This window comes from Psychrobacillus sp. OK032 (assembly GCF_900111345.1).
Taxonomy (GTDB): domain Bacteria; phylum Bacillota; class Bacilli; order Bacillales_A; family Planococcaceae; genus Psychrobacillus.
Genome location: NZ_FOGY01000002.1, coordinates 576,477 through 671,214, shown reverse-complemented (window position 1 = coordinate 671,214; position 94,738 = coordinate 576,477). Strand labels below are relative to the sequence as shown.

At 37.5% G+C, this 94,738-nt stretch carries 85 protein-coding genes, 10 tRNA genes, 1 pseudogene, 1 riboswitch and 3 other annotated features (1 of these 100 running past the window's edge); of the genes and pseudogenes, 66 read left to right on the top strand and 30 right to left on the bottom strand.

From position 1 onward, the window contains the following. The first annotated feature begins 18 nt into the window (after positions 1–18). The 10 genes from BMZ04_RS06980 (at position 19) to BMZ04_RS06935 (ending at position 982) form a co-directional block, all read left to right on the top strand. Positions 19–94 (top strand) — tRNA-Phe (locus BMZ04_RS06980). Positions 95–101: 7 nt separating this feature from the next. Then, positions 102–175, top strand: a tRNA-Gly gene (locus tag BMZ04_RS06975). A gap of 6 nt (positions 176–181) precedes the next feature. Then, positions 182–258, top strand: a tRNA-Ile gene (locus tag BMZ04_RS06970). A 4-nt stretch (positions 259–262) separates the two neighbouring features. After that, a tRNA-Asn gene (locus BMZ04_RS06965) sits at positions 263–337 on the top strand. A gap of 5 nt (positions 338–342) precedes the next feature. Continuing rightward, positions 343–433, top strand: a tRNA-Ser gene (locus BMZ04_RS06960). Positions 434–440: 7 nt separating this feature from the next. After that, a tRNA-Glu gene (locus tag BMZ04_RS06955) sits at positions 441–512 on the top strand. Positions 513–650: 138 nt separating this feature from the next. Continuing rightward, a tRNA-Ile gene (locus tag BMZ04_RS06950) sits at positions 651–727 on the top strand. 4 nt (positions 728–731) lie between these two features. Further along, positions 732–806 (top strand) — tRNA-Asn (locus BMZ04_RS06945). A 6-nt stretch (positions 807–812) separates the two neighbouring features. Next, a tRNA-Ser gene (locus tag BMZ04_RS06940) sits at positions 813–903 on the top strand. A 7-nt stretch (positions 904–910) separates the two neighbouring features. Then, positions 911–982 (top strand) — tRNA-Glu (locus tag BMZ04_RS06935). Between the two features lie 64 nt (positions 983–1,046). On the opposite strand, the gene BMZ04_RS06930 is transcribed toward BMZ04_RS06935, so the two are convergent. The 3 genes from BMZ04_RS06930 to BMZ04_RS06920 all read right to left on the bottom strand — a co-directional run bounded on the left by BMZ04_RS06930 (position 1,047) and on the right by BMZ04_RS06920 (position 4,031). Next, positions 1,047–2,315: an ammonium transporter gene (locus tag BMZ04_RS06930; RefSeq protein ID WP_093267184.1), complete on the bottom strand. Its 1,269-nt coding sequence runs from the start codon at positions 2,313–2,315 to the stop codon at positions 1,047–1,049. A 22-nt stretch (positions 2,316–2,337) separates the two neighbouring features. After that, a complete protein-coding gene (locus BMZ04_RS06925; RefSeq protein ID WP_093267093.1) occupies positions 2,338–2,679 on the bottom strand; it encodes a P-II family nitrogen regulator in 342 nt (113 codons plus the stop codon). A gap of 440 nt (positions 2,680–3,119) precedes the next feature. Beyond that, positions 3,120–4,031: a 1,4-dihydroxy-2-naphthoate polyprenyltransferase gene (locus BMZ04_RS06920; protein ID WP_093267090.1), complete on the bottom strand. Its 912-nt coding sequence runs from the start codon at positions 4,029–4,031 to the stop codon at positions 3,120–3,122. Between the two features lie 160 nt (positions 4,032–4,191). Between BMZ04_RS06920 and BMZ04_RS06915 the strand changes: the two genes are divergently transcribed. The 5 genes from BMZ04_RS06915 to BMZ04_RS06895 all read left to right on the top strand — a co-directional run bounded on the left by BMZ04_RS06915 (position 4,192) and on the right by BMZ04_RS06895 (position 10,382). Further along, positions 4,192–5,553: an isochorismate synthase gene (locus tag BMZ04_RS06915; RefSeq protein ID WP_093267087.1), complete on the top strand. Its 1,362-nt coding sequence runs from the start codon at positions 4,192–4,194 to the stop codon at positions 5,551–5,553. Continuing rightward, complete coding sequence (gene menD, locus BMZ04_RS06910) at positions 5,546–7,258, top strand: 2-succinyl-5-enolpyruvyl-6-hydroxy-3-cyclohexene-1-carboxylic-acid synthase (protein WP_093267084.1); 1,713 nt, start codon at positions 5,546–5,548, stop codon at positions 7,256–7,258. The genes BMZ04_RS06915 and menD overlap by 8 nt, the downstream gene beginning before the upstream one ends. Continuing rightward, positions 7,246–8,067 carry a 2-succinyl-6-hydroxy-2,4-cyclohexadiene-1-carboxylate synthase gene (gene menH, locus BMZ04_RS06905; RefSeq protein ID WP_255367827.1) on the top strand — a complete coding sequence of 274 codons (822 nt, stop codon included), beginning with the start codon at positions 7,246–7,248 and terminating at the stop codon, positions 8,065–8,067. Before menD ends, menH begins: the two co-directional genes overlap by 13 nt. A gap of 2 nt (positions 8,068–8,069) precedes the next feature. After that, positions 8,070–8,888 carry a 1,4-dihydroxy-2-naphthoyl-CoA synthase gene (gene menB / locus BMZ04_RS06900; RefSeq protein ID WP_093267081.1) on the top strand — a complete coding sequence of 273 codons (819 nt, stop codon included), beginning with the start codon at positions 8,070–8,072 and terminating at the stop codon, positions 8,886–8,888. Between the two features lie 63 nt (positions 8,889–8,951). Beyond that, complete coding sequence (locus tag BMZ04_RS06895; RefSeq protein ID WP_093267078.1) at positions 8,952–10,382, top strand: o-succinylbenzoate--CoA ligase; 1,431 nt, start codon at positions 8,952–8,954, stop codon at positions 10,380–10,382. Positions 10,383–10,406: 24 nt separating this feature from the next. Here the strand turns inward: BMZ04_RS06895 and BMZ04_RS06890 are convergent, their stop codons facing one another. The 3 genes from BMZ04_RS06890 to BMZ04_RS22735 all read right to left on the bottom strand — a co-directional run bounded on the left by BMZ04_RS06890 (position 10,407) and on the right by BMZ04_RS22735 (position 11,870). Continuing rightward, positions 10,407–11,411: a metal ABC transporter solute-binding protein, Zn/Mn family gene (locus BMZ04_RS06890; protein WP_093267076.1), complete on the bottom strand. Its 1,005-nt coding sequence runs from the start codon at positions 11,409–11,411 to the stop codon at positions 10,407–10,409. Positions 11,412–11,510: 99 nt separating this feature from the next. Next, entirely contained in the window at positions 11,511–11,744 is a 234-nt protein-coding gene (gene yidD / locus BMZ04_RS06885; RefSeq protein WP_093267073.1) for a membrane protein insertion efficiency factor YidD, read from the bottom strand. Between the two features lie 3 nt (positions 11,745–11,747). Then, positions 11,748–11,870, bottom strand: coding sequence for a hypothetical protein (locus BMZ04_RS22735; RefSeq protein WP_255367826.1), 123 nt, complete (start codon positions 11,868–11,870; stop codon positions 11,748–11,750). Positions 11,871–11,971: 101 nt separating this feature from the next. Here BMZ04_RS22735 and BMZ04_RS06880 point away from each other — a divergent pair, with 101 nt between their 5' ends. The 8 genes from BMZ04_RS06880 to BMZ04_RS06850 all read left to right on the top strand — a co-directional run bounded on the left by BMZ04_RS06880 (position 11,972) and on the right by BMZ04_RS06850 (position 16,123). Further along, positions 11,972–12,430 carry a Dps family protein gene (locus tag BMZ04_RS06880; protein WP_093267070.1) on the top strand — a complete coding sequence of 153 codons (459 nt, stop codon included), beginning with the start codon at positions 11,972–11,974 and terminating at the stop codon, positions 12,428–12,430. 58 nt (positions 12,431–12,488) lie between these two features. Beyond that, complete coding sequence (locus BMZ04_RS06875; protein ID WP_093267067.1) at positions 12,489–12,668, top strand: putative motility protein; 180 nt, start codon at positions 12,489–12,491, stop codon at positions 12,666–12,668. Between the two features lie 82 nt (positions 12,669–12,750). Then, a complete protein-coding gene (locus tag BMZ04_RS06870; RefSeq protein ID WP_093267065.1) occupies positions 12,751–13,092 on the top strand; it encodes a transposase in 342 nt (113 codons plus the stop codon). After that, positions 13,076–13,237 carry a hypothetical protein gene (locus BMZ04_RS22290; protein ID WP_177184350.1) on the top strand — a complete coding sequence of 54 codons (162 nt, stop codon included), beginning with the start codon at positions 13,076–13,078 and terminating at the stop codon, positions 13,235–13,237. Before BMZ04_RS06870 ends, BMZ04_RS22290 begins: the two co-directional genes overlap by 17 nt. Positions 13,238–13,393: 156 nt before the next feature. Further along, complete coding sequence (locus BMZ04_RS06865; RefSeq protein WP_093267062.1) at positions 13,394–14,044, top strand: CPBP family intramembrane glutamic endopeptidase; 651 nt, start codon at positions 13,394–13,396, stop codon at positions 14,042–14,044. Positions 14,045–14,430: 386 nt separating this feature from the next. Further along, positions 14,431–14,886: an NUDIX domain-containing protein gene (locus tag BMZ04_RS06860; RefSeq protein WP_093267059.1), complete on the top strand. Its 456-nt coding sequence runs from the start codon at positions 14,431–14,433 to the stop codon at positions 14,884–14,886. Continuing rightward, positions 14,883–15,692 (top strand): alpha/beta hydrolase family protein, encoded by an 810-nt coding sequence (locus tag BMZ04_RS06855; RefSeq protein ID WP_093267056.1) that lies wholly within the window; start codon positions 14,883–14,885, stop codon positions 15,690–15,692. The genes BMZ04_RS06860 and BMZ04_RS06855 overlap by 4 nt, the downstream gene beginning before the upstream one ends. After that, positions 15,674–16,123, top strand: a complete 450-nt coding sequence (locus BMZ04_RS06850; RefSeq protein WP_255367825.1) for a hypothetical protein — start codon at positions 15,674–15,676, stop codon at positions 16,121–16,123. The genes BMZ04_RS06855 and BMZ04_RS06850 overlap by 19 nt, the downstream gene beginning before the upstream one ends. Positions 16,124–16,213: 90 nt before the next feature. Here BMZ04_RS06850 and pckA read toward each other — a convergent pair whose 3' ends face one another. Next, positions 16,214–17,800, bottom strand: a complete 1,587-nt coding sequence (gene pckA, locus BMZ04_RS06845; protein WP_093267054.1) for a phosphoenolpyruvate carboxykinase (ATP) — start codon at positions 17,798–17,800, stop codon at positions 16,214–16,216. Positions 17,801–17,990: 190 nt separating this feature from the next. Beyond that, positions 17,991–18,105: riboswitch (SAM riboswitch) on the top strand. Positions 18,106–18,304: 199 nt separating this feature from the next. Here pckA and metK point away from each other — a divergent pair. The 3 genes from metK (at position 18,305) to BMZ04_RS06830 (ending at position 22,216) form a co-directional block, all read left to right on the top strand. Further along, complete coding sequence (gene metK, locus BMZ04_RS06840; protein ID WP_093267051.1) at positions 18,305–19,501, top strand: methionine adenosyltransferase; 1,197 nt, start codon at positions 18,305–18,307, stop codon at positions 19,499–19,501. Positions 19,502–19,871: 370 nt separating this feature from the next. Then, positions 19,872–20,957, top strand: coding sequence for a CdaR family transcriptional regulator (locus BMZ04_RS06835; protein ID WP_093267049.1), 1,086 nt, complete (start codon positions 19,872–19,874; stop codon positions 20,955–20,957). Between the two features lie 113 nt (positions 20,958–21,070). After that, complete coding sequence (locus tag BMZ04_RS06830; RefSeq protein ID WP_093267046.1) at positions 21,071–22,216, top strand: glycerate kinase; 1,146 nt, start codon at positions 21,071–21,073, stop codon at positions 22,214–22,216. A gap of 395 nt (positions 22,217–22,611) precedes the next feature. On the opposite strand, the gene BMZ04_RS06825 is transcribed toward BMZ04_RS06830, so the two are convergent. After that, a complete protein-coding gene (locus BMZ04_RS06825; RefSeq protein ID WP_093267043.1) occupies positions 22,612–23,976 on the bottom strand; it encodes a citrate:proton symporter in 1,365 nt (454 codons plus the stop codon). 743 nt (positions 23,977–24,719) lie between these two features. Here BMZ04_RS06825 and BMZ04_RS06820 point away from each other — a divergent pair. Beyond that, on the top strand, positions 24,720–25,817 hold the full coding sequence (locus BMZ04_RS06820) for a tartrate dehydrogenase (RefSeq protein ID WP_093267041.1): 1,098 nt from the start codon (positions 24,720–24,722) through the stop codon (positions 25,815–25,817). A 272-nt stretch (positions 25,818–26,089) separates the two neighbouring features. Beyond that, a complete protein-coding gene (locus BMZ04_RS06815; RefSeq protein WP_093267038.1) occupies positions 26,090–26,836 on the top strand; it encodes a GntR family transcriptional regulator in 747 nt (248 codons plus the stop codon). 353 nt (positions 26,837–27,189) lie between these two features. Here BMZ04_RS06815 and BMZ04_RS06810 read toward each other — a convergent pair whose 3' ends face one another. Beyond that, complete coding sequence (locus tag BMZ04_RS06810; protein WP_093267035.1) at positions 27,190–27,702, bottom strand: gamma carbonic anhydrase; 513 nt, start codon at positions 27,700–27,702, stop codon at positions 27,190–27,192. 88 nt (positions 27,703–27,790) lie between these two features. Between BMZ04_RS06810 and BMZ04_RS06805 the strand changes: the two genes are divergently transcribed. The 3 genes from BMZ04_RS06805 (at position 27,791) to BMZ04_RS06795 (ending at position 30,725) form a co-directional block, all read left to right on the top strand. Beyond that, complete coding sequence (locus BMZ04_RS06805; protein ID WP_093267033.1) at positions 27,791–28,582, top strand: alpha/beta hydrolase; 792 nt, start codon at positions 27,791–27,793, stop codon at positions 28,580–28,582. Positions 28,583–28,636: 54 nt separating this feature from the next. Beyond that, positions 28,637–29,320: a phosphoribosylaminoimidazolesuccinocarboxamide synthase gene (locus BMZ04_RS06800; protein ID WP_093267031.1), complete on the top strand. Its 684-nt coding sequence runs from the start codon at positions 28,637–28,639 to the stop codon at positions 29,318–29,320. Between the two features lie 91 nt (positions 29,321–29,411). Continuing rightward, positions 29,412–30,725 (top strand): NAD-dependent malic enzyme, encoded by a 1,314-nt coding sequence (locus BMZ04_RS06795; RefSeq protein WP_093267028.1) that lies wholly within the window; start codon positions 29,412–29,414, stop codon positions 30,723–30,725. A gap of 25 nt (positions 30,726–30,750) precedes the next feature. Here the strand turns inward: BMZ04_RS06795 and BMZ04_RS06790 are convergent, their stop codons facing one another. The 4 genes from BMZ04_RS06790 to BMZ04_RS06775 form a co-directional block, all read right to left on the bottom strand. After that, on the bottom strand, positions 30,751–31,293 hold the full coding sequence (locus tag BMZ04_RS06790) for an isoprenylcysteine carboxyl methyltransferase family protein (RefSeq protein ID WP_093267025.1): 543 nt from the start codon (positions 31,291–31,293) through the stop codon (positions 30,751–30,753). 1 nt (position 31,294) lies between these two features. Further along, complete coding sequence (locus BMZ04_RS06785) at positions 31,295–32,377, bottom strand: type III polyketide synthase (RefSeq protein ID WP_093267022.1); 1,083 nt, start codon at positions 32,375–32,377, stop codon at positions 31,295–31,297. 369 nt (positions 32,378–32,746) lie between these two features. Further along, positions 32,747–33,316 (bottom strand): tRNA 5-(aminomethyl)-2-thiouridylate-methyltransferase MnmM, encoded by a 570-nt coding sequence (locus tag BMZ04_RS06780; protein WP_093267020.1) that lies wholly within the window; start codon positions 33,314–33,316, stop codon positions 32,747–32,749. Further along, complete coding sequence (locus tag BMZ04_RS06775; RefSeq protein ID WP_093267017.1) at positions 33,313–34,272, bottom strand: tRNA modification radical SAM protein MnmL/YtqA; 960 nt, start codon at positions 34,270–34,272, stop codon at positions 33,313–33,315. Before BMZ04_RS06775 ends, BMZ04_RS06780 begins: the two co-directional genes overlap by 4 nt. A gap of 122 nt (positions 34,273–34,394) precedes the next feature. On the opposite strand from BMZ04_RS06775, the gene BMZ04_RS06770 reads away from it, so the two are divergent. The 6 genes from BMZ04_RS06770 (at position 34,395) to leuS (ending at position 43,024) form a co-directional block, all read left to right on the top strand. Beyond that, the gene (locus BMZ04_RS06770) at positions 34,395–35,564 is read left to right on the top strand and encodes an MDR family MFS transporter (protein ID WP_093267014.1); all 1,170 of its coding nucleotides are present in this window, start codon (positions 34,395–34,397) and stop codon (positions 35,562–35,564) included. Between the two features lie 148 nt (positions 35,565–35,712). Further along, positions 35,713–37,125, top strand: coding sequence for a sigma-54 interaction domain-containing protein (locus BMZ04_RS06765; RefSeq protein WP_255367824.1), 1,413 nt, complete (start codon positions 35,713–35,715; stop codon positions 37,123–37,125). 452 nt (positions 37,126–37,577) lie between these two features. Beyond that, entirely contained in the window at positions 37,578–38,267 is a 690-nt protein-coding gene (locus tag BMZ04_RS06760; RefSeq protein WP_093267011.1) for a CoA transferase subunit A, read from the top strand. Between the two features lie 14 nt (positions 38,268–38,281). Then, entirely contained in the window at positions 38,282–38,938 is a 657-nt protein-coding gene (locus BMZ04_RS06755; RefSeq protein WP_093267008.1) for a 3-oxoacid CoA-transferase subunit B, read from the top strand. 325 nt (positions 38,939–39,263) lie between these two features. Then, the gene (locus BMZ04_RS06750; protein ID WP_093267005.1) at positions 39,264–40,031 is read left to right on the top strand and encodes a 3-hydroxybutyrate dehydrogenase; all 768 of its coding nucleotides are present in this window, start codon (positions 39,264–39,266) and stop codon (positions 40,029–40,031) included. Between the two features lie 42 nt (positions 40,032–40,073). Next, positions 40,074–40,285, top strand: a binding site (T-box leader). 327 nt (positions 40,286–40,612) lie between these two features. Continuing rightward, positions 40,613–43,024 (top strand): leucine--tRNA ligase, encoded by a 2,412-nt coding sequence (leuS, locus tag BMZ04_RS06740; RefSeq protein ID WP_093267000.1) that lies wholly within the window; start codon positions 40,613–40,615, stop codon positions 43,022–43,024. 210 nt (positions 43,025–43,234) lie between these two features. Here leuS and BMZ04_RS06735 read toward each other — a convergent pair whose 3' ends face one another. The 3 genes from BMZ04_RS06735 to BMZ04_RS06725 form a co-directional block, all read right to left on the bottom strand. Further along, a complete protein-coding gene (locus tag BMZ04_RS06735) occupies positions 43,235–43,822 on the bottom strand; it encodes an anthranilate synthase component II (protein WP_093266997.1) in 588 nt (195 codons plus the stop codon). Next, on the bottom strand, positions 43,819–45,207 hold the full coding sequence (gene trpE / locus BMZ04_RS06730; protein WP_093266994.1) for an anthranilate synthase component I: 1,389 nt from the start codon (positions 45,205–45,207) through the stop codon (positions 43,819–43,821). The genes BMZ04_RS06735 and trpE overlap by 4 nt, the downstream gene beginning before the upstream one ends. Before the next feature lie 47 nt (positions 45,208–45,254). Further along, positions 45,255–45,484: a binding site (T-box leader), on the bottom strand. 872 nt (positions 45,485–46,356) lie between these two features. After that, positions 46,357–47,613, bottom strand: coding sequence for a BaiN/RdsA family NAD(P)/FAD-dependent oxidoreductase (locus tag BMZ04_RS06725; protein ID WP_093266991.1), 1,257 nt, complete (start codon positions 47,611–47,613; stop codon positions 46,357–46,359). Positions 47,614–48,137: 524 nt separating this feature from the next. On the opposite strand from BMZ04_RS06725, the gene BMZ04_RS06720 reads away from it, so the two are divergent. Further along, the gene (locus BMZ04_RS06720) at positions 48,138–49,754 is read left to right on the top strand and encodes a putative polysaccharide biosynthesis protein (RefSeq protein ID WP_093266988.1); all 1,617 of its coding nucleotides are present in this window, start codon (positions 48,138–48,140) and stop codon (positions 49,752–49,754) included. Positions 49,755–49,763: 9 nt separating this feature from the next. After that, on the top strand, positions 49,764–50,486 hold the full coding sequence (locus tag BMZ04_RS06715) for a pseudouridine synthase (RefSeq protein ID WP_093266985.1): 723 nt from the start codon (positions 49,764–49,766) through the stop codon (positions 50,484–50,486). Between the two features lie 37 nt (positions 50,487–50,523). Here the strand turns inward: BMZ04_RS06715 and BMZ04_RS06710 are convergent, their stop codons facing one another. After that, a complete protein-coding gene (locus BMZ04_RS06710; RefSeq protein ID WP_093267179.1) occupies positions 50,524–50,745 on the bottom strand; it encodes a DeoR family transcriptional regulator in 222 nt (73 codons plus the stop codon). Between the two features lie 298 nt (positions 50,746–51,043). Here BMZ04_RS06710 and pepV point away from each other — a divergent pair, with 298 nt between their 5' ends. Genes pepV through BMZ04_RS06675 form a run of 7 tightly spaced genes read left to right on the top strand, consistent with a single transcriptional unit; the run spans position 51,044 to position 57,241 of the window. After that, positions 51,044–52,453: a dipeptidase PepV gene (gene pepV, locus BMZ04_RS06705; protein WP_093266982.1), complete on the top strand. Its 1,410-nt coding sequence runs from the start codon at positions 51,044–51,046 to the stop codon at positions 52,451–52,453. After that, complete coding sequence (dat, locus tag BMZ04_RS06700; RefSeq protein ID WP_093266979.1) at positions 52,453–53,304, top strand: D-amino-acid transaminase; 852 nt, start codon at positions 52,453–52,455, stop codon at positions 53,302–53,304. The genes pepV and dat overlap by 1 nt, the downstream gene beginning before the upstream one ends. Further along, entirely contained in the window at positions 53,301–53,843 is a 543-nt protein-coding gene (gene thpR, locus BMZ04_RS06695) for an RNA 2',3'-cyclic phosphodiesterase (protein WP_093266976.1), read from the top strand. The genes dat and thpR overlap by 4 nt, the downstream gene beginning before the upstream one ends. A 1-nt stretch (position 53,844) precedes the next feature. Beyond that, positions 53,845–54,804 carry a nuclease-related domain-containing protein gene (locus tag BMZ04_RS06690; RefSeq protein WP_093266973.1) on the top strand — a complete coding sequence of 320 codons (960 nt, stop codon included), beginning with the start codon at positions 53,845–53,847 and terminating at the stop codon, positions 54,802–54,804. Then, a complete protein-coding gene (locus BMZ04_RS06685) occupies positions 54,797–55,744 on the top strand; it encodes a diacylglycerol/lipid kinase family protein (protein WP_093266970.1) in 948 nt (315 codons plus the stop codon). The genes BMZ04_RS06690 and BMZ04_RS06685 overlap by 8 nt, the downstream gene beginning before the upstream one ends. Next, positions 55,741–56,382: a tRNA (guanosine(46)-N7)-methyltransferase TrmB gene (gene trmB / locus BMZ04_RS06680; RefSeq protein ID WP_093266967.1), complete on the top strand. Its 642-nt coding sequence runs from the start codon at positions 55,741–55,743 to the stop codon at positions 56,380–56,382. The genes BMZ04_RS06685 and trmB overlap by 4 nt, the downstream gene beginning before the upstream one ends. A gap of 16 nt (positions 56,383–56,398) precedes the next feature. Then, a complete protein-coding gene (locus BMZ04_RS06675) occupies positions 56,399–57,241 on the top strand; it encodes a YtnP family quorum-quenching lactonase (RefSeq protein WP_093266964.1) in 843 nt (280 codons plus the stop codon). Between the two features lie 696 nt (positions 57,242–57,937). Here BMZ04_RS06675 and BMZ04_RS22730 read toward each other — a convergent pair. Beyond that, entirely contained in the window at positions 57,938–58,252 is a 315-nt protein-coding gene (locus tag BMZ04_RS22730) for a hypothetical protein (RefSeq protein WP_093266961.1), read from the bottom strand. A gap of 170 nt (positions 58,253–58,422) precedes the next feature. On the opposite strand from BMZ04_RS22730, the gene BMZ04_RS06665 reads away from it, so the two are divergent. From BMZ04_RS06665 to BMZ04_RS06620, 10 genes are all read left to right on the top strand, one after another. Continuing rightward, on the top strand, positions 58,423–59,496 hold the full coding sequence (locus tag BMZ04_RS06665) for a M42 family metallopeptidase (protein WP_093266958.1): 1,074 nt from the start codon (positions 58,423–58,425) through the stop codon (positions 59,494–59,496). 47 nt (positions 59,497–59,543) lie between these two features. Then, positions 59,544–60,065, top strand: a complete 522-nt coding sequence (locus BMZ04_RS06660; protein ID WP_093266955.1) for a DUF84 family protein — start codon at positions 59,544–59,546, stop codon at positions 60,063–60,065. Positions 60,066–60,128: 63 nt separating this feature from the next. Beyond that, positions 60,129–60,641, top strand: coding sequence for a hypothetical protein (locus tag BMZ04_RS06655; protein ID WP_093266952.1), 513 nt, complete (start codon positions 60,129–60,131; stop codon positions 60,639–60,641). 12 nt (positions 60,642–60,653) lie between these two features. Further along, positions 60,654–60,965 (top strand): thioredoxin family protein, encoded by a 312-nt coding sequence (locus BMZ04_RS06650; RefSeq protein ID WP_093266949.1) that lies wholly within the window; start codon positions 60,654–60,656, stop codon positions 60,963–60,965. A gap of 98 nt (positions 60,966–61,063) precedes the next feature. Continuing rightward, positions 61,064–61,879: a DUF1444 family protein gene (locus BMZ04_RS06645; RefSeq protein ID WP_093266947.1), complete on the top strand. Its 816-nt coding sequence runs from the start codon at positions 61,064–61,066 to the stop codon at positions 61,877–61,879. After that, positions 61,876–62,481, top strand: a complete 606-nt coding sequence (gene ytpR, locus BMZ04_RS06640; RefSeq protein ID WP_093266944.1) for a YtpR family tRNA-binding protein — start codon at positions 61,876–61,878, stop codon at positions 62,479–62,481. The genes BMZ04_RS06645 and ytpR overlap by 4 nt, the downstream gene beginning before the upstream one ends. A 145-nt stretch (positions 62,482–62,626) precedes the next feature. Beyond that, on the top strand, positions 62,627–65,719 hold the full coding sequence (locus BMZ04_RS06635; RefSeq protein ID WP_255367823.1) for a DNA translocase FtsK: 3,093 nt from the start codon (positions 62,627–62,629) through the stop codon (positions 65,717–65,719). A gap of 135 nt (positions 65,720–65,854) precedes the next feature. Then, positions 65,855–67,156, top strand: coding sequence for a UDP-N-acetylmuramate--L-alanine ligase (murC, locus tag BMZ04_RS06630; protein WP_093266942.1), 1,302 nt, complete (start codon positions 65,855–65,857; stop codon positions 67,154–67,156). Between the two features lie 145 nt (positions 67,157–67,301). Beyond that, on the top strand, positions 67,302–67,766 hold the full coding sequence (locus tag BMZ04_RS06625) for a DUF948 domain-containing protein (protein ID WP_093266939.1): 465 nt from the start codon (positions 67,302–67,304) through the stop codon (positions 67,764–67,766). A gap of 14 nt (positions 67,767–67,780) precedes the next feature. After that, complete coding sequence (locus tag BMZ04_RS06620) at positions 67,781–68,359, top strand: YtxH domain-containing protein (RefSeq protein WP_093266936.1); 579 nt, start codon at positions 67,781–67,783, stop codon at positions 68,357–68,359. Between the two features lie 90 nt (positions 68,360–68,449). Here BMZ04_RS06620 and BMZ04_RS06615 read toward each other — a convergent pair whose 3' ends face one another. Then, positions 68,450–70,585, bottom strand: a complete 2,136-nt coding sequence (locus BMZ04_RS06615; protein ID WP_093266933.1) for a cell division protein FtsA — start codon at positions 70,583–70,585, stop codon at positions 68,450–68,452. 165 nt (positions 70,586–70,750) lie between these two features. Here BMZ04_RS06615 and BMZ04_RS06610 point away from each other — a divergent pair, with 165 nt between their 5' ends. Both BMZ04_RS06610 and ccpA read left to right on the top strand, forming a co-directional pair. Next, entirely contained in the window at positions 70,751–71,836 is a 1,086-nt protein-coding gene (locus tag BMZ04_RS06610; protein ID WP_093266931.1) for a bifunctional 3-deoxy-7-phosphoheptulonate synthase/chorismate mutase, read from the top strand. A gap of 129 nt (positions 71,837–71,965) precedes the next feature. After that, complete coding sequence (gene ccpA / locus BMZ04_RS06605; RefSeq protein ID WP_093266929.1) at positions 71,966–72,964, top strand: catabolite control protein A; 999 nt, start codon at positions 71,966–71,968, stop codon at positions 72,962–72,964. 21 nt (positions 72,965–72,985) lie between these two features. Here the strand turns inward: ccpA and BMZ04_RS06600 are convergent, their stop codons facing one another. Genes BMZ04_RS06600 through BMZ04_RS06590 form a run of 3 tightly spaced genes read right to left on the bottom strand, consistent with a single transcriptional unit; the run spans position 72,986 to position 75,476 of the window. Beyond that, positions 72,986–74,161, bottom strand: a complete 1,176-nt coding sequence (locus BMZ04_RS06600; protein ID WP_255367821.1) for an acetoin utilization protein AcuC — start codon at positions 74,159–74,161, stop codon at positions 72,986–72,988. Further along, positions 74,158–74,805: an acetoin utilization AcuB family protein gene (locus BMZ04_RS06595; RefSeq protein ID WP_093266925.1), complete on the bottom strand. Its 648-nt coding sequence runs from the start codon at positions 74,803–74,805 to the stop codon at positions 74,158–74,160. Before BMZ04_RS06595 ends, BMZ04_RS06600 begins: the two co-directional genes overlap by 4 nt. Positions 74,806–74,843: 38 nt before the next feature. Further along, on the bottom strand, positions 74,844–75,476 hold the full coding sequence (locus BMZ04_RS06590) for a GNAT family N-acetyltransferase (RefSeq protein WP_093266924.1): 633 nt from the start codon (positions 75,474–75,476) through the stop codon (positions 74,844–74,846). Positions 75,477–75,659: 183 nt separating this feature from the next. On the opposite strand from BMZ04_RS06590, the gene acsA reads away from it, so the two are divergent. Next, positions 75,660–77,381, top strand: a complete 1,722-nt coding sequence (acsA, locus tag BMZ04_RS06585) for an acetate--CoA ligase (RefSeq protein WP_093266923.1) — start codon at positions 75,660–75,662, stop codon at positions 77,379–77,381. A 172-nt stretch (positions 77,382–77,553) separates the two neighbouring features. Here the strand turns inward: acsA and BMZ04_RS06580 are convergent, their stop codons facing one another. Continuing rightward, positions 77,554–80,466: a transglycosylase domain-containing protein gene (locus tag BMZ04_RS06580; protein WP_093266922.1), complete on the bottom strand. Its 2,913-nt coding sequence runs from the start codon at positions 80,464–80,466 to the stop codon at positions 77,554–77,556. 100 nt (positions 80,467–80,566) lie between these two features. Then, positions 80,567–80,763 (top strand) — a binding site (T-box leader). Positions 80,764–80,872: 109 nt separating this feature from the next. Here BMZ04_RS06580 and tyrS point away from each other — a divergent pair. Next, complete coding sequence (gene tyrS, locus BMZ04_RS06575; protein ID WP_093266921.1) at positions 80,873–82,138, top strand: tyrosine--tRNA ligase; 1,266 nt, start codon at positions 80,873–80,875, stop codon at positions 82,136–82,138. A 61-nt stretch (positions 82,139–82,199) separates the two neighbouring features. On the opposite strand, the gene BMZ04_RS22280 is transcribed toward tyrS, so the two are convergent. Further along, positions 82,200–82,361: a hypothetical protein gene (locus BMZ04_RS22280; RefSeq protein ID WP_177184310.1), complete on the bottom strand. Its 162-nt coding sequence runs from the start codon at positions 82,359–82,361 to the stop codon at positions 82,200–82,202. 217 nt (positions 82,362–82,578) lie between these two features. Between BMZ04_RS22280 and BMZ04_RS06570 the strand changes: the two genes are divergently transcribed. Next, entirely contained in the window at positions 82,579–82,827 is a 249-nt protein-coding gene (locus tag BMZ04_RS06570; RefSeq protein ID WP_093266920.1) for a DUF3006 family protein, read from the top strand. Between the two features lie 612 nt (positions 82,828–83,439). Then, entirely contained in the window at positions 83,440–83,673 is a 234-nt protein-coding gene (locus tag BMZ04_RS21965) for a hypothetical protein (RefSeq protein WP_143128279.1), read from the top strand. On the opposite strand, the pseudogene BMZ04_RS23125 reads toward BMZ04_RS21965, so the two are convergent. The 3 genes and pseudogenes from BMZ04_RS23125 to BMZ04_RS06545 form a co-directional block, all read right to left on the bottom strand. Further along, positions 83,598–83,753 (bottom strand): annotated as a pseudogene (locus BMZ04_RS23125) (collagen-like triple helix repeat-containing protein); the annotation flags it as partial. The gene BMZ04_RS21965 and the pseudogene BMZ04_RS23125 sit on opposite strands and share 76 nt — an antisense overlap. Positions 83,754–83,766: 13 nt before the next feature. Continuing rightward, a complete protein-coding gene (locus BMZ04_RS06555) occupies positions 83,767–85,062 on the bottom strand; it encodes a YheC/YheD family protein (RefSeq protein ID WP_177184349.1) in 1,296 nt (431 codons plus the stop codon). A 1,007-nt stretch (positions 85,063–86,069) separates the two neighbouring features. Continuing rightward, a complete protein-coding gene (locus BMZ04_RS06545; protein WP_093266917.1) occupies positions 86,070–87,020 on the bottom strand; it encodes an NHL repeat-containing protein in 951 nt (316 codons plus the stop codon). A 140-nt stretch (positions 87,021–87,160) separates the two neighbouring features. Here BMZ04_RS06545 and BMZ04_RS06540 point away from each other — a divergent pair, with 140 nt between their 5' ends. Further along, positions 87,161–87,385, top strand: coding sequence for a hypothetical protein (locus tag BMZ04_RS06540; protein ID WP_093266916.1), 225 nt, complete (start codon positions 87,161–87,163; stop codon positions 87,383–87,385). Positions 87,386–88,054: 669 nt separating this feature from the next. Here the strand turns inward: BMZ04_RS06540 and rpsD are convergent. Next, a complete protein-coding gene (rpsD, locus tag BMZ04_RS06535; protein ID WP_093266915.1) occupies positions 88,055–88,657 on the bottom strand; it encodes a 30S ribosomal protein S4 in 603 nt (200 codons plus the stop codon). A gap of 362 nt (positions 88,658–89,019) precedes the next feature. Here rpsD and BMZ04_RS06530 point away from each other — a divergent pair, with 362 nt between their 5' ends. Together BMZ04_RS06530 and megL are read left to right on the top strand one after the other, a co-directional pair. Continuing rightward, entirely contained in the window at positions 89,020–90,882 is a 1,863-nt protein-coding gene (locus BMZ04_RS06530; protein ID WP_177184348.1) for a sensor domain-containing diguanylate cyclase, read from the top strand. Between the two features lie 72 nt (positions 90,883–90,954). Continuing rightward, entirely contained in the window at positions 90,955–92,142 is a 1,188-nt protein-coding gene (megL, locus tag BMZ04_RS06525; RefSeq protein WP_093266913.1) for a methionine gamma-lyase, read from the top strand. Positions 92,143–92,407: 265 nt separating this feature from the next. Here megL and BMZ04_RS06520 read toward each other — a convergent pair whose 3' ends face one another. Both BMZ04_RS06520 and hisJ read right to left on the bottom strand, forming a co-directional pair. Then, a complete protein-coding gene (locus tag BMZ04_RS06520) occupies positions 92,408–92,887 on the bottom strand; it encodes a GAF domain-containing protein (protein ID WP_093266912.1) in 480 nt (159 codons plus the stop codon). Between the two features lie 14 nt (positions 92,888–92,901). After that, positions 92,902–93,699 (bottom strand): histidinol-phosphatase HisJ, encoded by a 798-nt coding sequence (hisJ, locus tag BMZ04_RS06515; protein WP_093266911.1) that lies wholly within the window; start codon positions 93,697–93,699, stop codon positions 92,902–92,904. Between the two features lie 150 nt (positions 93,700–93,849). Here hisJ and ezrA point away from each other — a divergent pair, with 150 nt between their 5' ends. Then, positions 93,850–94,738: the 5' portion of a septation ring formation regulator EzrA gene (gene ezrA, locus BMZ04_RS06510; RefSeq protein WP_093266910.1), read on the top strand. The gene runs 812 nt beyond the window's last position; only the first 889 of its 1,701 coding nucleotides appear in the window; its start codon is at positions 93,850–93,852; the stop codon falls past the right edge of the window.

Sequence of the window (94,738 nt, the reverse complement as noted above, 5' to 3'; positions counted from 1 at the left end):
CTTAGCGTAAATCGAAGAGGCTCAGTAGCTCAGTCGGTAGAGCAAAGGACTGAAAATCCTTGTGTCGGCGGTTCGATTCCGTCCTGAGCCACCATAATAATGCGGGTGTAGTTTAGTGGTAAAACCTCAGCCTTCCAAGCTGATGATGAGAGTTCGATTCTCTTCACCCGCTCCAATTAATGGGCCTATAGCTCAGCTGGTTAGAGCGCACGCCTGATAAGCGTGAGGTCGATGGTTCGAGTCCATTTAGGCCCACCATTATTCCGAAGTAGCTCAGTGGTAGAGCAATCGGCTGTTAACCGATTGGTCGTAGGTTCGAGTCCTACCTTCGGAGCCATATATGGGGAAGTACTCAAGCGGCTGAAGAGGCGCCCCTGCTAAGGGTGTAGGTCGGGCAACCGGCGCGAGGGTTCAAATCCCTCCTTCTCCGCCATATATTAGGCCCCTTGGTCAAGCGGTTAAGACACCGCCCTTTCACGGCGGTAACACGGGTTCGAATCCCGTAGGGGTCATATTAAGGAGCATGTATCCTAAATGGAAACATGCTCTTTCCATTTTTTAAGAATCATAATAGTCTTTCTAAATAGTAGCTCTCCTAGTTCTTTTAAACGTGATGAGAGTTCGAGTCACTTCACCTGTTATACACTAATGGGCCTATAGCTCAGCTGGTTAGAGCGCACGCCTGATAAGCGTGAGGTCGATGGTTCGAGTCCATTTAGGCCCACCATTATTCCGAAGTAGCTCAGTGGTAGAGCAATCGGCTGTTAACCGATTGGTCGTAGGTTCGAGTCCTACCTTCGGAGCCATCATATGGGGAAGTACTCAAGCGGCTGAAGAGGCGCCCCTGCTAAGGGTGTAGGTCGGGCAACCGGCGCGAGGGTTCAAATCCCTCCTTCTCCGCCATATGTTAGGCCCCTTGGTCAAGCGGTTAAGACACCGCCCTTTCACGGCGGTAACACGGGTTCGAATCCCGTAGGGGTCATATTAAAAAGCATGTTTCCTATTGGAAACATGCTTTTTTCATAATTAAGAATAGTGATAGCTTATTAATTAGTAGCTTTTCCTAGTTCCGTTAAGCGTTGAGCAAATCCTTCTGTTTTCGTGCTTATGCCAGGAAATACATCGTTCAGTTCGTATGCTTGGGAACCATGTTCTATAAAATCAAGTCCAGCAATTTCTTCCTCATTAGAAACTCGAATTGGGCCGAATACTTTTACAATGGAAAGAAATCCTATAACGGTTATAGAAACCCAAACAATAACAGCTAAAATTCCCAATACCTGAACACCGATTAAGCTTGCTCCTCCACCAACAAAAAGGCCCCTTGATGTATCAAATAGTCCCACCGCTATCGTTCCCCAAATCCCAGTTATCCCGTGAACTGCTATTGCCCCAACCGGATCATCTACCTTTAATTTAACATCTAGAAAACGAACTCCTTCGGTCATAATAATTCCAGCAAGTATTCCAATTAGGATAGAGCTTATAAGAGAAACATTAGCAACACCGGCAGTAATACTCACCAATCCTGCTAGTGCTCCATTTAAAGTGAGAGAGGCATCTAACTTTTTAAATCTAAGTTTTGTATAAAAAGCGGTAGATAAAACTCCGGCAGAAGCAGCAAATAAAGTATTTGCAATAATAGGTGGGACAAGAGAAGGATCAGCAGCTAATGTGCTTGCTCCATTAAATCCAAACCAACCAACCCATAAGATGAAAACGCCTAGAGCTCCGAGGGGAATACTGTGACCTGGTATAACATTCACTCTACCGTTGCTATATTTTCCAATACGGGGACCTAGTAGTGTTGCCGCTACAAAAGCGCCAATTGCTCCAGTTAAGTGAACGACAGTCGAACCTGCGAAATCAATAAAACCAAGTTCAGCTAACCATCCTCCTCCCCAAATCCAGTGACCTACAACAGGATAGATAATACCGGTCATTGCTATTACTAAAAGTAAATAAGATGATAACTTCATTCGTTCAGCAACTGCACCTGAAATAATGGTTGCACAAGTAGCAGCAAAAACGGATTGGAAAACGAAGAACTCCATATCCTCTCTTCCGAAAAGTGCGAATCCATCTGTTCCAATTGCACCAAAGACTGATTCACCAAACATAAATCCATACCCTACAAGAAAATATAAAATGGTTCCCAGTGATACGGTAAGGAAGTTCTTCATTAAAATATTTAATGTATTTTTAGAACGAGTAAAACCTGTTTCAAGCATTGCAAATCCTGCATGCATAAAAAATACTAATATAGCACCGAGCATTACCCACAACATGTCTACTGAACTTTGAACTGTTTCTATTGTCATAAAAAACCTCTCTCCTTTAGTTTACGGCAACTGCGCCGCGTTCTTTTGTTCTTATACGGATTGCTTCTTCTACTGGTAAAACAAATATCTTTCCATCGCCGACCTCATTGGTAGACGCATGATCCAAAATAGCTTCAACCAATTTTTCTACTAAATGATCTTCTACAACCATTTCAAGTTTCAATTTTGTATAAAACTCCATTTCATAGGTGTTACCACGAAATAGTCCGACACGACCTTCCTGACGACCGCAACCGGCGATTTCTGTCACGCTTAATCCATCAATTCCTTCTAATGCAAGTGCTTGCCGAACTTCTGAAAATACATCTGGGCGAATAACTGCTTCAATCTTTTTCATCTGAAACCTCCTAATGTAAGAATATATAACATCATATTATAAAAAAATAAAAATGTAAATGATATTTCTGAAAATTGTGTTAGTTTTTATTACATGGCTTTAAATGATGAAAGGGTAGAAATAGCTAATAATTTCCATAAAAAAAGCAAGAAGAAAAATTGTTCATTTTTCTTCTTGCTTTTTATTTTATAAGGATAAGAAAGTATATACTTTTTTACTCAGTATCGATCCAGCTCCAGCGCCTTGCCCCTCGGGGTCAAATGGGAAAAAGCTGCTCCTGCGCAAGCTCGTCGCAAACAAAATCGCTTGTGGTGGCTGAGGAGCTGCCTCCTAGGCCCGCACGATGCGGGTCATGCATCCGTTGCCACAGGATGTGGCGTACTTAGGATGCCTTCCCGCCCATTTTCCTGTCGGGGCAAACATAGGCGCTTGCGCTTTTCTTATAAGAAGTAGCCGATTAATAACCCTATCCCTAATAGGAACACGAAAATGGTATTCGTAAGTGCTGTATCTTTCATAGCTGGTGCAACTTCAAGTGGACTATCTTTTGCTCTAAATAGTTTAATCGCATGTAATGGTTTTTTAATGCTTAGTATAACTAGTAATGACCATGGTGTTACAATTTGTAGTAAAACTAAGCCTACAATCCAAAGATAGGATATGATGAAGTATGAAGCTAAAATCGATATTGCGTTTTTTCTACCGACAAGGATTGCCATTGTTTTTCTGCCGCCTCTTGTATCTTCCTCAAGATCTCGGATATTATTAGAAAGCATAATCGCCGCTACAAGTAGTGCGCTAGGAATAGAAAGTAAGATGGCAAAATTAGGTACCGAACCAACTTGGATGAAAGTCGCTATTAATACAATGAGCATTCCCATTACTACACCACTAAAAAACTCTCCGAATGGGGTATAAGCAATTGGATAAGGTCCACCGGTATAAAGATATCCTATTAGCATACTTGCGGCTCCAACGACTAATAACATCCAAGAAGATTCATAGCAAATATAGATGCCTAGCAATGCAGCAAGTCCATATAATAATAAAGCTAGTTGCATCACTGTTTTCGGTTTAACACCATTTCGAACAATCGCTCCGCCGATACCTACGGATTCTTCACTATCTAGTCCACGAGCAAAGTCATAGTACTCATTGAACATGTTGGTCGCTGCTTGTATAAAAAGACAAGCAACTAACATAGCTGAAAATAAAAGCCAGTCAATATTTGTGTAATAAAGTGCAATCATCGTCCCCAAGAATACCGGAGCAAATGAAGCAGTTAATGTATGTGGTCTTGTTAATTTCCACCAGACACGCCAGCCTTTGTCGGCTTGTAGTTCATGTGACATAAAGTTTTCTCTCCTTTTAAACAATCCATTATCAATATTAGCATATATTCGCTGCTAAATGTGTGCCGAAAAGCGTAGAAAGTTGTATGATAAAGGGTAGAGTAATAAAAAAAGAAAACATCATGATTAACACCAAGATATTAATACGGAGGTAATTTTAATGCCGAAAACCACCGGTCAAAAGCAAACAACATTACGTTTTTATACAGAAACTATAGAAGTATCTAGATTATCAGCTCATGCTTTTTTTGAAGCAGGAGATGAAAAATATAAAGGCCAACGATTCTTTTGGCAAAACAAAGAAAAAACGCTGACGCTAGTTGGCTTAGGTCATGCGCATACAATATCGAATAATCTAGAAGATAATCGATATGCGGACATCGATGCAAAATGGAAAGAACTATGCAATGCATCGTTGAAAGAACAAGTGGATGTTTCGCCAATTCTTTTTGGAGGGTTTGCATTCGATCCTAAAAATACAATTACATCAGAATGGGACAATTTTCCTTCAGCTTTTTTTGTAGTGGCGACATTCCAATTAGTAATTCAACAAGATCGAGCATTTATAAGCATTCATTATATTACAAATGAGGCAGAGAGCGCGGATATATTTGAACGATTACGTGTAGAAAGAGATACGCTTATACACACTGCCCAAGTAAGAGAACTTCAAACGCATACAAAGCCGACCTTAGTAAAACGAGAAGATCGTTTAAAACAGCAGTATTTACATGCCGTAGAAGATGTAACAAAAAGGATTCGTGCAGATGAAGTGAATAAAGTAGTAATTGCTCGTTCCCTTAAATTAATGTTTGATAAGGATTTTTCTCCAGCAACAGCAATTTACCATGCTGCTATGGAGCAACCGGAAAGTTATTTATTTGGCTTAGAAAATGGTGAGCAAATGTTTTTTGGAGCAACACCCGAACGGTTAGTGAAAGTAGAAAACGAAAAAGCGCAATCTGCGGGACTTGCAGGTTCTGTAAGACGTGGTAAAAATTCAGTGGAAGACAAAGCATTAGGGGAAGCATTACTAGCGGATCCGAAAAACTTAGGTGAACATAAATATGTAGTGGAAATGATTCGGAAAGTATTTTCGCAGTATTGTAAAGACCTTAAAGTACCCGCTAGACCAAAGCTTATGAAAATTAGAGATATACAACATTTATATACACCGATTGAGGGGCTTTTGAAAAAGGATTCCTCTTTATTTGAATTAGTACAAGCGTTACATCCAACACCAGCTTTAGGGGGAGAGCCACGTCAAGATGCGATTAACATAATTCGTGAATCCGAACAAATGAATCGCGGCTATTATGCAGCTCCAATTGGTTGGATCAATACAGAAGGGGACGGAGAGTTTGCGGTCGGTATCCGTTCCGCTTTAATCGAAAACGAACATGCTTATTTATATGCAGGTGGCGGGATCGTAGCAGAATCATCTTCCATGGAAGAATTTGAAGAAACACGTGTGAAATTTAGACCAATGCTACGTACACTTGGAGGAAATATGAATGACTAACATCGAGTATTTAACATCCTATGTAAACCAATTTGTAGAAACGATTAAGCAAGCAGGCGTTAAACATATTGTCATGTGTCCTGGTTCCAGATCAACACCTCTTGCTTACGGCTTTGCGAAAAGCGAGGGATTTGCATTTTATCGTCAAACGGATGAGCGTTCTGCTGGATACTTTGCTTTAGGTATTGCGAAAGGAACAAAAGAACCTGTTGTACTTCTTTGTACTTCCGGGACGGCTGCGGCAAATTTCTTCCCTGCAATAGTAGAAGCTTTTTATGCGCGAGTTCCATTGCTTGTTGTGACTGCGGATCGTCCACATGAATTAAGAGAAGTAGGAGCACCGCAAGCAATTGATCAAATACATCTTTTTGGAAAGCATGTAAAATGGTCGGTAGATTTTCCACTTCCGGAAGAGAGTCCTGAAAGCTTAAAGTTTATGGAGCGCCATATTCATCGAGCGATATCTACTTCAAAGTCTTCACCTATGGGACCGGTGCATATAAACGTGCCTTTCCGAGAGCCGCTGTTGTTAAATATGGAGCAGTCATTACCAGTTGCTGAGGTACAAGTATCAGAAATAGGAAAACTTGTCCCGAGTAGTGAATTTACTGAGTGGTATTTAGATTTGCTGATGCGAGAAGAAAAGGGATTACTTATCGTAGGGGATTCTATTCATTCGACGGAAGGTTTTTGGGATTTCGCAAGAACAATTAAGTGGCCAGTATTAGTAGATCCACTTTCTAATTTACGTACATCAGTTCCAGATGATTGTATGGATTTTTGTATCGATCAATACGATGCTTTATTGAAAAATGAGGCATTTAAACAAATAGCTATTCCGAATGTTATTATTCGTTTTGGAGCGCAACCTGTTTCGAAGCCACTTACCCTATTTTTGAAAGCGTGTAAGCCAGACGTGTTTATAGTAGTAGATGAAAGCCCAATATTCCGTGATTCGATCCATCTAGCAACGCATCATGTACAGGTAGAGGCAAATACATTATGGATTCCAATCGAAGAAAAACAAACATCTAGTTATATGACTAAGTGGTCGAAAGCGAACGACATTGCAACGAAACATATACAAACGTATATATCAAATGAGGAAGATGAAGGGGCGCTGGCGGGAATATTATTCGAAACACTTCCTGATGGGATAGATTTGTTTGCAAGCAGTAGTATGCCGATACGCGATGTTGATACGTTTTTCAATAAAACAACGAAAGATGTACAAATTTATGCAAACAGAGGAACGAACGGAATTGATGGAGTAGTATCTACTGCATTAGGCGTCCAAGCCGCAACTGATCGACCTGGATATTTGCTTATCGGAGATCTTGCTTTTTTACATGATGTGAATGGCTTAATAGTAAGTAGATTCCATCAAACAAATTGTACGATTATTATTATGAATAATGATGGTGGAGGTATTTTCTCTTACTTATCGCAGTCAACAGAAACGCATTATTTTGAGCAATTATTCGGAACTCCAACTGGTTTAGAATTTTCACATGTAGCGTCTATGTATGGGGCTCAATACGATGCGGTTCATACAAGGGATGAGTTCAAGAAAGTGCTCATGCAGCCTAAGATGAAGGATATTCGTATTATAGAAGTGTTTACAAATCGACAAGTGAATACAGAAACGCATCGAAAATTATGGGCTGCTATATCGGAGGAGTTAGATACCATTTGGAAAGTTTAAATGTGATGGTTCGTTCGATAAACATGCACATCAAGAGATATAATATTGGGGCTACTAAAAAAGTTGTATGTTTACATGGATTTACGGGTTCTAGCAGTACTTGGGAGGAAGTAATTAGCTATCTTCCTTCTTCGGTCGAAGTGTTAACAATTGATTTGATTGGGCATGGATTGACGGATAAACCAAGTGATATTGCTCGTTATCATGTCGATGAGCAAATTGAAGACCTTCATGCGATATTTCAACAATTGGAGTGGACTCATTTTACGCTTGTCGGCTACTCCATGGGAGGGCGTTTAGCGTTAGCGTACACGTCTAAATATCCTGTACATACATTAATATTAGAGAGTAGCTCTCCAGGTCTAGCAGACGATGGGGAACGACAGAAAAGAAAGTTGTCGGATGAATTGCTTGCAGAACGTATTATGAAAGAAGGAGTTATTTCATTCGTTGACTTTTGGGAAGAAATCGCTTTATTTCAAACGCAAAAAAAATTGTCACATGAAAAACAGCTGTTGATTCGTCATGAAAGGCTTGCTCAGTCTGCAGTTGGACTTAGCAATAGTTTGAAGGGATTTAGTACGGGAGTCCAGCCTTCTTATTGGGGAGTTTTAAGTAATCTGTCGATTCCAGTGTTTTTATTAGCTGGGGAATTGGATTTGAAGTTTTGTGCCATTGCTAAACGGATGCAAAAGGAGTTGCCGAACTCGCAAATGGAAGTCGTAAAAGATGCCGGGCATGCAATTCATGTGGAAAAACCGAAAATATTTGCTACAATAATAGAGGAAGTTATTTTAGAGGAGGAATAAAGATGACTCGTGAGTGGACAACGCTACATACATACGAAGACATTAAGTATGAGTTTTATAATGGTATTGCGAAAGTTACGATTAACCGTCCGGAAGTGCGAAATGCATTTCGTCCGAAAACGGTAATGGAAATGATTGATGCATTTTCACGCGCACGCGATGATAAAAATGTTGGTGTCATCATCTTAACAGGAGAAGGGGAGCATGCTTTCTGTTCTGGTGGGGACCAAAAAGTGCGTGGACATGGTGGATATGTTGGTGAGGATGAAATCCCTCGTTTAAACGTACTGGACTTGCAACGTTTAATCCGCGTTATTCCAAAGCCTGTTGTTGCAATGGTTGCTGGTTATGCAATTGGTGGCGGACATGTTCTACATGTAGTATGTGACTTAACAATTGCTGCCGAGAATGCTCGCTTTGGACAAACTGGTCCTAAAGTTGGGTCATTTGATGCTGGATACGGTTCAGGTTATCTTGCACGTATTATCGGTCATAAAAAGGCACGTGAAATTTGGTACCTATGCCGCCAATATGATGCGCAGCAAGCACTTGATATGGGACTAGTTAATACAGTTGTTCCATATGCACAGCTTGAGGACGAGACTGTACAATGGTGTGAAGAAATGCTAGAAATGAGTCCTACCGCGCTTCGCTTCTTAAAAGCAGCAATGAATGCAGATACTGATGGTTTAGCAGGTCTTCAACAATTGGCAGGAGATGCAACACTTCTTTACTATACAACAGAAGAAGCTAAAGAAGGTCGCGATGCATTTAAAGAAAAACGTAAACCTGATTTTGGTCAATTCCCACGTTTTCCGTGATTGGCTAAAACAGTCTGAGCTGTCCTATACTGGGGCAGCTTTTTCTAAAGGAGATTAGTATATATGTATCCGAATTTATTAATGAAAAGAGCTAACTTGACTCCGAATCGTGTTGCCTTACGATTTAACAACCAAGAATGGACGTTTGCACAATTGTCAGAGGAAGCAATGAACTTCGCAGAGAAGCTTCATACAAAAGGTATCGTACGAGGCAGTAGAATAGCTATATTGGCTTCTTCCAATTCGGCGTTGGTATTTGTCTTACATGGATGTATGCAACTAGGCTGTGAGCTTGTTATGCTAAATGAGCGATTATCGGAAGAAGAGTTGAACTATCAATTAGCAGATAGTGCACCGGATTACTTATTAGTAGATGATTATGCAAAAAGAACTTTATCTTTTGAAAATAGATGGTCATTCGATGAAATTGAAAGCGCTAAGCGAACCGCTTTCGAAGTAGAGAAAGAGTGGTCAAAAAAACGTACGATAACGATTATGTATACTTCCGGTACGACTGGAAGACCAAAAGGGGTACGTCAGTCGCTTGAAAACCATGTAATGAATGCAACTGGATCGGCCCTCAATCTAGGTGTTCACCCCAATGATTGCTGGTTATGCACGATGCCATTATTTCATATTAGTGGCTTTTCTATTTTAATGCGTTCTGTTTATTATGGAATGACGATTAATCTTCAATCAAAATTTGATGCTGAATTGGCTATCAAAGAAATTCTATCTGGTACTGTTACACGTATGTCCGCCGTTGCAGTTATGTTAGAAAGAATGTTGACTGTATTAGAATCGAAAGATTTATCTTTTCCTAATACATTTCAATCGGTGATAGTAGGTGGAGGACCAGTGCCTTTAAATTACTTGGAGAGAGCAATTGAACGGAATATTCCGGTACTACAAACTTACGGCATGACGGAAACTGCGTCCCAAACAACGACATTATCAAGTGAGGATGCTATTCGAAAATTAGGATCCGCTGGTAAGCCGCTTTTCTTTGCGGATGTGCGCATTGATGGGGAAGAGGAAATCGGAGAAATATGCATAAAAGGACCACATGTGACAAGGGGATATGTGGGAGCAGCTGAGTCAAAGAATCCATTAGTAGATGGTTGGCTTCATACAGGAGATATTGGATATTTAGATGAAGAAGGCTATTTATTTGTCGTTGATCGCCGTTCAGATTTAATCATTTCGGGTGGTGAAAATATATATCCTGCAGAAGTAGAACAGGCTTTGGTAAAACATCCTGCAGTAAAAGAAGCTGGCGTTGCGGGGAGGCAGGATGACAAATGGGGACAAGTACCTGTCGCATTTGTTGTATTAAAAGACGAGACTTCAGAAGAAGGATTAAGATCTTTTATGAAAAAGCAATTAGCTTCTTACAAGCAACCAGTGGATTACTTTTTTGTAGATCAATTACCTCGTAATGCATCCAATAAGTTGTTACGAAGAGAGTTTTTTAATCATATAAAAAACACTTAGAAAATGAATTCTAAGTGTTTTTTATTATTTCAATACTGTTTTTAATGTGTTTAAATTTCTTTTCATCAGTGTGAAGTATGTTTCATTATTTGCAACATCTTCTTTGGATAGAACACCAAGATTGTGTAATACTAAGCTTTCCGCACCAACTTCTTGTTGAATTACTTCTGTCAATTTAGAAGATACGTTTTGTTCGAATAAAATATACTTAATATTTTTTTCATTTGCTAAATCAATCATTTTTGTCAGTTCTTTTTGAGACGGCTCATCTTGTGAGTTTAACCCAGCTACTGCAATTTGCTCCAACCCATATGTGTTTGCAAAATATCCAAATGCTGCATGTGAAACAAAAAATGTTTTGTTTGGTGCATTAAGTGCCATTTCTTCAAAATCAGCATCTAGTTTTTGTAGTTCTGAGATTAATTGTTCATAGTTTTTTTCGAAAGTTTCTTTTTGTTCTGGAGCAGTTTCGACAAATTCGTTTTTAATAGATAATGCTAGGTTTTGACTGATTTTCGGTGAAATCCATACATGCGGGTCTGTATCTCCATGACCATGCCCTTCGTGACCTTCTTCTGTAGCTTCTTCATGCTCGTGATCGTGTTCTTCTTCTGTAGCTTCTTCGTGCTCATGATCATTTGTACTAGCCTCTAATTGATCTTCTGGAACAGCATCAATAGTTGCAATCATTTTCACATGTTCGCCCGCTAAGGTTTTTTTTGCATTTTCAACAAAACCTTCTAAACCTAGGCCAATGTAGAAAAATAAATCTGCGTCTGCAAGTGCCATCATATCTTTTTGAGTAGGCTCAAATGTATGCTCATTAGCTCCAGCTGGATAAATGGAATTCACATTTACTGCTTCTCCACCAATTCTTTCAGCAAAATATTGAAGAGGATAGACCGTTGTATACACTTGAACAGTATCGTCTTTTTCTTGCGTTGTTTCTGTTGGGCTTGCTTCATTTCCACATGCTGCTGTGAATAAAACAAGCAGTAATACTAAAAATAATAAAAGACTTTTTTTCAAAAATTCCACTCCCAAATAGTAACGATTACGTTTTAAAAAGTAATAACTTTTACATCATACAAGACTAAGTAAAAAAAAGCAAGAAAAATAGCCTTTGAGTTAATTTTTCTTCAAAGGCCATTTTTCAGGAACAGGATCAATACCACCCTTGTGAAAGGGATGACATTTAGATATTCTTTTAATCGTTAAGTATCCACCTTTGATCGCACCATGTCTTTGTACTGCTTCCACACCATAATGGGAGCATGTCGGATAGAAACGACAACTTGGTGGTGTTAAAGGGGAGATAAATTTTTGGTAAAAGCGGAAAATAGCAATAATAATTTGTTTCATCTACTACTCAGCATCCTTTGGTTTAGGATCAATAGTAGAAGGTTTTTCATTCACAGCTAGTTTATATACAAATGCAAAACCTACGATACTAAGTAGAATTGCGGCACCTAAAATCCAAAATACCATTTTACTCACTCCATAAATATTGTATTTAAGTTTATTGTAAGTAATAAAGAGGTATATTAAAAGAGAAAGCAACTATATATTTTGAGGAGAGTGGCAAATTTATGTCAGAAGCATTAAATAAAGAACTAAACAAACAAGTAGCGAATTGGTCGGTATTATATACAAAGTTACATAATTTTCACTGGTATGTAAAGGGACCATCTTTCTTTACATTACACGCTAAATTTGAAGAGTTATATAACGAAGCAACTTTGAATATGGATGAAATTGCCGAACGTTTACTAACTTTAGGTGAGGCACCAGTAGCAACACTAAAAGAGCATTTAGAGCTTTCCGATATTAAAGAAGCAAAAAATAAAGAAAGCGCAGATGAAATGGTCCAAGCAGTCGTAAAAGATTTTGATAAGATTATGAAGTCGCTCAAAAAAGGAATGGAAGAAGCGGCAAAAGATGAAGATGATATGACTGAAGACATGCTGAATGCAATTTATCAAAAAACAGAAAAACATCAATGGATGTTAAATGCGTTTTTAGGGAGCGCGAACGAAACTAAGAAATAAAACCTATGTAAAATATAAACCTGTAGTCCGATAATAAGGGTATAAAGGAGGGGTTTTTATGGACCTAAACTCCATAATGTCTTCGCAACTAATGCAATTACAGCGAACGGTCCAAATGAGCGTTTTACAAAATGCCATGAATATGGATACTGTAGCTGCAGTTCAAATGCTGCAAGATATGCCTCAAACTGCTGCTCCTCATCCTTATAAAGGAACAGAAGTAGACATTCAAGTGTAAGAAAAGAAAAACATGTACCAGTTTTTTTAAGGTGCATGTTTTTTCATTTTACATACATACTATTTGAAAAGGATGTGTGTAAATGACATTAAACAAAGTGTATATATCGATCATAAACCAAAAATTATACTTTTATCCTGATGAATCGCCATGGGAATTTGAAATTTTAGTGAACCGAGAAGTTATCCCTGTATTTCATATGCTATTCAATCAATTAGGTAGTGTAGAAATTAGCAACTTTTGGCGAGCGCATATACCGATAAAGCGATATCATTTTGATAAGGAAAATGATCAATACGATAGAAGAATGAAAAAGCTATATGCACTCATTCATGAATTTGGAGATGAAGAATCCAAACACTTTGTCGAACAGCTTCCCTATTTTAACCCAAGAAGGAGAGAGACAGTTGAGCAAAAATATTAATCGAAAAGGTAATGATACTCCTACTAATTATCGTAATGTAAGTTCTCTGTTAAACCAAAACCCCCAACTCAAAGCAAAACAGAATATCGCTCAAAATAGAGAAGAAGGAAATGAGCATTATATACGAGATCAACAGAAGGAGTAGTTAGAAGAGAGACTTAGCGTCAATGCTAAGTCTTTTTTCATACATATGGTAAGATGAAAAGAAAAGCGAATTGCCTTAGGGAAGGTTATTTAATCCCAAGAGCTAGTCTCTGTAGCAAGACAAAAGGGAAAGCAAAAAGTGTATTTGGGAGGTAGCATGATAAAACAAGTTTTCTTACTTATAATGCCAACTGTTTTCATCTATATTGGCCTTTCTGTATTTCAGAATATCCTTATCACTTTTATTCTTTTTTATGGATGGTTACTATTTATACCGCTTTTCTTTACACTCTGGAAAAAGACAAATGCTCCTCCATTACAGCTTCCTTTCACGAAAAAAAGTATTTTTGTAGGGATAATAAGTGGATTAATATGTTTAGTTTCCATTTACGGATTCGTCATTTTATTTCAATCATCTCTTATAGATACAGCACAGCTAAAGCAGTTATTAGTCAAATGGAATTTTAGTGGTGCAAAGGTGATCTTACTAATATTCGTCCTTATATTGATCAATCCTATTTTGGAGGAACTTTATTGGCGGGAGTTCATGTATAAACGACTCTTTCAAAAAGTAGGGAAAATACTTACTGTTTTAATAACGTCTATTTTTTATGCATTGTATCATTTAATAGTTGTTATGGAGATTTTCAGTTTTCCTTTTAATGTGTTGGCTGTTATTCCTGTTTTTTTAGCAGGTGTTATGTGGGGAATCTTCCGAATAAAATTTAACTCGATTACCGCGCCGATTATTAGTCACTGTTTAGCGGATATTGGGATTATGCTTGTGTATTGGCATATTATTCTTTAGATTCCTTCTATGATAAACTTTTTAACTTCATTCAGCAGCTGTTTTTTGCGACGAGCCTGCGCAGGAGCAGAAGTGCACTTCTATAAGTGGTAAAATGAATGAAAATCATGCATACAATTCAGCGAGAGTCCACAAATCCCTGCTTCTGCGGCAACGATTGGATGACCCACATCCTGTGGGACTCGGGCGCCTGAGCGACCAACATACTGTTGGCCCAAAGCCTCCGGCGGATGCCACAGATTTTTAGCGGATCTGGGCGCACTGTTTTCTGCGGAGCTGAACGAAGAGAAGCGGAAGCAATGTTTTTTCTGCGGAGCTGAACGAAGAGAAGCGGAAGCAAATACGCTGATGCGCATTTGATTAGTAAACAAAAAGAGGGATAAAGAATGATTAATTTCCAAGATTTGAATGGTATACAAGTTGAACTTTCCTTTGAAAAGGGAATACTCCCAATTAAGGCTATGCATGTGTTAGTAATAGCAAAACATGAAGAAAAGTGGCTATTAACGAAACATCCTACGCGAGGTATTGAGTTTCCGGGTGGAAAAGTAGAAGAAAACGAAACATTAAACGCAGCAGCAGTACGTGAGGTATTAGAGGAAACAAACGTGGAGATTGTCAATCTGGAATGGTTTGCCGAATACATGGTGCATGAGAAAAATCCATTTTGTAAGGCGGTATTTATAGCTGAAGTTGGGTATATCCATGAAGAGAGGGCAAATTATGAAACTGATGGTGCTATGTGGTTGACGATGGATGAACTTTCCAACTGCGAAAATTTAAGCTTCCATATGCAAGATCAAGGTATGCAAGCAATGTTAGAGAAGGTGAAAAATACATGAAGGAAAATGGAACGATTGACAGGATGCGAATATATCCATCACCAAATCCACATATCGATTTAACCGAAATTACATATTGGTCCTGTGGATTGCGAGTGAAAGGGATGCTTGCAACTCCGAAAAAAGAAGGAACGTATGAAGGGATATTATATTTGCGAGGTGGGATGCAAAGCATTGGTATGGTAAGACCTGCTCGTATTGCCCAGATTGCGTCTGAGGGATTTACCGTTTTTGCCCCTTATTACCGCGGAAACCGTGGAGGAGAAGGAAGAGACGAGTTTGCAGGTGAAGATCGATTAGATGCTATTTATGCAGTGGATGTATTAAAGCAATTTTGCTTATCGACTAGAATTCATCTATTCGCTTTCTCGCGGGGTGGTATTATGGCGTTGTGGACTGCTATTTTACGAAATGATATTACTTCCATCGTGACATGGGCAGGGGTTTCCGATATTTATCTTACTTACGAAGAGCGATTGGATATGCGAAGAATGATGAAACGTGTAATAGGCGGCACTCCAACAAACAAAACAGAAGCGTATGAGGAACGAGACGCCTTACTTAAAATATCAGAAATACAAGCTTCTACGCTTATCATTCATGGAAAATTGGACATAAATGTTTCTCCACAACATGCAAAACTGTTAGAAAACGAACTCTTAGTGAATAATAAAATTGTAGAAACATGGTACTATCCTGAGTTTACACATTATTTTCCGAGTAAAGTTAATCGTCAAGTGGTGAAAGATGCGTGTGCATGGATGAAAAAACAGAGAGGAGTTAGGAATTGGGAAATGTCATTGTAAGTACTGAATCGATGAGTATAGAAGGTAAATCATCATTTGCAATGGATACTAGTTTTTGGAAAGACCTTTGGGATAACTATACGAACACTTTTCAGGATGTAGTTATCCACTGTTGGAAGGAAGAAGAGGAAGTAATTGAAGAATTAAGACCGAAAGCGGTTTCTATTATAAATGAAGGACTCGTCAAAATAATGACAGTTAATTTAAATGAAGAAAATCATGCATATTTTCGAAATAACTCAATTGATCCAAAAGGTGGGTTAAAATGGTTCATGATGTTCTTTAATAAAGACGATGACGAACGATTAGAAATAGGTCATTACGGATCAGAAGTTATTTTATATAAAGTTGATAAGGAAGAAGCGGGAAAGTTCGTATCCCTCTTCACCTCATCTGCTACAACACATTTTTATGATGAAAATGCGGATTAACAACAAAAGCATAAGCTTCCTTAGATTTTATAGTTTTCCGGCAATAAAAGAGGATGTCACCATATACATGGGACATCCTCTTTTAAATTTTTAAGCTAACGGTCCGCCTTTAAGCGAAATATCTTCGGATACTGTACCGAATTTTTTGAAGTTTTTACGGAAAGATTGTGCTAGTTCAGTTGCTTTTGCATCATATGCTAATTTATCTTCCCATGCATTACGTGGGATTAACACTTCTGCTGGTACTCCATCAATCTGTATAGGGATTTCAAGACCAAACACTGCATCTGTCGTTGTTTCTACATTTCTTAACTTCCCGTCGATTGCTGCACGTACCATCGTACGTGTATAAGCTAGTTTCATACGGTTACCAACACCGTATTCTCCACCAGTCCATCCAGTATTCACAAGGAACACTTGTGCACCGTGCTCATCAATTTTCTTCCCAAGCATTTCTGCGTACACAGTCGCATGTAACGGCAAGAAAGGAGAACCGAAGCAAGTAGAGAATGCTGGTTGTGGAGACGTGATTCCACGCTCAGTCCCTGCTAGTTTAGAAGTAAATCCACTTAAGAAATGGTACATTGCTTGTTCTTTTGATAATTTACTAATAGGAGGTAGAACGCCAAATGCATCTGCCGTTAAGAAAATAATTGTATTTGGATGACCAGCAACAGAAGGGTCTACAATATTTTCGATATTTTGGATTTGATACGCTGCACGTGTGTTTTCTGTCAGTGAATCATCCGCATAGTTCGCAATGCGAGTCTCTGGATCTACTACTACATTCTCTAAAACTGTTCCGAATTTAATAGCGTCAAAGATTTGTGGTTCGTTTTCACGAGTTAAGTCGATACATTTAGCATAGCAGCCACCTTCGATATTAAACACGCCATTATCTGACCAACCATGCTCGTCATCACCGATTAATTTACGTCCTGCATCTGCAGAAAGTGTAGTTTTACCTGTTCCAGACAAACCGAAGAATAATGTAACATCACCTGCTTCTCCAACATTTGCAGAACAATGCATTGGTAAAATGTTTTGTTCTGGTAACAAATAGTTCATAATAGAGAAGATTGATTTTTTCATCTCTCCGGCATATTCCGTACCACCGATCAAAATGATACGTTTTTCCATAGAAACGATGATAAAAGTTTCTGATTTTGTTCCATCAATAGCTGGATCCGCTTTGAAGTTAGGTGCACTTACAATCGTGAAATCTGCTAGATGAGTTGCAAGTTCTTCTTCTGTAGGGCGGATAAATAGCTGGTGGGCAAATAAATTATGCCATGCAAATTCATTAATTACTTGGATGCCAAGACGGGATTGTTTATCTGCACCTGCGAATCCTTTAAATAGAAATAATTCTTCTTGTTCCTTTAAATATTTGATTACTTTTTTATATAGTGTGTCAAAAATTTCGGAAGAGATAGGTTGGTTTACAGAACCCCAATCGATTTTGTCTTTAGAGATAGGTTCTTCTACGATATACTTATCTTCTGGGGAACGGCCTGTGTATTTACCTGTTTCTGCTTTTACAGCACCTGTGGAAGTTAAAATAGCTTCTCCTCTAGATGTTGCTTTTTCCACAAGTTGCGGCACTGATAATTGTACGCTAATATTATTTCCAGCTAGCAATTCGTTCAGTTCACTCACCGTATCGATTGAATTCATATTGTATTTACCATCCTTTTTTCATTTTTCCCTCCATTATGGAGGATGTATTTACTTGATATGTGAATTAGTATAACACATTTAACTCAATAGTCTATACTATTTAAACGTTTATTTTCATTTTAATAACAGCGGAATTTTTTATTGACTTTTGTATGCTGTTTCCGTATGATGGTAAATTGAACGGATACTCTTATCCCGAGCTGGTGGAGGGGTCAGGCCCTATGAAACCCGGCAACCTGTAATTTCTTGCATTACAAAGGTGCCCAACCTGAGACAAGGTGTGATTCCTTGATTGATAAGAGTGAAAGGTGCTTATGAAATGGATACCTTTCCTCATGTAAATTACGTGAGTGAAAGGTTTTTTTATATTACATCGCCCTTTATCCTTGTGTGCCAAGTCCGAAACGGCTTCAAGTTTAATCCATTTGAAATGGCTTGACATGGGAATGAGTACCGTATCAATTCTTGAGAGAAATCTCGCAGGATATAGGAGGAATATATATGACACAACGCCGATTATTTACATCGGAATCAGTTACAGAAGGGCATCCAGATAAAATTTGTGACCAAATTTCGGATGCTATTTTAGATGCAATTTTAACAGAAGATCCAAATGCACGTGTTGCTTGTGAAACAAGTGTAACAACAGGACTTGTTTTAGTTGCAGGAGAAATTACAACTTCTACTTATGTAGATATCCCAAAAGTAGTACGTGCTACTATTAAAGAAATAGGTTATACTCGTGCAAAATACGGGTTTGACTCAGAAACTTCTGCAGTGTTGACTGCAATTGACGAGCAATCTGTTGATATTGCAATGGGTGTTGACCAAGCGTTAGAAGCTCGTGAAGGATCAATGACTGATTCAGATATCGAAGCAATCGGAGCAGGAGACCAAGGTCTTATGTTTGGGTACGCATGTAATGAAACACCTGAACTTATGCCACTTCCGATTAGTTTAGCGCATAAGCTGTCACGTCGTTTAGCAGAAGTGCGTAAAGATGAAACATTGGATTATTTACGTCCGGATGGTAAAACGCAAGTAACTGTTGAATATGATGAGAATAATAATCCAGTTCGAATTGATACGATTGTTATTTCTACACAACATCATCCAGAAGTTACGTTAGAACAAATCCAAAAAGATTTAAAAGAAGTAGTGATCAACCCAATTGTTCCTGCTCATTTAATCGATGAAAATACAAAATACTTTATCAACCCAACTGGTCGATTTGTAATCGGTGGACCTCAAGGGGATGCTGGTTTAACTGGTCGTAAAATTATTGTAGATACTTACGGTGGATACGCTCGTCACGGTGGCGGTGCTTTCTCTGGTAAAGATCCAACAAAAGTAGACCGTTCTGCGGCATATGCAGCTCGTTATGTGGCAAAAAATATTGTCGCTGCGGGACTTGCAGACCGTTGTGAAGTTCAATTAGCCTATGCAATCGGTGTAGCTCAACCTGTATCAATTGCTGTTGATACATTTGGAACTGGAAAAGTAGAAGAGGCGCAATTAGTATCCTACATTCGTGAACTATTTGACCTTCGTCCAGCAGGTATTATTAAAATGCTAGACCTACGTCGCCCAATTTACAAGCAGACTGCAGCTTATGGTCACTTCGGTCGTACAGACATTGACGCGCCATGGGAAAAAACAGATAAAGCAGAAGCTTTAAAAGAAAAAGCTGGTCTATAATAAGAAAAGCTTCCAAAAAGACGGAGGGTACTAATAGGTATCCTCTATCAATAAAAGCGATACTTTCCTTGAGAAATCTAGGGAAGTATCGCTTTTTTGATTGAGCTCCCTGTACTAGAAACAAATTGGACGTTATTCTGAACTATGTATCAACAAAGTATGTTCAATGATCTAATTTTTTTATCTCAGGAAGAAGAAAAAATATATTAAAATTATGATTTAACACCAAAAAGGTAGTCTAATTTCTCTAATCCAAGTGAGATTTCTTAGAAAAGACTGTAACACAAAATATATATTGAGCAATTCCCCATCTTCTGATGATAAAATGAAAGAGAAACAATCCAATCCATTATAGAAGGAATAGATAAGTATGAAAGAAAATTTTCAGATTAGTCCTTCTTTAGCTCAAACGATCGTGGATGCAGCAAAAGAAGTCATTGGAAAAGATATAAACTTTATACATCTAGATGGGAAAGTTTTGGCAAGTACAGACCCTGGCCGAGTCGGCTCTTTTCATGCTGCCGCCCTTCAAGTACAGAAAAAAGGAAATGTTGTAGAAGTTTCTGGCGATGAGGCGTTTAAGGGTGCAAGAAAGGGTATTAATTATCCGGTCATGATTGATCAAAAAATGCTAGGTGTTATCGGGATATCCGGTGATCCGGAAGAATGTAAGTCTTTAGGGTTTTTACTGACTAAAATTACGGAAGTATTGATAAAGGAACAAATGATAAAAAGCGTCGTTCAAACCTTAGATGACATGCGCTCCTCAATTGTTCGTATGCTCATTTTTGAAAATGAAAAAGAGAATGCCTTCATGAATGAACACTTGCAGCAGCTCCAATATGAGTTAGAAGAGAGAGCATTTGTCGCTATTATTCATTTGCCAGGTCTGAATAATACCACATCACTTCCAGTTAAAATGAATGGGGTTTTATTAAAACAGGGAATTAAATTATTTACTTACTTATTTCCAAACCAATACGCCGTAATTATTAATGCATCACAGTATAAAACAATACTACAGACCTTCAATTCGTATTTCGGCCCTATGAATGTAAGCTATTCAATCGGGATAGGTAGCATCGGTATTTTAGAGGAACTAGCAAAGTCCTATATGCATGCAAAACTTGCATTAAAGTATGCTCTTTCAAAAAAAGTAACGGTATGCGAATATACAAAGCTGGATTTAGAAATGATTATGGAAAATATTGATTTCCAGGTAAGAAATGACTATGCAGCAAAACTCATCGGTGAACTTTCAGAAGCGGAAATAAATCTATTACATAATTATTACAATAATAACCTCTCACTGAAGAAGACAGCTGAAGAATTATTTATCCATAAAAATACCTTGCAGTATCGTCTTGATAAAATCGCTCAAAAAACAGAGGCAAATCCAAGGGATTACCATGATTCTGTGAAACTTTATATTGCTCTTTTACTTCAAACTCTTTAGTTTGAAGTTTTTTGTTATATAAAACAAAATTATTTATAATTCTTTGTTACATGGGCTATTACCTTCATCTCATTACTCACCTATAATCAATGTAGATGAAGGGGGTGCTAATGATGAAAGTTTTAATTGCCATTGATTCATTTAAAGGAAGTATTTCTTCTATAGAAGGCAATGAAGCTATTTCTTTAGGTATAAAAGATATCTATCCCGAAGCGGAAGTTGTGACACTACCTTTAGCGGATGGTGGAGAAGGAACAGTGGATGCATTGGTACAGGCAACAGGCGGAAAACTAGTCAAAAAAGAAGTAATGGGTCCTTTAAAAGAAAAAGTAGAGGCAATCTATGGGATCTTGGGTGATGGGAAGACCGCGGTTATTGAAGTAGCGCAAGCTTGTGGTTTACCTCTTGTTCCTTATAACCAACGTAATCCACTTGTTACAACCACATATGGCGTTGGGGAACTCATTTCTGATGCTTTAGAAAAAGGATGCCGTGAGTTTGTCATTGGTCTTGGTGGAAGCGCTACAAACGATGCTGGGGTTGGCATGCTTCAAGCACTGGGGTTTCGCTTTTTAAATAGAAACAATGAGGAAATTGGTTTGGGCGCCCAGGCATTGTTAGACATTTGGAAAATTGATTTGAGTCATGTACAAACAAAAATAAAGGAGTGCACTTTTAGAGTCGCTTGTGATGTAAATAACCCTCTATATGGACCAAACGGTGCTACTCATGTTTTCGGGCCACAAAAAGGTGCAAACCCTGAAATGATAAAACAGCTCGATTTACGGCTTAAACATTTTGCTGACGTTGTTTATTATGAACTTGATGTAGATATTCATAATATTGCCGGTGCAGGAGCAGCTGGGGGATTAGGAGCAGCATTTTCAGGTTTCTTACATACACAACTTCAGTCTGGAATCGAACTAGTATTGGAAATCATAGAAATGGAAAAGAGGATGCAAGGTGTCAATTTCGTTATTACAGGTGAGGGAAAGTTAGACGCACAAACATCTAGGGGAAAAGCACCCTGGGGGGTAGCGCAGCTTGCCCAAAAGCATGAGATACCCGTTCTTGCACTTGCAGGTAGTATTTCAGAAGAGGCAGAGGCATTAAACAAACTTGGTGTCACTTCTTATTTTTCCATTGTGAATGCGCCGATGACGCTGAAAGAAGCCATGGATCCAAAGGTGACGTACAACAATTTACGATCCACAACAAATCAATTATTCCGGTTGCTTCAAGCAGTTCAACCAGAGTGAGAATGGAGGAAGCGACGTATTTTAGGAATAGTGTATCTTAATAGATACCGCTAGGATTTCCCTTTAGGGCGACGCTTTATAGCGGGAAAAGCGATGAGCCATCATCGACGCTACGCGTACGATGTGATGGCTCATTCTTTTACAAATCAAGAAGTTCTAGAACGGGTAGCTAGCTAGCGTAATTTTTACAATGAATAACGAATACAGAAAAATCAGGCTACCTATCACCTATGCAGTACAGTGATTAGTAGCCTATTTAAAGTGTTTTATATGAGTCTCATTTGACAATATCAGTCTATTCACTTAACTTAATCAAATGAATTGAACTAGGAGTATTCCTGGATATCTATTTTTTCCAATAACATAGTAAAAATAATTCTTAAAAAGAACTTTTTCTAAATCGGCAATACCCCGGTTAATATATATACAGCAAGGTATATAAATATAATTGGCCAAGCATAAATTACATATTTTTTTTGGAAGTCTATAAAGTTAGTCTCAGTAGAGCTAACTAACATATATAAAGCGGGAATAACTGGTGAAATTAGACGGAATGCTTGCCCAACCATAGAAGCAACAGCGGCTTCGCTAGCAGAAATTCCATATTGCCCCATAACATCTGCCATAACGCCAGCAATACCAAAGTAGAAAGCATCTTGCGGTAAAAATGTAATTGCGGGTGCTGAAATTAACGCGTAAATTGGTGCCATATGTGAGCCTAATGATTCTGGGATAATAGTTGTAATAGAAGTTGCTAAAGCAGCTGACATCCCACTACCTGTTAGAACGCCAGAGAAAACTCCAGCAGCTAAAGTTGCCAAGGCTGGTGCTAAAGCATCTGCTGCTAAGTCATCAATTCGTTCATTAATAAGACTTGCAGACTTATAGTTAACCGTAAGGGCAATTGCTGCACCTATGCTAAATAAAACACCGCCATGTGCAACGTCCATCACAAGCATAACTAAAATAACAAGCGTTAAAATCATATTAAAAGCATATAGTTTAGGTCTCTTTAATTCAGGATCTTTTAGTCGAATAGCATCTAACATACTTTCCATTTGCTCTGGAGAAATATCTTTAGCAGTCTTAGGATTAAAGTTTAAGCGTTTTCTTTCTTTTATTCCAATAAAATAAGCCATGAAAATTGCATAAACTTCTGCAACTAGCATTCCTGGCAATATATTTGCAAACAATTCGCTAATATCAACACCTATGGCTGTGGCTGCAGCAATTGTTGGACCTCCCCATGGTAACTGATTAAAAATTCCAATTGGGGTAACAATAATGACAGCTAAATAAATTAGCCTAATATTCATTTGTTTATAAAGTTGAAGGAAAGCAGCGATACAAATAATAACAGTTGTAGTAGTATCACCATTCAGAGTGACTACTGACGCAGTTAAAACTGTTGCCATTGTAACTTTCAATGGGTCCCCTTTTGCTTTTTTAATAAAGAATTCGCATAAAGGGTCAAACAAACCGACATTAAGCATTACACCAAAATACAACACCGCAAATAAAATAACAATCGCAGGTGAAATAACCCCCATAGAAACTTTACCTGTTTCTTCATTTACACTAAATAAAATACCCCCCTTGATCCATTCAAAAAGATCCAAAAAGGAAGCACCCGTTACCAAGGTTGCAATTGCTCCGAAAACAAATGGAATAATTGATAATGCACCGAATACAGATAATTTATTTTTTGATAGAAGTACAATGAATACAATGATCATTAATAACGCTAGGAACGTTAACATACAAACCACCTCCCGTAAAATTATAAAACCGAATTTTCTAATTTTAAAAAGTGTATTACTAGATTGTTAAGCTATGAACTTAATAATCTATTGTCCAGGGCCTCATCCAAGGGCTTCTTTTAATGAAGTTCTAAATTCTTATTCACTTTCTTAACGAAACTAACTTGTTTGTGATTTCATCATTCACTTTTTCTTTTCCTTCATTAAACATTACTTTACTCTACTTTTACTTGCACTATTAAGTTTTTCCTAACTTAACTTTACACGCCTCTTTAATACTAATTGGTGGTATTATTCCTAAGTATAATAAGCCTGAAAATGCAACCGCTTACAAAGAAACGCATTATTAGTGGTGATCTGGAAATCAAATCTAAGACCTTATTAGAAACTATGAAGCTTAGCTCAAATCTGAAAGTGTATTAATAAATTCCTCCTTATTTTTCCTATGATGGTGAATAAATAGAATAGTAAGTTAATCTTCTCGAATTGTACATTAACGTATACATTAGTGTCAATGGATTTTCTAAATATTTTGTATTAAATGAAAATATTTATTATAATTTGTAAAGAGTAGCTTTATTTAATCAAAATATACGCCACTAACTTCATAGATATAACTGAAAAATTTTAAATTATCAAAAAAATGTTGACATTAATGTATACGTTATTTAATATGATGACTATAAGATTCATATAAAACTAAACTGCTTGAAGAGGCAGGATTAGTGGAGGAGGATATTTTAATGAGTGAAACCCAAAAAATTCGTTTAGCAGTTATTCCTGGTGATGGAATAGGCACAGAAGTAGTTGAGGCTGGTCTTCGCGTAATTAATCATTTAGCGAAAGATTCTAACGGTAAGTTCGAATTTGAAAGCGATTTCTTTCCTTGGGGTTGTGAATACTATTTAGAACACGGAAAAATGATGGATGAAGACGGAGTAGAAAAACTAAGAGATTATGATGCGATTTATTTTGGAGCTGTTGGATTTCCAGGAGTACCAGACCATATTAGCTTATGGGGCTTGCGCTTAGCGATCTGTCAGGGATTTGATCAATGGGCCAATATTCGCCCTATCGAATTTCTTCCTGGTGTTCCAAGAAGACTTAATCATCCGGATGTTGATTCTCTAAACTGGGTATTGATTCGAGAAAACTCTGAGGGTGAATATTCAGGTATTGGCGGTCGCAATTTCTCCGGACGTGGACCTGGAAAAGAAGTAGCAGTGCAATCCGCTTTGTTTACAGATCACGGCTGCGAACGTATTATCCGTTATGCCTTTGATCTTGCACGGACACGTAAAAGGAAGAAAGTAACAAGCATCACGAAAAGTAACGCGCAGCAGTATGGAATGGTACTATGGGATGAAGTGTTTGCACGCGTAAGTAAAGATTATCCAGATGTAGAGACGGATCAATGGCTTGTTGATGCAGCCGCTGCACAATTTGTATTGAAACCTGAGGAACTAGAAGTTGTGGTTGCTTCTAATTTATTTGCAGACATACTTTCTGATTTAGGTAGCGCTCTAGCAGGAAGTTTGGGATTAGCTGCCAGCGCAAACATCAATCCTGAAGGGCGGACACCAAGTATGTTCGAATCCGTTCATGGATCGGCACCTGATATTGCTGGCCAAGGAATTTCCAATCCAATTGGAGCAATTGGGAGTGCTGCACTAATGTTAGATCATCTTGGGCTAAAAGAAGAAGCAGTACTCATCAACAAGGCAATTGCAGAAACGACACGTCAGGGCATTCTTACTCGTGACCTTGGAGGAACGTATAACACAAGCGAAATAACGGGTGCCATCATAGAAAATCTATCCAAAGTTAAAACGGAAGTCTAAAAAAAGAGTGCTGGGGGGTTTCCAATAAACCTCCCAGCACTTTACTTTTATAAAAGGCTTTTCATCACTAAAAATAATTTTCCAAATAAATTGCCTAGTTTTATGTTGCTCAATCTGTTTATTTGACATTGCTCAATTTGGTTTGCTAACTGAAAGGGTGTATACTTTTGTCATTACAGGTGCGTAAAATAGTACATGTTAGGCACCAGATTTATTGGTTCATTAATGTCTTGATAAACAAAGAATGGATTAGGTGACAAGGATGAAAAAATATGACTGAAAAGGATAACGAAAAAATTTTTTCCTTAAGTCCAACAAGCATCGGGAAAGAAATTCTGCTCTTTATTGATAATCTAGAAGGTTTTGATGAATACCGTTTACCACAGCGAGCGTATCACATTGTCCGACTTGCTATACGTGATTTAATCCTTCCTCCCGGGAAAACGATATTAGAGCGGGAGATGGCTGAAGCATTACAAATGAGCCGTACTCCTGTAAGGGAAGCTCTCGTGCGTTTGGAGACGGAAGGCATGGTTCGTCTTATTCCGAGAAGGGGATTTATTGTAGAGCCAATCGAAAGAGAAGATCTTAAACAAATTTATGAAATAGTTGAAAGACTTGATGGACTTGCCGTAAGTCTTGCTACCGTAAAGGTTGGAGCAGGAGAGTTATATCAGCTGGAATCATTAATCGTACAGCAGGAAGAAGCACTTGAACAAAAGAATTTAAAAAAATGGGCATTTCTAGATGATCAATTTCATAACTTGATCATTGACTACGCAAAAAATAAACGTCTTAGAACGGTAATAGATAGCCATTCAGATCAATTATATAGAGCGCGATTATTTACGATTAATGACAGGCCTCTTCCTTTTCATTCTATAGTGGAACATAAAGCAATTATTTCATGTATGAAAGCTAAAGACAGCAATGCTGCTAGTGTTTTGATGCAGTCACATCGAAACCGTTCACGTAATGAAATCCTTACAGCGGTTGAAAAGATTACCCAAACGGATTAGTTATTAGTAATAAGAAACATTAGGATTCGAATTGCCACCGATTGAAAAAAATCCATGGAAAAATCAATCGAAAGCTCATTCAATTCTAATGAAAGTCCAACAATTATCTCGTTAAGACTTTCCAAAATAAAGGTGAAATAACCGGTACTTCTTAGCCTCGAAGTTGCCGGTTATTTTTTGGTAAAATGGCTTAGCGTATGAAATCTACATTTTGTCGTCTTGTCCTGTCCCGTAGTTGGGTGTTGTTTTGTGTCATGTGATTGGCACTTCTTGTTTACCCTGAAGTCAATGGTTTTTAAGTTTGTTCTCTAGCTGTTTAACACTGTAGAAAATATTATAGTGGAAGCTTTTTCTTATTCCTGTAACGATTTATAATACTGACCTTTTTCGACATACTCGCGAATAATTCGCTGTACATCTGCTTTATCTGCATCATTTAATTCTCTCACGACTTTTGCGGGATTTCCGAATGCTAGTGAGTTAGGTGGAATTTTCTTTCCTGGCGGTACAAGACTTCCTGCCCCGATAAACGCACCTTCTCCGATTTCTGCACCATCTAAAATGATTGATCCCATACCAACTAATGCGCCTTTTCGAATGATGCAACTATGTAATGTTACCTGATGACCAATTGTGACTTCATCCTCAATAATAAGTGGCTTATTCGGGCTTTGATGCAAGCAACTTAAATCTTGAATACTTACTTTACGTCCAATAATTGTAGGAGCAACGTCCCCTCGAATTACCGTATTGAACCAAATTGTAGACTCCGGACCGATTGTCACATCGCCTGTAATTGTGACATAATCAGCTATAAAAGCAGTTTCATCAATCGATGGAATTTTGTCTTTATATGGATAAATCAATAAATACACACCCCTTATCAAAATAGAATATAATTAATCGTAACAAACAAACTAGAATAAGGGAATACATAAGAAAGGTGTGCTGTTCATGTGGAAATGGGAAGCAGAAGAAAAACCAAAGGCAGTAATTGTCCTCGTGCATAGTGCATATGAACACCATCGAAGATATGCTTGGCTAATTGAAAAGTTAAGAAGCTCCAATTGCCATATCGTTATGGGGGATTTACCTGGTCATGGGGAACTAAAAAAAGCAAAAGGACTACATGATGAGCCTTTTGAATTGTATAAGGAATACATAAAACAAGCACTTCAAGTTGCAGTAACATATGATCTACCAATTTTTTTAATGGGGCACGGTTTAGGGGCAACGTTATTAGTGAAAGTGATGCGCAAACTAGAAATAGAATATGCGGGGGTTATTCTAACATCCCCATGGCTCCAATTAAAAAAAATGCCGTCTAAATGGACGAATGCGTTAGCTAAATTATCCGTACCGCAAAAGATTAATCATGATATCCAGTTAAATGAATTAACGAGAAATTACGATGTGTATCGCCAATTTGCAGAAGACCCAGCATATCGTACGCTAGTATCGAATGACTGGTATAAAGAATTGCAATCACTGATGAAATCAATCGTTCAGTCAGAAGATTCTATCCCGAATGTTCCAGTCTTATTAATGACGGGAGAACGAGACAAAATTACGGATACACAAGCAACTATCAGTTGGTTAAAAAAACAGTACCTTTCCGAATACCAGTTTAAAGAATGGAAACATTGTTTTCATGATTTGCATCAGGAACCGGAACGAGAAGAAATTTTTGCCTATTCCGATTCTTTTATAAATAATATACTAAGGTCCATTGGGTATATTGTTTGAATGCATCATTTAGGTGTAAAATAAGTCGTAGTTATTAAAAGGAGGAAGTCCCAAATGAATCTTACATACAAAGGAAAAACAAAAGATGTGTACAAGCTGGATAACGGGGATGTTTTATTAAAGTTTAAAGATGATGTAACTGGCGAAAATGGTGTTTTTGACCCGGGTGCCAATACTGTTGGCTTAACAATAGAAGGTGCTGGAAAAGCAGGACTACGTATGACGACATATTTCTTTCAAAAGTTAATGGACAAAGAAATCCCAACCCATTTTATCGATTCGAATATTGAAGAGTCGACTATGACTGTTAAAGAAGCAAAGGTATTTGGTAAAGGACTTGAAGTCATTTGCCGCTTTAAAGCTGTCGGAAGCTTTCTTCGTAGGTATGGTGCGTATTGTGAAGACGGACAACCTTTGGATGCTTTTGTGGAAGTAACAATTAAAGATGATGAGCGTCAAGATCCTCCTATCTCTAAACAAGCGCTATCGATGCTTTCTATTTTATCAGAAGCAGAATATGAAACATTACAAACATTAACGCAGCAAATTTCTCAACTCGTGAAAGAAGATTTAGCAACAAAAGGATTAGAATTATACGATATAAAATTGGAATTTGGCAGAGATGCAAAAACAAATGAAATTATATTAATAGATGAGATTTCTGGTGGGAATATGCGCGTTTATAAAGACGGGCAATATATAGAACCGTTAGCATTAGAAGCACTTTTATTCGCTTAAGATAAGAAAGAATCCTTCATTCCTTACGAATGAGGGATTTTTTTATGTTATAATCGAGTGGTCAAAATAGTGAGTTTAAAGGAGAATTAACATGCAAAACCAACATATTATTCGAAATATTATTGTGGAAACTCCTTCAAAGCCAGGAAATTTTGCGAAAGTAGCAACTGCAATTGGTCTCGGTGAAGGAGATATTGGCGATATTACTACGTTAAAAAGTGGTGCGTTGACGACGGTTCGCGATATTACTATTACATGTAAATCTATCGAGCAATTAGAAGAAGTGATCGTAAATATTGAAGCTATTGGAAACGGTGTGAAAATTCATGCGGTTACAGATGATGTCCTGAACGCGCATGAAGGTGGAAAAATTGCGATGAAGAGTAGATTAGATGTACGCTCCCTTGGAGATTTACAACGAATCTACACGCCTGGAGTTGCAAGTGTATGTATGGAAATTCTGAACTATCCTGAAAAAGCTAGTTACTTCACATCGATTGGGAAATCGGTTGCGATTGTCACAGATGGTACAGCGATTTTAGGATTAGGAAATATCGGTCCAGTTGCTGGTATGCCAGTTATGGAAGGGAAAGCGGTATTATTAGATCAATTCGTCGGATTAAGTGGAATTCCGATTTTATTAAACACAAGCGATCCTGATGAAATAGTAGAAACAGTGAAGCATATACATAAAGGTTTCGGAGCAATTTTACTGGAAGATATCGGCTCTCCACATTGCTTTGAAATTGAAGAAAGACTTAAAGAAGAGCTTCCTATTCCTGTTATGCATGACGATCAGCACGGTACAGCAGTAGTTGCTTTAGCGGCTATATTATCAGCGTGCAAGTCTACTAATGTAGATGTGAAAAAAGCGAAAATTGGCCAAATCGGTCTTGGTGCGGCTGGTCTTGCGATATGCCGTATGTTAATGGCTTACGGCGTAGAAGAAGTTTATGGACTTGATCGCCAAGTAGAAGCGCAGGATCGTTTGATTAATTATGGTGGTAAAACAATCGGATCACTTGAAGAAATGATGGAAACATGTGATATTATTGTTGCGACAACTGGGGTATCTGGTTTGATCAAAGCTGAAATGGTTCGACAAGGGCAAATCATTTTAGCTCTTTCCAATCCAAACCCAGAGATACTTCCATCCGAAGCAATCGCAGCAGGAGCAGCTTTTGCCGCAGATGGACGTTCTGTAAACAACGTAATCGGTTTCCCAGGCATATTCAAGGGCGCATTAGACGCTGGAGCATCTGCTATTACATACCCAATGTTAATAGCTGCTGCCCAGGCAATTGTCAGTCATACGAAGCCTGGCGAATTAATACCAAACCCACTAGATCCAACTGTGCATCATTTAGTAGCAAGAGCAGTTGAAGAAGCTGCAAATCAACAATAAATTCCATAAAAAAAGAAGATTTCGGTTAAGATGCCGAAATCTTCTTTTTAAATTCCTTCGTATAATCTGTTGCTTCCATCAGAGCTTTTTCTTCCAATGGAATGCGAACCGAAAGCATCGCTAGATTTAAAAGAGTAAAGCAAATAGCGGTAAAATAGGCTTGGAACATTAAAGGTAATAGCGCAATTTCAATACAAACGACCACATAATTCGGATGTCTAATATACACATATGGACCTGTTTTTACAACATGGGCACCAGGTAAAATCATAATTTTCGTATTCCAAAATGTCCCTAAAGAAGTTAAACACCAAATGCGGAGTGCCTGAACAAATAAAAAGATTAATACAAATAAAGGAAATAAAGGAGAAATACGTTGATCTAATAGCATAACTTCCGCAATTAAACAAACAAAAAAACTAACATGAAGTGCAACCATATAAGGATAATGGGATGCGCCAACTTCATATGCTCCGTGTGAAAGCATCTTTTTCTCATTTCGTTTAGCGATTAAAACTTCTATAAGTCTTTGTGCAATAACTAGGAATATGATGATCAGAAATAACATGCTAATCCCCCCAATTTAGTAAAACTGCTTCACCACAAAATCCTGGTCCTAGGGCTACGAGTAAACCAATATCTTCTTTTTTGTTTTCTTGTTGCATGAATTGCTCTAACACATAAAGAACAGTAGGGGAAGACATATTTCCGTGATTTCTTAGCACTTCCCGAGATATTGCAGTTTGTTCTTGTGTAAGATGAAGCGTTTCCTCATATGCTTCTAATACTTTTTTTCCTCCAGGATGTGCTACAAAATGGTCGAGTTGATCTTTTGTCATTTGTTGTTCTTTGAAAAATTCATCGATAAAAGGACCTAGCCAACTAGCAATAATAGAAGGGATGCTTTTGGAGAACACGACATGCAATCCACTGTTTTTAATATCCCATCCCATCACATTCTCGGAGTCCGGCATCCATTTGGAAGCTGTACTTATAATGTGAGGAACAGGTCTTTTCGTTAAAATGTTTGTTTCATCCCCACATACTAATACACAAGCTGCACCGTCAGCGAAAAGGGAAGCTCCAATTAGATTACTTTTCGAAAAATCATTTGGTTGAAAGGTAAGACTACAAAGCTCCACACAAACTACGAGTACTTTTTCCGTCGGATGGGCTTTGCAATAATCGAATGCTCGACTAACCCCTGCAGCACCTCCAGCACACCCTAGCCCCCATAATGGAATTCGTTTCATGCGGTCGGAAAAAGGGAGCTGATTCATTACGCGAGCATCAATACTAGGAGTGGATATACCAGTCGTACTAACGAATATAATGGCATCGATTTCTTTTGGTTGGATTTTTTTTTGTAAAAGAGATGTGTTTTGGAGGCATGCTTGAATTACTTCTACACTATATTTTGTCGCTAACTCTATATAAATATTGTTACGTTCTTCAAATGTATGGTTTGTTTGATGCCATTCTAAAGGTACGCAAAAATTGCGAGTTTCGATATCGCCATTTTCAAACACTTTTAATAATCGATCAAGCTGCGCGATTTTATCTTTAAATAGTTCCTTTGTGAGTTGTTCAATATTGGTTTGGTTTAATGTATAGGGTGGTTTGTATGTACTAATAGAGGCAATTTTAGGCATGTGTTACTCCTTTTTATAAGTACTATACCCATATTTATTGCTGATATGCAAAGAGGTGAAGGAAAAAATGTACCTGTGATACAAACAATTCTGAAACGTTTCTGAATTGTTTGCAACACAGGCATTAATTTATTCATCTATTATAAAGATAAAATTCCATATAGAAGACATCCATCCTAAGAAGAGGTGTAACTTTTATATTAAAAAATAATATACTCAATGATGAGGAACACTGAAAAGTGAACCCCCGGTGAGGACGCCGTGCTCAATCCTATAGTATAGTTACGTCAGTTTTTTTATTATTAAATACTCTGTTGAACCCACCTCGTGATATGGGGGAGTATAAGAAATGTTAGTAAGTAAGCAGTGCTATTTAGCTTTCATCTTTTCAATTGCCAGTATAAACGGGGGATCATTTTGTTGGTTGACAAATTGATACGATAGCACGTGCGCGTACGACTGGGGTAATTCTTGTACGAAAGATAATAATGCATCTTTTTCTGACTTACCACCCTTATGCCCATGATAAACTACTAAAACAATCAGTCCTCCAACTTTTAGTAAACTCAAGAGAGATTCAATTGCTTGAACGGTAGAAGCACCTCTTGTCACAATTTCATGATTACTTCCAGGCAAATACCCTAAATTAAAAATGGCTGCAGATATTTCTCCAGATACATATTCCGCGACATTTTCATGCCCATCATGAATTAACGATACTTGTCCGATCAAATTTGCTTGCTCCAACTTATCCGCCGTTGATTGTATTGCTTCTTTTTGCACATCAAAAGCATATACATGTCCATTCTCTCCTACTAGATCCGCAAGAAACAATGTATCATGTCCATTTCCGGCAGTCGCGTCTACTACCGAATCACCTCTTTCAACAACACTTGCTAGTAATTCTTTTGCAAACGGTAAAACTCTTTTTAATATCATTGTAAAACACCAGTCTTTTCATAAAATTTTCCTTGGTAACTATCACGTTTTGTAAGTTCCGCATCAATCCCGTTCAATACATCCCATTTATTTACACTCCACATAGGTCCGATCATTAAGTCAATTGGTCCATCACCTGTAATTCGTTGGACAACCATTTCGGGTGGAAGGACTTCTAATTGGTCAGCAACGAGTTGAATATATGCATCTTTTTCCATAAATTCTAGTTTCCCTTTTTCGTACTGTTTCACCATTGGAGTTCCTTTTAACAAATGAAGTAAATGTATTTTTATTCCTTGTACATCTAGCTTAGCAACTTCACGCGCAGTTTCCATCATCATTTCTCTGTCTTCTAAAGGAAGTCCGTTAATAATATGCGTACAAATATGAATACCATGTTTTCGTAATTTGTTTACACCTTCTACATAAGTAGGGTAATCATGCGCACGATTAACAAGATTCGCTGTACGTTCATGAACCGTTTGAAGCCCTAGCTCTATCCATAAATAAGTTCGTTCGTTTAACTCGGCTAAATATTCGACTACATCATCAGGTAAGCAGTCGGGTCTAGTTGCGATGGATATACCAACTACACCTTCTAATGCTAAAGCTGCTTCAAATTTTTCTTTCAGTATTGGAAGAGGGGCATGTGTGTTTGTATATGCTTGAAAATAAGCGATGTATTTTCCTTTTTTCCACTTTTCGTGCATTTTGGATTTTATTTTTTCGAATTGCACTGGAATTGGATCAACCTTATCTCCAGCGAAATCACCACTGCCAGCGACGCTACAAAAAGTGCAACCACCGAAAGCGACTGTACCGTCTCTATTCGGACAGTCAAAGCCAGCGTCTAGCGCGACTTTAAAAATCTTCTGATCAAATCTGTCTCGTAAATATCGATTCCATGTATAATACCTTTTTCCATCCGATGGAAAAGGAAAGTTCTTTTCTTTCATGCGAATTCACTCCTTAACATGCCTATTTTATCACGCCTTCGTGAAGTTTGTTGTGTCCATCTTGAAGTGCCATATAAAAAAGCATACAATAGTTTAGCGTACAAGGAAATGAGGTGTTTTGTATGCCAAAAGCTGTATGGCTTTTAATCTTTGGGATGTTTATCAATACGATGGGGAATTCCTTCTTGTGGCCATTACATACCATTTATATGCATGATTATTTAGGGCAGTCGCTTTCGATGGCTGGGTTTGTTCTAATGATTAATGCTGGGACAGGTGTAATAGGTAATTTACTTGGAGGATATTTGTTCGACCGTATTGGTGGTTATAAATCAATTATGCTTGGAATTATATTGTCTTTAATAGCTTTAGGGTTGTTGACAATTTGGCATGGATGGCCAGAATATATATGGTTTGTTGCGATTTTAGGATTTAGTGGGGGAATTATTTTCCCGAGTATGTATGCGATGGTCGGCAGTGTTTGGCCGGAAGGTGGAAGGAAAGCATTTAATGCGATTTATTTGGCGCAAAATGTTGGAGTTGCGATTGGTCCTGCTATTGCAGGGATTGTGGCCGATAATAATATCAATCATATATTTATGGCGAATCTGCTGACCTACGTTTTATTTTTAGCAATTGTTTGGTTTTTTTATCGGAAACTAGTTGTTACTACTAATAGACATAGCTCCGTGTTGAATGAACAGAGGAGTATAAAACATAAAGCACCTTTCTATGCGATGATTATTGTAACGATTGGGTATATGCTGACGTGGATTGTTTACGTGCAGTGGACTTCGACTATTTCTACTCATGTGTTAGATTTAGGCATATCTTTAAAACAATATAGTTTGTTATGGACAATCAATGGGGCGCTTATAATAGCTGCTCAACCACTGATCAAACCGATTATTAGCCGCTTGGAGCATAAAATAAAAGCGCAGCTTATCATCGGGATTGTTATTTTTATGGGATCTTTTGTTGTCGTTGCGTTTGCAGAGAGCTACGCGATGTTTATCACGGCAATGGTCATTCTGACGATTGGTGAATTGTTCGTATGGCCAGCAGTACCAACACTCGCTAATAAGTTGGCTCCAAAAGGAAGAGAAGGATTTTATCAAGGGATTGTGAATAGTATGGCGACTATTGGACGTATGATCGGACCTTTTATAGGTGGTTTACTGGTAGAAGCTTATGGCACTCCGATAATGATATTAATCCTTACGAGTTTCATGGTTTTTGCGATAGTAACGAGTTTGCTATATGATTTACCACTTAAAAAACGTACCGTTTGATGAAAATCAAACGGTACTTCTTAAAAGATAAAAAGTATATACTTTTTACTCAGTATCGGTCCAGCTCAAGCGCCTGAGTCCCGCGCAAGTTCATTACAGAAGAACGTTCCCTTGGTGGAGAAATAGGCGCTTTCGCTTTTCTTATTAAATGAAATTGATTAATATGCTAATCTTTGAGAATATTAAAAGAGAAGCTGTTTCCAAAGGGGGGATTAGTATAGGAGCTTTTTTGAAAAACTTATCTACACCAGTGCTTGCGGAAATATTAGAAAATGCTTTCCAATGGTTTGTAGTTGTGGACGAGCATTCTAATATTCTATATCTTAATGAAGAATATTGCCGCTTCTTAGAAGTAGATAGGGATTCTGCTATTGGTAAGCCAGTAGCCGATGTTATTGAAAATACAAAAATGCATGAAGTTATTAAGTCAGGGGTAGCGCATATTGCTTCGCCACACTATATTAAAGGCACGTATATGCTTGCGAATCGTGTACCTCTTGTTGTCGATGGAAAAGTTGTCGGTGCTTTTGGAAGTGTAATTTTTAGAGACATGTCTGATTGGAAAAAGCTGAGTTCTCATGTCCGAACAACTATGGAACGTATTCAATTGAATATGGAAGATGATGGATATAAAGAGTACTATCTAGGCGATATTAAAGGAACTTCACCAGCAGTGCGAAAAATAAAAGAAACGATTGAAATAATTGCTCCGAGTGATATACCCGTTTTAATAGAAGGGGAGAGTGGGACTGGAAAAGAAATTTTTGCGCACAGTATACATCAGCTTTCTGAACGTTCAAATGAGCCGTTTGTTAAAGTGAATTGTGCAGCAGTTCCACCTGAACTACTGGAGGAAGAATTATTTGGAAAGTTTGACTTGGCAACTGGTAAATATACTAGAGGTAGATTTAAGCAAGCTGATAAAGGAACATTATTCATAGATGAAATTAGTGCGCTTCCTCTGACTCTACAGGCCAAGCTTCTGCGTGCTATGCAAGATGGAGCGGTTTTTACTACTCGAGCTGAGAATGAGGAACAAGTAGATATACGAATACTAGCATCTTCGAATGTATCTTTAGCAAATCTTGTGGAAGAAAAGAAATTTAGGGAAGACCTATTCTATCGTATCCAAGCTGTAACCTTACAGATTCCCCCTCTTAGGGAACGTATGGAAGATTTAGATGATTTATTAAACTATTTTTTACAAAAGTTTGTCGTTCAGGCTGGCCGCCGTAAAATTGTATTGGCAACAAAAACTAGAGAGATACTTCAATCTTATCATTGGCCGGGAAATGTCCGTGAATTGCAGAATGTATTGCAAGCAGCGGTATATTTAGCTGAAAATGGTGTTATAGTACCCTCTGCACTACCGATACAAGTAAAGAAGCGAAATGCTCTGTCGTTTCAAACGAATGGAAAACTGGAGGATATTTTAGTTGAAGTAGAAAAAAGTGTGATTAGAGATTTACTTGAAAATCAGTCGAACAAAGCCCTAATTGCAAAACAATTAGGGATAAGTAGGTCTACTCTTTATGAAAAAATTAAAAAATATAACTTATGACCTAATTCCGATTTATTGGACAATAATCCAGTGAATCGGAATTTATTATTAGATGAAATAGATGTGTATGCTTGAATTTCTTGCTATAATTATCTTGAGATTCGGATTTAAATAAGGATTGACGACTTAAAGTTGTCACAATCACTATTGCTAGAATATTCCGATTCTGTTTTAATTATTTATGAAAGCGTTTTAAGTTGACTCAGCAATTGTTTGTGCGGCGAGCTTGCGCAGCAGAAGCAATAATCTCTCAATTTTAAAAGTTGTGGGATGAATGCTAGAATTCATTTAAAACGAAGGTATCCAAATCCTTGCCGATTCAATTTAAGCCTCCGGTGGATGTCACAGGTTTTAAAATGGAGTATTAGAATGAGGTTAGCCCTAAAATTTCGCATCCACGCGACAAAGAGGAGTAATTGATTGGGGGATTAATAATGTTAGGGGGAGTTTGTATGAAGCCGATTTATACTTCTGCAGAAGAAGCGGTAATGGAAATTCAAGATGGTGCAACATTAATGGTAGGGGGATTTGGTTTAGTAGGAATACCAGAGCAGCTGATTCTTGCCCTAGTTAAAAAAGGGGTAAAAGATTTAACTGTTATCTCAAATAACTGCGGAGTCGATGAATGGGGACTTGGGTTATTACTTAACAATAAACAAATTAAAAAAATGATAGGTTCATATGTTGGTGAAAACAAAGAATTTGAACGTCAAGTGCTTTCAGGCGAAATTGAAGTGGAGCTAACTCCGCAAGGAACTCTTGCCGAAAAAATTCGTGCAGGTGGTGCAGGTATCCCAGCGTTTTTCACGCCAGCTGGTGTTGGGACAACGGTTGCCGAAGGGAAAGAGACACGTGAGTATGATGGGAAAGAATATGTACTAGAGGAATCTTTGAGAGCTGATTTCGCACTAATTAGAGCAGCAAAAGCGGATAAATTTGGAAACCTAATTTATAACAAAACCGCACAAAACTTCAATCCAATGATGGCCGCTGCGGGTAAAATTACGATCGCTGAGGTGGAGGAAATTGTAGAGACAGGTGACCTAGATCCTGCTCAAATCCATACGCCAAGTATTTATGTTCAAGGATTATTCCAAGCAACACAAGAAAAAAGAATCGAACGTTTAACAACACGTTCATAAGGAGGAGACTTTAGTTGAATACACGTGAAATAATTGCAAGAAGAGCAGAAAAAGAAATAGAAGATGGCAACTATGTCAATTTAGGAATAGGAATTCCTACTCTAGTAGCGAACTACATATCTCCTGATAAAACAGTTGTATTACAGTCGGAAAATGGGTTGCTTGGTATTGGACCATATCCTACCGAACTAGAAGTAGACCCTGACCTAATTAATGCCGGAAAAGAAACAGTAACGACCATTCCTGGTTCTTCATTTTTTTCAAGTGCGGAATCATTTGCAATGATACGTGGTGGCCATGTGGATGTGGCAATTTTAGGGGGAATGGAGGTCTCTGAAAAAGGAGATCTCGCAAACTGGATGATTCCCGGGAAGATGATTAAAGGGATGGGAGGCGCAATGGATTTAGTCCATGGTGCGAAAAAAATAATTGTAATTATGGATCATGTAGCGAAGGATGGTTCTGCAAAAATTAAAAAAGAGTGCTCTCTACCTTTAACTGGGAAAGGTGTAGTCAATAAAATCATTACAGAGCGTGCCCTGATAGAAGTAACATCAGAGGGGCTAGAACTCAAAGAAGTATTTGAGGGGTACAGTGTACAAGATATCATTGATTCTACAGAAGCATCTTTAATCGTAAGAGATGTGAAGGAAAACGTACAAATTAGTTAATTTAATACATGTAACTTAATAAAAGGGTTTACTGGGTTTATTATGACCTGTTATTTAATGTTCCAACTAGGGGTTGTATCTGGAAAAGTTATGGAGGATAGCGGTGCAACAGATTCCGTGTCCAAATGGATTGTTGATAGATTAGGAATGTAATATGCTGTAATGACCATCGTAATTGCCTGTGCAATATATTGGGCTGTAGGAGCAACCACTGTAGTGGTACCAACACTAGGTACAGCTCTTGCAATAATATTATTTTCACTTGGTTTAGGTATCTAAATTTTTATCTAACGACAATAACTAATAAGTTTTGGGGGTAATAAGAATGGTGAAAGATAGAGTACTTCTCATTACAGGAGCAGCACAAGGAATTGGATTTGAAATAGCGCGTGAATTTTATGAAGCAGGTGCGAAGGTAGTTTTAACAGATATTAATGAAGAAAAAGTAAAAGAAGCTGCGTTATCGCTTGGTGAAGACGTTCTTAGTATTAGATGTGATGTTACAAATGAAGAAGAAATTATAAACTCTATTAATAGAACGATAGAAGAGTTTGGTCGTGTTGATATATTAATCAATAATGCCGGTATGCAACATGTTGCAATGCTAGAAGAGTTTCCAACAGAACGCTTCGAATTATTAGTGAAAATTATGCTAACGGCTCCATTTGTGGCGATTAAGAATGTTCTCCCACATATGCGTAAACAAGGCTTCGGTAGAATTATTAATATGGCTTCGATCAATGGCTTAATTGGTTTTGCAGGTAAAGCAGCATATAATTCTGCTAAGCATGGTGTAATTGGCTTAACTAAAGTTGCTGCATTAGAAACAGCTGCTGATGGAATAACGGTTAATGCTGTTTGTCCAGGATATGTGGATACACCTCTTGTGCGCAATCAATTTCAAGATCTTGCAAGAACACGTAACATTCCAGTAGAAGCGGTACTTGAAGAAGTTTTATATCCTTTAGTTCCACAGAAACGTTTGTTAGATGTAAAAGAAATCGCTGATTTGACTTTGTTTTTAGCTAGTGATGCTGCAAAAGGAATGACTGGTCAAGCAGTTGTTTTAGATGGTGGATATACAACTCAATAAAAACTTGCTATTTCTTGCTATTTCCTCTAAAATCGAAGTAATAGCAAGACTAGGATAAGGATCAGTAAATAGTGTGTGTTTTTTTAGAGAGCTAACGGTTGGTGAAAGTTAGTGAAATGCCCTATTGAACTCGCCTTTGAGTCTGTATAGGTGAACTTTTAGTAGCTTATACCGTTTTCCGCGTTAAGGAATCAAGTTGAGTGAAATTTTCACTAATTTGGGTGGTACCGCGTGAGTATACTCTCGTCCCTTAGTTTTTTAAGGGGCGAGTTTTTTTTATGTCTAGCTTCAGCGCCTAGCCCCTCGGGGTCAAATGTGAAATAGCTGCTCCTGCGCAAGCTCGTCGCAAACAAGTGCGTTTGTGGTGGCTGAGGAGCTGCCTACTGGGCCCGCACGATGCGGGTTATGTCTGCTATGCCACAGAATGTGGCATACTTGGTAGACCTACCCCAAACACATTTGCCTGTCGGAGGCCTGCAGGATGCAGGTCATGCAGTCGTTGCGACACGATGTCGCGAACTTAGACTGTATTCATCTAACACAGGCGCTTACGCTTTTCTTACATTTAAGGAGGAATTACGATGAGCTTTAATCATGAGGCAATTGAAAAAAAGTGGCAAAAATATTGGCAAGAAAACAAGACGTATAAGATGACCGATGATCCATCAAAACCAAAGTTCTATGCATTGGATATGTTTCCTTATCCATCAGGAGTAGGTCTACACGTTGGGCATCCACTGGGGTATATCGCTACAGATATATTAAGTGCATTTAAACGCAAACAAGGATATAACGTACTTCATCCTATGGGATGGGATGCTTTTGGTCTTCCCGCGGAGCAATATGCTATCGATACTGGTAACGATCCAGCAGAATTTACTGCAAAAAATATCGCTACATTTAAACGTCAAATGACGGATCTAGGATTTTCATTTGACTGGGATAGAGAAGTTAATACGACAGATCCTTCTTATTACAAATGGACACAATGGATTTTTATACAACTGTACAAAAAAGGTCTAGCATATGTGGATGAAGTGCCTGTAAACTGGTGTCCTGCATTAGGTACTGTTTTGGCAAATGAAGAGGTAATCGATGGCGTGTCTGAACGTGGAGGACATCCAGTAGAACGTCGCCCAATGCGTCAATGGGTGCTTCGCATAACTGCCTATGCAGATAGACTTTTAGAAGACTTGGAAGAACTAGATTGGCCTGAAAGCTTGAAGGAGATGCAACGAAACTGGATTGGACGTTCAGAGGGTGCAGAACTTACATTTGAAGTAGACGGTACGAATGAATCATTCCGTGCATTTACAACTCGACCAGATACTATTTTTGGTGCAACTTATGCAGTATTAGCGCCTGAACATAAGCTTGTGGAAACAATCACAACTGCTGACCAAGCCGAAGCAGTGCAAGCTTATAAAGATCAAGTGAAATTGAAAAGTGACTTAGAACGTACAGATCTTGCAAAACACAAAACAGGTGTATTTACAGGTGCTTATGCGGTTAACCCGGTAAGCGGCGAAAAAATGCCAATATGGATTGCTGATTATGTGTTAGCGACATACGGTACAGGTGCTATTATGGCAGTTCCTGCACATGATGAGCGCGATTATGAGTTCGCAAAACAATTTGATTTACCAATCGTTGAAGTAGTTTCTGGTGGCGATATCGCAAAAGAAGCATACACAGCTGACGGTACGCTTGTTAACTCAGAATTCTTGAATGGTTTAAATAAACAAGAAGCGATTGCAAAAGCGATCGAATGGTTTGAAGCAAACGGTAAAGGTGAAAAGAAAATCACATATCGCCTTCGCGACTGGTTATTTAGCCGTCAACGTTATTGGGGCGAACCAATTCCAATTATCCATTGGGAGGATGGCACTTCTACACATGTAGATGAGTCTGAATTACCATTAATGCTTCCGGTAACTACGGATATTAAACCGAGTGGAACAGGTGAATCGCCACTAGCTAATATTACGGAGTGGGTAAATGTTGTTGATCCAGTAACAGGCAAAAAGGGTCGTCGTGAAACGAATACAATGCCACAGTGGGCAGGTAGCTGCTGGTACTACCTTCGTTATATCGATCCAAACAATGACGAAGCACTTGTCGATCCAGAACTAGCTAAACGTTGGCTTCCAGTTGACATTTATGTTGGTGGAGCGGAGCATGCGGTACTGCATTTGTTGTACGCACGTTTTTGGCATAAATTCCTTTACGACATCGGCGTAGTAACAACGAAAGAGCCATTCCAAAAACTTTTTAACCAAGGGATGATTCTTGGTGAAGGTAACGAGAAAATGTCTAAATCAAAAGGGAATGTTGTAAACCCTGATGATATTGTGAAAAGTCATGGTGCTGATTCACTTCGTCTTTATGAAATGTTCATGGGCCCACTAGACTCTTCGAAACCATGGTCTACAAACGGATTAGACGGTTCAAGAAGATTCCTAGATCGTATTTGGCGTCTGCTTGTCGATGAAGACGGTAAACTGAGTGCTAAAGTTACAGATTCTTCTTCTGCTAATATGGAAAAAGCTTATCACCAAACTGTTAAAAAAGTAACAGAAGATTTTGAAGCAATGCATTATAATACAGCCATTTCTCAAATGATGGTATTTATCAATGAAGGCTATAAAGCTGAGCAAATTTCAAAAGAATATGTAGAAGGATTTGTGAAGCTTATCTCTCCAATCGTCCCACATATTGCTGAGGAGCTTTGGAGCATTCTTGGACATAACGATACTATCGTGTATGAATCTTGGCCAACTTTCGACGAATCTAAATTAGTAGATGATGAAGTAGAAATTCCTGTGCAAATCAAAGGGAAAGTACGCGCGAAACTTAATGTTTCTAAAGATGCTACAAAAGAAGAATTGGAAGAATTAGCTTTAGCTTCTGAACAAGTACAACAATGGTTGGAAGGTAAAGAAGTGAAAAAAATAATCGCCATTCCAGGTAAAATGGTGAATATCGTTATTTAATTTTAAAAGGAAAGCTGTTTCCTACCTCGCTAATGAGATAGGAAACAGCTTTTTTAACGTTTTTTGCATATTCCAACTAATCTGTTCATTTTTCCAACTAAACTTTAAAAAATTCAAACTAAATTCTCCGAAATTCCAAATAAACTCCATTCGCAAGCATTTTCCAACTCAAAAGCCCCTAGAAAGATACTAGGAGCTCCTAATTTTATCTTATATTACATGTTGCTGCTCAAGTGTTGCTATAAAAGCCTGTATTAGTTGATCACCTTGCTCGGTTCCGATAGATTCTGGATGAAATTGCAGTCCATAAAGGGGATAATCTCGATGTTTAATCGCCATAATTTCATCATCATCTTTAGCTCTTGCAAGTACCTCTAGTTCGTTGCTTAATGTATTCTCATCAATTACAAGCGAATGATAACGCATAACAGAAATGGCTTCGTTAAAACCCTTAAATAAATATGAAAAAGTATGTTCTACGTTAGAAATCTTTCCATGCATGATTGTTTTTGCTTGGACAATATCTGCACCAAATGCAGCACCGATTGACTGGTGACCGAGGCAAATTCCTAGTATCGGATACTTTTTATACAACTTCTGAATTACTTCCACCGAAATGCCAGCTTCCGAAGGGGTGCCAGGTCCCGGCGAAATAATAATAGCTTCTGGATTTAATCGCTCAATTTCTTGTACAATTATTGCATCATTTCGCACAACCTTTACTTCCTTGCCAAGGGCGCTTACTTGTTGAAATAGGTTATACGTAAAGGAATCATAATTATCGATTAATAAAATCATCGTTGCACCTCCAAAAGTGCTTTGGCTTTATTGATCGTTTCTTCGTACTCACTTTCCGGAACCGAATCAAAGACAATACCTGCTCCGGCTTGAACATGAGCTTGACTATCTTTCACAACCATTGTGCGTATAGCAAGTGCTAAATCCATATTGCCTGTTACGGAAATATAGCCAACAGCACCAGCGTAAACACCTCGTTTAGTCGGTTCAAGCTCATTAATAATTTGCATCGCACGGATTTTTGGAGCTCCTGATACAGTTCCTGCAGGTAAAGAAGCTGTCAATACGTCCAGCACATGCAGGTCTTCCTTAAGTATGCCAGTCACTTCAGAGACGATATGCATGACGTATTTATAGTATTCAATTGTCATATACTTTTCGATTTGTACGGAACCAATTTCAGAAATCCTTCCAATATCATTTCGTCCAAGATCAACAAGCATACGATGCTCTGCGATTTCTTTTTCATCGTTAAGTAAATCTTTTGCGATTTGCACATCTTCTTCGGCTGTTTTTCCTCGTGGCTTTGTCCCAGCTATTGGATTTGTTGTGACTATTCCTTTATTTACTTTTACTAAGCTTTCTGGTGAAGTACCGAGGATCGTATATTTTTCAAAATCCATATAAAACATATATGGTGAAGGATTCGATGTACGAAGCTGGCGGTATAGTGCAAAAGGATTTCCCTCGAAAGGTGATGAAAAACGTTGCGATAGTACAATTTGGAAAATATCACCTTTTATAATATGCTCTTTAGCTTTTTCTATCATCTCAATAAAGGATGCTTGTTCTATTTTTGGTTGGAAAGCAAGCTTTGTTTCTGTATCTTCATGAAATTTTGAACCCTGCTGTAAATCAGTATATATTGTTTCAATTGCATTTGACATCTCTTGTTGGGTACGACCAATTTGAAATAAATCAATTGCAGCAATTGTCACAGTTTGTTTTAAATGATCAAAAATAATAAAAGTGTCATAGAACATAAGATGGATATCTGGCATCTCTAATTCATCAGGCAATAGCTCCCCAATCTTCTCATGATAAAATGCCGTTTCGTATCCGAAATAGCCAATCGCTCCACCGAAAAAAGCAAACGGGTACTTATCTGTATGAATTGGCATCATCTTTTTTAGCTTTTCTATTACAGATGTTGATGCTTTCTCCGTGTCCCCATCAGTATACGACAATGTATACCCAGACTGGTCACCGGTCAATTCTGCAATAGGATTTAATGCAATAAATGAATAACGTCCACTTTCTTCATGCTTAGCTGACGATTCAAATAGCATTTTCTTTCTTCCATTTAGCGAATGATAAATGGAAATAGGTGTCATCATGTCTCCTTGAATTTCTTTCATCTCATAGCTTCTCGTCTCAACTGTCATAGCTCATCTCTCCTCATCTCAGGTTGCATACAAAAAGGCCCTCCGTCGTAAAGGACGGAGAGCCGTGGTGCCACCTTTATTGATTACTATTGTAATCCGCTTATATCGCAAACAACCATTCGCGAAGTCTTATAACGTAGACAGACGCCTAAGCCTACTAATTTGTTCAGCCAGGAGCTCAGAAGCCCATTCACGATATGTACTGCACTGGCTTGCACCAACCGCCAGCTCTCTTTAGCATTTTCACATCGCTACTATTCTTCATCATCGCTTGTTAAAGACAATTGTATTATAAATAGTGTTAAAATTCAAATTATTTTTTAAGGATAGTTAATAAATAGTTGCAATATATAGGAATAATGCGTCACAGTGGAATACCACAAGCGCAGTTGATTTCCGCTCCGGGCGGACGCTTTCCGCGGGCACGGCTTCAATCTCCTCGTCACTGCGTTCCTGCGGGGCTTTCAGCTCGTGCACCTGTCGCTTCGCTTTCGGTGCAGAAAACATTTGCTGTTCCCGCTGGAGTCGCCGCCTTCCGCTTCTTCAATCAACGAAATATGCTTGCTAATTAGCGTTTAGTTAAACAAACCAATATGAAATATAAGAACAACTGCAGGAAGGCAAAAGTGGCAGTTATCACTATATGAAAAAAATTGCTTATTAAACAGTAAACATGAGCTTCACGATTTTATGAATTACCAAATAATGTATTTTTTCATAATGTTAATAGTCGTCTCCTATTAAGTAAACTTTTTGATATGGGATATGATTGCTTCCGTACCTAAATTGGTTGCTTTCCTTATAGAAGTAGTTGCTTTCAATGACCAGTTGGTTGCTCTTATCCATTTACTGGATCAATTTTTACGAGATACTTACTAATAATGGATTTTCCTTTTCGTTTCTAATAAAACATTTGGTTTATAAAGCGAGAATCTAATTAGTCAGCAAGCTCCTTTGATTTTCGTGGAAGGGCGGCGACTCCTGCGGGATGAGTGAGACAGATGAGACTTCACAACGTACGCGTAGCGTCGGTGAAGGTTCATCGCTCCCCCCGCGGAAAAGCGTCCGCCCTGTAGCGAAAATCATTGCGGACACTTTATTCAACTTGCTTAGACTTATCTCTATATTGCGTATAAGTCAGAAGGTGAATCATTTAGCTAGCGCAGCGCTCATACCCGCAATTTTCCCAGTTACAAGGGCGGAGGTAATATTATAGCCGCCGGTATATCCGTGGATGTCCAATATTTCACCGCAAAAAAACAGACCGTCTTTTTTCTTCGATGCCATTGTTTTAGGTTCAATTTCTTTAATCGATACTCCGCCACCGGTTACAAATGCTTTATCGAGTGGTTGTGTACCGTAAACATTAACAGTGAATTGTTTTAATTGGCGTGCTAATTCTCTTATTTTATCATGGGCAAGGTTTGTACCGTCTTCACTTTCACTTATCCCTGCACGTTGTAATAAGAACAAAAGCCATCTTTCCGGTACGATTCCTTTCCATACATTCTTCACCGCTTTTTTTGGATCCTCTTTGATGGAAGAAAGGAGAGATTGGAATGTTTGTTCTTCGTTTTGATCTGGTAAACTATCTATACGGACTTGTACGAGCTGTCCGCCATTTTTCTTTTGTTCTTTCACAACGAATTGGCTACAACGCAAAATGGCTGGACCACTTAAGCCGAAATGGGTAAATAACATGTCCATTTGGTGAGTAATAATTGGTTTTCCATTCTTCTTAAGTACAGAAACTGCAACATCTCGTAGTGCAAGACCTTGAAGTTCTTTCGATTTAATAAAAGGTTCGCTTGATAATAAAGGAACTTCTGTTGGATATAGATCAGTAACCGTATGACCGGCTTTTTCAGCCCAAGGATAGCCATCACCCGTTGAGCCAGTTTGAGGAACCGCTTTCCCTCCAACTGCAACAACGACAGCGTCAGCAACGATTTCTTCTCCATCGGCTAGACGTACGCCAATTACTTTTTCATCATTCATTAATAGCTTTGCAACCGGAGAATTTAATTTAATATCGACATTTAATCTTTTTAATTCATCGAGTAACGCATTTACAACATCCATCGCCTTATTCGAGACGGGGAACATTCTTCCGTGATCTTCTTCTTTTAAAGCAACTCCAAGATTTTCAAAAAACGCAATAATATCTTCATTATTAAAAACGGAGAATGGACTGAACAAAAAACGTCCGTTTCCAGGTATGTTTTTCACAATTTCTTCTTGAGGGAGTCTATTTGTTACATTACAACGTCCTCCACCTGAAATAGCAAGTTTTTTACCAAGCTTTGATCCTTTTTCAATAAGTAATACTTTTTTCTTTTCTGCTCCAGCAGCTACTGCTGCCATTAATCCCGAAGGACCCCCGCCTATTACAATAACGTCATACATAGATAGTTCACACTTTCACTTTTTTCTTTATTATACACGATTGTGGTTTTCATTAGACAGATGTAAACTGTAATGTAGACAATTTAACTTCATTCAGCAGATATTTTGTTGCGACGAGCTTGCGCAGGAGCATTTATTTTGTTGCGACGAGCTTGCGCAGGAGCATTTATTTTGTTGCGACGAGCTTGCGCAGGAGCATTTATTTTGTTGCGACGAGCTTGCGCAGGAGCATTTATTTTGTTGCGACGAGCTTGCGCAGGAGCATTTATTTTGTTGCGACGAGCTTGCGCAGGAGCATTTATTTTGTTGCGACGAGCTTGCGCAGGAGCAGAAGTCTCGCATTTCTATAAGTGGTGAGATGAATGCAAAGTACGCATTCAATTTAGTGGGGTCCACAAACCCCAGCTGAATAAAGTTAAAGCCTCCGGCGGATGCCACAGATTTTTAGAGGAGTTTCTCGAGCAAATTGAGAAAATCTGGGCGGAAATACGCCAAGGCGAATTTGATTAGATTGGGCGGGTTTTATGGCTTCGAATTTATTAAAAGGGACAATGATTTTGACTGTTGGCCTATTATTATCAAGAATACTAGGTGTTCTTTATGTAATTCCTTTTTACCAAATTATTGGGGAAGAGTACATGGCGCTTTATCAATATGCATATGTTCCGTATTCAATTATGCTTGCGATTGCCGTTTCTGGTGTGCCGATAGCGGTTTCGAAATTTGTTGCGAAATATAATGCATTAGGAGACTATGCTACTGGTCGAAAATTAGTGAAGTCCAGTATGCTACTGATGACGGCTACCGGAATTTTAGGTTTTATCGTTTTATTTGCAATGTCGGAACCAATTGCTCGATTGATTATTAAAGACGATGAGGCAAATTTTACGATAGCAGATGTGGCAACGGTAATAAAATATGTTAGTTTTGCCGTTATTGTAGTACCAGTTATGAGTTTAATCAGAGGTTTTTTCCAAGGGTATCAGCATATGACTCCTACAGCAGTTTCACAATTATTCGAGCAAATTGTACGGATATTATTTGTACTAGCAGGCGGATTTAGTGTTATCTATATTTTCAAAGGCACTGAAAAAACGGCTGTTTCATTTGCCGTGTTTGCTGCATTTTTAGGGGCGATTGCAAGTTTAGTCGTTTTATACTGGTATTGGAAAAAGTTAAAACCAGAATTCAATGTACTTCGAAGTTCGAGTGGTAAAGCGACTTCGGATATTTCTCTGACGAATATTTACAAAGAGATGCTTATTTACACAGTGCCATTTGCATTAGTTGGGGTCATCAATCCACTATTCCAGTTTATCGATATGATTACATTTAACAGAGCGATGTTGATGATTGGATATACTGGAGAAATTTCAAATATATTACTTGGAATGTTGAATTTTTCCACTCATAAATTAGTAATGATACCTGTTATGCTAGCTACAGGATTTTCCATGACTTTAATTCCATTGATTACTAGTTATTACGCAAAACAAGATTTCGTTCAAGTAAGAAAATCTTTAGATCAATCATTCCAAATTCTACTGTTTTTAACTTTGCCAGCAGCGCTAGGTATTTCTGTTTTAGCAAATGAATTTTACCTTGTATTTTATGAGCAAAGTGAAACGGGATCAACGGTTCTTGCACACTATGCACCTGTTGCTATATTATTTGCGCTTTATCCGGTAACAACAGCGATTTTACAAGGGATAGATCGACAAAAACTCATTATATTAAATTTGTTAATCGGCATATTAACGAAGCTTGTATTAAACACGCCATTGATAAAAGCATTTGAAACAGATGGTGCTATTATGGCGACTTCTGCAGGATATCTTATGGCCATTGGGTTAAATATGCTCGCGATTCGAAAAACATTGCATTATAAATCCCCAATGGTTATCAGACGGATTATATTAATTTTGATCGTGAATGTAGTGATGTTAAGTATTGTATTCCTATCCAAATGGGGTATCGAGAAGATGTTCGTAATCGACAATAAGTTAGAAGCGTTGGTAGTTATTATCGTTTGTGCTTCCATTGGAGCGGCATTTTATGGTTATATTACATTGCGATTGGGTCTTGCACAAAAGCTTTTCGGAGAAAGACTTACAAAATTTACGAAAAAAATTGGTTTTTAGGAGAACGATATGCGATTAGATAAATTTCTGGCTCATACGGGCTTTGGGACAAGAAGAGAAGTAAAAATGTTAATCAAGTCAAAGGCAATTCAAGTAAATGATGTCACTGTTAAGGATGGCTCGATACATGTTAATGAGCATAACGATAGAGTGTCCGTTTACGGGGAAGTTGTGGAATACAAACAGTTCATTTATCTAATGTTAAATAAACCAGCAGGCGTTGTTTCCGCAACAGAAGATACAAGAGATAAAACCGTCATCGATCTATTGGACGATGATGTACGGCATTTCGAACCTTATCCAGTCGGGAGGCTGGATAAGGATACGGTAGGGCTACTGTTACTGACAAATGACGGTGCTTTAACTCATCGTCTGTTGTCACCAAACAAAGATGTTCCAAAAGTATATTTTGCAAAAGTGCAAGGTATCGTAAATGAGACAGATGTAGAGGCATTTAATAATGGTGTCACATTAGATGATGGCTATCATACAAAACCTGGAATACTGCAGATTTTAAAAAGTGGTAGCATATCTGAAATTGAATTAACGATTACGGAAGGGAAATTTCATCAAGTAAAAAGAATGTTTGAAGCAGTGGGGAAGAAGGTCATTTACTTAAAAAGACTTTCGATGGGTACACTTAAGCTAGACAATGCACTTGCAGAAGGCAATTATAGAGAATTAACAGAAGAAGAATTATTGCAAATACAGCAAAAGAATGACCTCGCTTAAATCTAGAGCATGGTCATTCTTTTAATATTGTAAATATCTAGGATGTCAATTTAACTCGTTTGTTCGTCGTGGTCCATTTGCCTCTTGTTGGACTAATAACTAGGTCATTAAAAGCAAGCACATTTAAGTCTCGTTGAATAGTACGAGGAGTGATGCCAAATTCATCGACTAAATCTTGTGTAGTAACAGTTCCATTTTCTCGGATGAACATGTACATGTCTTTAATTCGATTGAGCATCCGATCAGTAGTAGGTTTCAACAGTAACCACTCCTTCATCATCATATCTCTTGGCTAGACTAGCGGACGACATGGGTGAAAAGCAACTAAATAATTGCAATTTACAGCCCCTTTACTATATTGGTAGTCAATATATTATCTGACAATTTAATTATAGTAGATTGTCTACCAAATTTCTATCAAAATCAATTAATTTACAAAGTTTTAACATAAAAATCTGAATGTACAGGCATTTTACACGATAAGTTTTTTTTGAAAGACGTTCAATTAAAATAAGTGTAAAATAGGTATATACATTAAACGTAGAGGTGATTGTCTTATGAACTGGTTAAAACTTGCAGAAGAAAAGAAAGACGAAATGATTACAGAATTACAAAAGCTTATACAAATTCCAAGTGTCCTACAAAAGGAATTGGCAACAGACGAAATGCCTTTTGGGCCAAAACCTTTAGAAGCATTACAACATATGCTAGTAGAAGGAGAAAAAGCCGGGTTTACAATAAAAAATGTAGATAATATGGCTGGACATATTGAAATGGGGGAAGGAGAAGAAATTCTAGGTATTCTTTGTCATGTAGATGTAGTACCAGAAGGAAATGGTTGGACATACCCACCATATGAAGGTGTCGTAGCGAACGATCGAGTTTACGGACGCGGAGCTATTGATGATAAGGGACCAACTATTGCCGCATGGATGGCGATGAAATTAGTAAAAGAATCTGGAATTGAACTCTCAAAAAAAGTGCGTATGATTATTGGAACGGACGAGGAAAGTGGCTTTCGTTGTGTGGAGCGTTATTTTCAAAAAGAACAAATGCCGACAATTGGGTTTGCTCCGGATGCAGATTTCCCAATTATTAATGCAGAAAAAGGAATTGCTAGTTTAATCTTTACACAAACAGGTTCACCTGAAACAGAAACGATTCAGTTTTTCCAAGCAGGAAAACGAACAAATATGGTGCCAGATGAAGCCTTTGCATTTATATTTGGTGGGCTCATCACTATTAAAGAAAAGTTTGATGTTTTTGCGAAAGAACATGGGATTACAGGAGAAGTTGCCCCACAAGGTCCAATGGTAAAAGTGTTAGTCCACGGAAAATCTGCACATGCTATGGAACCAGATGAAGGAGTAAATGCAGCAATATTACTTGCGAAATTTTTGCGAACCATTCATTTGACCGCCCATTCAAAAGCTTTTGTTGACTTTTTAGTAGAAGGTTTTGGGGAAGATAGCAGAGGACATAAACTTGCGTTAAACTTTTCAGACGATGTTTCAGGTGATACGACACTAAATCCTGGTGTAATTCATTATGCACCGGAACAAGGATCATGTACGCAAGTAAGTATGCGATATTCTGTCACGTATCCTTTTGAAGAAAAACTTGCTGCTTGTCGGGAAGTACTTAAGCAAATGGGCATTACATTAGATTTAGGTTCTAATTCTGCTCCACATTATGTCGATGAGAAGGATGAGTTAATCCAAAAATTGCAAAAAGTATATGAAAGAAATACTGGAGAAGAGGCAAAACTATTATCCATTGGTGGCGGGACATATGCACGCGTGCTCGATAAAGGGGTTGCTTTTGGTATGCTTTTCCCAGGTAGAAAAGATGTTGCCCATCAAGTAGATGAATATGTGGATATTGAAGATCTAATTAAAGCCACAGCAATTTATGCAGATGCAATCGTTGAACTTGCAAGTGAAAAAGTAGAAGCGGGTGAAAAATAATGGCTAAAATCTTATGGAATGACGAAATTATTAACGAAGAAGATGTGAAAATTGGATTTGAAGATCGTGGTTATCAATTCGGTGATGGCATTTATGAAGTGATTAAAATTTATCACGGCAATGTTTTTACGGCAACAGAACATATTGATCGTTTATATGCAAGTGCCGATAAAATTCAATTAGTTATCCCATATACAAAAGACGTTATGCATAAAATGCTCCACGAACTAATCGAAACAAATGAAGTTGAAAATGGTCATATATATGTACAAGTTACCCGTGGTACAAGCCCGAGACAGCATAACTTTCCAAATCCTGCAGTTGAATCTGTTTTAACTGCTTATACAAAAGAAACGACAAGACCATTCGATCAATTAGAAAATGGGGTAAAAGCTTGTTTCGTTGAGGATATTCGATGGCTCCGTTGCGATATTAAGTCGCTTAACTTACTTGGCAATGTACTCGCAAAACAAGAAGCAATTAGCAAGGACTGTTATGAAGCAATCCAACATCGTGGGGAAATAGTTACAGAAGGTTCTTCTTCTAATGTGTACGGCATAAAAGACGATGTGCTTTATACGCATCCTGTAAGTAACTTAATATTGAATGGTATTACCAGAAAAGTGATCTTAGACTGTTGTGATGAAATTGGATTAAAAGTTATCGAAGCAGCGTTCACAAAAGAGCAAGCATTAGCGATGGACGAGATGATTATGTCTTCTACAAACGCAGAAGTAATGCCAATCATTTCGCTTGAAGGTCAACTAATTGGAGAGGGTAAACGTGGGAAATGGACAGAAAAACTTCAACAAGCATTTGAACATAAAATCCCATCTTCTATTAGTGTATGAAACAACATTATTTTATCGGTATAAAGGTTCCTGAGCAAATTGCAGCAGCGATTGTGAAAGAGCGTGAAAACACAAATGTGCATGAAACACATAAAATTATGCCAGTAGCAGAAGATTTGCATATCACGCTCTTTTACTTAGGGCATGTGGAGCAAGCTGTTCTAACAACCATTAAGCAATCCTTACGAGAAATTCAGTGGGAAGCATTTGAACTAACAACAAATGGATTAGCCCATTTTGGAAATGAGCAATCACCTCGCGTAGTATATACTGCTTTAGAAGATTGCAATTCTTTACAAGCATTACAACATGGAATTGTGCAACAATTATCTAAAGTCATAAAAATAAACGATGAAAAAGATTATAACGCTCATATAACAATTGCGAAAAAATGGGCAGCAACGAATGAATTGCATACGAAAAAATTTCAATTACCAAAGATGAGCTTTGATGTTTCTCATTTCTCCATTTTCCAAATAAATAACAATCGTTCTCCTCGCTATGAGGAAATAGATTTTATACAGTGTAGGAGGATGTAGAATGGCTCAATTAGTAAAGCTACAGGATTATGTTTCGCGTTATGAAAAAGATTTGAAAAGATACCCAACACAATTTGTACGCTTGAAAAAACAGCAATGGGAGCGTACGAAAGAAGAATTTGAAAAAGGGGCTTTCAACAATACTTGGATGGAAACGGAAGAAGAAAGAATAGAGGAACCGGAGAAAAAGTCTATTTTTTCTAAACTATTTCATCGCAATAAGGAAGAAAACACGGAAATAGATGAGGTAGATTCTATTTCCGATGAACCCACTCCTCTCTTCTTTGAACCAAAAATCGTTTATGAACCACAAACGAAAGAAGATTTAAAAAGAATGTATTTGGATCAACTTTTCCATTTTCAATTAAAATGGGCAAGTTCCACTTTACGTGAAAAATCGTATGTAGATCCAAAATTTATGCGAGATACGTTATTGAGATCGTTTATGCAAACACTACCGGATAATTATTTCTTGTTTTATTATCCTATTTTGAAGCTAAAAAAGGCACCGATAGAATTAGATATTATGCTTGTTTTGCCAACAGAAATCGTTTGTATCGTTATGCTAGAAGCGCAAAATTTAGATGCTTTTATTGGTAGTAGCGAACGGTTTTGGCTAAGAAAAAGTGGAAAAGAAGAGAAAAAAGTATTAAGTCCCATGATTAATATCAATCGCATGGAATCTATCTTATTGCAAGTTTTTAAAAAAGAAGAAATAGATTTACCAATTAGAAAAGTAATTCTCTCAAGAAATGGATATATCGACTATCCGGGTTCTTCTTATAATGTACAGTTTATAGATAGCAGAACATATGAAGAATGGTTTTTATCATTAAAGAACTCACTTTCTCCTATGAAACATATGCAATTTAAAGCCGCACAAGCGATCTTGAATTTAGTGCAAACTACTTCCTATTCAAGGTCTTCTTGGGATATAGATAGCGAGGAGCAAGATGAATAAAGTAGTTTTTATCGTCAATGAGCATGCGGGTAACGGGCGAGGAAAACAGATTTGGATGAGATGGAAAGAGCTTTTAACTTTCCCTTATATATATGTGACGACCGAACGAAGTGGACATGCGACAGATATTGCTAGAAGCTACGCAGCATCGCATAAGGATGACATGTTAATCATTGCGGTTGGCGGCGATGGTACAGTCCACGAAATCATAGTTGGAGTTACGGGATATAATCATGTTCGAGTTGGTGTCATTTCTGCTGGAAGTGGAAATGATTTCGGCCGAACATTTTCTGTTTTTCAAACGATCGAGCAATTAAATTGGTACGTACATAGTAATTATGAGTCACTGAAAATGGATTTAGCGTTGTTAACTATTGATCATGATCAATATCCGGTAGTTAATAATGCGGGGTTTGGATTTGATGCGAAAGTAGCTTATTCTGTTAACCATTCTACATGGAAAAAACGATTAAATACGTATGGTTTAGGAAAGTTGACTTACATTATATACCTTATCAAGGAACTATTTACGTTTCAGCGATTTTCTTTCACTTTACATACAGAAGACGAAATGGTAACGTATGACGATGTTTGGTTTATCGTTGTATGCAATCAGCCATATTTTGGTGGAGGGATGAAAATATCACCAACTTCCAAACCAAATGATCAATTAATTGAAATGACCATCGTAAACAAGTTATCCAGATGGAAATTATTATTTATATTTAGTACGGTGTTCTTTGGAAAACACACAAAATATAAAGAAGTAAGCCAGTTTCAAGCTGAAAATTATACAATCACCATGCATAACAAAGTTTATGGACATGTGGATGGGGAATTTTCTTGTATAACAGATGAGAATCATTCGTATTCATTTTCAGTCATACCAAAAGCTTGGAACTTAGTAAAATTAAACATAAAGAAGGAGTTAGAAAAATGAGGTTAAGACATAAACCGTGGGCGGAGGAATTTATTAATAGCCACCCTGAAATAGTAATCCCAAATCCAGAAATGTTAAAAGGTAATTGGGAATCAGAGTTTAAAAATGATTATCCTCTTCATATAGAAGTGGGGACAGGGAAAGGCCAATTTATTACAGGGATGGCAAAGCAAAATCCACATATTAATTATATTGGAATTGAATTATATGATAGTGTGATAGTTTCTGCACTTGAAAATGCAATTGCAGCACAGCCGCTTCCTAATTTGCGATTATTAAAAGTGAATGGAGCAGACTTAGCGAAGTATTTTGAGAAAAATGATGTGGACCGCGTCTATTTGAATTTCTCCGATCCATGGCCAAAAATTAGACATGCGAAAAGACGATTAACACATGAAGGGTTTTTGCAACTTTATGAATCTATTTTAGTAGATAATGAGGAAATCCATTTCAAAACGGATAATCGCGGATTATTTGAATATTCTTTAGTCAGCATGTCAGCTTATGGTATGTTAATAAAAGATGTTTCGCTCGATTTACACGCAAACATGCCAGAAGATAATATTATGACGGAGTATGAAGAGAAGTTTTCTGCAAAAGGACAGCCGATTTATCGAGTAGAAGCAAAATTCGTATAAAAGGGGACTAAGGAGAATGGATACGTTTCAATTTCACGACATGGCATTAACTTGGTTAAAAGGCGGGACAACGCATATGGACGGGGGTGCCATGTTCGGTGTTGTTCCGAAACCATTATGGGAGAAGAAATATCCGGTCAATGAAAAAAATCAAATTGAATTACCTTCTGATCCACTATTCATCCAGTACAAAGGGCAAAATATTTTACTGGAGGCTGGAATTGGTTACGGAAAGTTTACGGACAAGCAATTACGAAACTATGGAATTTCCGATCAATCACACATAGAAGACAATCTAGCGCAACTTGGTGTGCTCCCTGAAGAAATAGATATTATTATCATGACACATTTACATTTTGATCATGCTTGCGGTTTAACGAAATGGGTCGATGCCAAACTTGTATCTAGTTTTCCAAATGCTAAGATTTATGTATCGGATATCGAATGGGATGAAATGAAAAACCCTAATATGCGTTCACTTAATACTTATTGGAAAGAAAACTGGGAACCTATAGAAAATCAAATAGTGACGTTCTCAGGTTTGATAGAAGTAGTGGAAGGAATTGAAATGATTCATACTGGTGGTCATAGCAATGGACACTGTATTGTTTTGTTAAAGCAAAACGATGAGACAATTATTCATATGGCGGATTTAATGCCAACTCATGCACATCAAAACCCATTATGGGTGTTAGCATATGACGATTATCCAATGACTTCTATTTTTGCTAAAGAGAAGTGGGTAAACGAAGCGTTACAAGCTAATTATTGGTTCAGCTTTTACCATGACGCTTTCTACCGTTTAGTAAAATGGTCCGAAGATGGGAAAGAAATGATAGATAAAGTGGAAAGAACATAATTTTGCCTTAGTGATAATAAATAAGCTTGGTACTTTTTAGGGATAATGTGTCTTAGCAAGTTGAATAAAGTGTCCGCAATGATTTTCGCTACAGGGCGGACGCTTTCCGCGGGGTGAGCGATGAACCTTCACCGACGCTACGCGTACGTTGTGAAGTTTCATCTGTCTCACTCATCCCGCCGGAGTCGCCACCCTTCCACGAAAATCAATGAAGCTTGCTGACTATTTAATTTCTCGCTTTAAACCAAAAAGTTTTATTAGAAAAGCGGTAAAAATCCAGTATAAGGCTAAGGGCAGTCAATTGATTATTGAAAGCAAACATTTCTTTCTATGTTGAAAGCAACTAAATTAGCATGAGAGCAACCAATTCCCATATTGAAGTAGCATTATTAGATGATTCATCATATGTTAATGCTAATTAGTCAGCGTATTTTTGTTGATTGAAGCGCAAGGCGGCGACTCCAGCGGGAACAGCGCGAGCTGAAGACCCTGGACTGAGCGAAGCGAGGGAAGCGGCTGAAGCCGTGCCCGCGGAAAGCGTCCGCCTGGAGCGGAAATCAACTGCACTTGCGGTCTCTAAGACGCATTATTTCAAGAGTATGCAGGAAACTTAATAGAAAACAAGAAAGCAGCCAATATTATATCTTTGGCTGCTTATTACTTTTTAGAAAATGGGTATTCTCTTCAAAAATTCTTCTACATTTTCACCAAATCCACAACAGTACCCGTTTTTGCATCTGCCGCGAATTCAAATTGCTCGAGTTCACCATTTTTCATGCGGGTAATACCGCCTTTATATACATTCGTATGAATGGCCTCTTTACTAAATGGCTCCGGATTCATCAAAATCCAAGACCCATCAATTGGACCCTCTGTTTTAAACGAATTTTTTATATCTCTTAAAACAAGCTCTGCAGATCGGTTTAAATTCACTTTCGTCGCAGCTTGGCTTGCTATAATTCCAATAGCAATTCCAGTCCCTAAACCTAACATATAATCCTTTAATTTCATTGTTATCCTCCTCATTTCATTTTTTTTAGTGTATCACACATCTGATTTCGTTTAAATTATTCGATATGCGAAGTTTAATTGTAGTAAAGTAATGTATCTTTTATTACAATAGAAGTGGAATCTTTATTGAAAAATTTAATTTTCATATAAGCTTTAGGAGGCTTTTTTACATGAATGAAGAAACGCGCTCACTATTTAAAACTTTAACAGAATTACCAGGCGCACCTGGTAATGAACATGCAGTTCGTAAATTTATGCGTAACGAGCTGTCGAAATATTCGGATCAAATCGTGCAAGATAATTTAGGTGGTATTTTCGGATTGAAAATAGGCGATGTGAATGGTCCGAAAATATTAGTAGCCGGTCATATGGACGAAGTTGGTTTCATGGTATCTGGTATTACCGATAACGGAATGATTCGTTTTCAACCACTAGGTGGCTGGTGGAATCAAGTACTTCTTGCACAGCGAGTAGACATTGTAACAAAAGAAAAAACAATTCCAGGTGTGATTGGTTCCATTCCCCCTCACTTACTTAGCGATGAAATTCGCAATAAGCCGATGGATATTAAAAATATGCTCATCGATATAGGTGCGGACGATAAAGAAGATGTAGCGCGCATGGGGATCAAACCAGGAGATCAAATCGTTCCAGTTTGTCCATTTACACCAATGGCTAATGACAAAAAAATTATGGCAAAAGCTTGGGATAACCGCTATGGTTGTGGACTTGCAATAGAACTTTTAAAAGAAGTACAAAATGAGCAATTACCAAATATGCTCTATTCCGGTGCAAATGTAATGGAAGAAGTCGGTCTTCGCGGGGCACAAGCTTCAGCAAATATGATTAAACCAGACTTGTTCTTCGCATTAGATGCAAGCCCTGCAAATGATGCTTCAGGCAATAAAAATGAATTTGGTCAACTTGGAAAAGGAGCACTTCTACGTATTTTCGACCGTACAATGGTGACGCATCGAGGGATGAGAGAATTTGTATTGGATACGGCAGAAACACATAAAATACCATACCAATACTTCATCTCCCAAGGTGGAACAGATGCAGGTAGAGTGCATACATCAAATGAAGGAATCCCAAGTGCTGTAATTGGTATATGCTCACGCTATATTCATACATCCTCTTCGATCATCCATACCGATGATTATGCGGCAGCTAAAGAATTACTAGTGAAACTAGTAAAAGCATGTGACTATACTACACTAGAAACAATCAAAGCAAACGTATAAAAAAGACGCCTCTCGGGGCGTTTTTTTTTGAAATGAGGAATGAATCGATGAAAATATTCATAGGAACTACTAATAAGGCAAAAACAAAAGCAGTGCAAACAATCTCTCGGATGTATTATCCAGATGCAAGTTTTATAAATTTGGAAGTAGATTCACTAGTATCTGCTCAACCAATGAGTAATGAAGAAACGAGACAAGGAGCAATCAATCGTGCAAAGCAGCTAATAGGGCTGCAGGATACCTTGTTTGGAATTGGTTTAGAAGGAGGGGTACAGCAAATAGATGGTGTCTTATACATTTGCAATTGGGGGGCGCTTGTGACAAATAATGGTGAAATATTTACCGCAACCGGAGCAGGTATTCCTTTACCTGATGAGATTGCTAAACAGTTACTAACTGGTGCGGAACTTGGTCCTGTAATGGACGTCTATACAAATAGGAAAGGAATTCGTCACGACGAAGGGGCCATTGGTGTATTTACGGACGGGCTTATAACTAGAAGTATGATGTTCGAGCATATTATGTATCTTTTAATTGGGCAGTATGAACTTTCCAATAAGTTGTTGTAGTTGCATGTAAAGTAAATCATCGTTAAAATATATAGCAGTTATGCTTTGAATGGAGGAAAGTAAATGACTCGAAATTGGATGCGAGTTTTTTTCGCGTCACTAGCTGTCATTTTATTAGTTGGATGCTCTTCCCCGGAAGAAGAAGTGGAAGATGGTATAGAAAATGCAAAGTTAGTTTTTCAAAGTGATGCTGAAAAACCGAATGAAAAAATAAATAACATGAAATTATTTATCCCGAGTGGTTTTTCAATAGAAGACGAGCCTGATGAAACAAACATTATTCTTTCAAAAGGGAAAGATTCCTATATTTTATTTCTTAACCCTAACGAATTACCAAGTAGTCGATTATATTATGATTTAATGATAGCAGACACTAATTTGAAAATAGTAGAAGAAAAGACTTTCGAACAAAATGGACGATTTGGATTTGTGGCAATCCTTGAAAATAGTGAAGAGAAATTTGAACTCATTACTAGTATCGGTGGTATTAAGCTTACAACGATTTCCAAACAACAAAATATCGCGGATAATTTGGATAAGATGATGACAATTGTTCGATCAATCACTACAAACTAAAGGAGGATTTGCATGCAAATTTTAACTTCACTTGAACAATTCGAACAGTTAAAGCAAGGTGAAAAAGTTGTTTTCAAATTCACAGCTGACTGGTGTCCGGACTGTCATTTCATAGACCCTTTTATGGAAGAAATAGAAGACAATTTTTCAGACTTTACATTCGTGTCTGTTGATCGAGATGAATTCATTGATTTATGTAGTCAGCTAGATGTGTTTGGCATTCCAAGTTTTATCGTATTCGAAAATGGTGTGGAAAAAGGTAGATTTGTTAGTAAAGACCGCAAATCAAGAGAAGAAATTGAATCATTTCTTCAAACGATTTAAAGTATTTTAACGGTTCACTCATAGTGGGCCGTTTAACTTTTTTCAGCCAAGATTTACACCGTGGCGTAATTGATTGAATTGAAGGGAAAGATCTACTAATGAAAGCACTTGAACTTGTAAGAGTTTTAAAAACAAAACTATCAGAAGAAATATATACATATGATTATAATCGAGAGACGAATAAACTTCGATTAACACATAAAGAAATCGGAAAAGGAATTGATATTTCGATTCCTCCTATTTTAGCAAAATATGAAACAAAGAAAGATCAAGTTATCGAAGAAGTAGTCTATACGATTCATCAAACATTTCAAGCAATGGAAAAGGAAAAAGCGGGCGAAATTGACCCTGCTTCTTCAATTTTTCCTGTAATTCGTTCTACATCTTTTCCACTAAAATCAAACGAAGGCAATAAATTTATCACAAAAGACCATACTGCGGAAACACGAATTTACTATGCATTAGACTTAGGAAGCACCTATCGTTTACTCGATGAAAAAATGTTAGCAGCTTGGAATATTAGGGAAACAGAAATTCGCGAAAGAGCTTTATTCCAAGTTAGAAACTTAGAAACAAATTACAAAAAAGATTACGTTTCCGAAAATACGTTTTATTTCTTTAATAATAACGATGGGTATGATGCTAGTCGTATGTTAAATGAATCGCTTCTCCGTGATATGAAAAAAATAATTGTTGGAGATATGACTGTTTCTGTACCCCATCAAGATGTTATGATTATTGGTGATATAAGAAATGAAACTGGATACGACGTTCTAGCTCAAATGACGATGCATTTCTTCACGGTTGGAACGGTACCAATTACTTCATTATCTTTTATATATGAAAATGGAGATTTAGAGCCGATATTTATCATGGCGAAAAATCGAGTAACAAAGGAGAAAGAAGACAAATGAATATTTTTTACAATGAAGTTGGTATAGGGGATGTACTTTTAGTACAATTAACACCTGAAAAAGTTGAAAAAGTCGTGACGGAAACAAAAGGTGACGTTACGCTTGTGAAAGATGCGCAAACAAACGAAGTATTAGCGATCAATATTTTTGGTTTTAGCAAATACGAAAAAATTGAGACAAAAGGCAATGTTGAGCTAACACAAGAGTTTGTTGAAAAAGTACAGCAAGCTTTGAATACAAATGGTGCAGAATTCCAATTAGAAGTAGATTTATCTCCTAAGTTTGTTGTTGGTTACGTAGAATCATTAGAACAACACCCGAATGCGGATAAATTAAAAGTTTGCCAAGTAAGTGTTGGCGAGACGACTTTACAAATTGTATGCGGAGCTCCAAATGTGGAAGCGGGACAAAAAGTAGTAGTTGCAAAAGTAGGTGCAGTTATGCCTTCTGGAATGATCATTAAAGATGCAGAACTTCGCGGAATTGCTTCAACTGGTATGTTATGTTCCGCAAGAGAATTAGCAATACCGAACGCACCAGAAGTAAAAGGTATATTAGTTCTAGAAGAAAATGCCGAAATAGGAACAGCCTTTGTATCATAAGGCATGTTCTCTTTAGCTGTTAATAGCCAATTTATATCAAAATACGAAAAAGCATGCCAATATGGTGTGCTTTTTTGTATTAAGTAAGGACTTCTACTGTTTTTATTGGTAAAATAGAATGTATCTACTAGAAAGAGTGATGAAATTGAATTGGTTTAAAAAACTATTTGGACTTAATGAAGAAGACAATAGCGAAGAAATCGAAGTAGAAGAGAAAACTGTTTCGACTACACGATCAAAAACACCATTCCGCTTTCCTTTAATTTCGGATGATGAAAAAAATGAAACGGTATTTGAACAACCACAACCAAACGAAGAGAAAACCATACATGAGCCTTTTATTGAAAAACCATTAACAGAAGAACCGCTGTATAAACCACTGTACACGCAAGATAAGTGGCAACAACGGAAGCAACCAACGATTATTCACCGATCGGACAAGATTACAGTGGATGATACGCCCGCAATTATTAGAAAAAAAAGAGCATTTACACCATCAGAAGTACCTTCACCTGTATACGGGTTTTCCAAAAAAAGTAGAGAAAGTTCAAATTCTATAGAAAACCCACCCGTGGACAATGCACCAATACGAACAATTCAAGAAACCTGGCAACAACGTAAAATACAGAAAGTAGAACAACGACAAGTTAAAAATACGACGGATGACATTATTACGGCAGCAAGTAAAAAAAGAGCGTTTACGCCAACAGAGGTACCGTCACCGATTTATGGTTTTTCGAAAAATAGAGAAAAGCAACTACCTATTGAAGACAAAGTAGAAAAGGAAACGAAAATAGAAGAAGTAATTGTAAAAGTAACACCAGTTAGTACCATACTGGAACAAATGGCAAAAGAAGAGGTTACACCAACACTTTTGAAGACAGAGGAATCTGTATCTACACTAGAACTAGTACAAGAAGAAAAAACGGAGGTTCAAGAAGAAACACCAGAAGTCCAGGAAGAAACACCAGAAGTACCAGAAGCAACTCTGGAAGTACAAGCAGAAAAACCAGAAGTACCAGAAGCAAAGCCTGAAGTTCAAGAAGAAACACCAGAAGTGCTAGAAGAAAAGCCTGAAGTACAAGCAGAAACACCAGAAGTACCAGAAGCAAAGCCTGAAGTTCAAGAAGAAACACCGGAAGTACCAGAAGCAAAGCCTGAAGTTCAAGAAGAAACACCAGAAGTGCTAGAAGAAAAGCCTGAAGTTCAAGCAGAAAAACCAGAGGTGCTAGAAGAAAAGCCTGAAGTTCAAGAAGAAACACCAGAAGTTCAGGAAGAAACACCAGAAGTACCAGAAGCAACTCTGGAAATACAAGCAGAAAAACCAGAGGTGCTAGAAGAAAAGCCTGAAGTTCAAGAAGAAACACCAGAAGTGCTGGAAGCAAAGCCGGAAGTTCAAGAAGAAACACCAGAAGTTCGAAAAGAAAATATCCGACCTTTTAATGTATTAATGCTGAAATCAGATAAACAACATATTGAAAAAGCAATGATAAAAAAAGAGGGAAAAATAGAAGAACCAATCAAAGTAGAAGCTCCAAGTGCTGTTGTTCTAGAGGCAATTGCTACCGAAGAAACTGCTGCAACACTTGCGGAGGAACAACCATCAACGGTATTGGAACAAGCAGAGGAAGAGGAGCCGGAAGTTAAGAAAGAAAATATTCGCCCGTTTAATGTACTAATGTTGAAATCAGATAAGCAAAAGATGAATAGACTAAATATTAATAATGTACATCAACCTGTAGCACAAAAACCTAAAGAGAAAAACGAAGTACCAGAAATCTCGCCAAATGAAAAAGAAGAGCAAGTGGAGCAGGAAATCGTTCCATCTAATAACTACACGAGACCATCATTCAGTTATTTGCTTCCTCCGGAAATGAAGGATGATGACAAAGAATGGATGGAAGAACAGGCATATACATTAGTAGAAGCATTATCCCATTTTCAAGTAACAGGTGAAATTGTTCAGATGGTTCAAGGTCCAGCTGTAACACAATTTGAACTGACTGTAGGTCACGGTACGAAAGTAAGTAAAATCCGTAACTTAGCAGATGATTTAAAATTAGCGCTTGCTGCAAAAGATATCCGTATTCAAGCACCAATCCCAGGAAAGAGATCGATTGGAATCGAAATTCCTAACCGAACGTCACGAGCGGTTCGCTTATCGGAAGTGCTCAATACGGAAGTTTTTGTGCAGTCAGATTCACCACTTGAAGCAGCACTTGGACTCGATCTTACTGGAAAACCCGTGACACTAGATTTACGAAAAATGCCCCATGGTTTAATTGCAGGAGCAACAGGATCAGGAAAATCAGTATTTATTAACTCTTTACTTGTGAGTTTGTTGTATAAAGCTACTCCAGAAGAAGTAAAATTACTATTAATTGATCCCAAAATGGTAGAGCTTGCTCCTTTTAATCATATTCCGCATTTGGTAAGTCCTGTAATTACAGATGTAAAAGCAGCAACTGCTGCTTTGAAATGGGCTGTTGAGGAAATGGAGCGTCGCTATCAGTTATTTGCACATATTGGTGTGCGAGACATTAGCAGGTATAACACACTTGCTACTGAGAAGAGAAAATTTGCTCAAAAACTTCCGTACCTCGTTATTGTAATTGATGAACTTGCGGACTTAATGATGATGGCTCCTGCAGAAGTGGAAGATGCTATTTGTCGCATTGCACAAAAAGCAAGAGCTTGTGGAATTCATTTAGTTTTAGCTACTCAGCGTCCGTCTGTAGATGTTATTACGGGGCTTATTAAAGCGAATATTCCTACACGTATTGCATTTTCTGTCTCTTCTCAAATTGATTCACGCACGATTTTAGATCAACAAGGAGCAGAGCGATTACTTGGGAAAGGAGATATGCTGTATCAAGGAAATGGCATGTCTAGTCCTGTTCGTATACAAGGTACTTATGTAACAGACGATGAAATCGAAGCGGTTATCGCATATGCAAGAAGTCAAGGAACACCCGAGTATATCTTCGAACAAGAAGAATTGCTTCAACGAGCGGAAATTTCCGAGCAAGATGAATTATTTGAAGAAGCATGCCGTTTTGTCGTCGAACAAGGAACGGCTTCAACTTCCTTACTACAGCGTAAATTCCACATTGGGTATAATCGTGCTGCAAGACTGATCGATTCTATGTATGAGAGTGGTTATATTACAGAGCAAAGAGGTAGTAAAGCAAGAGATGTGTTACTTACTAACGATAGTTTAGAACAAATATTTAGTTAATATTATTTATTAAATGTATGTATAAAAAAATGATATAATGGGGAGTACGTCTAAGCAAATGAATGGATAAATGAAAGTAATAAACGATTGAATAGTGTATTTAAGCGGGGATAGCCCCAGGAGGTTTACAAACGTATGACAAAGTATCATTTTACAGGTATCAAAGGGTCAGGAATGAGCCCTTTGGCACAAATTTTATATGATGTAGGAAATGAAGTACAAGGCTCTGATATCGAAAAGTATTTCTTTACAGAAAAGCCGTTACATGAAAGAAATATAAATGTGTTGTTATTTGATGAAGCAAATATTGAAGAGGGTATGACAGTTATTGCAGGAAATGCTTTTCCTGATAATCATCCTGAACTTTTAAGAGCAAAGGAACTAGGTCTGGAAGTCATTCGTTACCATAATTTTTTAGGTGACTATATGAGCCGATTTACTTCCATTGCAGTAACAGGAGCACATGGCAAAACGTCTACAACTGGATTGCTTTCTCATGTATTAAGTGGGTATGCACCTACTTCCTTTTTAATCGGGGATGGTACAGGAAAAGGCGAAAAGGAAGCAACCAACTTTGTATTTGAGGCATGTGAATATCGTAGACATTTTCTGGCTTATAGTCCGGACTATGCAATCATGACCAATATTGACTTCGATCACCCAGATTATTTCCAAGATATTGAAGATGTTTTTAATGCATTTCAATCGATGGCGATGCAAGTGAAAAAAGGAATTATTGCTTGTGGCGACGATGCCTATTTACAAAAGATAAAAGCACCAGTACCAGTTGTCTATTACGGTTTTGGGGAGCACAATGATTTTGCAGCCCGTAATATAGAGAAAACAACAGAAGGAACATCTTTTGATGTGTTTGTGCGAAACGAATTCTATGAGCGTTTTACGATTCCATTGTTCGGTGACCATGCCGTATTAAATTCGCTCTCAGTTATCTCTTTATGCCATTATGAAGAAGTTCCGGCCGATATTATCCAAAAAGGATTAGAAACGTTTGAAGGTGTGAAAAGACGCTTTACAGAAACAGTTATCGGGGACCGAGTTATTATTGATGACTATGCCCATCATCCAACAGAAATTAAAGCAACGATTCAATCAGCACAGCAAAAATATCCAAAACGAAAAATCGTTGCGATATTTCAACCACATACATTTACTAGAACGAAAAAGTTTCTGCATGAATTTAGCGAAAGCCTAAGTTTAGCAGATGAAGTTTATTTATGTGATATATTCGGATCAGCCAGAGAAAATGCTGGGGAATTGTCGGTTCAAACACTTGCCGATTTAATCGAAAACAGTCAAATTTTGCATGAAGAGACAGTTGAACAATTACTTGTCTATGAAGATGCGGTTTATTTATTTATGGGAGCTGGTGATGTACAAAAATATCAGCAAGCTTTCGAAGAAAAACTAAATAGGTGAAAAAAATGCTTAATCCTTCTGTGATTAAGCATTTTTTTAAAGGATATTTGAAAGAAACGTAGTATAGTAATAGAGAAAGAAGTTTAATTTTAATCTTTTAGGGTAAAAATGTTATAGGACAACGAAGAAAGGGAGAGAATACAAAATGGAAAATCTTTTATACATAGCTGCTATTATAGCTGCAGTTGCATTTTTAGTGCTTTGTATAAGTCTTGCTGTTACATTGTCTTCAGTTAAAAAGACTTTAAATAATGTTGCGGGCACATTAGATGGACTTGATACAAATCTACAAAATGTTACAAAAGAAACAGCGGAACTTCTTCATAAAACAAACGAGTTAGCGGAAGATATTCAAGAAAAGTCTGAAAAACTAAATACAGTTGTCGATGCTGTAAAAAATGTAGGTACTTCTGTCAGTGGTTTTAACCATTCCATACAGCGCCTCACATCTTCTGTTACATCGGAAGTAGAAAAGAACGAGGAAAAAATTGCGCAAGTTGTCCAGTGGAGTAATGTAATATTAGGAATACGAGATAAATGGAAAGAACGGAAAGAGTTGGAGCAAGCAGGTTATCATAATTTTGATCATAATAAAAAAACAAACCTATAATTGGAGGAATTTAAATGAGCAATCACGAACCAAAAAAGCCAAATTATAATGAAGCATCCTATAATCATGAATATTTTGCAAACCAAACTTCGTATGATCGACAAGCAGCTCCAAGTTATCCACCAGTTCCTTATTACAACGAAACAAGAGATAGTGTTTACCGAGAAGAAGAAGTAAACGGGAAGGATTTTATCATTGGGGTATTCATCGGTGGTATTATCGGTGCTGCGACTGCATTATTATTAGCTCCTAAAACAGGATCAGAGCTTCGTGGCAATCTTTCTACGCAAGCTAGCCAATTAAAAGAAAAAACTTTAGATTTTTCTTCGACGGCCAAAGAGAAAACGACTCAAATCTCAAAGCAATTACAAGAGCAATCGGGCCAATTAGTGGATAAAGTAAAGTCAATTAAAGGACAACCAACTTCACCTTTAGACGACGGTACTGCTTCGTATGAAGGTGAAGAACCAATGGATTACATGGAAACTATTTCAAATACAACAGACGAGGTAACTGCAGAGCAAGAAGACACTACAGCGGTTGCAGAAGCGATTAAAGAAGCTGTAGTAGGTACTAATAACTCGAATAAATAAAAATAAATAAAAACAGGCATAGAAAGAGCTTTTTCTATACCTGTTTTTTTCTATATTTTTCTAATTTTGAAATTAGGGACAGCCTCTTTCTTATTTGAAGACTATTTCTAACTGGTCTCCACCAAAAATCTCTTCATCAAACCGAGAAGGATGACCGTTTCTAATAATTTGAAACGAACCAGCACCTTCTGGCATATTCCAATCTGTAAAACGGAAAACATCCTGAAAAATCCAAGGAGCAAGGTTTAGCTGCTTCCATTGAAGAATTGTACCACTCGGAATACTTTCCGAGGAAACTAACACCTTTTCATCGATCGAAACGACCGCACATTCTCTTGTAAGCTCGATTGCTTCTCCTTGAAAAGTAAGTATGATGCGCTCGATCAATTTCTTCTCTAGCTGATCAGCAAGCTGTTGTAGAGTTGGAAGCGACGCTACACCTATTTCTAAAATATCATTGTCTTGAACAGGGTATGAAAGCTTTACGATGTTTCCATTTAACAATAATTTTGATGACAAGTCTGGAATATAATGACTTTTATCGTTAATCGTTATCGTATATGGATTCAACTGTGCTACATAGTGTTCTTTTCGGATCGCATGTAAAACTTGTTCAACTGTTTGAGGTGTATCGACCGTAATTTTATCTCTTTCCTTTAATGTGGTATCCAGTGATATCTTCACTCCATTAACCTCTATTGTCGGTTCAACTGTATGTAAAACACCTTGAAAATAGATCATTTTGATAGAAGCTTCATCGATTAAATCACGTACAGAAGCGGAACCCTCTTTTCCATTCCCTGCTTCTAATAATTCAATGATATCCTTATTTTTTATCACTGCTTTTGTATTAGTTTTCTGTCCATTTAATATAATTACAGCTGGTTTCCCATGTTCTCCTGGAATGTGTATTGTTTGTCCATTTACTTCCACAGAAAGTGCTGCTCCCGGTTTGCCGTATAACTTTCGGGTAGGGATATTCGCTGCAAGCAGTGCGTCTCCTACAGTCATTTCTTTGAGCTCAAATAGGCGAACGACTTGGTTATTAACTTTTACGGACATATATTGTATTGGTGCCCTTTTTGCAGCAATCGCGATTCCAATTGGTGTAACAAGTTCTGGAGATACAGGGATATGTGCTTCTTTTGTTAAGTTTTGTATAGCATCAATTCCTCGGACTGCTACACGATTCACTGGTAAATTTAGTTTTTCAGCTAAAACCGTAGTAAAGGAAGGGGTTAGGCTTCCTCCACCAACAAGCATGACTGCTTTTGTTGGTCGGTTATTATTCAACCGAAGAATTTCGTTCGAAACGGATGTTGCTAGCTCCAACGTTGCCGGTTTGATCGCAGCAATCATTTCTTCTTTTGGGATATTTTGCTCGAATCCAAGAATATCCTGTATCTGGATAAAGTCATTCGTATTAATCGCTCTTTTTGCATCTTCTGCAAGTGGAAAATCCAGTAAGTAATGATCACTTAATGCTTCTGTAATTTCATCTCCCGCAGTTGGCACCATCCCATATGCGACAACAGTACCAAAGTCTGTAATTGCAATATCGGAAGTTCCAGCACCTATGTCTACAAGCGCAACATTCAATCGGCGCATTGTAGGGGGGATTAGTACATTTATCGCTGCAATAGGCTCTAATGTTAAAGCTTCCATTTCTAAATTAGCTCTTTTTAAAGCGGAAAGTAAGGATTCGACAACTACTCGTGGCAAAAAGGTTGCGATTACTTCGATGGATGCTTCACGACCTTGTTGGTCTACCAAACTACCAATTTCTTCTCCATCTAATCGGTAGTATAAAACACTATATCCAACACAGTAGTAGTGGCTCGATTCTTTTTCTGTGTCATTTTGTACAATATTATTTTGTGCTTGTTGAACGGCTGAAAGCTCTAGCCGACTTATATCGTCCTCTGAAAAGATTGGTCTATTTTTAATATCCATTTTAATCTCTGCTTGTTCTGTTTTTAACGCTCGTCCTGCTGCTGCAACGCTCACTTTCTCGAGTGGACCGTGTTTTTCCTCTAGTTGTTTTTTTATCGATTGAATTACTTCAGCCACTTTTAGTACATTATGTATTTGCCCGTCGACCATTGCACGTTCTTTATGTTCTTCTACTAATATATCGGCAACATGAAAGGTCTCGTCGCGCTCTTCTAATATAATACCAACTACAGATCTTGTTCCTATATCTAATGCAAATAATTTTGATGTCAATTTCCCACGTCCTTTTTCAGGCAAATACTTTAGCGAGTTGAATCGCTAAAATAAAAATGCGTGACATTTTCACAAACTTTGATTATAATATGAGTTATACCAAAAATGTATCATAATTTTCAGTCGATATAAAGTGTCGGTGGAAAGAAGAGAGGAGAAATATCTATGAGTCATGTGGATTTAGATGCTCTACGCAGTCGTGTAGATGAGATTAACGTGGAGATTTTACAGTTAATCAATGAAAGAGCTGGTGTAGTAAAAGAGATAGGAAGAGTGAAAGAAAAGCAAGGTGTTAATAGATATGATCCTCTTCGCGAAAGACATATGTTAGATCACTTAAAAGAAAATAATGCTGGTCCACTACCACAATCAACGGTGGAGCATATTTTTAAGGAAATATTTAAAACTGCACTAGAATTACAAGTGGATGACCAAAAGAAAGCACTATTAGTATCTCGTAAAAAGAAATCAGAAGATACAGTTGTTGAGATAAACGGTGAAAAAATTGGCACAGGAACTCCTTCTTTCATATTCGGACCATGTGCAGTAGAATCATACACACAAGTAGCGGAAGTAGCTGCAGCAATCCAAGGAAAAGGCTTAAAGTTAATACGAGGTGGGGCATATAAGCCGCGTACATCACCTTATGATTTCCAAGGTCTTGGATTAGAAGGCTTAAAAATATTAAAACAAATTTCTCAAGAATACGGCTTAGCAGTTATATCTGAAATTGTAACACCTAGTCATTTAGATGAAGCACTTGACTATGTAGATGTCGTGCAGGTCGGAGCTCGTAATATGCAAAACTTCGAATTATTAAAAGCAGTGGGATCGATCAATAAACCTGTATTATTAAAACGCGGAATTGCGGCTACATTGGATGAATTCATTCATGCAGCAGAATATATTATGTCACAAGGGAATGATCAAATCATTTTATGTGAACGTGGTATTCGCACATACGAACGTGCTACTCGAAATACATTAGATATTTCAGCAGTGCCAATTTTAAAACAAGAAACGCATTTACCAGTGTTTGTAGACGTTACACATTCAACTGGGCGTCGTGATATTCTTTTACCTGCAGCTAAAGCTGCTATCGCAATAGGAGCAGATGGAGTTATGGCAGAAGTTCATCCAGATCCAGCAGTTGCGTTATCGGATGCGGCACAACAAATGAATTTACAACAATTCGATGAGTTCTATAATTCATTACAAAACTTCATGAAAACACATGAAGTGCATGCATAAGTAGAAAAATTTCACAAAACCGACTCTTCTTATAGAGTCGGTTTTACTATTTGATTGAAAAGTATAGCGTATATCAAGTATTATTTATATATAATATAAATAGTACAATATGTGAAGGAGGGATATGCGTTGACTATTACCATTTATGATGTGGCAAGAGAAGCAAATGTGTCGATGGCAACCGTTTCACGTGTGGTTAATGGAAACCAAAACGTCAAGCCAGCTACTCGTCAAAGGGTGTTAGCTGTCATTGAAAGGTTGGACTATCGACCAAATGCAGTTGCTAGAGGGTTGGCTAGTAAGAAAACAAAAACGGTGGGGGTCATTATACCAGATATTTCCAACGTATTTTATGCAGAACTAGTGCGTGGTATAGAAGATATTGCAACAATGTATCGTTATAATATAATTTTAACGAATTCTGACCAACAGTCTGATAAAGAAGTGCAGCTACTATCTACATTATTTAGTAAACAAGTGGATGGTATTGTGATGATGAGTGATGAAGTGACAAAGGATATGCTAAGTGAAATGGAAAGATCAGACGTTCCGATTGTTTTAGCAGGTACAGTTGAAACATCCGGGTCTTTTCCTTCTGTTAACATCGAATATCACGATGCAGCAGTGGATGCTGTAAATCGCTTAATCCAAAATGGTCATACGCGAATTGCATTTGTCTCTGGAAATATGGAGTCGACCATTGATCGTGTATATAAACGTTCTGGTTATGAAAAAGCATTAAAAGAGGCAAATATTGAAATTGATAATGACTTGATCGTTGGTGTGGATAATACATATGATGACGGTCTAACTGCATGGGAAGAATTATGCAAGCTTTCCAATCCACCTACTGCATTTTTTGCTGGCAATGACGAGATCGCAATTGGTTTGATTCATGGCTCTCAGGATAGTGGACTGAATGTACCAAATGACATCGAAGTCATTAGTTTTGAAAACTCTAAACTAGCAAGAATGGTGCGACCACAACTAACAAGTGTCGTATTACCTTTATACGATATCGGTGCAGTTTCCATGCGACTACTAACAAAGTTTATGAACAAAGAAAAAATTGACGAACAAATTGTTGTTCTCCCTTATCGAATTGAGGAAAGGGACTCCGTCAAATAAAAAATCACCAGTAGCCAATGGTTACTGGTGATTTTTGTATGATTGCTGATTGCGAAGCGCGTATAGTGCTTTATCGAGCATTTGTTTATTTTTCTCCATTATTTCTGCTTTACGTGGAATTGGTTCGTATAGTGGATTTGGATCCATCCAGGTTGGGATAAATGGGACTGGCGACTCTTTTGACCAGCGATCAAGCCAAGCTTTAGGTAAGTTACCTTCTGGTGTTTTTACATCATTCATTTCCATCCATAGAAGAGACCAAGCTCGAGGAACAACACGCCAAATATCATAACCACCTCCACCAACAGCTATCCATTTCCCATCGCAATACTGATGCGCAAGTTCATGAGCAAGTTTAGGAATTTCTCGGTAAATATTCATCGTTCCATATAAATGGGTTAAAGGATCAAAATAATGGGCATCTGCACCATTTTGGCTTAAAATAACATCAGGTTTGAAAGATTCTACTATTTCCCGAAGTGCTGTTCGATAAATTTCCAAAAAGGATTCATCCTCGGTAAAAGCATCTATCGGAAAGTTAAATGAAGTACCATAACCTTCACCAGTTCCTCTTTCCGTAATATTACCTGTCCCAGGGAATAGGTATCTGCCTGTTTCATGTATCGAGATAGTACATACATTTGGCTCATCATAAAAGCTCCACTGTACACCATCCCCATGATGCGCATCCGTGTCGATATAGAGAACGCGTGCATTATATTTTTGCTGCATATATTTAATAGCTACTGAACTATCATTATAAATACAAAATCCCGAAGCTCGTCCTTTAAATCCGTGGTGGAGACCTCCACCTAAGTTAAGTGCATGGACGGATTTCCCTTCCATTACATAATCCACTGCAGTTAGCGTGCCACCGACAAGACTTGCGCTCGCTTCGTGCATATGTGGGAAAATGGGGGTATCTTCCGTTCCGATACCAAAGCTTTCGTATATTTTTGTTTCACTTGTCTCCAAACTTGCTTTCTTGACGATTTCAATATATTGGGGATCATGTACTAAACTTAATTCTTCATCTGTTGCAATGCGAGGTGTTACGATATCCGATAAGGATAAAGCGTTCATTTCTTTTAAAAGATCGACTGTTAAGGTTAGACGTTTCTGATTGAATGGATGCGTCTCCGAAAATTTATAGCCTAACTGGTCTTCTGAAAAGACAAACACTGCATTTTTTTTCATAGGATTTTTCCCGGATGATTTGGCCATAATACTTCAAAGTCATCAGCTCGTAATGCTTCAATTATTTTGAGTGGATTCATCGTTTTTACTCGAAGCACTAAAATTTTATAATCCTCATTCGCTTTATCGGGATATACGAGTACGCTTAATACATTCACTTTTTGCTCGTAAAAAACTTTCGAAACTTCAAATAATATACCAGGTTTATTGGGAACCCGAACTTCAATTTGAGAACCCGGTTGATGGGAGCCTGTAAGTTCAATAAACTTGTATAATAAATCGGATTCTGTAATCATGCCGACAAGTTTACCGTGTGACACAATAGGTAAACATCCTATCCGATTATCATAAAAAATAGTGGCGGTTTCTTCTATAAAATCTAATGGATGGCCGACAATTGGATTTTTGGTCATAATTTTTTCTAACGGTAACTCATACACTTCGGGATTGTTACTGATTAATAAGGTGGACGGAGTTGCTTCTTTTAAATCGCGATCGGTTACTACTCCTAATACTTCTTTATCTGCATTAATGATTGGAATATGACGGATTCGTTTGGCTTTTAAAAGCAGTAACGCATCATTAATCGTATGCGTAGGTGTTAAAGTCTGCACTGATGTATTCATAACTTTCTCAACAAGCATTTACACACACCCCTTTAGAAACTATATAGGTTTTCTATTTAATACATAAACCGGTTCATAAATCGCAACTGATCGAATTGTTGAATAGATTCTCTGTTTACTCGATTTCCTATTTTAGCCATTAAACAATTAGCCGGATGAGAACTGATCTCGGGATCGTCGGTTGCAAAATATTCAAGTCCGCCAGCTTGCATCATTTTCTCCATCACTTTGCGGTACTCCCATACATTTAAACCAGTACCTTTTAAATCCCAATGCCAATAATATTCCGTTGTTATCGTTATATAGTCTTCCATTGCATCATCCTTCATCGAAACGCGTAATAGTGTTTTGCCAACGCCAGTTCCACGAAATTTAGGGATTACTTCAATTGCTCCCAACTCTATTAAGTTTTCCATCTTCCCTTGTGACCATCTCTCCAGAGGGTCTGGATAAAGAAATGTACAATAGCCAACAATTGTCCGTTCATCTCGTACAATCATAATTCTGCCTTCTGGCAACTTGGCAATTTCAATAATTGCTTTATGCTGATGGGCAGGTGCCCGAAAAGCTACTAAGTCTTCATGAAACGCTAAACTAGCTATTTCCTCAGAAGGAATTGGTCCCTCAACAATAACAGCACCATGTTTTGTTTCTATTTCCAACGCATTATACGTCTTTTCGTGTATCACGAGTTCACCACCTATAAAAATAAACGCATTTGAAACTATTATACATGATTTCTGCGAAAAGAAGATGGAAGTATAATAATGTAACTAAAGATTCTTAAAAATAAAAAGATTGGCAAAACTGTGAACAAGTATTGTAGAATGGAAGTGTATAGTTTTTGTATTGTTACAGAAAGGGTGAAGAGGATGAAAGTAGTAGAATTATTACCAGTAGAACAAGGGGATTATCAGTTAAAGGATTATGAGGAAACAGCAAGAACATTTCAGTGGGAAGATGCGGAGAAAAACTTTTCGTGGTATGAAACTGGAAAAGTAAATATGGCATATGAAGCAATTGATAGACATGCAGAATCAGATAAGAAAGATAAAGTCGCACTTTTTTATCAAGATGCAGACAGAAAAGAATCGTATACTTTTTCTGATATGAAAAAGTGGACAAACAAAGCTGCCAACATATACAAAGAGCATTCTAACTTAACTAAAGGGGATCGTCTATTTATTTTTATGCCTAGATCTCCAGAATTATATTTCTCTCTTTTAGGTGCAGTGAAAATGGGGGTTATTGTCGGACCTCTTTTTGAAGCATTCATGGAAGGTGCAGTATACGATCGCCTAGTGGATAGTGAAGCAAAGGCGATTGTGACAACTCCGGATTTATTAGGAAGAATTCCATTAGATAAATTACCGAACTTAGAGATGGTGTTTTTAGTAGGAGATAACATAGAGGAATCAGAAAAGTTTATCGATTTCAAAAAGGCATTACATAATGCTTCTGATACTTTTGATATTGAGTGGGTAGATAAAGAAGATGGATTAATCCTGCACTATACATCAGGTTCCACAGGGAAACCAAAAGGAATTTTACATGTACATTATGCTATGGTTCAACAATACCAATCGATGAAATGGGTTATGGACATTCGTGACGAAGATGTATATTGGTGTACAGCTGACCCGGGGTGGGTAACAGGTACTTCTTACGGGATATTCGGACCTTGGTTAACAGGTGCTACGTCACTTGTTCTTGGTGGACGTTTTTCACCAGATGCTTGGTATAATGCCATCGAAGATTACAAAGTAACCGTATGGTATAGTGCGCCAACTGCTTTCCGTATGCTAATGGGTGCAGGGGACGCTATTGTGGAGAAACATGACTTATCATCTTTACGTCATATTTTATCAGTTGGGGAACCTTTAAATCCGGAAGTAGTAAAATGGGGAATGCAAGTATTCCAATTACGTATACATGATACTTGGTGGATGACGGAAACGGGGGCTCAAATGATTTGTAACTTCGGTTGTCTCCCGATTAAGCCAGGATCTATGGGTAAACCACTTCCTGGATTAGAAGCAGCGATCATTGATAACCAAGGAAATATTGTTCCACCATTCACGATGGGGAATTTAGCGATTAAAAAAGGTTGGCCATCGATGATGCGACAAATTTGGAATAATAAAGAAAAATACGAATCTAGTTTTATGAATGATGAATGGTATTTTTCTGGGGATTCTGCATATATGGATGACGAAGGGTACTTCTGGTTCCAAGGACGTGTAGATGACGTGATTATGACTTCCGGTGAAAGAGTAGGACCTTTCGAGGTTGAGAGCAAATTAATCGAGCATCCTGCTATTTTAGAAGCAGGAGTAATTGGCAAACCAGATCCTGTTCGTGGAGAAATTATTAAAGCGTTTATCGCACTAAATGAGGGATACGAGCCTTCAGAAGAACTAATTGCGGAGATTCAACAATTCGTTAAAAAAGGACTAGCTGCGCATGCAGCACCTAGAGAAATTGAATTTAAAGATAAGCTTCCAAAAACGAGAAGCGGTAAAATCATGCGCCGTGTTTTGAAAGCTTGGGAGTTAAAACTACCAACGGGCGATTTATCTACAATGGAAGATTAATAAAAACAGCCACAGCTACCTAATCAGGATGCTGTGGCTTTATTTTTTAATGAATAGAAGAGTAAAAAGTTTTCCGTTCTTCAAATCAATTAGTAGATATAGTTCTGTGCGGAAGACCTCTGAAAACGATACAAGAAGGTTTTGTACTTAGAGGGTACTTGCACTTTTAGTATTATCTTCTTGCTGTTGAGGCATCCACCTCTTCGGATGGTTCTTCTTCATCCGAAGGGGGAGTAATTATTTCTTCTGTCGTGTCATCCTCTCCATCTTCTGGAGTTGGAGGAGGAATGACAGGTTCAATTGGCGTTTCTGGTTGTTGAACTTCTAGCGACACAATATTGGAAGCGCCTGATTGTAATCCGGTAATGTCTACAGATACAATAATATATTGACCGGGACCGCTAATTGTATGGCTAGGGGATTCGGCTTCCGCCTTAGTTGCAACCAGTATTCTTTGTCCATCCACAACTTGGAACACACGATAACCTACAACATCAGTAGATGCTGATTTTGACCATGTTATTGTGTTTCCAGATATCGTGGCATTTACTGCAGCAGGTGGGCTACCATCTGCTCTAAATACTTGTTCTGACACAACATTTCCACCGAAACTAGAATTCTCTGGGAACAGCTTACTCGCATTCCCTCCGAATCTTCCGAGCATTCGTGTAATAAAGTCTTCGTTAACCCCATATCCTCCTTGTACAACAAATTCACTAGGAGTAGCATCTAAGGCACGATATCTATTACCGTTCATCACCACATAAGAAGAAGAGATTAAACTATCATCTGCTGCAGTTGGTAACATAGCAGCTGCGTTAAATAAATCGGATTTAACTAATCCTGCTTTTGCACATGCATCAGAAGGAGCTAGTCCAGAAATTCCACAGAAAGATCTCGTTACTACACCTTCGGGAACTTGGAAAGCGTTCGGTGCATCAACTAGATCCGGTGATACATCATACATAGCATTCATCATATTTGACCACAACATATTCACTCGCACACTCGGATGATTATAACGATTATTCATATAAAATAAGGATTTTGTATTATCGTCGTAACCAAGCCATACACCTAAAGAGACATTTGGATTGTAACCAACAAGCCATGAGTCATTATGATTTTGGGTCGTTCCAGTTTTAGCAGCAAAATCGGACTGGAATTTAAGTCGTGATTTCGCTAACTTCGCTGTTCCTTCAGACAATACGTCACGCATCATATCAGTAATGATATAAGCAGTTGCAGGACTGAAAACTTGTACTGGTACGGTTTCGTGTTGATAAATAATATTTCCTTCCACATCTTCAATCTTTTCAATCATATAGGCATCTATAAATTGACCATTATTTGCAAAGGTACCAAATGCATTTGTATTTTCTTCTACAGTAGCACCGTTTGTCATCCCACCTAAAGAAAGCGCATGGTTTGCATATTCATTGTCTTCAATATGTTCAAATCCCATTTTAGTTAAGAAATCAGTGGGTTTTCGGTCCATGATTGAATCATACAAACGAATAGTAGATAGGTTTTGAGAAGTTGCAAGCGAACTGCGTGCTGATATAATTCCTTTTTCTTGCGCAATCGTATAGTTGGCTGGTGATTTAGCCCAAGTCGTACCTTTAAGATTGTCCAGTTTAATATCCACCACTGGACTTCCAGCACCGATGACTCCATATTCAATTGCAGGAGCGTACACAAGTAAAGGCTTCATCGTAGAACCAATTGGTCTTACTGCTTGTGTCGCATGATTGTATTGTTCTAAATTATAATCACGTCCACCAAGGAACGATAATATTTTTCCCGTACCATTCTCGATAAGCATACTTCCAACTTGAGCTGGAAAATCTTTTGTAATGATCTCACCCGTATTTGGATCTTTTACTTCCTTCGTGTACGTATGTCCATAGTATTCAAATTCATCTTTTACTTTTAACATTGCTTCAAACATTTCTCTATTGATCGTTGTATGGATTCGATATCCATCGGTTCGAATAGAGCGTTCGGCTACAATATCATATTTCTCGTATAATTTAGGTTCTATTGCTAGTCTTTCAGGGTCAATTCCATCTGCACTAGCTAATTGACCTCTTAATATATCTTTTACACGGTTTTCAACTTCGTGTGTCAACCATGGATATTTCTCTTCAGCTACCACTTCCGGCTCTCTGAAATCTTGTGTAATATCGTAATTTATTGCAGAGTCATATTCCTTTTGCGAAATATAACCTGTTTCTTTCATTCGATATAGTACCGTCTTCATTCGCTCAATACCGGGTTGTAATGCTTCACCCTCTTTATTTTCGCCACCTTGTTTAAAAGGGGTATAAGCAAATGGAGCTTGTGGAATCCCCGCAATATATGCAGCTTGTGGTAATGTAAGATCCTTTGCTTTCACATTAAAGATGCCGTTTGCAGCTGTTTCAATTCCTGCAATATTTCTCCCATTTGCATTTCGTCCGTATGGGATTATGTTTAAATATGCTTCTAATACTTCTTCTTTTGTCATGAAATGTTCTAAACGCATTGCTAAGAGAATTTCTTTTGCTTTACGTTCGTACGATACTTCGTTTGTTAAAATTTGATTTTTTATTAATTGTTGCGTTAAAGTCGATCCACCAGTTTGTGTATCCGAATTTGTAAAGTCTTGAACTAAACCTCGGAAAATAGCTTTCGGTACAATTCCATTATGTACTTCAAAATACTCGTCTTCTGTCGCGAGTACCGCATCAATGACGTGCGGGGAAACTTCAGTAAGCCTTGTTTCCGTACGTTCAAGATCGGTTCTTAGCTTTCCTAAATACACATTCTCAGCAAAATAGATTTCGGACGTTTCTTCATAATTAAACACATCCGCTCTCATGTTTTCTTTATCTCGAAGCGGTTCTTCTTTCACTAGTGATGCAAAATAACCAGCACCAACAGAAGCGGCAAATACTCCGAGCGCAAGGAACATTACGATGAATAGTAAGCATAAGTTCCAAACAACACTAGAAGAAATTCGCAATCCCTTCGCCCATTTAGTAGATTGCCATTCTTTTATTTTTTCTGTATAAAATTGGATTTTCTCCATCCATTTTTTCATTGATTATTCGCCCCCCAAATCAAGAATTATTATACCATAATCGCTCATTGGTAGACGATAGATATTGACATACGATTTAAATTAGGTAAAATAGGTATATAATTTAACTAGGAAGAGTCCGAAGTAGTTGTTGTATATACTGTTTAGAGAGCTAGCGGTTGGTGAAAGCTAGTCAGTGTACAAAGGATGAATTACAGGCTTGGAGTTAGACGTTTTCACAACGATATCGTGATTGAAGCGGAAGGTGAATTCCTTCAAGCTGGGTGGTACCGCGCTAATTAACTAAGCGTCCCTGCATGATTTATTTCGTGCAGGGACTTTTTTATTTATATCGATCCAGCTTCAGCGCCTAGCCCCTCGGGGAAGACATAGGCGCTTGCGCATTACATTTAAGGAGGAGATTGAAATGACAAATGCATTACTAGAAGACTTATCCTGGAGAGGCCTCATTTATCAGCAAACCGATGCAGAAGGATTAAAGGATTTATTGAATAACGAGAAAATCTCTTTATACTGTGGAGTTGATCCAACTGCAGATAGTATGCATATTGGACATATCGTTCCATTACTAACATTAAGACGTTTCCAATTGCATGGCCACCGTCCAATCTTGCTAGTTGGTGGTGCAACAGGAATGGTTGGAGATCCATCTGGTCGTTCTGAAGAGCGAGTACTACAAACAACTGAGCAAATTGATAAAAATGTTAAAGGAATTAAAACTCAAATGGAGCGCATTTTCGATTTTAAAGCCGAGAATGGTGCCCAAATGGTAAATAATAACGACTGGATAGGACCAATGAGTGTTATCGAGTTTTTACGTGATTTTGGAAAGCTTATTAATATTAACTACATGTTAGGGAAAGATTCCATTGCATCTCGTTTAGATTCTGGTCTTTCTTTTACAGAGTTTGCCTACACACTAATTCAAGGGATTGACTTTAATCATCTATTTAATACGTACAACTGTAAAGTGCAAGTTGGTGGATCCGACCAATGGGGTAATATAACAACTGGTCTTGAAGTCATACGCAAAACGCATGAGGAAGAAACAAAAGCTTTCGGGATTACGATTCCATTAGTAACAAAAGCAGATGGAACAAAATTCGGTAAATCTGCAGCTGGTGCTGTATGGTTGGATGCGAAAAAGACATCTCCGTATGAGTTTTACCAATTTTGGATCAACACAGCAGATGCAGATGTAATTAAATACATGAAAATATTTACGTTCTTAGATCGTAGCGAAATTGAAGCATTAGCTGTAACAGTTGAAAATGAACCGCATTTACGCAAAGCACAAACAACATTAGCGGAAGAAATGACTCGCTTAATCCACGGGGAAGAAGCTCTAGAACAAGCAGTTCGTATATCTCGTGCTTTGTTCAGCGGAAATTTGAAAGAGTTAACTGCGGATGAGATGAAAGATGCATTTAAGGATGTTCCATCAGTAGAAATGTCTAAAGAAGAAAAGGGCATTGTAGAATTTATCGTAGAAGCAAGCGTGTCTCCTTCGAAAAGACAGGCTCGTGAAGATGTGACAAATGGTGCAATTTCTATTAATGGTGAAAAAGTAACGGATGTTGCATATGTAGTAGGAAAAGCGGATCGACTAGAAGATGAATTTATGATTGTTCGTAGAGGTAAGAAAAACTACAAGATGATTAAATTTGTATAAAATGAAAGCTACTTCCCAATAAATATAGGGAAGTAGCTTTTTGAAAAAAAGGAAGTAATTGTTAAAATCCACCACGTTCATCTACATGATGATTGTGCTGCCCATCTTTTACTTGAAGTTGTTTCTTTTCATTGACCGTTAATTTTTCTGGTTCAGTGTAATTTGTACTTACAGTATTTTTCATTTTTTTATTAATCGCTGTATGGGTGTTATTTTTTTTCATATATATCCTCCTATTATTAACATTTCAGTTCTTAGTATTTACGTCGATTATTGAAATAATCATGAATTTACTAAGAAATTTAATATTTAATGTGAAATAGGATGAAAACCAAGCGTTAAATAGTATAGAATGATTATTGGAGGGAAATTTTCAACAATATTAATATTTAACAATTTCACTTCATAGGTTAATTATTTGGATCGAGGGGCTGGGTGCAATGGCTACAAAAAAATACATATTAGATCGTTTCGACGATTTTTTTGTCATTCTATTCGAGAAAAATAACAAAGCAAACAAGCTAGTTATTTTAAAAGATAAGTTTACGATAGATGCAAAAATAGGAGATTTAATAGAAGTTCATATCAACGAAGATAAATCAGGATATGATTTTAAAATACTAAAAGAAGAAACGAATCAGACGAAACAACGATTATTGGATTTAATTGAAGGAATGAAAAAAGGATAAACATAAGGGATTTCTAAAGAAAGCGTTTTTCTATTTAATTAGATTGGCGCTTTTTTGTTTGCAGAAATTAAATTCCCTGGAAAAGTTGTGAAAACAATATTTCTTGGGATTGGTACTTGCATAAAATTATGACGATACATCCATAGCTTTTCTATATTTACATTTTAAAGATAGCGCACACTAATAAGTTTCGTTACACGGCGGACGCTTTCATCGGGCATGGCATCAGCCTCCTCGGCCCAAAATACGTGGATCATGCAATTGTTACCGCAGGATGCGGCGAGCTTAGATTGCCTTCCATTGGATGCGGCGTTCATAGCCTTCGTTCCTTTGTGTGCACCTGCCGCTTCAATCAGAGGAACTTGCTTACTTGTCAATAGTTAAATGTTGCTCTAATCCATTTTTTGGATTCATATATTGTAAAACTAATTAATATTGGATTTAGCGAGCTTGTTTCATAAATCTAACGCTCTATTCAGTTCGATGTCATCATGAACCATAATTGATCATTATAAAGTGAACAAAAAACAAAACATGTAAGATCAACCTTTTAAAAATTTGAGTCGTAGTTAACATAATTGTATTTTACGTAATAAAAATAGATTGCCCTGCTTGGAGCAATCTATTTTTGTATTTATATTAAATCCAGCATTCACACGCGACAGATTGGCCAATTGCACACCAATAGGAGAAATCGTAACGAGACTCTTGTCGATTGAGGTGCTTTTGTTGCATAGTACGATCTATCATACTGTCGGAAAAATAGCCAATCAGCCAGGACCATTTAAATTTCCTGTATTAAACTCACCTACACGCACAGGAGCGGTAGGATTGGTAATATTATAAATTTCTACCGTGTTATCGTTGATATTTGCTACATAAAGCGTGGTACCTGTGATTGCCAATCCTGCAGGATTTAATATTCCATTAAAATGTTGCTTATTCTTTTTTTTTCTTTATTATTTTTTCGTAAATACTTTGGTCCTCTAACATTTTGAAAAGCGAAACGTCGGGAACCAAGTTTGTTTCAATAATCCAAATATCGCCATTTTTATCAATGCCAATATCCATACCTATTCGGGTGATATCTTGGTAATATTTAACTAAAAGCAGGGTTCCGGCCAGGCAAATTTCATTTATTTTAGAAAGTATTTTTGGGTGGTCCCTTATGATTATTGATTTTTGCAGAGCATCTTCCAATAGGATTATTGACTTCGTCACATTGGTAACGATGTATTCTTTTGTGGCAATCTTCGCAGCCTTCGCTGTAACTTCCCACTCGCTGTCGGTATTTTCTCTTTGAACCATAACGCGAGCGTCAAAGATACAATCTTCAATCATCGCTAAGTGTATCTTTTCCTGAACGATATAACTTTTTTGGGATAAGTAACGAGTTTGGAGGTAATCAAGGAGGTCTATTCTACCTTCAATTATACGTTTTTTCTGTTCGTTATGAACTTCAAAAACGTCTCCTTGCACCCAGGAAACTTGTACAATTCCGATTCCCCATTGACCTAAACATGGTTTGAGCATTACCTGCTTGTACTCTTGAATAAAATGAAGAAGTGTGTGTAGGGTTGCTAATTGAGTATGGGGAAGATAAGCAGCTAACTCATCAACTAAAGACAATATTTGGTACTGGCTCCATTTACTTTTTGAAAAGTGTAGGATAAAATCTCGAATGTACCATTTCTCTTTTAATAATCCAATATCTAATACAATTGTTGAACATTTAGGATAATGTTTTTCGAGACACAAAACGATTTGGATAGCCGAATCATAAAGTTTTTGTTTTATGAAATCTATTTCTTTTTGTTTTACCATTTCTTTCTTTTCAAGTACTTCTGTGACACTCCAGTTAAAGAATTGATCTCGATGCATAGTTACAAAAAGTTCAACTGTCTCTTCATTTCTGTTGTTCAAGAAACTTAAATCCTGAAGAATGTAATATCTTTCTTTTGTGCATATGTTATCCAAATAATGAAAAACATCCGTTTTATTAGTAAAAGTTGCTGAAAAGCCTCCATTTTGAACTTTATATTGCTTTTTATCCCCCTCCATTAAGAAAACACTAATCTCATCTGAACCAAAACATGGCCTAATAACTAAGTGTAGATGTAAATTTTGATGAAAGGAGTGTTCATTAAACAGTTCGGTATGAACAACATATGAATTAATTTTTTTATTTTCATTTAAAATTTGGTAATGGCTCCATCTTCCTCTTGCAAGTCTCATTAAAATCTCACCTCTATAGAGCATTTTCTTCAATATATGAAAACTAGTGGACTTTGTTGACAAGTTCTTCATCTTATAGATTTCAGAAATCTATTGGTTTTTTCGGATTTGTAGAACTTCCCATAGTAATTTATCCATCCTTGAATAGCAGAGTCTAGAAATAGCGGAGGATAAAACCAAAATTATCCCCTACGGGAGATTTGCGGAGAAAGATGCAAAACAAACGGGAAATAGAAAACCTGCAACCTTTGATTTCCTTGGTTTTACGCATTATTGTGGAAAGAGTAAACAAGGGTACTTCCGTGTGAAACGGAAAACAAGTAGGAAGAAGCTAAAAGGTAAACTGAAGGAATCGAAAGAATGGATAAAGAATAACCGAAATAAAGATATTCATATGATCCTTTATAGATTGTAGGTTACTACAACTACTATTGCATCACGGATTACACACAAAGTGTTCGCCAATTTAAAGACAAAATCCTATATTTACTTTTTAGATGGCTCAACAGGAGAAGTCAATGAAAATCCTTTACTTGGGATAAATTCAATCACTTTCTTCATAAGTTTCCTTTACCTTCACCAAGAGTTAAGGTGAATATATATGACTTAAGAAAAGAGATTAGCTACATTTTGTGAATAGTAACTAGGAGGAGCCGTGTACGTGAATAGCGCAAGCACAGTTCTGTGAGGGGGGAGGAACACAATCCACCGCAAGGTAGAGAGGTTCCCTTCTACTCGACCAGTCCAAGAAGGAATTCTATTTTTATAACGAATTTAATATTAGTATCGGTGAACCTTATCATAAGTAAATGAGGTTTTTTTGGGAGAATAATGGGGAAAAATTATAAAAATGGGCGGCACCTTAAAGTAGCTTAAAGTAGTAGCCCATTTTTGACACAATTAGAAGCTGCTTTAATCCTTTTACTTCTACGTGAACTCTGCATTATATCCGTTAGCAAAGCTTTTGTGCTTCTGACCTGCCAATCTGCATTTTCATGATTTTTTTGTCAGTAAGCGAGAGTTGCAGAATCAGTATTGCCAAATGTCAGATACCACGGTGCTCCTAAAATTCCGGGAGGAACAAATACATCGAATGAGCCGCTCTCAACGTCGTAGCGTCTTACCGAGCCTGAATCAGGTCCGTCTCCAGAAATGGGGACAAACAGTTTTCCTTTCGGTCCAAACAGAATAGCCATAGCGAAGGCACGGGGCTCTCCGACTACATCAAGGTCAATCTTTTTGATAAACGTACCCGTTTCGCCTTCAAAAACTAGAATTTTGTCGGTGTCATCTGCGTTTGCTCGGAAACTGGTGATGTAGAGGTTACCGTCTGGACCGAAGACCAAACCTTCAGGACGGTGAAGGTTGTTGACAGAATTGCTCTCAATGAACACATCAACGAATTCCATTGTCTCAGGGTCGAAGCGTAGCACCCAGCCGTTAAGAGGGTCAAAAGGGTTAAAGACGGAGACATATAGCAAACCGTCTGTTCCGATGACCACGCTACGGGGAAAAAATGGTCCGTTGAATCCAGAGTGATTGAGAGTGCCTAGAAAGTCACCAGTTGTGCCATTATATGCTCTTAGTTCTCCCGGTTGAGGCTCTGCGGTTGAACTTGCGCTCTCTATGTCTGCCACAAAGAGGACATTGCTATTAGAGAGGACGATGCCCCGTGGAGCAAACGGAGCGCCTTCTTGAATGGAACTAACGAGTTCACCAATAAAAGCCCCAGTCTCTCCATTGTACTTCAACACATTGCCGTTTTGAGGTTGCTCGACATTCTGGTTAGAGACAAGGAGATCTCCCAAATGGTCGAAGATAAGACCTCGTGGACCGTGTAACCCGCCGCTTCCTGATGTTACAAAAGTCCCGAGGGAGCGCCCGGTGACTGCGTCGAAACGATTTACGGTGTCGTTACTTGTATCACCGATATAGAGAGAGTCTCTACGAATACCCATAAAAAAACACCTCCTTTTAAAATAATTAAGTAAAAACTAATTTTTACTTAAGATAATATATGTGGACGAGAATTTGGGGTGTGGACAAAGTACTTGATTAAGTAAAATAATTTCCGGATATTCCAAAATCTGTTTTTGACATGAAAAATTTATACAAAAAACACCTATTCCCAACAACGAAAGAGCGAAAGTTAATAGATGATGAGTTAGATATTGAACCCCGTATTTATGTGATTGACGATTTTGTAGAAAATGAAATGGAGCGACTCGAAGAATATGTGAAAAGGCTCAGAGTTAAAACGAAGGATCCGACGAAGATATTAGATGAATTGTTTAGAAATACACTGCAGGAAATTTGGAAATAATACTTTAGTTTTGCGCATAATCACGTAACGTTAAAGATAAAAGAAGTCTTACGAACCGCATTTCGAAATAATGAACTTGTCTTTCAGGATCGGAAGAAAGTTTTCACAACACCAATTGACTATGCATCATATTTGGTAAAGAAAATAACTTTAATATCTAGAAAAGATTTTAAGTAAATAGGAAAAAGATTTAAAGTAAATAAGAAAAAGAGTTAAAGTAAGAAATGAATCGATGGGATGGTTCTAGCAGAATGTGATGAAACCTCATTTAGATACGTTACGGAGAAACGTATCTAAATGAGGATTTTGAATAGACCACCTATAACGTTGAAATCATACGTTATAGGTGGTTAATATTTAATTTAGTCATGTAATTTGTAATGTTTAAATGCTTGAACAGGAGGCCTGCGCTTTTCAAAGATGGCGGGGTCATGGTAGGGAGGGTCTAATTGGCTCAGATCAAAGGAATCATCTGTACATGAAATATATAAACTATAACCTTCACTTACGTATTCCTGTACATACGCCGCCATTTATAGTTTTATTAGACCCAATACCCTGCTTTTCTATGCTTTAACTTTCGTGGTAGTATAAAAATAAAAAGCCCCAAAACCCTGTATTAGCAAGGTTTTGAAGGCTTTTAATACTACTATTTGCAGAGTATCTCGATTAACGAGAGTAGAACTCAACGATTAGAGCTTCGTTAATTTCAGCTGATAATTCGCTACGTTCTGGAAGACGAACGAAAGTACCAACTTTGTTGTCAGCGTCAAATGTTAAATATTCCGGAACGAAGTTGTTCACTTCCATTGATTCGTTTACAACGTCTAGGTTTTGAGATTTTTCACGAAGAGAAATTTCTTGACCAGGTTTAACGCTGAATGATGGAATATCTACACGTTTACCGTCAACCATAACGTGACCGTGGTTAACTAATTGACGAGCTCCACGACGAGTACGAGCAAGACCTAAACGGTATACAACGTTATCAAGGCGAGTTTCAAGAAGAATCATGAAGTTTTCACCATGTTTACCTTGCATGTTACCAGCTTTGTCAAATAGATTACGGAATTGACGTTCGTTTACACCATAAGTGTGACGAAGTTTTTGTTTTTCTTGTAATTGCATACCGTATTCTGTTAATTTTTTACGTTGGTTTGGACCGTGTTGTCCTGGTGCGTAAGGACGTTTTTCTAATTCTTTACCAGTACCGCTTAGTGAGATACCAAGACGACGTGATAATTTCCATGATGGACCTGTATAACGAGACATATATGTCTCCTCCTTTAAATTGGTATTATTTTGTTGTAAAATAAGACCAGATGTATTCAGACCAGTAGACATTTTGTTTTCATGTATCATCGCCCTAGCAGCCAAGGGTTACGGGATACACCATCTTTGAATAGAGGAACAAAATATGCAATCTAATCCATACAACTGCTGCATTTATTTTACACAAATTCGATTGTATCGTTTTATGCCGAGAAAGTCAATAAAATTCATTATTAAAAGAATAGACAGATATGAACTGCAAGAAACAATTGACAAATCTAAAGGAATATAGTCAAATAGAATTACTAATAAAGTGTGATAAAAGTATCAAATTCGCTCTTAGAAAACTGAGAGGTGTACTCATGAAAAATGACGCAATAATGATGCATATAAAAAGTCGTATTCTAGATGTATATAACGAGAATTTACTTGTTAATGGAACTACTATGAAATGGTTCAACGACTTAAAAATTATATTGTCAGAATATTTTGGAGTTGAAATGGCTCATTATTTGATTTTTGACTTAGATACCTTTAGTCCATTGAGAGAAAATCATGCTTATACTAAAAAAATGCATACGATTAAATGGCTTGAGATAGAAGCATTTTTCTATGAAAAAGATTTTACCGAAATTCCGTTTTGGGATTACGAAAATGACATGAGTAAATTAGTTAAGATTTTACTTAGGGATCCCGATAACAAACCAATTGGATTGCTCGTCATGGATTCAACGGTGAAATGGAATGAATTCTCTGAAACTGAAAATATGGATGAGTTTGTTTGCACAATTAGTAAGCTTGTAAAAACAATAAAACAATCGATTATATTAGTACAGCAAGAAAACCAATATCGTCATTTATTTAGTGTAACAAAAGCATTTAACTCTACGCTAGATTCCGGAGAAATATTAAATGGAACATTATTTGCTATAAATAATGCATTTCCACAAATAGAGCCATCATTAATATTATCGAATGATCAAGATAGAAAAACTTCCGTTCCTTATAAGTTGTTTGATTATACTTCTGAAAGAACAGCTACGGTAGATGCATATGTTTCAGGTGAAATTACTACAGAATTTGAACAAGATTCAGGAGTACGATTAATAAATGTACCGATAAAAGGGAAACAAGCAATTTATGGAATATTACAACTTGCTGTCCCAAAAGAATATTTTTTCTCTACTCGACAAAAAGAATTTGCTATATCACTAGCGGAAATCACCGGAAGTGCACTTGAAAACGCAAAATTGTATATTCAGTCACATAAATTAGTTTCAGATTTGCAATTGATAAACGAAACTTCACATACATTGAACAGAAATATTTCTTTAGATGAAATGTTAGTTTTCTTAAGAAATCAATTAATGAAATCTTTCCTACCGGAGCAGATATGCTTTGTTTTTATCGAAGAAGAAGGATATAGAGTCTCTACAGCGAGTAATGATTACTTCCATACAAATGAAGGTCAGTTGTATATTCAGCATGTTGCAAATCATTTTAACAAAGTAAAGGACTCCTTGTTTATAGCTGACTTTAACCGACTAACAAAGTTGAAGTATGGATACCGTTCCTTAGTTGCAGTTCCATTAAAAGAGCAAAATACAATTACTGGTTTTAGTATAGTTCTTCATAAAGAGCCATATTACTTTTCATTTGATGCCTTTAAATTAATGCAATCGCTCATTCAGCATTCTTCACTTGCTATAAGTAACTCTACGCTACGCAATAAATTGCAGGAAATGGTCAATCGCGATCATTTAACGAATCTTTTTGCGCGAAAATATTTAGATAAATATGTAGAAAGTTCCATGATAGAAGATGACCGTGGAGTATTTGCGTTAATCGATATTGATGATTTTAAACAAGTAAATGATACGTATGGTCACCAAATTGGGGATGAAATATTAAAACAAATTGCTTCCATTATACAGAAAAAAGTCGTAGAAAAAGGCATTGGTGCGAGATGGGGTGGGGAAGAGCTAGCGTTATATTATGCGCAAATGACACTAGAAGAAGGCATCGAAACGTGCAAACAATTATTGGTGTCAATACCTTTGGAAACTAATCCAAGTGTTACAGTTTCGATTGGTGTTTCTAGTTGGGAACAGCGCAATAACATAGATTTTCGCGATCTTTTTCATCAAACAGATATAGCTCTATATAAAGCGAAAAATAAAGGGAAAAATCAGTTAAGTTTTATGGAGGTATCTCAACTTTCGTAGGGAGATGCCTTTTCTTTTTTAACGATTACGTATAAACTAAATGTAAGCGTTTACAAAAGGGGTGTAAGATACATGAATGATGAAAAAGTACAAAAAGAGACGGATTATATTCATAAAGGCTATGAATCAGCATTTCATCAGGATAGCCTATCAGTGCCTTTATATCAAACTTCTACATTTGTGTTTGAAACTGCTGAACAAGGAGCGAGTAGATTTGCTGGGGAAGAATCCGGCGGAATTTACTCGCGTTTAGGAAATCCGACTGTTCGCGTACTAGAGGAGAGAATGGCTGCAATGGAATATGGGAAAGGTGCATTAGCATTCGGGTCTGGGATGGCTGCAGTTAGTTCGGTTTTAGTTCATTTAACTAAGTCTGGTGATCATATTCTTTGTACACGAGGGATATATGGTTGTACTTTTGGACTTCTTAACATATTGAAGGAAAAATATAACGTTTCACATGATTTAGCCATATTAGATACGGAAGAAGCTATCGAGGCTGCGATTAAACCAAATACTGTTTGTATTTATATTGAAACACCTATTAATCCAACAATGGAAATAGTAGATATCGAGTTAATAACAAAAATCGCCAAAAAATATAATATTCGAGTAGTAGTTGATAATACATTTTCATCTCCTTATTTACAAAACCCATTAAAACTTGGAGTCGATTTTGTACTGCATAGTGCGACCAAATATATTAATGGCCATGGAGACGTTATTGCAGGAATCATAGTTGGAAGTAAAAAAGAAGAGATAGAGGAAATCCGGTTGTCTGTTCAAAAAGATTTTGGAGGCATTATTTCACCATTTGACGCATGGTTGTTAATTAGAGGAATTAAAACGATGCATGTACGGATGGATCGACATACAAAAAATGCAGAAGAACTTGTTGCTTATTTAAAAACTGTTAATTCTGTAGAGAATATTTACTATCCGTTTGATGCAAGTAATCCACAGTATGAAATTGCTAAGAAGCAAATGAGTGGTGGCGGTGGGCTTATCTCATTTACTGTTGCAGGTGGTATGAAAGTGGCACAAAAGCTAATGAACGAATTGAAACTTATTAAAATAGCTGTTAGTTTAGGTGATGCAGAAACGCTAATCCAACATCCAGCAACAATGACTCATTCAGTTGTCCCGGAAAAAGAGAGATTGCAAATGGGTATTACAGACGGATTACTTCGACTTTCTGTTGGTCTCGAAAACTCTATTGATCTAATAGAAGATTTAAAACAAGCATTCACTAAAATTTAAAGCAGAGGGAGCATCTACTCCCTCTGGTGTTCTTAAAAGATAATAAATTATAACCTTTTTTACTCAGTATCGATTCAGCTCCAACGCACAGCTCGTCGCAAGCAAGCGCTTGTGGTGGCTGAGGAGCTGCCTCTTGGGCCCGCGCTACCCCGGTCATATCAGCTTTGCCACAGGATGTGGCGCATTATGCAGGTCATACAGTCGTCGCGACACGATGTCGTGAAATTAGACTGTATTCCTCTAACATAGGCGCTTTTCGATTTTCTTAAATATGTTTAGCTAGTACTTGAACAAATTGTTCTAAACCAGTTGCATCTTGTTCCGAAAAGCGTTCTTTAATAGGACTATCGATATCGAGAACTCCAACAAATACGCCGTCTTTCACAATAGGTACCACGATTTCTGATTGTGAAGCCGCATCGCAAGCTATATGACCTGGAAAGGCATCGACATCAGGTACGATAATAGTTTCTAACTTTTGTGCTGCGGTGCCACATACCCCTCGACCAACAGGGATTCTTACACAAGCAGGTAAACCTTGAAATGGTCCTAATACCAATTCGCCATCCTCCATCAAATAAAATCCAACCCAGTTAATTTGGTCAAAAAACTGATTTAGTAACGCAGAAGCGTTACTAAAATTTGCAATTGTATTTGTTTCTCCTGTTAACAGTGCATCTAATTGTTTTGATAACATAGTATAGTTTGCTGATAGTTCTTCTGAATAAGCTGTTTTAGTAAACATTTTTAGTCTCCATTCTACAAATATATTTTTATTTCGTTATAAAATTGATGCAAATCTTCTGCTTGATGGGCATCTGATCCAAAAACTAAAGGGATCTCGAGTTGTTTTGCCAACTGAATATAGTTTGGTGCAGGATAGCTCTCTAAACAATACGGTTTCGCAAAACCAGCGCTGTTGACATCTAATTGAAGCCGCTGATTTTTCATTTCAGTTAAAATAGAAATGATTTCTTTATGATCATCTATTTTTTCTGGAAGTGCATGCTGAAATTTATGTACGAGCGTAATATGGCCAATTCGTTTCGGTTTATAAATTCCTAAATGACTCGTTATTGAATCCATCAATGTTTTATAATACAATTTATACACAGCCACCTGACTTCCCACTTGTTTAATAAAATTTAAAAAAGTAGATTTAGAATAATCTATACATGTGTAGGTGTTTTGAAAGGGTAGAAAATGTACCGATAAAATCGAATCATCCAAATACATGCCATATGTATTCAGAAAAGAAATGGTGTCTTGTTCAAAACCAGAGATAAAATCTATTTCTAATCCTGTTGATATAACAATATCTTTTTCGTATTGTTTTTTCAAACGATCTAAATCCACGAAGTACGATTCGAGTTGTTTCAAATCCATCCCACTGTCTTTATCGGGTGTTGGGTCAACAAAATTGGCAGGTAATGGGGCATGCTCGGTAAATGTTATTTCCTGGAAACCTTTGTTAATTGCTTTTTCAATATATGAATGGAATGAGTCAAGCGTTCCATGTGGGCAATAGGGCGTATGAATATGACCATCCTTTTGCAAGAAAATATGCCTCCTTATCGTTGAAATATCATTATTTCAAATAAATCATTGCTTTTCTACTGTTTTATGAAACAATAACATAAAAAGCATGGTAATATATAGAGTAACATTGAATTAGAATTTTTTTGATTTTGGAACAGGGGGCTTACGATGAAGTATATCATCCCAGCAGTCATTATACTTTTAGTAATTGCAGTTTTTGCGTTTATTATAAGAAGAAAACATAATTCAGAGATTGAACGTTTAGAGCATGAAAAACATCAAATTCAAAACAAACCTATTTTAGAGGAAATGACAAAAGTAAAACAATTAAACATGAATGGTCAAACAGAAGAAATGTTTGAAAGATGGAGAAATACATGGACGGAAGTAATGGATGTCCATATGCCGAAGATCGATGTTCTTTTATTTGATGCAGAAGAAAAAATAGATAAGTTTATTTTTCCTAAAGCTACTAAAATTGAAAAAGAAATTCAAACATTAATTTCTTCTTGTGACGAAAAAATGTCGGGGATATTAAAAGAACTGGAAGAGTTAATCGGAAGTGAAGAGAAAAGCAGGATAGAAATGGAACAGTTGAAAGAGCAACATCGTGCTGCTAGGAAGACATTGCTCGCTCATCAATATTCGTTCGGAGATGCGGTTCCAGCGTTAGAAACCGAATTGGAATCATTTATACCAGATTTTGAGGAATTTGATAAATTGACCGATACTGGAAACTATTTAAGTGCTCGGGAAATTGTGATTACTTTGCAAGAAAAAGGGAAAGAATTCTTCCCTAAATTACATGAAATTCCAACTATACTTACGGAAATACAAAATAAGATCCCTGCTACAATTCATGAATTACGTAATGGTCAGAAAGAAATGGAAGAGAGTTCATATTACTTGCAACATCTTGAAATGACCAACAAACTTGAAGAAATAGAAGCGGAGTTAGTCGAATTGAAGGCAGCAATTGTAGACCTCCAAGTTGATAAAACAATGGTAAGAGTGGAAGAAATAAAAGATGAAATGGAAACTTTCTATGATTTATTGG

Excerpts from the sequence above, each read along its gene's own strand:
- BMZ04_RS06925 (WP_093267093.1), bottom strand. The coding sequence starts at position 2,679 with ATGAAAAAGATTGAAGCAGTTATTCGCCCAGATGTATTTTCAGAAGTT.
- BMZ04_RS06920 (WP_093267090.1), bottom strand. The coding sequence starts at position 4,031 with ATGTCACATGAACTACAAGCCGACAAAGGCTGGCGTGTCTGGTGGAAA.
- BMZ04_RS06915 (WP_093267087.1), top strand. The coding sequence starts at position 4,192 with ATGCCGAAAACCACCGGTCAAAAGCAAACAACATTACGTTTTTATACA.
- menD (WP_093267084.1), top strand. The coding sequence starts at position 5,546 with ATGACTAACATCGAGTATTTAACATCCTATGTAAACCAATTTGTAGAA.
- menB (WP_093267081.1), top strand. The coding sequence starts at position 8,070 with ATGACTCGTGAGTGGACAACGCTACATACATACGAAGACATTAAGTAT.
- BMZ04_RS06895 (WP_093267078.1), top strand. The coding sequence starts at position 8,952 with ATGTATCCGAATTTATTAATGAAAAGAGCTAACTTGACTCCGAATCGT.
- yidD (WP_093267073.1), bottom strand. The coding sequence starts at position 11,744 with ATGAAACAAATTATTATTGCTATTTTCCGCTTTTACCAAAAATTTATC.
- BMZ04_RS22735 (WP_255367826.1), bottom strand. The coding sequence starts at position 11,870 with ATGGTATTTTGGATTTTAGGTGCCGCAATTCTACTTAGTATCGTAGGT.
- BMZ04_RS06880 (WP_093267070.1), top strand. The coding sequence starts at position 11,972 with ATGTCAGAAGCATTAAATAAAGAACTAAACAAACAAGTAGCGAATTGG.
- BMZ04_RS06875 (WP_093267067.1), top strand. The coding sequence starts at position 12,489 with ATGGACCTAAACTCCATAATGTCTTCGCAACTAATGCAATTACAGCGA.
- BMZ04_RS06870 (WP_093267065.1), top strand. The coding sequence starts at position 12,751 with ATGACATTAAACAAAGTGTATATATCGATCATAAACCAAAAATTATAC.
- BMZ04_RS06865 (WP_093267062.1), top strand. The coding sequence starts at position 13,394 with ATGATAAAACAAGTTTTCTTACTTATAATGCCAACTGTTTTCATCTAT.
- BMZ04_RS06860 (WP_093267059.1), top strand. The coding sequence starts at position 14,431 with ATGATTAATTTCCAAGATTTGAATGGTATACAAGTTGAACTTTCCTTT.
- BMZ04_RS06855 (WP_093267056.1), top strand. The coding sequence starts at position 14,883 with ATGAAGGAAAATGGAACGATTGACAGGATGCGAATATATCCATCACCA.
- pckA (WP_093267054.1), bottom strand. The coding sequence starts at position 17,800 with ATGAATTCAATCGATACGGTGAGTGAACTGAACGAATTGCTAGCTGGA.
- metK (WP_093267051.1), top strand. The coding sequence starts at position 18,305 with ATGACACAACGCCGATTATTTACATCGGAATCAGTTACAGAAGGGCAT.
- BMZ04_RS06835 (WP_093267049.1), top strand. The coding sequence starts at position 19,872 with ATGAAAGAAAATTTTCAGATTAGTCCTTCTTTAGCTCAAACGATCGTG.
- BMZ04_RS06830 (WP_093267046.1), top strand. The coding sequence starts at position 21,071 with ATGAAAGTTTTAATTGCCATTGATTCATTTAAAGGAAGTATTTCTTCT.
- BMZ04_RS06825 (WP_093267043.1), bottom strand. The coding sequence starts at position 23,976 with ATGTTAACGTTCCTAGCGTTATTAATGATCATTGTATTCATTGTACTT.
- BMZ04_RS06820 (WP_093267041.1), top strand. The coding sequence starts at position 24,720 with ATGAGTGAAACCCAAAAAATTCGTTTAGCAGTTATTCCTGGTGATGGA.
- BMZ04_RS06815 (WP_093267038.1), top strand. The coding sequence starts at position 26,090 with ATGACTGAAAAGGATAACGAAAAAATTTTTTCCTTAAGTCCAACAAGC.
- BMZ04_RS06805 (WP_093267033.1), top strand. The coding sequence starts at position 27,791 with ATGTGGAAATGGGAAGCAGAAGAAAAACCAAAGGCAGTAATTGTCCTC.
- BMZ04_RS06800 (WP_093267031.1), top strand. The coding sequence starts at position 28,637 with ATGAATCTTACATACAAAGGAAAAACAAAAGATGTGTACAAGCTGGAT.
- BMZ04_RS06795 (WP_093267028.1), top strand. The coding sequence starts at position 29,412 with ATGCAAAACCAACATATTATTCGAAATATTATTGTGGAAACTCCTTCA.
- BMZ04_RS06790 (WP_093267025.1), bottom strand. The coding sequence starts at position 31,293 with ATGTTATTTCTGATCATCATATTCCTAGTTATTGCACAAAGACTTATA.
- BMZ04_RS06785 (WP_093267022.1), bottom strand. The coding sequence starts at position 32,377 with ATGCCTAAAATTGCCTCTATTAGTACATACAAACCACCCTATACATTA.
- BMZ04_RS06780 (WP_093267020.1), bottom strand. The coding sequence starts at position 33,316 with ATGATATTAAAAAGAGTTTTACCGTTTGCAAAAGAATTACTAGCAAGT.
- BMZ04_RS06775 (WP_093267017.1), bottom strand. The coding sequence starts at position 34,272 with ATGAAAGAAAAGAACTTTCCTTTTCCATCGGATGGAAAAAGGTATTAT.
- BMZ04_RS06770 (WP_093267014.1), top strand. The coding sequence starts at position 34,395 with ATGCCAAAAGCTGTATGGCTTTTAATCTTTGGGATGTTTATCAATACG.
- BMZ04_RS06765 (WP_255367824.1), top strand. The coding sequence starts at position 35,713 with ATGAAATTGATTAATATGCTAATCTTTGAGAATATTAAAAGAGAAGCT.
- BMZ04_RS06760 (WP_093267011.1), top strand. The coding sequence starts at position 37,578 with ATGAAGCCGATTTATACTTCTGCAGAAGAAGCGGTAATGGAAATTCAA.
- BMZ04_RS06750 (WP_093267005.1), top strand. The coding sequence starts at position 39,264 with ATGGTGAAAGATAGAGTACTTCTCATTACAGGAGCAGCACAAGGAATT.
- leuS (WP_093267000.1), top strand. The coding sequence starts at position 40,613 with ATGAGCTTTAATCATGAGGCAATTGAAAAAAAGTGGCAAAAATATTGG.
- BMZ04_RS06735 (WP_093266997.1), bottom strand. The coding sequence starts at position 43,822 with ATGATTTTATTAATCGATAATTATGATTCCTTTACGTATAACCTATTT.
- trpE (WP_093266994.1), bottom strand. The coding sequence starts at position 45,207 with ATGACAGTTGAGACGAGAAGCTATGAGATGAAAGAAATTCAAGGAGAC.
- BMZ04_RS06725 (WP_093266991.1), bottom strand. The coding sequence starts at position 47,613 with ATGTATGACGTTATTGTAATAGGCGGGGGTCCTTCGGGATTAATGGCA.
- BMZ04_RS06720 (WP_093266988.1), top strand. The coding sequence starts at position 48,138 with ATGGCTTCGAATTTATTAAAAGGGACAATGATTTTGACTGTTGGCCTA.
- BMZ04_RS06715 (WP_093266985.1), top strand. The coding sequence starts at position 49,764 with ATGCGATTAGATAAATTTCTGGCTCATACGGGCTTTGGGACAAGAAGA.
- pepV (WP_093266982.1), top strand. The coding sequence starts at position 51,044 with ATGAACTGGTTAAAACTTGCAGAAGAAAAGAAAGACGAAATGATTACA.
- dat (WP_093266979.1), top strand. The coding sequence starts at position 52,453 with ATGGCTAAAATCTTATGGAATGACGAAATTATTAACGAAGAAGATGTG.
- thpR (WP_093266976.1), top strand. The coding sequence starts at position 53,301 with ATGAAACAACATTATTTTATCGGTATAAAGGTTCCTGAGCAAATTGCA.
- BMZ04_RS06690 (WP_093266973.1), top strand. The coding sequence starts at position 53,845 with ATGGCTCAATTAGTAAAGCTACAGGATTATGTTTCGCGTTATGAAAAA.
- BMZ04_RS06685 (WP_093266970.1), top strand. The coding sequence starts at position 54,797 with ATGAATAAAGTAGTTTTTATCGTCAATGAGCATGCGGGTAACGGGCGA.
- trmB (WP_093266967.1), top strand. The coding sequence starts at position 55,741 with ATGAGGTTAAGACATAAACCGTGGGCGGAGGAATTTATTAATAGCCAC.
- BMZ04_RS06675 (WP_093266964.1), top strand. The coding sequence starts at position 56,399 with ATGGATACGTTTCAATTTCACGACATGGCATTAACTTGGTTAAAAGGC.
- BMZ04_RS22730 (WP_093266961.1), bottom strand. The coding sequence starts at position 58,252 with ATGAAATTAAAGGATTATATGTTAGGTTTAGGGACTGGAATTGCTATT.
- BMZ04_RS06665 (WP_093266958.1), top strand. The coding sequence starts at position 58,423 with ATGAATGAAGAAACGCGCTCACTATTTAAAACTTTAACAGAATTACCA.
- BMZ04_RS06660 (WP_093266955.1), top strand. The coding sequence starts at position 59,544 with ATGAAAATATTCATAGGAACTACTAATAAGGCAAAAACAAAAGCAGTG.
- BMZ04_RS06655 (WP_093266952.1), top strand. The coding sequence starts at position 60,129 with ATGACTCGAAATTGGATGCGAGTTTTTTTCGCGTCACTAGCTGTCATT.
- BMZ04_RS06650 (WP_093266949.1), top strand. The coding sequence starts at position 60,654 with ATGCAAATTTTAACTTCACTTGAACAATTCGAACAGTTAAAGCAAGGT.
- BMZ04_RS06645 (WP_093266947.1), top strand. The coding sequence starts at position 61,064 with ATGAAAGCACTTGAACTTGTAAGAGTTTTAAAAACAAAACTATCAGAA.
- ytpR (WP_093266944.1), top strand. The coding sequence starts at position 61,876 with ATGAATATTTTTTACAATGAAGTTGGTATAGGGGATGTACTTTTAGTA.
- murC (WP_093266942.1), top strand. The coding sequence starts at position 65,855 with ATGACAAAGTATCATTTTACAGGTATCAAAGGGTCAGGAATGAGCCCT.
- BMZ04_RS06625 (WP_093266939.1), top strand. The coding sequence starts at position 67,302 with ATGGAAAATCTTTTATACATAGCTGCTATTATAGCTGCAGTTGCATTT.
- BMZ04_RS06620 (WP_093266936.1), top strand. The coding sequence starts at position 67,781 with ATGAGCAATCACGAACCAAAAAAGCCAAATTATAATGAAGCATCCTAT.
- BMZ04_RS06610 (WP_093266931.1), top strand. The coding sequence starts at position 70,751 with ATGAGTCATGTGGATTTAGATGCTCTACGCAGTCGTGTAGATGAGATT.
- BMZ04_RS06600 (WP_255367821.1), bottom strand. The coding sequence starts at position 74,161 with ATGAAAAAAAATGCAGTGTTTGTCTTTTCAGAAGACCAGTTAGGCTAT.
- BMZ04_RS06595 (WP_093266925.1), bottom strand. The coding sequence starts at position 74,805 with ATGCTTGTTGAGAAAGTTATGAATACATCAGTGCAGACTTTAACACCT.
- acsA (WP_093266923.1), top strand. The coding sequence starts at position 75,660 with ATGAAAGTAGTAGAATTATTACCAGTAGAACAAGGGGATTATCAGTTA.
- BMZ04_RS06580 (WP_093266922.1), bottom strand. The coding sequence starts at position 80,466 with ATGAAAAAATGGATGGAGAAAATCCAATTTTATACAGAAAAAATAAAA.
- tyrS (WP_093266921.1), top strand. The coding sequence starts at position 80,873 with ATGACAAATGCATTACTAGAAGACTTATCCTGGAGAGGCCTCATTTAT.
- BMZ04_RS22280 (WP_177184310.1), bottom strand. The coding sequence starts at position 82,361 with ATGAAAAAAAATAACACCCATACAGCGATTAATAAAAAAATGAAAAAT.
- BMZ04_RS06570 (WP_093266920.1), top strand. The coding sequence starts at position 82,579 with ATGGCTACAAAAAAATACATATTAGATCGTTTCGACGATTTTTTTGTC.
- BMZ04_RS06555 (WP_177184349.1), bottom strand. The coding sequence starts at position 85,062 with ATGAGACTTGCAAGAGGAAGATGGAGCCATTACCAAATTTTAAATGAA.
- BMZ04_RS06545 (WP_093266917.1), bottom strand. The coding sequence starts at position 87,020 with ATGGGTATTCGTAGAGACTCTCTCTATATCGGTGATACAAGTAACGAC.
- BMZ04_RS06540 (WP_093266916.1), top strand. The coding sequence starts at position 87,161 with ATGAAAAATTTATACAAAAAACACCTATTCCCAACAACGAAAGAGCGA.
- rpsD (WP_093266915.1), bottom strand. The coding sequence starts at position 88,657 with ATGTCTCGTTATACAGGTCCATCATGGAAATTATCACGTCGTCTTGGT.
- BMZ04_RS06530 (WP_177184348.1), top strand. The coding sequence starts at position 89,020 with ATGAAAAATGACGCAATAATGATGCATATAAAAAGTCGTATTCTAGAT.
- megL (WP_093266913.1), top strand. The coding sequence starts at position 90,955 with ATGAATGATGAAAAAGTACAAAAAGAGACGGATTATATTCATAAAGGC.
- BMZ04_RS06520 (WP_093266912.1), bottom strand. The coding sequence starts at position 92,887 with ATGTTTACTAAAACAGCTTATTCAGAAGAACTATCAGCAAACTATACT.